We start from the raw sequence: 91,482 nt of genomic DNA on the forward strand, positions 1-91,482 counted from the left end.
GAAAATGTTCGCCATTTGGTAATTTACCCGATTTCGGAACAAATGTCAAAGAAAACATCAAATGAAATTTCAATCAATGGGATTTTACTACACTCCTACTTCACTTAAATTCTAAAACAGGCACCTGATTTCTCGTTGAAGAAGGCATTTCTGTTCGTTTATACGATATAAATAAAAAGATAAAATTGCGAATTACTCGCAATTCTATCTTCAATTTTTTAACGGTATGTGATTGCTGTGCCGGTTGCAACGACCATCATCATACCATCGCGTATTGTTTCGAAGTCTAAATCTACACCAACTACAGCATTTGCACCTAATTGCTTTGCTCGCTCTTTCATTTCCTCAATTGCAAGTTGTCTTCCTTCAGCTAGCTTTTCTTCATAGGCACTGCTACGCCCGCCGATGATATCCGTAACAGAAGCAAAAATGTCACGTACAACATTGGCTCCCATGATCGCTTCACCTGTTACGATTCCATGATATGTTTCGATTGTTTTACCTTCAAGACTATTCGTTGTTGTTACTAACATCTAAAACGCCTCCATTTCATGTATTACTATTAAATACGATTTTGCTACCAAAAGGTTTCCCCTTTAATTGTTAAAAAACACGTTATTTGCTACTATTGAAATGGATTTATCTTGATTCAGTGGATGTACAAGCGCCCGTTCAGTCGAGATAAGCGTCCAGACGAATGTCACCGATAATGAAGAGTTTGCTCTTGCCAGCATGAAAAATCTGGATTCAAGTTAGCTAGGGCATAATAGATTGTTTGGGGGATTGGGATATGACGACAAGTGTTCATCAAGAAACAATTAACATTGGGAAAGAAGAGTTATGGAAGTTTATTCAAGATAAAGAGCGTTGGGCGGTATTAATTCCGGGCTATTTGCATCATGAGCTACCTTCTATACAGCAAATGATTTGGGTGTTTCAAGGGGATTTTGGTATTATACAAAAGGCAGTAAAGCTACAATTGGACGAAATAACAAGTGTGGAAAATGAAAAATTAGCATTTAATTTAGTTGGTTTATCTGACAATATTAATGGTAGCGGTTATTTTGAAATGATGCCATCTAATGATGGTAGTTATTTATTAACGGGTAGTTTAACAATGACAGCTGGTGGTTTTTTAGCGGCGATGATAAATCCTGTGCTGGAAGGCTTTGTGCCAAAAACAGTAGAGGCACTTGTTCAGTCGATGGCACAAGAAGCGAGTAAAGTAAACAATTAATACGAAACTGTAAGTTGGGGATAGTGCAAAAAATTGTTACTGACGCGTGCTTTCGCGAAAGAAAACAATTGCGACTACAGGTTTTAGCAAATATTCAAAACAGAGGGTGTCAGGAAAGGTTTTATTATTTCCGATAGCCCTTGTTTTGTTATGAAAGGAGGTCAATGTTATGAAAGAGCATGATTATGAAAAATTACTACGAATTGATACTGCTGGTTTTCAATATGGATTTCCGAAGTTAGCACATTATCATCGTTATGAACCTACCCCTTATGCTGGACTTGAGCAACTTTTTGCGGAATATACACTGCCAGATAACGCTACATTTGTAGATATTGGCTGTGGTAAGGGACGTGTGCCTCTTTATATACATTATCGCTTTCATATTCCAGTTGTAGGTATCGAGATGGATGAAAAGTTCTTTATTGAAGCACAGCATAATAAAGAAACTTATTTAGAAAAGGCAAAGAAAAAGCATGTGCCTATTACTTTTCTCCATATGCTAGCAGAGCAATATAGAGTAACAAAAGAGGATAATGTTTTTTTCTTTTTTAATCCTTTTTCTATCGAGATTTTCCGCAAAGTTGTAGCAAAAATACTACACTCATTTGAATATAACCCAAGAAATATACATATTATTTTATACTATCCAGCAATTGATTACTTATTTTATCTTGAGCAAGAGACACCTTTTACACTACGTAAAGAAGTGCGTTTAAAAGGAGAATCGAATGCTAACGAACGTATATGTGTGTATACTTTATTATTTTAATAGATGTGCTTCTACGATGGCAGTAGCTATCGTAGGAGTTCTGGACTATGAATCTTGAGCGAACTCAAAACCTAAAATATTAAAAAGATATAGACACGATAGTAAAATTAAAGTAAAATATGGGAGTTTAAAATATCTGAATACTCACTCTAACTAGATATTTCGGAATATTTAAAATTATATTGTGCAGGACGAATGTTTTATGTATAATTATCTGAAAATACTAAAACATTAGAAAATTGATTGAAAGGGTGTTTTATAATTATGAAACATTATAAATTAAAGAAATTTGCTTCTCTATTTTTAGCAACGTCAGTTTTAGCTGGCGCATTGGCAGGCTGTGGTACTGATTCGGGTGGTGGTTCATCGTCAAATGGTGGTTCATCAAGTGGCGGAGGGAATTCTGCTTCAGGCGATACAATAAAAATTGGAGCTAACCTTGAATTATCTGGAGCGGTAGCAACGTATGGTTTATCTATTGCTGATGGCGCAACATTGGCGATGGAAGAAATTAACGCGAGCGGCGGCATTAATGGCAAAAAAATCGAATTAATCAAAGTGGATAATAAATCAGAAAATGCTGAAGCGGTGTCTGCAGCAATTAGATTAGCGGAGCAAGAAAAGGTTGTGGCCATGATTGGACCAGCGACATCAGGGAACTCTGTAGCAACAGTTCAAATAGCGAATCAACATAAAATTCCTATGGTAACAGCATCAGGAACGGCACCGAACGTAACGGAAAACGCAGATGGAACAATCAATGAATATGCATTCCGCACATGCTTTATTGATCCGTTCCAAGGTACTGTAGCAGCAAACTTTGCGACAAATGAGCTTGGAGCAAAAAATGTAGCTATTTATGCTGATAATGCATCTGATTATGCGAAAGGCTTGGCTGCATCGTTTAAAGAAACAGTTGAGAAAAATGGCGGTAAAGTAGTTATTGAACAAGCCTATGTAGCAAAAGACGTAGACTTCAAATCAACATTAACAAATATTAAAGGGGCAAACCCAGATTTCATTTTTATCCCAGGTTACTATGAAGAAGTAGGTTTAATTGTTAAACAAGCACGTGAGTTAGGTATTACAGCGCCATTAATGGGGGCTGATGGATGGGATTCTCCGACTTTAATTGACTTAGCAGGGAAAGACGCATTAAATAACACGTTCATTACAAATCACTATTCATCTGAAGATCCAGATGAGACAATTCAAAAGTTTGTAAAGGCATTCGAAACGAAATACAACCAAGCACCAAATGCCTTCCATGCTTTAGGATATGACACTGTTTACTACTTGAAAGACGCAATTGAACGTGCCGGAGATAATGTTACAGGTGAAACAATTAAAAATATGCTAGCGGAAACAAAAGATTTAAGCTTAGTGACAGGTAAATTTACAGTAGATGAAAAACACAACCCAGTTAAATCAGCAACAGTTCTTGAATTCAAAGACGGCAACCAAGTGTTCAACTCTAAAGTGAATCCTTAATCGTTAAGTGACTCAGTGGGCTGTTTGAAAAGTGAGCTAATGCGCCACTTTCCAGACAGCCATTTTTTAAGAGGTTTAAAGAGCCTCTTCGCTACAATCTAAAACAAATAAGTAAAACTTGATTTCGGACTGTTTGGAAGTGATTTTAGACTTTTCCGACAGTCCCTTTTACTGTCAATTTGGTTGTCGAAGCCAAAATCAAAGGAGTGAGAATAATGGAATGGATACAGCAACTCGTAAATGGAATTTCACTCGGTAGTATTTACGCGCTCATCGCTCTTGGTTATACGATGGTATACGGCATTATTAAATTAATTAACTTTGCGCATGGTGATGTTTTCATGCTTGGTGCTTTTATCGGGTTTTTTGCGATTGCAAGATGGGATATGCACTTTATCCCAGCGCTACTAATGGCGATGATTTTATGTGCGGTGATAGGGGTCATCATTGAAAGGGTCGCTTATAAGCGTCTACGTAATGCAACACGTATTGCAGCATTAATTACTGCAATTGGGGTGTCATTATTAATTGAGTATACGGTTATCTTCTTCCGTGGGGCAGCACCTGAGGCATACCCAACTATTTTTGAAAACCCGTCATTCAATGTTTTCGGAGTACAAATTGACACAAGATCAATTTTTATTTTAACGGTATCCATCGTTTTAATGATGTTATTACAATTTATTGTGCATCGTACGAAAATTGGTAAGGCGATGCGTGCAGTTTCACATGACGCAGATGCAGCACGTTTAATGGGAATTAATGTAGATAATACAATTTCAGCAACGTTTGCGATTGGTTCAGCGTTGGCTGGAGCTGCAGGGGTTATTTTCGGTATTTACTATACGCGAATTGATCCATTAATGGGGGTATTACCTGGCTTGAAGGCGTTCGTTGCAGCAGTTTTAGGTGGTATTGGTATTATTCCAGGTGCGATGGCTGGTGGTCTTGTACTAGGTGTGGTAGAAACGGTAGTTAGTGCGTTAGGCTTTTCATTGTGGCGCGATGCAGCAGCGTTCGTTATTTTAATCTTAATTCTAATTTTACGACCAGCGGGTATTTTTGGTAAAAATGCTCGTGAGAAAGTGTAGGTGAGCAAGGATGAAAAAGTCTAAAGTTTTTTGGGGCTATGCAATCATAGCGCTAGTGCTTTATGCAGTCGTGCAAACTCTCATTTCTTTCGGCATGGTCAATACGCATTATCAAAATATGCTTATTACAATGTGTATTAACGTGATGCTAGCGGTTAGCTTACATCTTGTAATTGGTGTAACAGGGCAGTTTTCTATTGGGCACGCAGGATTTTTGGCAGTGGGTGCTTATATATCAGCTATTTGTACGATGAAGCTGGGTATGCCGTTTTCGATGGCAATTTTAGCTGGGGCAGTTGTCGCGATGCTAGCAGGGCTATTAGTTGGTATTCCTTCTTTACGTTTAAGAGGTGATTATTTAGCAATTGCTACACTGGGCTTTGCTGAGATTATTCGCATTGTCTTCTTAAATATCGATTATGTTGGTGGGGCAGCGGGGATGCAAGTAACGCATCAATCGACTTGGACATATGCCTTTGTTGGTACTGCTATTACAATTTTAATCATTTCAAACTTTACAAATTCCCGTCATGGGCGGGCATGTATTGCTATACGTGAGGATGAAATTGCAGCAGATGCAATGGGGATTAATACTACTTATTATAAAGTAGCTGCATTTGCAGTAGGATCGTTCTTTGCTGGCGTAGCAGGTGCAATCTATGCGCATAATTTCTATATTATTCAACCGACAGCATTCGGATTTTTAAAATCATTTGATATTTTAATTTTAGTTGTGCTTGGTGGATTAGGTAGTCTTTCTGGGGCAGTGCTTGCAGCTATTTTCTTAACATTCGTATCAACATACTTACAGGCGTTTCCAGAGACGCGTATGATTATTTATTCACTTGTTTTAATTTTAGTTATGCTGTATCGCCCAACAGGTTTACTAGGGACAAAAGAAATTACAGACTTATTCAAATTCAGAAAAAAAGGAGGTACTAAAGTATGAGTACACTTCTTAAAGTCGATAGCTTAGGTATTCAATTTGGCGGTTTAAAGGCCGTACAAAATGTCAATATGTATATGGAAAATGGGGAGCTCATTGGTTTAATTGGACCAAATGGTGCAGGTAAAACGACGACATTCAATATGTTGACAGGTGTGTATGCGCCAACGGAAGGAACAATTACGTTTGCTGGTAAGCAAATTCAAGGGTTGGATCCATACAAAGTAACACGAGGTGGTATTAGCCGTACATTCCAAAATATTCGTTTATTTAAAGAGTTATCGGTATTAGATAACGTAAAGGTAGCAAACCACTCTTTAGCAAATCATAACATTCTATCTTCTATTTTCAGACTACCAAAGCATTTTTCTGGTGAAGCAAAAATGGAGGAGGAATCGCTCGCTTTTTTAAAAATTTTTGGTTTAGATGTGTATAAGGATGAGTTATCAAAAAACTTGCCGTACGGGATGCAGCGTCGCTTAGAAATTGCACGTGCGCTTGCAGCAGGACCGAAGCTCTTGTTGCTAGATGAGCCAGCAGCAGGGATGAATCCACAAGAAACGAAAGAATTAATGGATCTTATTGCATTTATCCGTAAAGAATTTGATTTAACAATTTTACTTATTGAGCATGATATGAATTTAGTTATGGGGATTTGTGAGCGCATTTATGTGCTTGACCATGGACAGCTAATAGCTGAGGGAACACCAGCAGAAATTCGTTCAAATCCAAAGGTTATTGAGGCGTATTTAGGAGAGGAGGTAGCGGACTAATGCTGAAGGTAAATGATATCGATGTATACTATGGTAATATTCAAGCATTGAAGGGCCTTTCCTTAGAAGTAAATGAGGGTGAGATTGTAACGTTAATTGGTGCAAATGGTGCAGGGAAAAGTACGTTACTAAAGACATTATCAGGCTTACTTAAGCCGAAAAGAGGTTCTATTGAATATTTAGGTTCAGCTATTGATGGCAAGGCAGCACAGTCAATTGTAAAGGCAGGGATTTCCCATGTGCCAGAGGGGCGCCGTGTATTTGCCAATATGACAGTAGAAGAAAACTTAGAGCTGGGTGCTTATTTGAGGAAAGACCGAGAAGGTATTAAAAAAGATATGGAACACGTTTATGAGCTGTTCCCACGCCTTTTTGAGCGTCACAAACAGCTATCTGGCACACTATCAGGCGGTGAGCAACAAATGCTTGCGATGGGGCGTGCCTTAATGGCGAAACCCAAATTAATTTTAATGGATGAGCCTTCAATGGGACTTGCGCCATTAATGGTAAAAAATATTTTTAACATTATTGAAATGGTGAATAAAGAGGGCGTGACAGTTTTATTAGTAGAGCAAAACGCGAACATGGCACTTTCCGTTGCCCACAGAGCCTATGTGCTAGAAACCGGTAAAATTGTGCTATCAGGCTCAGCGAAGGAATTACAAGAGAGCGATGAGGTAAAAGCAGCTTATCTTGGTGGTTTATAATGATAAAGGGTTGTCTTGCACAGTTTGCAAGACAGCCCTTTTTTCGTTAATGTAGATAACAGAGGAGTGATTATACATGACACAGTCAGCACAGTTTTACATTGAGCAATTACAGCTAGAGGCTCATCCAGAGGGTGGTTACTATAAATCAAGCTTTCGCGCTAATGATAAAATGGCTACGCGCGATGTTTTGCGACCAATATATACGAGTATTTATTTTTTATTGCGTTCACAGGATATTTCCCACCTTCATCGTTTACAGTCAGATGAATTATGGTACTACCATGCAGGTAGTCCGCTCACTGTGCATATGATTCACCCAGATGGTACTTATGAGGCAAAGAAGCTTGGACTAAATATTGCAGCAGGGGAAGCACCACAAATTTTAGTGCCGAAGCATACGATTTTTGGTTCATCTGTTGATGATGCGGATACATTCAGTTTAGTTGGTTGTATGGTTGCACCAGGCTTCGATTTTACAGATTTTGAGTTGTTTACACAGGATGAGTTATTAGCTGATTATCCACAACATGAGGTAGTTATTCGCAAGATGGCATATGCAGAGTTGAAATAGTCATAAAAAGTAAAATAAGCGCAAACAATCAACGTTTTTCAATGGATTGTTTGCGCTTTTTAAGGCTACCAATCTATAGACTCGGGGTACTTCAAAGAGATTTGTAATTCATGTAAGGCATGTTTTGTTTCTTTAGCTGCCTGCATTAACTGATTTAATAAGAAGTGATAATCCTCACCTTCAACGACTAAACGGATAGCAAATGCAGAAAGGTGCGCTGCTCGTTCCTCCTGTGATAAGGACAGATACTCGATATTAAGCACATCAACATATTGCGTTGCATAGCGAAAATAGGCAGGTGTTTTTTCAGCAAGAACATGTAGGAAAACGGCGTAATGTTCATCGCCAATCAGCTCTTGTAAACTTTCTGCAACGAGCGCTTGAAAGCTACGTACTGTTGCAATGTGTTGGTTCCATAATGAATTGTCTACTAGCTCTTGATGAAGATGGATAAAATCATTACATGCAATGGCTGTAAACAATAACTCTGGCCATAAAATATCAGTTGCAAAGTAAATGTTTTTTTCAGGCATCACCATTTTTTGCTTCGTTTGTATACCTCGATTAACACCGTTTGCGATATATTCGATATGTTGCTCGCCTGTAGCTGCTTGACGTAGCTTATAGCACACATTTAAAATGCGATTGCGAGCACCTTGATAGTCGTAGTAGCGCTTTGCATCACCTGTAATATGATAGATTGCATTAATTAGTTGATCAATATCCCAATAGTCGCCACTGATACGGGCGCCTGTTAGTAGTTTTGTTGGTTGAATTGTGAGCATCATCTCGCCCCCTAGATTTGTGCTACGATTGTTTATAGTTTAGATGCTTAAATAACTCCTGTAGTTCTTGCTTTGTTAAATCTCGCCACTGACCGACTTTTAAGTTGCCTAAGTGAATATTCATAATGCGAATGCGTTGAAGTCGCTTTACAGAGTAGCCAAGCGCTGAACACATGCGTCGAATTTGACGATTCAAACCTTGCTCTAAAATAATTTTGAAAACATTGCTCGATATTTTTTCTACGCGACAAGGTAATGTTGTTGTATCTAAAATATCTACACCAGAGGCCATTTTTTGCAAAAATTTATCAGTAACAGGTTTATCAACTTGGACGATATATTCTTTTTCATGATGGTGCTCAGCACGTAAAATTTCATTTACGATATCTCCATCATTCGTTAAAAGTAACAAGCCTTCTGAATCTTTATCTAAACGTCCAATATGGAATATACGCAATGGGTGATTTACGAAGTCCACTACATTGCCTTTAATATGTTTTTCTGTTGTGCTCGTAATGCCAACAGGTTTATTCAGTGCAATGTAAACAAGCTGCTCTTCCTTCGAAACTGGCTGACCATCTACACAGACGATATCGCCCTCTTGTACTTTACTGCCAATTGTAGCAAGCTCCCCGTTAATTGTAATTCGACCTTCCTCAATCCATTTATCTGCACCACGACGTGACACCGCCCCAGTTTCTGCTAGAAATTTATTAATACGCATAGTTTCTCATCCTTTAATTTGAATAATGTTAGTATACAATATTTAGTATGGAATAAGAAATATAGGTTCATCAGCAAAAGCTATAGTTGGCAAAAGGAAATAGCATTTTTCAAAAGAAATATGTGTGCTTATTTAATCAGATTTTCTATAGAAAGTTGAAAACTCAGTTGATTTCCGTTGCGATTGGCTCGCTTTCCAGGGGGCATAGCTCCAACTAATTTTTTTCGGCAGTAGCCGAGCCATCTTCACTTCAATCAACTGGAGAAAGCCTTGTAAATAAAGAATTCAACTAAAAAACACGCACATAAAAATTTATTGCTTACCATGATTTATCTGAGAAAAAATTTTTAATCAATAGTTAACATGACACATAGCTTACTTTTTTAAAGAGTAAGCTCTCTATGTAGATGGTTCCACAATACAAGATTTGATTTATTCTGAATTTTAAAATGAAATAGGTACATCAATATTATTTTCTTGTATCAGCTATTGAAGAATATGTTTTTGACTATTTCATTAGATAAAAGCTATTTCTAGTTGATTGGAGTGGAGGGTGGCGACTCCAGCAGGAACAGCACGAGCTGAAAATCCATTTATTTCGGCAGTAGCCGAAATAAATTAGTTGAAGCCGTGCCTGCGGAAAGCGTCCACCCGCAACGGAAATCAACGGCTTGTTTATCTTTTCTATAAATAAATAGTGAAATAACATGTTATTTTTTAATCAATCCCAAAAAGATAGAGGGATAAAAATTGAAATATTCAACTTTTTCTGACAATATAATATATAAGACTACCTTTCTACTAGCACTAGCTGCAGCATAGCATATAGGGTATGATCTAATATTCATAACGAAGGGGAGAGAATTGAATGGTTTATGCATTTCCAAACACAGAAGGGGCATTGATTCATTTTAAGGAACGTTATGACAACTATATTGGAGGTAAATGGACGCCTCCTACAAAAGGGCAGTATTTTGATAATCCGACACCTGTAACAGGGAAAGTGTTTACACAAGTAGCACGTTCTACAGAAGAGGATATTGAGCTAGCGCTCGATGCGGCACATGAAGCGAAAGATGCATGGGGCAGTACTTCACCAACAGAACGCAGCAATATTTTATTGAAAATTGCAGATCGTATGGAAGCTAATCTTGAAATGCTGGCAGTAGCTGAGACTTGGGAAAATGGGAAGGCAGTACGTGAAACGTTAAACGCGGATATTCCATTAGCAATTGATCATTTCCGTTATTTTGCTGGTGTTATCCGAGCACAGGAAGGCTCGCTCAGCCAAATAGATAATAATACAGTAGCTTATCATTTTCATGAGCCGATAGGGGTAGTGGGACAAATTATTCCATGGAACTTCCCGATTTTAATGGCGACATGGAAGCTTGCCCCTGCACTTGCAGCAGGTAACTGCGTTGTAATAAAGCCTGCAGAGCAAACACCAGTATCAATTTTGGTCGTAATGGAATTAATTGCAGACCTATTACCACCAGGTGTTGTTAATATTGTAAACGGCTTTGGCTTAGAGGCTGGTAAACCGCTAGCGTCAAGCACGCGTATAGGGAAAATTGCCTTTACAGGTGAAACGACAACAGGGCGCTTAATTATGCAGTATGCATCACAAAATATTATCCCTGTAACACTTGAGCTAGGTGGTAAATCGCCAAATATTTTCTTTGAAGATATTATGGCACAGGATGATGAATTTTTAGATAAGGCTGTAGAAGGCTTTGTTATGTTCGCCTTAAACCAAGGGGAAGTATGTACATGCCCTTCACGTGCGCTGATCCAAGAGTCAATTTATGAGCCATTTATGGAGCGTGTGTTGGCTAGGGTGGAGGCGATTAAAACAGGTAATCCACTTGATCCGAACTCGATGATGGGTGCGCAAGCTTCTACAGAGCAAATGGAAAAGATTCTCTCTTACCTAGATATCGGTAAGCAAGAAGGAGCAGAGTGTCTAATCGGTGGTGAACGCAACCAATTAGATGGGGAATTTACAGACGGCTACTATATTAAGCCAACTGTTTTCAAAGGCGATAACAAAATGCGTATTTTCCAGGAGGAAATTTTTGGACCTGTTGTAGCTGTAACGACGTTTAAAACGAAGGAAGAGGCTTTGGAAATAGCGAACGATACTTTATATGGCTTAGGTTCGGGTATTTGGACGCGCGATATGAATACGGCATATCGTTTTGGTCGAGGTATTCAGGCTGGTCGAGTTTGGACGAACTGCTATCACCAATACCCTGCACATGCGGCATTTGGTGGTTACAAAATGTCAGGTACTGGACGAGAAAACCATAAAATGATGCTAAGTCACTATCAGCAAACGAAAAACTTGCTAGTGAGCTATGATCCAAATCGCGCAGGCTTCTTCTAATAATTGGAGGTGCTAAAGGATGGTTGAGCGTGTAATAGCGACAGATGTAGCACTCGATTTAATTAATTTATTAGTCGAACGCCATGGACCTGTTATGTTCCATCAATCAGGGGGATGCTGTGATGGCTCTTCACCGATGTGCTATCCGCAAGGTGATTTAATGCTAGGTGAGCAAGATATATTGCTTGGTGAGATTGGCAGCGCACCATTTTATATACACAAAAGCCAATATGATTATTGGAAGCATACACAGCTCATTATTGATGTTGTTGATGGGCGAGGTGGTATGTTTTCCTTGGAAGGTGTGGAAGGTAAGCGCTTCTTGACAAGGTCGCGTATATTTACGCAAGAGGAACAGCAAGAATTGAATATAGGGTATTAGTTGGGGGACCGATTCGCATATGCGAATCGGTCTTATTTTTGGCAAACAAATGCGTAAAACATTTGAATTTCCACGTGCTGGCATGTAACATAAAAAGAAGATTGCTCTTGAAGGAGAGATTAAATATGGGAAATGCTATGCCAATGAGTTATTCTCGTACAATTCAAACACGTCTTGTGCTCCCACCAGATACGAATCACCATGGTTCTATTTTTGGGGGACGTGTGTTAGCTTATATTGATGAAATTGCTGCAATTGCTTCGATGACACATGCTAAAGGAGAGGTTGTCACAGCCTCTATTGATTCAGTTGATTTTGTTTCTCCTGCCTATGTTGGCGATGTGTTGGAGTTAGAGGGAATTGTGACATCAACAGGACGTACTTCGATGGAAATTTATGTGCGTGTTGTAACTCGCAACTTAAAAACGCGTGAGGAGCGTTTGACAACAGAATCCTTTGTCACAATGGTTGCTATTGATGCAGAAGGAAAGCCAAGAGAAGTGCCAGGTGTTTATCCGGAAACAGAAACGGAAAAACGATTGTTTGAAACTGCACCAAAGCGTAGAGAATACCGCAAAGCAAAACGTGCATTGCAGCATTAAAACATTTGGCGTGGAAGCATCTGTTTTAGCAGGTATAATATAAAATGGGCTATATGGAAAGTTACTACTTTCCATATAGCCCATTTTTAGTCTTCAAGCTCGTTGATTTTCGTTACGATTTGCAATAATTCATCAGAGGATGCAGCAACGATTGTGGATGCTTCTGTTAATTCTGCAATTAAGTTTGAAATAGTACGGATATCATCGGTAGTATTCATATATTGCTGTTTAATGCCAGATACAGCCTCGGTAATTGAAGTAAATGATGCTGCAAGATTTTGTTGTGTTTCAACAGTTTGCTGTACTTGTGAATCTACACTTTGAACAGAGCTAGCCATGCTTAAAATATTGTTTTCCGTTTCTTTAATCAAGTGTGCTACATTTTGAACAGCTGTTTTCGTTTCTTCCGCTAGCTTTCTTACTTCGTCTGCTACAACAGCAAAGCCTTTACCATGCTCACCAGCACGCGCTGCTTCAATTGAAGCATTTAGCGCTAATAAATTGGTTTGATCTGCTATGCCTGTTACAAGACCTACAATTTCTGAAATTTTTTGCGAAGAGAGACGTAAAGCCGCCATGGAAGCCTCTAATGTTTCCACACCAGTTAAAATCGTATTCATTAAACGAGTTTGTGTTTCGAGATGGCTTTTTCCTAAATTTGACTTCTCTTCTGTTTCAGCTACAAAGGCTAGACCCTGCTCAGTAGCTGAGCTAATTCCTTCAGCCTGATGGGAAATTGTTTGTAGAGACGCAGATGTTTCCTCGCTTGTGGAGCTCAGCTCTCGAGACGTATCTTGAAGTGTACTAATTAATACGTGCTTAGATGCTTCAAGCTCTAAGCGGATGCGCTCTTCTTCATTTTCATAAGCCTCAATTACGAGCTGCTGCTCAAAGTTGATTATTTTTGAAAAGGCATTAATTGCTCGAATACATTCATTTTTTGATAAATCTAAGCCATTAACAAATTCGATAAATGTTGACATTAGTGATTGGAATGATGCGATATACCATTTTGACTTCAAACCAACTCGCACATGTACATGTGCAATAATTTTACGTTCTTCTATATAAGCAGCATTAATTTTACTATTAAAAATATCATTTAAGTGTTTAGTTAAAGTACCTTTTAAGCGGTCAATATGTGAGTTTGTTTGAATAATCGCAACTAAATTAGATTGTAAACTAATTGCCTCATAAAACTGCTCGACCATTGTAGGAACTAAATCTTTGGCAAATGGTTGGAGCTGCTTCAAAATAGCTAAGTCCTCTGTTGTCAATTTAAGCAATTGTAGTTGTTTCACTAAATCAGGGTAATTACTAACATCTAGTTGAACTTGTTGTATGTATTTTGATGTTTCAAAAAAAGTTGATTGTTCAGTAGTCTTTTTTGTAAACCAGTTCGCCATTATTTTCTCCATCCTACAATAAAATTTATCTAGTTCCTCTATCTCAAAAGAATAAAAAGTATAACATTCCTATTGTACTATTTTAAATGCTAGTTTTGCAATCTTTTGTCAGAAGTATATATTTGATTCAATTTGTTTTTTAAGTAGCTACAAGGTAGAATTAAGGATATAAAATGATGAAGGAGAAACGAACAATGAAATTTTATAAAGGACGTTTAAAATATGTCGTTCCACTTTCAGCTGTTGTAGGTGTTTCATCCACAATGATGATATTTAATAAATATGAAGATGTGCCATCATTACATAAATTTTTGATTATTGTAGGGGCTGTCTTTTTCTCGGCTGTTATTTCTTATTTTTTATTCCCACAGGCTAGTGATAATCCAGATGATAGAGGTCCGTATTAAAGTTAGATAATTTTTTTACATAAAAATGAATCTTTCAACAACCTTTTACCGTATATAAAGTACAAACATTAAAAGAAGGGTTGATGTCATATGGAAGACAAATGGTCAAAAGTAATTATTCATGCTAGTGCATTTTTTGCGCCAGTTTTAGTACCAATTTTATTTTTCTTAATTAGTACAGATAGTGAAATAAAGCGTTTATCAATACAAGCATTATTATTCCAAGCAGTTATGTGGGTACTTGTGGGTATTTCAGGATTCTTCTCAGTGATACTAATTGGTCTACCGTTTTTAATTGTATTTGCGATTATGGGAATTGTTGTACCGATTATCGGTATTGTCAAGGCAATAAACGAAACTCAGTGGGATTATCCGATTGTTGGACGTTGGGTATAATAAGTTTTAAAAGTATAAAAAATGGCAAAACTTCTAATGCAGAGGTTTTGCTTTTTTTGTTGCTAAAGCCTTGTTATATAAAGCTTTAAAAGCGAAATTATGCATTGTGAGGTTTTTTAATTGCATTTCAATTTCGCTGTTTCTATAATTAAGTCAAAGATAGTCAAAGTCAGTTATGGAATTGAGGTGAGAGACAATCGTGCGGAATATATCTGATATTATTGAAGGTTATTTAAAACAAGTTCTCGAATTAAGTGGGCAAGAGCATATCGAAATAAAACGTAGTGAACTTGCAGATAAATTTCAATGCGTTCCGTCTCAAATCAATTACGTTATTAATACAAGGTTTACAGCGGAACGAGGTTATTTAGTTGAAAGTAAGCGGGGTGGCGGTGGTTATATTCGTATTTTACGTGTTGAGGTCCATTCAAAAGCCGCACTTATTGACGATATGATTCAGCAAGTTGGAGATGCGGTGGCACAGCAATCGATAGAGCATATGATATACCGTTTAATAGATGAGGAAATAATTACAAAACGGGAAGCGAAGCTAATATTAGCTGCGGTCGATCGCTCAACATTAGCACTGCCGTTACCACTACGCGACCAAGTTCGCGCATATATAGTAAAGGCGATGTTTATTACGTTGAAATACGACAATAAATAAGGTAGGTGATTAGCATGATTTGTGAACATTGTAAACAGAGACACGCATCTGTTACAGTGACGAAAGTACAAAATGGGCAAGCGGTCGCAAAGCATTATTGTGAGCATTGCGCATCAAAATTTCATCCATTTCAAACAGACATACAGGAAGAGCCAGTGGCATTGCATCAGCTTATTTCAAACTGGTTTGGTGTACCGATGTGGAAAAGCACACAAACAGAAGAAAAAAAAGCTACGCAAAGCACATGTCCATCATGCGGCTTCACATATCGCCAATTTTTAAAGCAAGGGAAATTTGGCTGCACCGAGTGCTATAACACGTTCCGAGATCAACTCCCACCTGTGCTTAGTCGTTTACAGGCTGGCACATCACATACTGGTAAGTCTGTAGTGATTAGTATGGAGCAGCTCAAGCAAAAAATAGAAGAAATACGCCAGCAAATGCAGCATGCAATCGCAGAAGAGCGCTTTGAGGACGCTGCTAAAATGCGTGATGAAATAAAATCAATTCAGCATAAGCTTGATGCTGGAGGTGTAGATGTATGAATATCGAGCATTTTTTAAAGCATGCACCTAAATGCGTCGTCGAAAGTGGTGAACATTCAGATATCGTCATGACAACTCGCATTAGGCTTGCTAGAAATATTGCCAATATTCGCTTTCCGCTAAGCTTTTCACAGCAAGAGGCGAATGGTGTACAGGAGAAGCTTATGAAAGCATTGCTCACGCCACAGGAGCAATTAAATTTTTCTTATTTTAAAATGGCTGATTTATCACAATTAGAACGCCAATTGTTAGTAGAGAAACATTTAATTAGCCCTTATTTAGCGAAGCATAAAGAGGTGTCGGCTGTCTTCTTATCCTCCGACGAATCCACAAGCGTAATGATTAATGAGGAGGATCATTTGCGGATTCAAGTTTTGAGCCCAGGTATGCAGTTAATGGAGACATATGAATATGCGAGTGAGCTAGATGATCGATTAGGTAAACAAGTGAGCTATGCTTATGACGAGCAATTTGGTTATTTAACGAGCTGTCCAACAAATGTAGGTACAGGATTACGTGCATCGATTATGATGCATTTGCCAGCACTTACAATGTCAAAGCAAATGAATGTCCTAATCCAAATGATGACACGTTTAGGTATGGTTGTGCGTGGTATATATGGAGAGGGTAGCGAAAATTTAGGTAATATTTATCAAATATCTAACCAAGTAACGCTAGGTAAATCAGAGCGTGAAATTTTAGAAGAGCTGCAAAAGGTTGTTGAACAAATTATTGAGAAAGAGCGCAATGCTCGCAAAAAATTGTTAGAGCGAGCACAAGTCACATTGGATGATCGCGTTAATCGTGCATTAGGAACACTGCGTTACGCTCGTGTATTAACAAGTGAGGAGGCGGCATCATGCCTCTCAAGCGTTCGATTAGGTGTTGATTTAAAACTGATCCAAGGAATTTCGCCTAGCTGCTTAAATGAATGCGTCATGTTAATTCAGCCAGGCTTTGTTCAGCAATATGCAGGGACAATGCTCGATGCGGTAGATCGTGATATATATCGGGCAAAGTATGTTCGGGAAAAATTGGATAATGATAGTTTGATTACAGGTGAAAAAGGAGAGGAAACATATGATGTTTAATCGTTTTACGCAACGCGCACAAAAAGTTTTACAATTAGCACAGGAAGAAGCTATTCGCTTAAATCACGATGCGATTGGGACAGAGCATATTTTACTCGGTCTCGTGCGTGAAGGTGGTGGCATCGCAGCAAAAGCGTTAGAGGCAATTGGGGTTAGCCCTCAAACGATAGAATCGGGTATTGAAGAGTTAGTAGGTAAGGGAACTGAGAAAGTTGGTTTAACAGTAAGCTATACGCCAAGAGCTAAAAAAGTAATTGAATTATCTGTTGATGAGTCGCGAAAATTAGGCCATTCATATATCGGAACAGAGCATATTTTATTAGCGTTAATTCGTGAGGGTGAGGGAGTTGCAGCGCGTGTCTTAGCGAATGCAGATGTTAGCTTAAATAAAGCGCGCCAGCAAGTCTTACTATTATTAGGCAATAATGATACGAACCAACCTGGTGGTAGCGCAGCAAGCCCAACAGCGAGCACACCAACTTTAGATGGTTTAGCACGTGATTTAACTGCAATCGCACGCGAAGGCTCGTTAGATCCAGTTATCGGTCGTTCGAAAGAAATTACGCGTGTTGTTGAAGTATTATCGCGCCGTACAAAAAATAATCCTGTGTTAATTGGGGAGCCAGGTGTAGGTAAAACTGCGATTGCTGAAGGTTTAGCACAGCAAATCGTGAACAATGAAGTACCAGAAATCTTACGTGACAAGCGTGTTATGACGCTTGATATGGGAACTGTTGTTGCAGGTACAAAATACCGCGGTGAGTTTGAGGATCGTCTGAAAAAAGTAATGGATGAAATTCGCCAAGCGGGAAATATTATTTTATTTATCGATGAGCTACACACATTAATTGGCGCAGGTGGGGCAGAGGGCGCAATTGATGCTTCAAATATTTTAAAACCATCGTTAGCGCGTGGTGAATTGCAATGTATCGGTGCGACAACATTAGATGAGTATCGTAAATATATTGAAAAAGACGCCGCTTTAGAGCGTCGCTTCCAGCCAATTCAAGTTGATGAGCCATCTGTTGAGGAAACAGTTCAAATTATTTACGGATTACGTGATCGCTATGAAGCACATCACCGCGTAAAAATTACAGACGAAGCAGTTGAAGCGGCAGCAAAATTATCGGATCGCTACATTTCAGACCGCTTCCTACCAGATAAAGCGATTGATTTAATTGATGAAGCGGGTTCAAAAGTACGTTTACGCTCATTTATTGTACCACCAAACTTAAAAGAGTTAGAGGAGCGTTTAGAAAGCGTGCGCTCTGAAAAAAATGCGGCTGTATCAAGCCAAGAGTTTGAAAAGGCAGCTGCTCTACGCGATTCTGAGCAAAAGCTCAAAGAGGAAGTGGAGCAAACGACGAAGCATTGGAAAGAATCTCAAGGTAAAGCGGAATCAGAAGTAACAGTTGATGATATCGCGGCAGTTGTGTCAATGTGGACAGGAATTCCTGTAAATAAAATTGCACAGGAGGAATCTGCGAAGCTGCTAAACTTAGAGGAAGAGCTGCATAAGCGAGTAGTTGGTCAAGGCGAGGCAGTTGAAGCTATTTCACGTGCGATTCGTCGTGCACGCGCAGGCTTAAAAGATCCGAAGCGCCCAATTGGCTCATTTATTTTCCTAGGTCCTACAGGTGTAGGTAAAACAGAACTTGCACGAGCATTAGCAGAAGTAATGTTTGGTGATGAGGACGCAATGATTCGTATCGACATGTCCGAGTATATGGAAAAACACGCAACTTCTCGTTTAGTAGGTGCACCTCCAGGCTATGTAGGTTTTGATGAAGGCGGTCAGCTAACAGAGAAAGTACGTCGCAAGCCATACTCTGTAGTGTTGCTTGATGAAATCGAAAAAGCACATCCAGACGTATTTAATATTTTATTACAAGTATTAGAGGACGGTCGTTTAACAGATTCGAAAGGACGCCTTGTGGACTTCCGTAACACGGTTGTTATTATGACATCAAACGTAGGTGCGGACGCATTGAAATATCAAAAGAACTTAGGCTTTAACGTTGGCAATTCAGCGTCGAAGCATAAAGATATGAAAAACACGATGCTTGAAGAGCTGAAAAAGGCATTCCGCCCTGAGTTCTTAAACCGTATTGATGAAATGATTGTGTTCCACTCATTAGAAAAAGAACACTTAACTGAAATCATTTCACTAATGGCAGCTTCTTTAACGAAGCGACTACAAGAGCAAAACATCGAGCTAGAGCTTACAGATGCAGCTCTTGCGAAAATCGCTGAAGAAGGCTACGATCCACAATATGGTGCTCGTCCATTACGTCGTGCACTACAAAAACATGTGGAAGATCGCCTATCTGAGGAGCTTTTAAAAGGCACTGTATTAACAGGCGGAAAAATTATTTTCGACTATGTTGATAATGAATTTGTTGTTCGTGCTAAGGAAAATGCTGTAGAGGCTAAATAAAAAGATTTACAATAGAGGTTGTTCGAAAAGTAGGCTAGCGCGCTGCTTTTCGGACAACTTTTTTATTGAATTGTTCGATATTTAGAAACATGTAAGTATTCTTTAAAAGCTTGAAAATACTGGTTTCTACGCAATTTTCTAAAATTTAAAATTAAAAAGTAAAGCTGAATTTACTGTTATGTCTGAAAAGGGCTAGATTCACTGGACTCCTCATTTTTGTAAAATACTGGTTTAAATTAGCTGCAAAAGGAAAAATTGATTAATTGTTAGAATATAATTAAAATGAATGGAGAGGTAAATTTTCATTTGGGTTGATAGATCGATGTTCACAATATTTCAATCGAAAAAATTACATAAGGAAATGATTGCAACAATTGAACAACATGATAAAATTAACGAATCATATCAATGAGTTAGAATTGTAACTAAAAAATTATTAAAGGCAGTGGAGCAAGTAAAGCATTTTCATGTGAGCAAATAAAACATTAATAATGAGGGATGAAGATGACGAATCAAGAGAAGATTGCAGATTTCTTAAATAATTTAACACTTGAAGAAATAGCTAATCAAAGCGATTTGCTTATTTGGATAGATTGGCGCGAGGCTGAAGAAGACTTAATAGGTTACTTTAATGATCAATTACCTGTGTCAAATCGAATTGCTTGTGAAGTTATTGAAATAGATAAACCTAGGGGTGTGGATATTATCCTATCCTCTCAAGAAAAAACGATAACCATTCCCTTTGCTGATGATGTGACAGATAGAGATAGTGCAATTCGAGCGATGCAGGGCATGCTCTCGCCTCAATATCAAATCCGTTGGTTTATGGAAACCTTAGGCGATGATACATTAGCTTTTGCATTGCTACCAACTATACAATGGGAGGAACTAGAGCTACAGTTTGGTAAGCGTAAAGTAGATTACTATTTCCAACCGATCACAAATACTAGCACCATGTTTGAAATGGGCATGGATGCGGTAGTTACGTTGCTTAAATCTAGAGAGGAAGAACTGCCTAATATATAAAATATAAACACTTAATGCATTCGTTTGCATTAGGTGTTTTTAGTTTTACCAAAGTATAGCCAGTCTTTCTTAAACTTCATTAAGCAGACTTTGCTATAATAAAACAAAAAACATTGGAGGCATTATGGCGAAGAAAAAGACAAAATTTACGTGTAATGCGTGTGGCTACGAATCGGCGAAGTGGATGGGGCGCTGTCCAGGCTGTGGGCAGTGGAATACGATGGTGGAGGAAGTAGAGGTTATTGTTAAGGGTCCCCGTGGAGCTTTCCAACATTCTACTGCAACTACGCAAAAGGCTGTGCCGATTATGACAGTGGAAACAGTGGACGAGGCACGAATCGTTACGGAGATGACGGAGTTAAACCGTGTGCTTGGAGGCGGTATAGTTGCGGGTTCACTTGTATTAATAGGTGGGGATCCTGGTATTGGGAAGTCTACGTTATTGCTTCAAGTTTCTGCGCTACTTTCTAATCGTGGTCAGCGCGTGCTTTATATTTCTGGTGAGGAGTCGATTCGCCAAACAAAATTGCGAGCAGAGCGTCTAGGTGTGAAATCGCAGGAGCTCTTTATATACTCAGAAACGAATTTAGAATTTTTGCATCAAACGATTGAAGAGGTGCAGCCGAAATTTGTTATTGTCGATTCGATCCAAACGGTGCATCATCCAGAGGTGACGAGTGCACCAGGAAGCGTATCACAAGTTCGTGAATGTACAGCGGAGCTAATGCGCATTGCAAAAACGAAAAACATTGCAATTTTCCTTGTAGGTCATGTGACGAAAGAGGGACAAATTGCTGGCCCTCGACTTTTAGAGCATATGGTAGATACAGTGCTTTATTTTGAAGGAGAGCGACACCATAATCACCGTATTTTACGCAGTCAAAAAAACCGTTTTGGTTCAACAAACGAGATTGCAATATTTGAAATGCTACATGGCGGTCTAAAGGAAGTCTTAAATCCATCTGAGTTGTTTTTACAGGAGCGCTCACAAGGAGTAGCGGGTTCAACAATTGTTGCATCAATGGAAGGAACACGTCCCATTTTAGTAGAAATTCAATCGCTTGTGACACCGACAAGCTTTAATTATCCAAAGCGTATGGCGACCGGAGTAGACCAAAACCGTGTGCAACTATTGATGGCTGTGCTAGAAAAGCGTATGGGCATGATGCTACAGGCACAGGACGCCTATATTAAGGTGGCAGGCGGTGTAAAGCTGGATGAGCCTGCAATTGATTTAGCTGTTTTAACGTCGATTGTTTCTAGTTTTAAGGATCAAGCTGTGCGTGCAACAGACTGCTTTATCGGAGAGGTTGGTTTAACGGGAGAAGTGCGCCGTGTTTCTCGTATTGAGCAACGTGTACAAGAGGCAGCAAAATTAGGCTTCCAACGAGCCTTTATCCCTGCATCCAATATTGGTGGGTGGGATTTCCCGCCTGGTATCCAAGTTGTCGGGGTAGAAACGATAGGTGATTGCTTGCGCCTTTGTTTCAATGAATTTTGATCAAGGAGAGTTGTCTGAAAAGCATACTATTGTGCTGCCTTCAGACAACTTTTTACTTATAGACTTTCTTTTTCATTTGTCAATTTCCCCTTTCGTAAAGAGTAAACCGTTTTGGTATAGCTTGTGTAATTGTTTAACTTCCTGTTCAATGGCGATTTTGCCTGCATCCTTAATGACATATTCCTCGTCTTCCTCAAAAGACATAATCCAATTTTTCTTTACTAATTGTTTGAATTGCACCGTAAATAGTTTCTACACCAAGCTCGACGTGTTTGTCGCTTAGCTCCGAAACGAATTGCATAATGCTATAGCCATGTCTTGGCTCGTATAGGGATAAAAGGATATAATAAATTCCTTCTGTTAATGGGGAATACTTTCCCATTGTGTCACCGCCTATCGTCTATCGATATAAAAAATATGGTTAGTTGTTCTTCGCAATAATAGGAGGAACGATGTATAATTATGCTCAAGGGAAGGATGTGATGTGATGTTAAAAAGAGTTATTCAAATTGCCTTTTTATTAATCGGGGGAACGTTGGGCTTTATTTTTTTACCGCCATTATATGAGTTTATGCATTTATCTTCTAGTCCGTGGCTTAACAATCCTATTGTTTCGATTATTTTAGGCGCTAGTTTACTATTTGTTTTGTCATTTTTATTGTCCGATTATTGCGTTCGCTTAATTGTTTGGATGGAGGAAGTGTTATTCAAATTGCCGGTAGGTGATTTGTTGTTTGGAACATTCGGCTTAATTGTTGGTTTAATCGTGGCCTATTTTATTGGCTTTGCGATTGAGCGCATTTCGTTGCCCGGTGTGTCTGAAGTGCTACCAATACTTTTTTCTATCACGCTGGGATACTTAGGTTTCCGTATTTTCTTCAAACAGCGAGAAGAGCTGTTGCAGCTATTCACATCTAAAGGCAGTACGCAAAAGAAAAAGGCTGCTACACAGGATGATATGGCAATGTCGAAATTATTAGACACAAGCGTTATTATCGATGGGCGCATTGCGGATATTTCTGCGACAGGCTTTGTGGAAGGGGCTCTTGTTGTGCCGCAGTTTGTATTAACTGAATTGCAACATATTGCAGACTCTTCAGATACATTAAAGCGCACTCGCGGCCGAAGAGGTCTAGATATTTTAAAAAGGCTACAGGATGAGCGTGCATCACAAGTGTTGATTGTAGATGATGATTTTGAGGACGTGCAAGAAGTCGATTTGAAACTGGTGCGTTTAGCAAAACAACGCAATGCACAAATATTAACGAATGATTTTAACTTAAACAAAGTGTGTGAGCTACACAATGTACAGGTATTAAATATTAATGATTTAGCAAATGCAGTGAAGCCTGTTGTTATTCCAGGCGAGGATATGCAAGTTGTCGTTATTAAAGATGGTAAGGAACATAATCAAGGTGTTGCTTATTTAGATGATGGTACGATGATCGTTGTAGAGGGTGGTCGCAGTTACATTGGGCAGGCGATTACGGTTACAGTAACGAGCGTGTTACAAACATCAGCGGGGCGAATGATATTTGCTAAACCAAAAGAAAGTTAGGGAGTGAGCAAATGCGATATGAAGTAGTGTTACCTGCTGCGGGTAGTGGAAAGCGGATGGGGGTAGGGCAAAACAAATTATTTTTGCCACTTTTTGAAAAGCCGATTTTAATACACACATTAGAGGTGTTTGAGCAGGATAGCAATTGTACAGGAATTTGGCTAGCTGTGAAGCCTGATGAACGAGCATTTATTGAAGAGTTGTTAGTGCGTTTTGGTATAACGAAAGTGAAGGGGTTACCTGCTGGAGGTGAGGAGCGTCAGCATTCTGTCCATTCATGCTTAAAGGCAATGGAGCAGGTGGAAATTGTTCTTGTGCATGATGCTGCTCGTCCATTTATTACCCAAGAAATTATTGCACAGCTAACAAAGGTAGCGCATGAAAAGGGTGCGGCAATTGCTGGGGTTCGTGCAAAAGATACGATGAAAAAGGTGCGCGGTACGGTTATTGCTGAAACGATAGAGCGTGATAGTTTATGGATGATTCAAACACCTCAAGCATTTCGCTTTGATTTATTAGCAGAGGCAGAAGATGTAGCGGAGAAAGTAGGGTTTTTAGGCACAGATGAAGCAATGCTAGTAGAGCGTCTTGGTCATGAAGTTCATATTGTTGAAAGTAGCTATGAAAATTTAAAAATGACAACGCAAGAGGATTTACTATTTGGAGAAGCTATTTTGCGTAAGCGAGCTTTACAAGGTTAGCTGAATTAAGAGGGGAATGTCTGAAAAAATATTAAAGACATTCCCCTTTTTTAATTACTTGTTTTCAAAAGTTGCTTTTTAATAATAGAGCGGTTTTTCTCTTTAAACAGCTCGTTATGAGAGGAAACCATTCCGTAACGATAAGCGCTTGGCTCTAAATAGGTTTTAATGGAGTTAACAGCATTTGCTGCATCCTGGAAAGTACCAATAAGAAGGTTAACTTTTCCTTCAAATGCTAAAATATCTCCAGCCGCAAAAATACCAGGATGTGGCGTTTCGCCTGTAGCCTTTCCTTCAAAATAATAGTCATCCTTTTTAGGAAGTATTATTGCTTTGTCAAATTCTAATGATGCTTCACGATTATAACCATGACTAATAATGACCTCATCGATATGGCGAATAGAGCTTTCTTGAGTTTTTGAATTTTCGCATGTTACATATTGGATAGCTGTCTTATCAGCGTTGGAAGTTAGCTTCGTAATTGAAGTATTACATTCGATTTTGACACCAGCATTAATGGCTTCTTGTATCGTTGCCTCATGTGCTGATAAATTGTCTTTTCTATACACTACAGTGATGTTTTTGGCGATTTGACTAAGCTCAACTGCCCAATCAATAGCCGCATTGCCCCCTCCTGAAATAATCACTTCTTTACCAACGAAACGCTGATAGGATTGCACAGTATAATGCAAATTGGCCATTTCGTATTTTTCTGCCCCTTCTAATGTGAGCTTTTGCGGATTAATGATGCCCCCACCAATTGCTAAAAGAATAGCTTTAGAGTAGTGACGCTCTCCCTTTGAAGTATGAACGATGAATAAATCCCCATCTCGTTCTATAAAATCAACCTTCGTATCCGTTAAAATTGTTGGATCAAATGTTTTTGCTTGATCAATTAATTGTTTAACAAATTGCGCCCCAAGTACAGGGGGGTGACCACCAATATCCCAAATAAGCTTTTCGGGATAGAGTAGTACCTTTCCCCCAAGCTCTTGTTGACTTTCAATAAGCTTCGTTTTCAAGCCACGGAGCCCACTATAAAAAGTACTATACAAACCCGCAGGTCCACCGCCAATAATTGTTACATCATATATATTTTGCATTTAAACTACCACATCCTTAAAAAAATATTTGACAAAATGTAAAAGGATAATTAGACTTTCTAAGTGATAACGATTATCATTATCGATTGGATTTAATCATAACATGGAATTTCAAAAAAGGAAAGAGAGGTCACGCTTTGCGTTTACAAATTGAATCGCTACGTATTGGCTATGACAATAAAACGATTGTACAAGATTTATCGCTGCAAATCCCTGATGGAAAAATAACGACAATTATCGGCTCGAATGGCTGTGGTAAATCTACGCTTTTAAAAGCAATTACTCGAATTTTGAAGCATGAAAGTGGGCGAGTTATTTTAGATGGTAGAAGTATTTCTGAGATGAATACAAAAGATTTAGCGAAAGAACTCGCTATTTTACCACAAAGTCCAGAAAGTGCACATGGTCTAACAGTAGAAGAGCTTGTGTCATATGGCCGATTTCCATATCAAAAAGGCTTTGGAAATTTATCGCAAAAGGACAAAGCAATGATTGATTGGGCTTTAAAAGTTACCAAAACAGAGGATTATCGCCTTCAATCCGTTGATGCCCTATCAGGTGGACAACGTCAGCGTGTATGGATTGCCATGTCATTAGCACAAGAAACCAATATTATTTTTCTAGATGAGCCAACAACATACTTAGACATGGCACATCAGTTAGAGGTTTTAGAGTTGCTAGATAAGTTGAATAAAGAAGAGGAGCGCACAATTGTTATGGTGTTACATGACTTAAATCAAGCTGCGCGCTTTTCGGATTATATTGTTGCTTTATCGAAGGGGGAGCTTGTGAAGTTTGGAGCTGCTGAGGAAGTAATCGTTCCAGAAGTGTTGGAAAAGGTATTTAATATTGATGCAGTTATTGGCAAAGACCCTAGAACAAATAAGCCAATGTGTATTACTTATAATCTATTACAAACGGTGTAAAAGGAGATAGAACAATGAAAAAGAGGTTATTAACAATGTTAATGATGGTCGCATTAGTACTTGCGGCTTGTGGCAATAAAGAAGAATCGAAAAAGGATGTAAAGGAAGCATCGGCTGCAACGATTACATATCAATCAGAGGCGGGCCCCATTGAAGTACCGGCAGAGCCAAAGCGTGTAGTTGTATTATCATCATTTACAGGTCATTTACTACAGTTAGGTATCAATGTTGTAGGTGTTGATTCATGGGCTGCGGACAATCCAAACTTCCAAAAGGGCGTTAAGGATGCAGTTGTTGTTGAAAATACTGATATTGAAAAAATTATTGAACTAGACCCAGATTTAATCATTGGTTTAAATGGTATTGAAAATGCGGATAAATTAGCAGAAATCGCGCCAACTGTATTATTTACTTATGGCAAGGTTGATTACTTACAACAATTTATTGAGATTGGTAAGGTTGTCAATAAAGAACAAGAAGCAACAGAATGGGTAGAGGATTTCAAGGCACGTGCAGCAGAGGCTGGTGTAAGAATTAAAGCAAAAATTGGTGAAGATGCAACAGTTACAGTAGCAGAAATGTTCAATAAACAACTATATGTTTATGGTAATAACTGGGGGCGTGGGACGGAAATTTTATACCAAGAAATGGGCTTGAAAATGCCTGAAAAAGTAATACAGGATGCTTTACAGCCAGGTTATTTTGCGATTTCGCAGGAAGTATTAAATGAGTATGCGGGTGACTATGTCATTTTTAGTATGTTCCAGGACCAAGAAAATTCTTTTGAAGATGCGACATGGTTTAAAGATTTAGAAGCAGTGAAAAACGGACATTTATTCGAAATCAATGCGAATGCATTTTACTTTAATGATCCTGTTACATTAGAGTACCAGCTAAAATTCTTTGAAGAAAAGTTTTTACAATAATTTTAGATGAGAGTAGCGAAGGTAAATGACAAAGTTTCGATATATCCCGTTTTGGCTTCAGATAGTATTCGCACTCGTATTATTAGCTGTAATAGTGACAATTTCCCTTTGCTGCGGTGCAGCTAATACGAGCGTACAGGACGTTTATCAAGCAATTATTGGTCAAAGCGGTGGTAAGCATTATAGTATACTGCGTGAAATTCGTTTTCCCCGTATTATAGCTGCAATTTTTGTGGGGAGCGCACTGGCAGTTGCTGGAGCTATTATGCAAGGGGTGACGAGAAACCCATTGGCAGATCCAGGGCTTCTTGGTTTAACAGCAGGAGCGAATGCAGCCCTTGCATTAGCGATGGCATTCATCCCTAAAACATCTTTTTACCTGCTTATTTTTGCTTGCTTTATAGGTGCAGGAGTAGGAATGCTACTCGTTTATAGTATTGGGGCTTCTACGAAGAACGGCTTTTCGCCCTTAAAGCTTGTGTTAGCAGGTGCAGCGGTATCTGCCCTTTTACAGGCAATAGCAGATGGTACGGGCATATTATTTAAAATTTCGAAAGATGTATCGATGTGGACAAGCGGTGGTTTAGTTGGCACGACATGGCAGACCTTAATGATAGTCCCTTTTATCGTAGTAGGGTTAATTACTGCATTTATATTTAGTCGCCAGTTAACAATTTTAAGCTTAAATGAAGAGGTAGCTGTAGGATTAGGTCAAAACACGACGATTATTAAAGGTATTATGATGTTGGTAGTTGTTATTCTTGCAGGTTCAGCGGTTGCTCTTGTAGGTAATCTAGCATTTGTCGGCTTAATGGTGCCGCATATTGTTCGTGCTATCGTAGGTACTGATTACCGCTTTGTTTTACCAATGAGCGCCCTTATTGGAGGTGGCTTTATGGTAGCGGCAGACTTTGCGGGGCGAATGATTAATGCCCCTTATGAAACACCAGTAATTGCGATTATTTCAATTTTGGGTCTTCCATTTTTCTTACTGCTGGTAAGGAAGGGAGGGCGCCAGTTTGTTTAATCAAGGAAGAAAAAAGCAACGTAAATGGTTATTCACATGGGTGTTGCTAACCGTATCAATTTTTATTTTGGGTATTTCAGTAGGAGCATCCTCCGTATCGATAGATCGTATACTCCCTACTTTGATGGGAAACGGTAGCTTTAAAGAATCCTTTGTTTTATTTTCTGTCCGTTTACCAAGGATGTTTGTTTTAGCGGCAGCGGGTATGGCATTAGCGCTAGCTGGTGCAGTATTACAGGGGGTAACACGGAATGATTTAGCTGACCCGGGCATCATTGGGATTAATGCAGGTGCAGGCGTTGGTATTACATTGTTTTACTTATTGGTAGATGGTGATTTACCTAATTTTGCATATGTACTCCCGCTTGTTGGATTTATAAGTGCGATTGTAACAGCGCTTGGCATTTACTTTTTCGCTTATAAACGAAGTGAAGGTATACAGCCCGTTCGCTTTATTTTAGTAGGTGTTGGGTTTGCCTATGCTTTGGCTGGCGTGATGCTACTTTTAATTTCCTCAGCTGAGCGTAGTGATGTGCAGTTTATTGCGCAGTGGCTTGCAGGTAGCGTTTGGGGAGCTGATTGGCCATTTTTCTGGGCGCTATTGCCTTGGCTTGCGTTAGGTATTCCTTTTATTTTTTATAAAGCAAACGTATTAAATGTGTTAGGAATGACAGAGCAAACAGCGATTGGTTTAGGGATAAATATTACGAAGGAACGCTTGCGACTATTGTTTGTTGCGGTAGCATTGGCTGCTGCTGCGGTATCAGTAACAGGGGGAATTGGCTTTGTAGGCTTAATGGCCCCACATATCGCTAAGCAATTAGTTGGTCCACGCTATCAATTATTTTTACCGCTGACATTGTTTATTGGTGCAAGCTTACTAATGCTTGCTGATACGATTGGTAGAGTAGCTATTGCAAGTGCAACAGTGCCAGCAGGTATTGTAGTCGCCTTTATTGGCGCACCATATTTTTTATATTTGTTACGTAAAAATGTTAATTGACATCATGGTAAAAATCCACATGAATGCGGTGGGTTTTTACCATTTTTAAATCACAAAAAACATGCTGGATGTAACAGCCAAAGTAGGAGCCTTCATTGAATAAATAATAAAGATGGTGAATATTCCTTAAATGAGTACATAACTTTTTTCGATTTGTTAAAAGTAGTATACTTGCGGCAGTTTGTGTAGGTCATTACGTAAATTTTTCTTAAAATTTAAGGCTATTCGCCTCCTTTTACATTAAAGGTTCATTTTGTAAAAATGAATTCTTGCAAACAACAATAATCTTTTGTAACCTTATAAAAACACAAGTATTGTTATAAGATTAATTAGAAAATTGAAGGGGTGTTTTGTTGTTATGAATTTAAATGAATGGTTGAATGAAAAGGTACCAGCAATTACGAGCTCTTTAAATGATATAAATAAGCAGTATATTGATATTGAAAACTCCATTGGCTTTGTTGGCCGGGACAAAATTTATCAAATTTTAGATAAATTCCATGAAGTATTATTTCCAGGTATTTATACAACTCCACCGATTGATGAGATGCGCATTAATATTGTAAGTAGTAATAAACTGCGTGAGGCAGCGCTGGATTTGCGTGATATTATTGAAAAGGTGCTGATTTATAATATGGATGATAGCGACTCATCGAATACTGGGACGTATTGCCTTGAACAGGCAGATCAAATTGTGATGGATTTAATTGCTAGGTTCCCAGCAATTCGTAAGATGCTACAAACAGATATACAAGCTGCTTATAATGGAGACCCGGCAGCTCTTTCTACAGAAGAAATTTTGCTAAGCTATCCATCGATAGTGGCAGTGTTTATTCACCGTATAGCCCATGAACTATATGAAATGGGTGTGCAAATTGTGCCGCGCATTATGTCAGAGTATGCACATCGTTTAACGGGTATCGATATTCATCCAGGAGCTTCCATAGGGGAATCATTCTTTATTGACCACGGTACGGGTGTAGTTATTGGAGAAACGTGTACAATTGGTAATAACGTGAAAATTTATCAAGGTGTAACGCTAGGAGCGCTAAGCTTTCCACTTGATGCAAATGGTAACCCGATTAAAGGTATTAAACGCCACCCGAATATTGAAAACAATGTTGTAATTTATGCAGGTGCAACGATTTTAGGTGGAGAGACGACAATTGGGCATGATTCCGTGCTGGGGAGTAATATTTGGTTAACGCATTCTGTACCACCATATTCACGTGTTTATAATTCGCAGCCATCTCCAAATATTAGTAACAGTCAAATGAAAAACATTGAGTATCATATTTAAAGGGAAGCTATATTAAACAATTGTTAGAAATTTGTGCTTCTGCATTGATTGCATCAAGATGTCATGGAGGTGTCTCAAAATAATTTTTCAGACACCTCACTTCCCTATTTCACAATAAATTTTGATATGATAGTGAATAAAGTAAAAATGACAAATAATAATTAAAGGAAGATGAATATGTTTCGAGTAGGTCAAGGTTATGATGTACATGCATTTGCGGAAGGACGAAAATTAATTTTGGGCGGTATTGAAATTCCACATGAGCGCGGGCTTTTGGGGCATTCAGATGCAGACGTATTATTACATACAATTACGGACGCTGCACTTGGTGCAATTGGTGAAGGCGATATTGGACGTCATTTCCCAGATACAGATCCCGAGTGGAAGGATGCTGATTCAGCGAAATTACTACAATACATTTGGAAGATTGTTGAAGATAAAGGCTATGTGCTAGGTAATGTAGACGCTACAATTATGGCGCAACGCCCGAAAATGGCACCGTATATTGAACCGATGCGCAATCGAATTGCTGAATTATTAAATGCTGAGCCATCACAAGTGAATGTGAAGGCGACTACAACAGAGAAATTAGGCTTCGTTGGTCGTGAAGAGGGTATAGCGGCGTTAGCGACGATTTTGTTAATTAAAAAATAATATTTAAGAGGCTGACGAGAAGGCGGGCTAGCACCTGCATTTCCCGTCAGCCATCCTATTTTCTAGCCGAAAAGGATTTCCTCGTTTTTTAGCGCACAATGCTTAAAAAGAGGAATTTGTAGAAAAGCTTTATCCGGGATTTTTTAATCCCCTATACTTTTATTTGCCTAGAGACAATGGTAAAATGGACAAAGTTAAAACGGTCGGAAATTTTTCGTGACTTAAAATTTAGGAGGCTTTTATTATGACGAAACAAGTTCGTGTTCGTTATGCGCCATCACCAACAGGTTTTTTACATATTGGAGGAGCGCGTACGGCATTATTTAACTATTTATATGCAAAGCATCATGACGGTAAGTTTATTGTGCGTATAGAGGATACAGATATCGAGCGTAATGTAGAGGGCGGGGAAGCATCTCAGCTTGATAACTTACGTTGGTTAGGTATTATACCTGATGAGTCGATTGATATTGGTGGACCATATGCGCCGTACCGCCAAATGGAGCGTCTTGACATTTATAAAGAGCATGCAGAGCGTCTATTAGCAGAAGGTAAAGCATACAAATGCTTCTGTACATCAGAGGAGCTTGAAGCATCACGTGAGGCACAAAAAGCAAATGGTGTTGCTGCCCCAACTTATGATGGCAAATGTCGTCATTTAACGGCTGATGAAGTAGCAGCAAAAGAGGCTGCAGGTGAAGCATTTACAATTCGTATGCGTGTACCAGCAGAGACGACGTACAAGTTTACAGACTTAGTACGTGGTGAGGTTATTTTTGAATCAAAAGATATCGGTGATTGGGTGCTAGTAAAAGCTAACGGTATCCCAACTTATAACTATGCAGTAGTATTAGATGATCATTTCATGGAAATTTCACACGTGTTCCGTGGCGAAGAGCATTTATCGAATACACCGAAGCAAATGATGATTTTTGATGCGTTTGGCTGGGAGTATCCACAATATGGGCATATGACATTGATCGTCAATGAAGATCGCAAAAAGCTATCGAAACGTGATGAGACAATTATTCAATTCGTAGCACAATATAAAGATTTAGGTTATTTACCAGAGGCAATGTTCAATTTCTTCGCTCTACTTGGCTGGTCTCCGGAAGGGGAAGAAGAGATTTTCTCGAAGGAGCAATTTATTGAGCTATTTGATGAAAAGCGTTTATCTAAATCACCTTCAATGTTTGATAAAACGAAGCTTACTTGGATGAACAATCAATATATTAAAAAGCTATCTCGTGAAGAGGTTGTTACATTAACATTGCCACATTTACAAAAAGCGAACCTTTTACCTATAGAGTTAAATGAAGAACAGGCTGCTTGGGCTTCTGAGCTAATTGGCTTGTACCATGATCAAATGAGCTTTGGTGCAGAGATTGTTGAGCTTTCTGAGCTGTTCTTCAAGGATGATATTGACTATGATGCAGCGGCTACAGAAGTGTTAGCAGGAGAGCAAGTGCCAGAAGTTATGACATCGTTCAAAGCGCAACTAGAGGCATTAGAAATGTTCGATGCAGAATCAATTAAAGCGGCAATTAAAGCTGTACAAAAAGAAACGGGACATAAAGGAAAAAATTTATTCATGCCAATTCGCGTAGTAACAACTGGTCAAACACATGGCCCAGAGCTCCCAAATGCAATTGCATTAATTGGTAAAGAGAAAGTTATTGCTCGTGTAGAAAAATACGCGAATTAATTGATTGCTTTTTTTACTAATTTCTGTACAATGAAGCTACTATAGTATGAAAGCTTTGATAAGGAGAAGTACGTCGCGCATGCTCTAAAAGAGAAGACTACCATCGGCTGAAAGTAGTCTGAGCCTAGGCAACACGGAAATGCACCTTTGAGCGCTTTGCTGAAATCTAGTAGGCGAGCCGAAGTCGTCCCTCGTTAAAAGGACTTTAGAGCGGAAGGAGGACTAATTAGTCCCTTTCAAGCAGAGTGGAACCACGCTAACAATGCGTCTCTGTCACAATTTTTGTGACGGAGGCGCTTTTTTATCTTGTTTTAGCAAATTATTTGTACCAAAAGCGCAGTAAGAAACCAACTTGTTGAGGTTTGGTTTTATTGGTTACGAAGAAAAATAAAAGGAGAGAAAAAGATGAGCATTCAAATTTTTAACTCATTAACACGTCAAAAAGAAACATTTGTGCCACTAGAAGAAGGTAAAGTAAAAATGTATGTATGTGGACCAACTGTTTATAACTATATTCATATCGGTAACTCACGCCCTGTTATCGTTTATGATACAGTACGTCGCTATTTGCAATATGCAGGCTACGAAGTGAGATTCGTGTCTAATTTTACAGATGTAGATGACAAAATTATTAAAGCGGCAAATGAATTAGGTGAGGAAGTATTTGAGCTAACGGAACGTTTTATCGGAGCTTATTTTGACGATATTACAGCGCTAGGATGCCGTAAAGCGGATGCACACCCACGTGTGACAGAGCACATGGATGATATTATCGCATTTATTCAAGTGTTAATTGATAAAGGCTATGCATATGAATCAGCAGGAGATGTTTATTACCGTACACGCAAATTCGATGGATATGGTAAATTATCTCATCAATCTATTGATGATTTAAAGGTCGGTGCGCGTATCGAAGCGGGAGAAAAGAAAGAAGATCCACTTGATTTCGCACTGTGGAAAGCAGCGAAGCCAAATGAGATTTTCTGGGCAAGTCCATGGGGTGATGGTCGACCGGGCTGGCATATTGAGTGTTCCGTTATGGCACGTGAGCATTTAGGTGATACAATTGATATTCATGCAGGTGGTCAAGATTTAACATTCCCTCACCATGAAAATGAAATTGCGCAATCAGAGGCGCATAATGAGAAAACTTTCGCACGTTATTGGATGCATAATGGTTATATTAATATCGATAATGAAAAAATGTCGAAATCATTAGGGAATTTTGTATTAGTGAATGATATTCGCCAACAAATCGATCCGCAAGTGCTGCGCTTCTTTATGCTATCTGTACACTATCGTCAGCCAATTAACTTTGCGCAAGATTTAGTAGAGGCGGCTCGTACAGGTTTAGAGCGAATTCGTACAGCGTATAGCAATGTGGAGCACCGCCTTGTATCTGCTGCTGATTTAGTAAATAACTCGGAAGAATGGCTAACGCAAATTGCGGCAATCCAACAGCAATTTGAAGAGGCTATGAATGATGATTTCAATACTGCAAATGCGATTACAGCTTTATTTGAGTTAGCGCGTTTAGCAAATATATACGCAACTGAAAGTAATACAGAGCAAGAGGTTTTACAAAAGTTCCTAACAACATTCAATGTGCTTGGTGATGTTTTAGGTATTGTGTTGAAAGCTGAAGAAGAGCTACTTGATGAAGAAATAGAAGCGTTAATCGAAGAACGTAATACCGCTCGTAAGAATCGTGATTTTGCACGCTCTGATGAAATTCGCGACCAATTATTAAGCTTAAATATCGTATTGGAAGATACGCGTCAAGGTACACGTTGGAAACGAGGGTAATAGTATGTCGGAGCTTCGAAAAGAAGATGTAAAACAATTGAATGCGTTAGCGCTTGCTTATATGGGAGATGCAGTGCTTGAGCAGAAGGTACGAGAGCACCTTCTGCTTATAGGGCGCGTAAAGCCAAATACGCTGCATCGTGAGGCAACAAAGTATGTATCAGCAAAGGCACAATCTATGGTGATGTATCGTTTGTTAGAGGAAAACTATTTGACGGAAGAAGAGCTCGCTGTATTTAAACGAGGCCGTAATGCTAAATCGGGCTCAATTCCGAAAAACACGGATGTGCAAACATACCGCAATAGTTCAGGCTTTGAAGCGGTGCTCGGTAGCCTATATTTACTAGGGCAGTTAGAGCGTGTATATGAAATAATTGATTATGCGATTACAATCGTGGAACAATCGAAGGGAGTGTCATAGATGGCGGAGCAAACAGGTGAAATGATTGCAGGAAAAAATCCAGTGCTAGAGGCGTTACGCTCAGGTCGCGAAATGAACAAACTATGGATTGCAGAAGGTGTAAAAAAAGCAGGCATTCAAGAGCTGCTAGATTTGGCACGAGAACGCGGTGTTTTGGTGCAGTTTGTACCAAAGAAAAAAGTGGATCAACTATCAGATGCAAACCATCAAGGGATTGTCGCATCCGTTGCTGCCTATAATTACGCGGAGTTGGAAGATTTATTTGCAGCAGCCCAAGCGAAGCAAGAGGACCCCTTCTTCCTAATTTTGGATGAACTGGAAGATCCTCATAACTTGGGCTCTATCATGCGTACGGCGGATGCAAGTGGTGTACATGGTATTATTATTCCGAAGCGTCGTGCGGTTGGTTTAACAGCAGTTGTTGCAAAAGCTTCAACTGGTGCAATTGAGCATGTACCTGTTGTACGGGTAACGAATTTAGCGCAAACTGTAGATGAGCTAAAGGAGCGTGGCGTATGGATTGCTGGTACCGATGCAAAAGGCTCTGCCGATTATCGGAAAATGGATGCTACATTGCCATTAGCGATTATTATCGGTAGTGAAGGTAAGGGTATGAGCCGTCTACTGAAAGAGAAATGTGATTTTTTATACCACTTACCGATGGTTGGTCATGTTACTTCGTTAAATGCATCAGTTGCAGCGGCGTTGTTAATGTACGAAGTATATCGTAACCGCCAAGCTTTATGATATGCAAAATATTTTGCTAGTAGACGGCTATAATATGATTGGGGCTTGGGTGGAGTTACGCCCTTTACGTGATAAAAGTTTAGAAGATGCCCGTGACCGTTTAGTAGAATTGCTGGCTGAATATAAAGCGGCAATGGGATGGCGGGTTATTATTGTGTTTGATGCTTATCTCGTGCCTGGTACTGAAAAATTGTATATGAAACACGATCTGGAAGTAATATTTACGCGAAAAAATGAAACAGCTGATGAGCGTATAGAGAAGTTAACGAATGAGTTAAAGGGTAGGAAGGTGCAAATTCATGTTGCAACTTCTGATATGACTGAGCAAAATGTAGTATTTGGACAAGGGGCATTGCGCAAATCAGCTCGTGAGTTGGAAATTGAAATGCAAATTATTAAAACTAAAATTTCATCAAAAGTGAAAAAGACACAAGTAGAGAAGCCTGCTTCGCGCATTCCTTTATCGAAAGATGTGGAGCTTGTCTTTGAAAAATGGCGACGAGGCTTAAAGTAGAATGATAGATATTTTGCTTTAGCAAGAAATTTCTAGATTTTATTATCTATCTAGTTCAATTATACTATTGCTAACGATTCTTAAGTGACTGAGGTGAAGCGATTGCTTAAAAGTAGTAAGATGCCAACCATACAGCAATTTGAAGAGCTTTCTGATGAGGAACTTGTAGAACAAGTTCGTCTAGGGAATACAGATGCGCTAGATTTTTTAATAACAAAATATCGCTTATTTGTGAAAGCGAAAGCAAGGTCTTATTTTCTTGTTGGTGCTGACAAAGAAGATATCATACAAGAGGGTATGATTGGTCTGTACAAGGCGATACGTGATTTTAAAGGGGACAAGCTTGCTTCGTTTAGAGCGTTCGCTGAGCTATGTGTTACGAGACAAATTATTACAGCAATTAAAACTGCCACACGACAAAAACATATTCCGCTCAATTCCTATGTGTCGCTAGATAAGCCGATTTATGATGAGGAGTCTGAACGGACCTTGATGGATATTATTACTAGTCCGCTATCGGACGATCCGATGCATGCAATGATTAATCGAGAAGAATTCAACTACTTAGAAGAAAAAATGAGTGAAGTATTAAGTGAGCTTGAGCAGCAAGTACTTGCACTTTATTTAGAAGGTCGATCCTATTTTGAGATTTCTGAATTGTTGAATCGCCATGTCAAATCAATTGATAATGCGTTGCAAAGAGTAAAGCGAAAGTTGGAACGCCATTTAGAAGCTGAGGGTATTCGTTAACACGAGAAGCTTGTTGACAGCATCATTGTAAGGTGTTAGTCTTGAAAAGACAAAATGCCGAAAAGGTGATATGGATGGCAAAAAGAGTCATTATAAGCTGTGGGAAATGTGGTTCAAGAAACTATACAATGCCCGCTAAAGAAGGTACAACAAAGCGATTAGAGCTCAAGAAATTTTGTGCGCACTGCAATGAACATACGATGCATAAACAGACAATATAGAAGATAATATTGATTTTGGAGGTTAGGCTAGAATGAGTAAAGTAACAACTTTTCTACAAGAAGTAGGCTCAGAAATGAGAAAAACAAGCTGGCCAAAAAGTAAAGAGCTAACAAAATACACAGTTGTTGTTATTGTAACAGTTATTTTTATGGCTTTATATTTTTCGGTAGTTGATCTTGGAGTCTCAGAGCTATTCCGTTGGTTCTTAAGTTTGTAAAAAAATATTGATATTTATGAAATAGCCCGTCCATAGCAATAACGGGTTTTTTCATTTGCCGAAATAATTATGTAAAAATAAGAAGGAGGGGCGGACGAAAAGTCCTTGCAACTATGGAGAAAAATTGGTATGTAGTTCATACGTATTCAGGTTATGAAAATCGCGTAAAAGCAAATTTAGAAAAACGTGTCGAAACAATGGGAATGCAAGATAAAATTTTCCGTGTTATCGTTCCAGAACAAGAAGAAGTTGATGTAAAAGAAGATGGTAAAAAGCGCACGGTAATGCGAAAAGTTTTCCCTGGTTATGTGTTGGTGGAAATCATTATGACGGATGATTCTTGGTATGTTGTCCGTAATACACCAGGTGTGACAGGCTTTATAGGTTCTTCGGGCGGTGGAGCAAAGCCGACGCCATTATTACCTGAAGAGGCTGAACGTCTACTTGCTCAAATGGGTATGAAAGATACAGCTATCGGTGATGTTGCCTTAGAGGTTGGCGAGGTTGTCGAAGTGTTAGAAGGGCCATTCGCTCACTTCCAAGGAAGAGTAGAAGAAGTGGATGTTGAAAAATCGAAAGTTAAAGTTAGCGTAGATATGTTTGGGCGCGAAACAATAATGGAGCTTAGCTTCGAACAAATTCGTAAAATTTAGTCTTAATTCAGCTTAGGTAAAAACACCTGTTGAGCTACGGTGTGATAAATGAGATTTTTTCGAGCATGCATTGATTAAAAGTAAAAATCATGATGCGTGCAAATATTTGTAATGCTTAAGGTGCAAAATAAACTCGAAAACAATAAATTTGAATTTGATTATTATTTGTGCTTGCGTATATGCTATAAAAGTGATATCATTTCATAGGTCAGACTGTAAATTGTTTTCAGTCGACAATTGATAGATTTTTAATGTTATCGGCAAATTAGCTGACAGACAGATATTTGAGTGGGAGGGGCAACCCAATTACCACATCACGGACTTAAGGAGGTGTGTCTCGTGGCTAAAAAAGTTATTAAAGTTGTAAAACTTCAAATCCCTGCTGGTAAAGCTAACCCAGCTCCACCGGTTGGTCCTGCACTAGGTCAAGCAGGTGTTAACATCATGGGATTCTGTAAGGAGTTCAATGCTCGCACTGCTGATCAAGCAGGTTTAATCATCCCTGTTGAGATTTCAGTATTCGAAGATCGTTCATTCACTTTCATTACGAAAACTCCACCAGCAGCAGTTCTACTTAAAGTAGCAGCTGGTATCCAATCTGGATCTGGTGAACCAAACCGTAAAAAAGTAGCGACGGTTAAACGTGATAAAGTTCGCGAAATCGCTGAACAAAAAATGCCAGACCTTAACGCTGCATCAGTTGAAGCAGCTATGTTAATGGTTGAAGGTACTGCACGTAGCATGGGTATTGTAATCGAAGACTAATTCCCATTTACTTGATGATGCATTTGTTTTTGGAAGGTTGCGGCACTTAAGTAGTGCGCAACCTTTATTCGTGGGAGGTAAAATTCCGCTATAACCACAATCAAGGAGGAAATTATAATGGCTAAAAAAGGTAAAAAACTGCAAGATGCAGCTAAATTAATCGACCGTACACAATTATATTCTGTAGAAGAAGCAATCGCGCTAGCTCAAAAAACTAGCACTGTAAACTTCGATGCAACTGTGGAGGTAGCGTTCCGTCTAGGAATCGACACTCGTAAAAACGACCAACAAATCCGTGGTGCAGTAGTACTTCCACACGGTACTGGTAAAACTCAACGCGTATTAGTTTTCGCTAAAGGTGAAAAACTTAAAGAAGCTGAAGCTGCTGGTGCAGACTATGTAGGTGATGCTGAATATATCCAAAAAATCCAACAAGGCTGGTTCGACTTCGATGTAATCGTAGCTACTCCAGATATGATGGGTGAAGTTGGTAAACTTGGTCGTGTATTAGGTCCAAAAGGCTTAATGCCAAACCCAAAAACAGGTACAGTTACTTTCGACGTAACAAAAGCTATCGAAGAAATTAAAGCTGGTAAAGTAGAATACCGTGCAGCGAAAGATGGTATTATCCACGCTCCTATCGGTAAAGCTTCTTTCGAAACAGGCAAATTAGTAGAAAACTTCTTAGCTGTATTTGATGTAGTTCAAAAAGCAAAACCTGCTGCAGCTAAAGGTACTTACATGAAATCTGTAAACGTAACAACTACAATGGGTCCTGCTGTTAAAATTGATGCAGCTAACGTAGTAGTTAAATAATAAAAAACAGTTGACAACAAACCAACCATTTGCTAATATGGTTTCTGTTGTGAATTATCCATTTGTACCGTAGACAGTAGGGGGGCTTTATGCGCTTAATATTCCTACCGAGGACAACGGAATTCGGAATCTTTTTAAGATGATGACTTTCTGCCTCTATGTCTATTTAGATATAGAGGCTTTCTTTTGTCGGTATAAATGACTCATTCTAATAGGAGGTGTCATCAAATGAGCAAAGCTGTTGAAGCTAAAAAAGTTCAAGTACAAGAAATCGCTGACAAGTTCCAAGCTGCTGCATCTGTAGTAGTAGTTGACTATCGCGGTCTTACTGTTGGTCAAGTAACAGAACTTCGTAAACAACTTCGTGAAGCTGGCGTAGAGTTCAAAGTATACAAAAACACTTTAACTCGTCGTGCTGCTGAGGTTGCAAACGTTGCAGGAATTAATGAACACTTAACAGGTCCAAACGCTATCGCATTCTCAAATGAAGATGTTGTAGCACCAGCTAAAATTATTAACGAATTCGCTAAAAAGAACGAAGCGTTAGAAATTAAAGCAGGTATTATCGAGGGTACTGTTGCATCACTTGAAGATGTTAAAGCTCTTGCAGAACTTCCATCGCGCGAAGGTCTACTTTCTATGCTTTTATCTGTACTTCAAGCACCAATGCGCAACTTCGCACTTGCAACGAAAGCAGTTGCAGACCAAAAAGAAGAGCAAGGAGCTTAATTGCTGCCGTTCTTCACACAAAATCGGCTTAATTGCCTAAAACTTAAAACATAACCTAATGTAGGAGGAAATTAAAATGAACAATGAGCAAATCTTAGAAGCTATCAAAGCTATGACAGTTCTTGAATTAAACGATTTAGTAAAAGCAATCGAAGAAGAATTCGGTGTAACAGCGGCTGCTCCTGTAGCTGTAGTTGCTGGTGGTGCTGCAGGCGCTGCTGAAGAAAAATCTGAATTTGATGTAGTATTAGCTAGCGCTGGTGCTGAAAAAATCAAAGTAATCAAAGTGGTTCGTGAAATCACTGGTTTAGGCTTAAAAGAAGCTAAAGAAGTTGTAGACAACGCTCCTAAAGCTCTTAAAGAAGGCGTTTCTAAAGAAGAAGCTGAAGAAATCAAAGGCAAACTTGAAGAAGTTGGCGCTTCTGTAGAAGTTAAGTAATTTCTTGCTAGCATCTATTAAATAGACAAGCTCGTCATATGACGGGCTTGTTTTTTTACCTAATTCTTTTTAGTAAGGAGGCGCTACTAGGTGTCAGAGCACTATTATTCTAATAAGCCGCAAGTTGAAAGTAAGCCGCGTAGATGGAAGTTCACATTGCTTGGTTCGGAGTTTACATTTGAAACGGATGCGGGTGTTTTTAGTAAAAGTGAAGTAGATTTTGGCTCCCGTGTATTAATTGACACATTTGAAATGCCTGCGGTTAAAGGGGCGGTCATGGACATTGGGTGTGGATATGGACCGATTGGCTTGGCGTTAGCGAAGGTGCATCAAGATCGCTTTATTTACATGGTGGATATTAATTCACGTGCGGTAGCATTAGCGCAAAAAAATGCAGAAGTGAACGGGATTCAAAATGTACAAATTATCGAAAGTGATGGACTAGCAAACGTAGCGCCCCAAACGGAAGTTGCGGCTATTTTAACCAATCCTCCCATTCGTGCCGGTAAGGAAACGATTTTTAAGTTTTATGACGAGGCATATAATATGCTGGTAGCTGGTGGTGAGCTGTGGGTTGTTATTCAAAAGAAGCAGGGCGCTCCATCGACAGTTAGTCATTTAGAAGAGAAGTTTGTTGAAGTAGAAGTTGTTGAGAAGAAAAAAGGATACTGGATTGTGCGCGCGAAAAAATAGTTCACAGTAAAATGTAAACCTATTTGGTGGGTGAATTATATTTCTGTCAAATAAAAAGAAGTCAATCTACTCTAAAATATTGACTTGACAAATTGACTGTGATAATATAATAAAATGCAAAATTATTATTTTGAGGAAGTATGCCCTTTTGTGTAATTTTAATTTTAAGTAGGGTGTGTTTTACAAGAATTTTTTGTATCAAAGTGTTAGCACATGCGCTTTCTGTTGCAAAAGCAGAGCGTCAGCAACAACGCAGCAACTGTTTTTTGTACCGAAAGCAACGCGTCAGGTACAGATACAGAAGACTCCTACCTCTAAGGTGGCGAGATAAGTGCTTAGTTTGCTTTTTTTCAGCGAGAGTTCCAACTTTCGTTGAATTAAGATAAAGCCTCTGGCAAATGTCACAGGTTTTTTAGGAGAGTTTTATAAGCTCACTCGAAAAAATCTGTATACAATTACGCCGGGGCGTAATTGATTTTAACCGAAAATGAGCTTTTAATAAAGACTCGTTTTCTTTTTGTCTTTCGAAATCATACACCATTTGTATGGTTTTGCAAAGACCTATTATCGCTTTATTGAGGGGTGAATGAGTTGACAGGTCAACTAGTTCAGTACGGACGACACCGCCAGCGCAGAAGTTTTGCGCGTATTAAAGAGGTGCTTGAGCTTCCGAATTTAATCGAGATTCAAACAGCATCTTATGAGTGGTTCTTTGCAGAAGGATTGCGTGAAATGTTCCACGACATTTCTCCAATCGAAGATTTTACAGGTAATCTTTCACTTGAATTCGTCGATTATGCTTTAGGGGAACCAAAGTATGATGTGGATGAGTGTAAAGAACGTGACGTAACGTACGCCGCACCATTGCGTGTAAAAGTACGTTTGCACAACAAGGAAACAGACGAAGTAAAAGAGCAAGATGTCTTTATGGGGGATTTCCCTTTAATGACGGAAACAGGCACGTTTATTATTAATGGTGCCGAGCGCGTTATCGTTTCACAGTTAGTCCGTTCACCAAGTGTTTACTTCCATGATAAAACGGACAAAAACGGTAAAAAAGGCTTTGGTGCAACAGTTATTCCAAACCGTGGTGCGTGGCTTGAATATGAAACGGACGCAAAAGACGTTATTTACGTTCGTATCGACCGTACACGTAAACTTCCGGTTACAGTTTTACTGCGTGCATTAGGTTTTGGTTCAGATCAAGAAATTATCGATATTATCGGTGATAATGAATATTTACGTAATACGTTAGAAAAAGATAACACAGAAAGCACAGAAAAAGCGCTTCTTGAAATTTATGAGCGTCTACGTCCAGGTGAGCCACCTACAGTAGAAAGTGCAAAAAGCTTATTATATTCACGCTTCTTCGATGCAAAACGCTATGATTTAGCGAATGTTGGTCGCTATAAAATGAATAAAAAGCTGCATATTAAAAATCGTTTATTTAACCAAACGATTGCAGAAACATTAGCTGACCCAGAAACAGGCGAAATTTTAGTTGAAAAAGGTACTGTCCTTGACCGACGCACACTAGATAAGATAATTCCTTATTTAGAAAACGGCATCGGCTTCCGCAAGTTATCACAAGTTGGTGGTGTGTTAGAGGACGATATTACAATTCAAACTATCAAAATTTATGCGCCAAACGATGAAGCACAAAAAGAAATCAACGTTATTTCAAATGCTTATATTGATGAAGAAGTGAAAAACATCGTTCCGGCTGATATTTTAGCTTCAGTTTCTTATTTCTTCAATTTACTTTATGGCGTTGGTAATACAGACGATATCGACCATTTAGGAAACCGTCGTATCCGTTCAGTTGGTGAGTTATTACAAAACCAATTCCGTATCGGTTTATCTCGTATGGAGCGTGTTGTACGTGAACGTATGTCAATTAACGACACAGCGTCAATCGTACCACAGCAATTAATCAATATTCGTCCGGTAATTGCATCTATTAAAGAGTTCTTTGGTAGCTCTCAATTATCGCAATTCATGGATCAAACAAATCCGCTTGCAGAATTAACGAACAAGCGCCGTTTATCAGCATTAGGACCAGGTGGTTTAACACGTGAGCGTGCTGGTATGGAAGTGCGTGACGTTCACTATTCTCACTACGGTCGTATGTGTCCAATTGAAACGCCAGAGGGTCCAAACATTGGTTTAATTAACTCGCTTTCATCATTTGCGAAAATTAATAAATTCGGCTTTATCGAAACACCATATCGCCGTGTAGATCCTGATACTGGTCAAGTAACAGAGCAAATCGATTACTTAACAGCTGATGAAGAAGATAACTACGTAGTAGCACAAGCTAACTCAATCTTAAATGAAGATGGTACATTTGCAAAAGATGAAATCGTAGGACGCTTCCGAGGCGATAACACGGTATTCAAAAAAGACAAAATTGACTATATGGACGTATCACCAAGACAGGTAGTGTCTGTTGCGACAGCATGTATTCCTTTCTTAGAGAACGATGACTCGAACCGTGCATTAATGGGCGCAAACATGCAACGTCAAGCTGTTCCATTATTAAATCCAGAGGCGCCTTTCGTAGGTACTGGTATGGAGCATGTTGATGCGCGTGACTCAGGTGCTGCTGTTGTAGCTAAGTACGATGGTATTGTTGAGCACGTCGAAGCACGTTCAATTCACGTACGTCGTATTGAAACAATTGACGGTAAAGAAGTTAAAGGCGATTTAACGAAGTATAAAGTTCAAAAATTTGTTCGTTCTAACCAAGGTACATCATATAACCAGCGTCCAATCGTAAAAGTTGGCGACCGTGTGAAGCCAAAAGATATTTTGGCAGATGGTCCTTCTATGGAAAGAGGCGAGTTAGCGCTTGGGCGCAACGTATTAGTAGCCTTCATGACATGGGATGGTTTCAACTATGAAGATGCTGTTATTATGAGTGAACGTCTAGTAAAAGACGATGTATACACTTCCGTGCATATTGAAGAATATGAATCAGAGTCTCGTGATACAAAGCTTGGACCTGAAGAAATTACACGTGATATTCCAAACGTTGGGGAAGACGCGTTACGTAATTTAGATGAGCGTGGTATTATTCGTATCGGTGCAGAAGTGCGCGATGGCGATATTCTTGTAGGTAAAGTAACGCCTAAAGGGGTTACTGAATTAACTGCAGAAGAACGCTTATTACATGCAATCTTTGGTGAAAAAGCACGTGAGGTTCGTGACACGTCTCTACGTGTACCACACGGAGCTGGTGGTATTGTACTTGACGTTAAAGTCTTCAACCGTGAAGATGGTGATGAATTACCACCAGGTGTAAACCAATTAGTTCGTGCGTATATTGTTCAAAAACGTAAAATCCGCGTTGGGGACAAAATGGCCGGACGTCACGGTAACAAAGGTGTAATTTCACGTATCTTACCAGAGGAAGATATGCCGTTTATGCCAGACGGTACACCTGTTGACATCATGTTAAACCCACTTGGCGTACCTTCACGTATGAATATCGGACAAGTGCTAGAGCTACATTTAGGTATGGCTTCACGTTACTTAGGTATTCATATGGCAACACCAGTATTTGACGGTGCTAATGAAGAAGACGTTTGGGAAACGATGGAAGAAGCGGGTATGGACCGTGATGGTAAAACGATTTTATATGATGGACGTTCAGGTGAGCCATTTGATAACCGTGTATCAGTAGGTATCATGTATATGATTAAACTTGCACACATGGTTGATGATAAGCTACATGCACGTTCAACAGGACCATACTCACTTGTAACGCAACAACCGCTTGGTGGTAAAGCACAATTCGGTGGTCAGCGCTTTGGTGAGATGGAAGTTTGGGCACTTGAAGCATATGGTGCTGCGTACACATTACAAGAAATTTTAACTGTTAAATCAGATGACGTTGTAGGTCGTGTGAAAACATACGAAGCTATCGTTAAAGGTGAAAGTGTACCGGAGCCAGGTGTTCCTGAGTCATTTAAAGTATTAATTAAAGAGCTTCAATCTTTAGGTATGGATGTAAAAATGCTAACAATCAACGATGAAGAAGTAGAGCTTCGCGATCTTGATGAAGAAGACGATCTTCAGCCAGCTGATGCATTAAACATTGTACCAACGGATGAAGAAGACGATGCAGTAGAAACAGTGGAATAATCTGTAACGGGCAGGTATTTGCCCTGCCCGTTTTTTGCAATAAATGAAAACGATGATAAATGTCGAGCTACGGAAAGGTCTTTATAAAGACTTAGACTAAAGGGAGGTAGGCTCCTTGATAGACGTTAATGAATTTGAATATATGAAAATCGGCTTAGCTTCTCCAGATAAGATTCGATCTTGGTCATATGGTGAAGTGAAGAAGCCAGAAACAATCAACTACCGTACATTAAAGCCAGAAAAGGATGGTCTTTTCTGTGAGCGCATTTTCGGACCTACAAAGGACTGGGAATGTCATTGTGGTAAATATAAACGCGTTCGCTATAAAGGTGTTGTTTGTGATCGCTGTGGTGTAGAAGTTACACGTGCAAAAGTACGTCGTGAACGTATGGGACATATTGAGCTAGCAGCTCCTGTTTCTCATATTTGGTACTTTAAAGGAATTCCTAGCCGTATGGGTCTTATTTTAGATATGTCTCCACGCGCGCTTGAGGAAGTTATTTATTTTGCGTCATACGTAGTAATTGACCCTGCTGATACAAATTTAGAAAGCAAGCAACTGCTTTCTGAAAAAGAATACCGTGCTTACCGTGAAAAATTCGGTGCAACATTTGAAGCAGCGATGGGTGCAGAAGCAATCAAAAAGTTACTTGAAAAAATCGACCTTGAAGGCGAAACAGTAACATTAAAAGAGGAATTAAAAACAGCTCAAGGACAACGCCGTACACGCGCGATTAAACGCCTTGAAGTAGTGGAATCATTCCGTAACTCTGGCAATAAACCAGAATGGATGATTTTGGATGTACTACCTGTTATTCCGCCAGAGCTTCGTCCGATGGTTCAATTAGATGGTGGACGTTTTGCAACTTCAGACTTAAACGATCTTTACCGTCGTGTAATTAACCGTAATAACCGTTTAAAACGTTTATTAGACCTTGGTGCCCCAAGCATCATCGTACAAAACGAAAAACGTATGTTACAAGAAGCGGTAGATGCTTTAATTGACAACGGTCGCCGTGGTCGTCCAGTAACGGGTCCTGGTAACCGTCCTTTAAAATCACTTTCACATATGCTGAAAGGGAAACAAGGTCGCTTCCGTCAAAACTTACTAGGTAAACGTGTAGACTATTCTGGTCGTTCGGTTATCGTAGTAGGACCAAACTTAAAAATGTACCAATGTGGTCTTCCAAAAGAGATGGCAATCGAACTATTTAAGCCTTTCGTAATGAAGGAATTAGTAGAGCGTGGCCTAGCTCATAACATTAAGAGTGCGAAACGCAAAATCGAGCGTTTACACAACGAGGTTTGGGATGTATTAGAGGATGTTATTCGTGAGCATCCAGTACTGCTAAACCGTGCACCGACGCTTCACCGACTTGGTATCCAAGCGTTCGAGCCTACATTAGTAGAGGGTCGTGCAATTCGTCTACATCCACTAGTATGTACAGCTTATAATGCTGACTTCGATGGTGACCAAATGGCAGTTCACGTTCCACTATCAGCAGAAGCGCAAGCAGAAGCACGTTTATTAATGTTAGCAGCACAAAATATTTTAAACCCTAAAGATGGTAAACCAGTAGTTACACCATCTCAAGATATGGTATTAGGTAACTATTACTTAACACTTGAGCGTGAAAATGCTCGTGGTGAAGGATCTGTTTTCTATGGTCCAGACGAAGTGTTAATTGCATATCAAAACGGTCATGTTCATTTACACACGCGTATTGCTATCCATGCAAGCTCTGTTCATAATGAAACATTTACTGAAGAACAAAATAAAATGTTCTTATTAACAACTGTTGGTAAAGTAATTTTCAATGAGATTTTACCAGAATCATTCCCGTATATTAACGAGCCAACAGATGTAAACCTAGAGCAAAAAACGCCTGAAAAATACTTTGTAAAATTAGCAATTGATGCTGAACAAATGGCTGAATTGGAAGCGACTGAAGGCTATGCTGATTTATCAGAAGCTGAAAAAGTTGATGCACAACGCAAAGCAGTTTTACAAAAATACTTTGCATCTGTGCCAGTAGTGCCTCCATTCCGCAAAAAGTTCCTTGGTAATGTCATTGCCGAAGTATTTAAACGATTCCACATTACGGAAACATCAAAAATGTTAGACCGTATGAAGGATTTAGGCTTTAAACATTCTACTCGTGCGGGTATTACGGTAGGGGTATCTGATATCGTCGTATTACCAGATAAAGGTGTTATCTTAGAAGAGGCACAGGCAAAAGTAGATAAAGTAATGGTTCAATTCCGTCGTGGTTTAATTACGGAAGAGGAACGTTATGATCGTGTTATCTCTAGCTGGTCAGCAGCGAAAGATGAAATTCAATCTAAACTGATGAAATCGTTAGAGAAAACGAACCCAATCTTTATGATGTCTGACTCAGGAGCTCGTGGTAACGCATCGAACTTTACGCAGTTAGCAGGTATGCGTGGTCTGATGGCCAACCCGGCTGGTCGAATCATCGAGTTACCTATTAAATCTTCATTCCGTGAAGGTTTAACAGTATTAGAGTACTTCATTTCTACACACGGTGCGCGTAAAGGTCTTGCCGATACAGCACTAAAAACAGCCGACTCAGGTTACTTAACTCGACGTTTAGTAGACGTTGCACAAGATGTAATCGTACGTGAGGATGACTGTGGTACTGACCGCGGTTTATTAATCGGTGCGTTAATGGAAGGCAACGAGCTAATCGAAGCGTTGGAAGAGCGTGTAGTAGGTCGTTATGCAAAGAAAACAATTCACCACCCTGAAACAGGCGCAGTAATTTTAGAACGTGACGGTTTAATTACGCAAGATATAGCACGTGCAATTGATGATGCAGGTATCGAGCAAATAACAATCCGTTCTGCATTTACATGTAATACAAAGCATGGTGTGTGTAAAAAATGCTATGGTATGAACTTAGCTACAGGTGAAGAGGTTGAAGTAGGTGAGGCGGTAGGTATTATCGCAGCTCAATCAATCGGTGAGCCTGGTACACAGTTAACGATGCGTACATTCCATACAGGTGGGGTAGCCGGAAACGATATTACAATGGGTCTTCCTCGTATCCAAGAAATTTTCGAATCGCGTAACCCTAAAGGGCAAGCGGTTATTTCTGAAATTGCTGGGGTAGTATCAGATATCGATGAAATTCGTGAAGGCTTGAAAGAAATTACTGTACAAGGTGAAGTTGAAACACGTAAGTATCAAGCGCCTTACAATGCACGCTTAAAAGTACAGTTAAATGATACAGTTGAGCCAGGACAGTTACTAACTGAAGGTTCGATTGATCCTAAGCAATTATTAAAAGTAAAAGACGTATCTACAGTACAAGAATATTTACTAAAAGAAGTGCAAAAAGTATACCGTATGCAAGGGGTAGAAATTGGAGATAAACACATCGAAGTAATGGTTCGCCAAATGCTACGCAAAGTACGTGTAATTGAAGCTGGTGACACAGACTTATTACCGGGTTCATTATTAGACGTACATCAATTTGCCGAAGCTAATGCAGATATTATTTTGAGTGGCAAAAATCCAGCAACATGCCGCCCTGTTATTCTTGGTATTACAAAGGCTTCTCTGGAAACAGAATCATTCTTATCAGCAGCATCGTTCCAAGAAACAACTCGTGTGTTAACAGATGCAGCAATTAAAGGTAAGCGTGATGAGCTTCTTGGTCTGAAGGAAAATGTAATTATCGGTAAGCTTGTGCCAGCTGGTACTGGTATGCAACGCTACCGTCAAATCCGTATTGAGCAGGACGCTGAAACGGAAGAAGAACTAACTTCAGCTGAGTAATTCCAATTCCGGTAGAGAGCTATTCTCTGCCGGAGTTTTTTTAGATAATAGTTGACAGGTGCAAGTAGAGGATGATAATATATTTAAGGTTGATAGTTAACTGTCTATGCTTTGGGGGATATGCAAATGTCTTATAATAAAGTAAAGGCTAGTCAAACAATCATAGGTACAAAGCAAGCAGTGAAAGCAATGCGTGCTGGTCAAGTTACAGAGCTTTTTGTCGCACTCGATGCAGACAGTTGGGTAACCGATCCGGCCATTCTTCTCGCGAAAGAAATCGGCATACCAATTACTTTGGTCGAGTCAAAAAAAGAACTTGGGAAAGCTTGCGGCATTCATGTTGGAGCTGCGGTTATTGCGATTACTGCGATGTAGTTTTTGTGTAGTATACACAAAGACTTTGTTTTTACCCTAAAAATGAACCACCTGGATGTGTGGTATTAACAAGGAATGAACGAAGGGAGGAAAAATCGATGCCTACAATTAACCAATTGGTCCGTAAGCCTCGTAAATCAAAAAGCACGAAATCAAATTCACCAGCGTTAAACAAAGGATATAACTCATTTAAAAAATCTTTAACTGATGTTAAATCTCCACAAAAACGTGGTGTTTGTACTCGTGTAGGTACTATGACGCCTAAAAAACCTAACTCAGCGTTACGTAAATACGCTCGTGTACGTTTAAGCAACCTAATCGAGGTTACAGCGTACATCCCAGGTGAAGGCCACAACTTACAAGAGCACAGTGTTGTTCTTATCCGTGGCGGTCGTGTAAAAGACTTACCGGGTGTTCGTTATCATATCGTACGTGGTGCTCTTGATACTGCTGGTGTAAACGGTCGTATGCAATCACGTTCTTTATATGGTGCAAAACGCCCTAAAGAAAAGAAATAATTAAAAATTTATTTATCACTTGAAAGGAGGAAAACACATGCCTCGTAAAGGTCCTGTTTCCAAACGTGACGTGTTACCAGATCCACTTTATAATTCAAAGCTAGTAACTCGTTTAATCAATAAAATGATGATTGATGGTAAAAGAGGTACTTCTCAAAAGATTTTATACGGTGCGTTTGAATTAGTAAAAGAACGTTCTGGTAACGATCCAATTGAAGTATTTGAAGCTGCATTAAACAACGTAATGCCAGTTTTAGAAGTACGCGCTCGCCGTGTAGGTGGATCTAACTACCAAGTACCAGTTGAAGTACGTCCAGAGCGTCGTACTACATTAGGTCTTCGTTATTTAGTAAACTACTCTCGTCTTCGTGGTGAAAAAACTATGGAAGAGCGTTTAGCAAACGAAATCTTAGATGCATCAAACAACACTGGTGCTTCAGTTAAGAAACGTGAAGATATGCACAAAATGGCAGAAGCGAACAAAGCATTTGCTCACTACCGTTGGTAATATTCTTTACGCTAGCTAACAATTCTTAGACAGTCTTAACCGAAAACGGAAGGAGAAATTTCCTATGAAACGCGAATTCTCATTAGAGAATACTCGTAATATTGGAATCATGGCTCATATTGACGCTGGTAAAACAACGACAACTGAGCGTATCCTTTATTACACTGGTAAGATCCACAAAATTGGTGAAACTCACGATGGTGGAGCTCAAATGGACTGGATGGAGCAAGAGCAAGAGCGTGGTATTACAATCACTTCTGCCGCTACAACAGCTCAATGGGCAGGTCATCGTATTAACATCATCGATACACCAGGACACGTAGACTTCACTGTAGAAGTAGAACGTTCTTTACGTGTACTTGATGGTGCGGTAACAGTACTAGATGCTCAATCTGGTGTTGAACCACAAACTGAAACTGTATGGCGTCAAGCGACTACTTACGGTGTACCACGTATTGTATTCATTAACAAAATGGACAAAATGGGTGCAAACTTCTTATATTCTGTAGGAACTTTACACGATCGTTTACAAGCGAACGCACACCCAATCCAATTACCAATCGGTGCTGAAGATGAATTCAAAGGTATCATCGATTTAGTAGAAATGAACGCTACTTTCTATGGTAACGACTTAGGTACTGAAGTTACTGTTGGCGAAATCCCAGCAGACATGATGGACCAAGCTGAAGAGTACCGTGAGAAATTAATCGATGCTGTTGCAAGTGTTGATGAAGATCTTATGGAAAAATACTTAGAAGGCGAAGAAATTACTGTTGCTGAATTAAAAGCAGCTATCCGTAAAGCAACAATCGCGGTAGAATTCTACCCTGTTCTTTGTGGTACAGCATTCAAACACAAAGGTGTTCGTAAAATGCTTGATGCAGCGGTTGATTTCCTTCCAGCTCCAACAGATGTACCAGCTATTAAAGGTACTTCAGTTGATGGCGACGATGAAATCATTCGTCATTCTTCAGACGAAGAGCCATTCTCAGCTCTTGCGTTCAAAGTTATGACGGATCCATTCGTTGGTAAATTAACATTCTTCCGTGTGTACTCAGGTACTTTAGAGTCTGGTTCATACGTACAAAACTCTACAAAAGGTAAACGTGAGCGTGTAGGTCGTATCCTTCAAATGCATGCGAACAGCCGTGAAGAAATTTCAAAAGTATTCGCTGGTGATATCGCTGCAGCTGTTGGTCTTAAAGACACAACTACTGGTGACACTTTATGTGACGAGAAAAATCTTGTTATTTTAGAGTCTATGGAATTCCCAGAGCCAGTAATCTCTTTATCTGTAGAGCCTAAATCAAAAGCTGACCAAGATAAAATGGGTCAAGCTCTTGTAAAATTACAAGAAGAAGATCCAACTTTCCGTGCTCACACTGACCAAGAAACTGGTCAAACAATTATCTCTGGTATGGGTGAGTTACACTTAGACATCCTAGTTGACCGTATGAAACGTGAATTTAAAGTTGAATGTAACGTAGGTGCTCCAATGGTATCTTACCGTGAGACATTCCGTGGTTCAGCACAAGTTCAAGGTAAATTTACTCGTCAATCAGGTGGTCGTGGTCAATACGGTGACGTTTGGATTGAATTCTCTCCAAACGAAGAAGGTAAAGGCTTCGAGTTCGAAAACGCTATCGTTGGTGGTGTAGTACCACGTGAATATATTCCAGCAGTAGAAGCAGGTCTTCGTGACTCGCTTGACCGCGGTGTTGTCGCTGGTTACCCATTAATCGATATTAAAGCGAAATTATTTGATGGTTCTTACCATGATGTTGACTCGAATGAGATGGCATTCAAAATTGCTGCTTCTATGGCATTAAAAGCTGCTGCATCTAAATGTAGTCCAGTAATTTTAGAGCCAATGATGAAAGTTGAAGTTGTAATTCCAGAAGAGTACCTTGGTGATATCATGGGTAACGTTACTGCTCGTCGTGGACGTGTAGAAGGTATGGACGCTCGTGGTAACTCTCAAGTAGTACGCGCAATGGTTCCACTATCTGAAATGTTCGGATATGCAACAACTTTACGTTCTGCAACACAAGGTCGCGGTGTATTCTCAATGGTGTTTGATCACTATGAAGAAGTACCAAAATCAATTGCAGAAGAAATCATCAAAAAAAATAAAGGTGAATAATTGAAATTTCATCTTGCATAAAGTATAACTAATTTGTAAGCTATGATTGACTGGCTTAAGCTGGGCCCGGTTTAAGCCAGCGTTCATAACATAAAAAACTAAAACATAGATTATAGGAGGCTTTCTCTAATGGCTAAAGAAAAATTTGACCGTTCGAAAACGCATGCTAATATTGGTACAATCGGACACGTTGACCATGGTAAAACAACTTTAACTGCTGCAATTGCAACAGTATTATCAAAACGTTTAGGTGGAGAAGCAAAATCTTACGCTGACGTTGATAACGCTCCAGAAGAAAAAGAGCGTGGTATTACAATCAATACTTCACATATCGAGTATGAAACTGAATCACGTCACTATGCACACGTTGACTGCCCAGGACACGCTGACTATGTTAAAAACATGATCACTGGTGCTGCTCAAATGGATGGCGGTATCTTAGTAGTATCTGCTGCTGATGGTCCAATGCCACAAACTCGTGAGCACATCCTTTTATCTCGTCAAGTAGGTGTACCTTACTTAGTAGTATTCATGAACAAATGTGATATGGTTGATGACGAAGAATTATTAGAATTAGTAGAAATGGAAATCCGTGACCTACTTTCTGAATATGACTTCCCAGGCGATGACCTACCAGTAATCAAAGGTTCTGCTCTTAAAGCTCTTGAAGGTGAGCCAGAGTGGGAAGAAAAAATCGTTGAATTAATGGACGCTGTAGATAACTATATCCCAACTCCAGAACGTCAAACTGACAAACCATTCATGATGCCAGTAGAGGACGTATTCTCTATCACTGGTCGTGGTACAGTAGCAACTGGCCGTGTTGAACGTGGTCAAGTTAAAGTTGGTGACGTAGTAGAAATCATCGGTATCGCTGAAGAAGCTAAATCTACAACTGTAACTGGTGTAGAAATGTTCCGTAAATTATTAGACTACGCTGAAGCTGGTGACAACATCGGTGCATTACTTCGTGGTGTAGCTCGTGAAGATATCCAACGTGGTCAAGTATTAGCTAAACCAGGCTCAATCACTCCACACACAAACTTCAAAGCAGAAGTTTACGTTTTATCAAAAGAAGAGGGTGGCCGTCATACTCCATTCTTCTCTAACTACCGTCCACAGTTCTACTTCCGTACAACTGACGTGACTGGTATTTGTAACTTACCAGAAGGCGTAGAAATGGTTATGCCTGGCGATAACATCGAAATGACAGTAGAACTTATCGCTCCAATCGCACTTGAAGAAGGTACTAAGTTCTCTATCCGTGAGGGTGGCCGTACTGTAGGTGCTGGTGTAGTTGCTTCTATCCAAAAATAATTGATTTAATTAAAACCTCAAGGGGACGCTCTTGAGGTTTTTCTTTTGCATTCAAACGCTTTTGAATTTATCTTGATTTAGAGGGTGTTCAAACATCCTCTAAATCAAGATAAAGCCTCCAGTCGGTATCGCAGATTTTGAAGAAGATTTTTTGGTTTTCTGGAGAAATCAGGACACAATTACACCGAGGTAAAATCAATTATAAAGTTAAAGCGAGGGGATTCATTATGAAAATTTTTTTAGTGGAAGACGACACTTCAATATTCCATTTAATAGAGGAACGGTTACAACAATGGTCTTTAAATGTAATAGGACCAAAGGATTTTCAGAAAGTGATGAATGATTTTAAGAAAGAAAACCCACAGCTTGTCATTATTGATATTCAGTTACCAGCTTACGATGGGTTTCATTGGTGTCGAGAAATTCGTGCTGTATCTAATGTACCTATTTTGTTTTTATCATCAAGGGATCATCCAATGGATATGGTAATGGCGATGCAGCTAGGTGCTGACGATTTTATACAAAAGCCATTCCATATGGATGTACTTATAGCAAAAATACAGGCTTTGTTACGACGTACATACGATTATCAACAACAGGTGCAGCAAGTAATTAGTTGGCAGGCAGCACTAATTGATTACGAACGAGGGATTCTTACGTACAATGATAATCAAATTGAATTCACAAAAAATGAACTGTTTATTTTAAAGTTGCTAGTAGAGCGAGTAGATAAAATTGTCTCGCGTGAAGAATTAATGCGCAAATTATGGGATGATGAGCGCTTTGTAAATGATAACACGTTAACAGTAAATATAAATCGCCTTCGACAAAAGCTTGAAGAAATAGGGCTGGTAGATGTTATCGTGACTAAAAAAGGCCTTGGCTATATGGCGGTGTCTAAATGATTTGGTTATATGTTAGGCAACATATTATGTGGATTGGTTTTTTTATTGGGTTACTCCTTATATGGAATATTATTTGTATGCTTGATGTTGGATTTGCTACGGTTTCTGTGGGCTATTTAAATAGCGTAGCACTTTTATTGTTTTTATTATTTTTAATTGCTCGCTATTTTTGGGAAAGACCAAGCTTGAAAAATATCCTTTATCAAAATTCACTACAGGATGTTGAAAGCTACCGATGGGACACCTATACGCACAAAATAATTGAATTGTATGAAGGGCAGAGACAGCAACAAATGCAAATTGTACAAAAAATTAAATTCGAGAAAAGTGAAGAGCAGGATGGACTTCTAGCATGGGTGCATGAAATTAAAGCACCATTAACGGCGATGAAGCTGATGCTTGAGCAATTAGATGACCCAAAAGTACGCAATCGACTGGAGCAAGAATGGCTACGCCTCCATTTATTGGTTGACCAACAATTACATCAAACTCGACTGCAAACAATTGCGGAAGATAATCGACTTGAGCCAGTAAAGCTACGCACAATTGTCTTTAAAGAAATTCGTGAATTTCAAACATGGTGCTTGGAAAAGGGGATTGGCTTCCAAATAGATGAGCTTGAGGAAATCGTTTTGACGGATGCCAAATGGCTGGGCTTTATTGTTCGACAAGTGCTGTCTAATGCCATTAAATATAGCCCAAATAATAGTGAGATTGTTGTAAATGTTACGCGTGATACGCAAGGTCACATTTTGCTAAAAATAAAGGATATGGGTCCAGGTATTCGTCCCGAAGATTTGCCGCGTATTTTTAAAAAGTCCTATACTGGCACAATAGGTAGGGAAACGAATATTGCAACTGGGATGGGGCTTTATTTGGCTAAACGGGCAGCTACATCTTTGGGGGTACTGCTTTATGTTGATTCGATTTATGGGCAAGGTACGACCGTTGTATTTAAATTTCCTTTACAGAATGAATATGTGCAAACATTCGGTATGTGACGACATTGTCACATACCGTTTATTATTGTAACGTAAAACGAACGATTTCTACTTGCGGCAACTGTACAATGTAGATACATAAGAAAAGCAGGGGGAATAAATGATGAATATTTTAACGGCTCGTAAAGTCCGTAAAACATATGGTAAACGATTAACAGCAGTCGAAGTATTAAAAGGTATAGATTTAGAGGTAAGTAAAGGTGAGTTTGTTGGAATTATGGGACCTTCAGGCTCAGGGAAAACAACGTTATTAAACGTACTTTGCTCTATTGATCATGTAACAGAAGGTATTGTAGAAATTAATGGACAAATATTACAAGAAATGAAGGAGCGTCAGCTAGCAGCTTTTAGACGTGATGCGCTAGGATTCATTTTCCAAGATTATAATTTGCTCGATACATTGACTGTGAAGGAGAATATTTTGCTTCCCTTAGCGATTAAAAAAGTTCCACACAAAGCAGCAGAACAACGTTTTCAAGAGCTGGTAGAAGTTTTACGCATTGAAGATATCGTTGCAAAATATCCAAACGAGATTTCAGGAGGGCAAAAGCAGCGGACTTCGGCAGCGCGTGCCTTGATTACAAACCCATCGATTGTCTTTGCGGACGAGCCAACAGGAGCGCTTGATTCGAAATCAGCAACGGCACTTCTGAAAAATTTAGAGCAAATAAATCAGCAGCGCAATGTTACGATTATGATGGTTACACATGATGCGGTCGCTGCAAGCTTTTGTTCGCGCGTGTTATTTTTGAAGGATGGGGCGCTTTACACAGAGCTTTATAAGGGAGACAAAACTCGTCAGGAGTTTTTCCAGCAAATTTTAAGTACGCAAAGCGTTTTAGGCGGTGATGGCTATGACGATTAGTCGCTTAATTTCACGCTCGATGCTGAAAAACATGCGTCATTACTTTTTATATTTCTTTTCGCTAATTTTTAGTGTCACACTTTACTTTTCCTTTGTCACATTGCAATTTAATGATGAGGTATTGAAACAAGTATCAAATAGCCCAACTGCCGCTACAGGTTTTAAGGTAGCATCGTATTTGCTATATTTTATCGTATTATTTTTCGTGCTTTATGCCAATCATTTGTTTACAAAGAGACGCAGTAAAGAAATAGGAATGTATCAGCTTATTGGGATGACTAAGGGGCTAATATTTCGCTTAATTGCAGCTGAGAATATTGTGCTATTTAGCGGAGCTGTGTTAATTGGTATTATCACGGGTCTTTTAAGCTCGCGATTTTTCACGATGGTTTTAATGAAGGTTTTGGAGCAGGAAGCATTAGTTCAGTTAACATTTGATTCGAAGGCAATAATACAAACGATAATGCTTTTTAGTGTAATGTTAATTGTTATTTTGGTGCAGTTAAGCTGGATGATTCGACGCGTTTCGTTGCTATCCCTTTTTACAGCATCAAAGCAAACAGAGGAACGTGTAAAGCGCTTTAGCGTATGGCAAATGTTAATTGGGGCACTTGGCTTAGTGTTAATTGGTTGGGGTTACTATGAATCGACACAATTGTTTGCAAGTAATCAAGCGGATCGCATACTTATTAACATGCTGCTTATTTTAGCACTAACTATTGGCGGAGCATTTCTAGTATTCCGTTACTCTGTATCCTTTATTTTTAATTTACGCAGACTGTCTAAAAATGGTCATTTAACAGCGACAGATGTATTAGCAGTTACACCAATTATGCACCGCATGAAAGGGAATGCTAAGTCTTTAACGCTTATAACGGTATTAACAGCAGTATCACTAGCAATTTCAACTCTTTCTTATATTGCATATTATTCAGGTGAGAAATCAGTGAAGACAGCTGTACCTGCGGATTATGTGTTAACAACGGATAAAGGTCCAGCGTTTTTAGAATTACTAAATCAACAGGGTATTGATTATCGAGCGGTTACTTATGAAGATATTTATGTAGATTTTAATGTATCAAGCTTGCTAAAAAACGCTGCTGATATGCAAGAGTTGTTTTATGCAGAGGAGTCTACAAAAAGACTGCTATCTCAATCTACTTATGAACAATTGAAAGGAAAGATTGAATTACAGGAAGATGAAGCATTCATAACAAATATGAGTGGCTATGTTTCGAAGCTGTATGAATTTAATAAGCAAGGACAAATTGAAGTAACTATAGATTCACTAGATACGCGTTTAAATGACACGTTGAAGATTGTCGATGTGAAAGAAGAAAGCACTCTTGCTCATAATGGCAGTATGGGCGTAATTTATGCCGTACTTGTCGTGTCAGACCAGAAATATGCACAGTACAAGGAGTTTTATGGTAATCGCCATCGCGTACCACAAACGCTTGTGTTTTTAGAAAATAAAAATGATGTAGCGAAGGCGGAAGAATTATACGAACAATCAGGTGCTGATATCCGAGAAATTATTGGTGAAGGAGAAAAGCAAATTATTCGTAAACAAAATTCATATAAGCAAGAATGGCAAGACTATATGAATATTTTCGGTATGACGATTTTTATTGCAGCTTTCCTAGGGTTAGCATTTTTATTAACGACAGGAAGCATTTTGTACTTTAAGCAGATTGCTGAAGCCGATGAAGAGCAAGCAAGCTACACGACATTAAGAAAAATTGGTTTTTCTGAGCAGGATATTTTGAAGGGCATTGTTTGGAAACAAGTGTTTAACTTTGGTGTACCATTGTTAATTGGCTTATTGCATAGCTACTTTGCAGTAAAATCGGGATGGTTCCTATTTGGTACGGAGCTAGTTGTTCCGATGCTTATAATGATGGGCTTATATATACTTATGTATATGGTATTTATGCTGCTAGCAATTCAATATTATAAAAAAGTCATTAAGAGCAGTTTGTCTTAACCACACTACTTAGCTTAAAAATTTAAATTAGAAAGAACTCTTGCAGGGACTATTAAATAGGTAGAGATTAAAAATTACAGGTGTCCTAGAAATTCTAGGATGCCTGTTATTTTTATGCTGATATTTGGTTTCAGTGAGTTTTGCTGTGGTGAAATCTTTTTGAAAACGCGCTTTTTTGAATGAATATGCACAATGAGAATTTATAAGATGTTTAATAGCGAGGATTTATTACCCAAAAAGCGATTGAATATAAAGTGCTTTACATAAAAGGAGGAATTGCGGTACAGAGGACTGTATTTATTGCTTGCAATGATGGGAAATATTTTATATACTAGACAACGGCTTATAAATATAGTGAAATGTAATTAACAAAATAGAGCATGATAAAGGCATTCAATTTTTTTTATAAAACTACTTGCTAATTGCAATAGTATTGTATATAATATTGAATGTTGGTCTTTGACTGCGATGAAGCGAGAGGTTGCCGACACACCCGGCCGCTTTGCCATGGCGGTGTGTGGGAGAATTTTCGTGGAGAATGTCTAGAAAATAGGCGAGAAGGAGGGAAAGTAATGGCAAAACAAAAAATTCGTATTCGTTTAAAAGCGTATGATCACCGTATTCTTGATCAGTCTGCTGAGAAAATTGTTGAAACTGCTAAGCGTTCAGGTGCAAGCGTATCGGGTCCGATTCCGCTACCAACGGAAAGATCTGTGTATACAATTCTTCGTGCGGTTCACAAGTACAAAGATTCTCGTGAGCAATTCGAAATGCGTACGCATAAACGTCTAATCGATATCGTTAACCCAACACCACAAACTGTTGATGCGTTAATGAAGCTTGATTTACCATCTGGCGTTGATATTGAAATCAAACTTTAATGGTAAAACAAAATAGAACTTTTAAAATTTACAGGAGGTGTGACAAATGGCTAAAGGAATCTTAGGTAGAAAAATCGGTATGACTCAAGTTTTCGCTGAGAACGGAGATTTAATCCCAGTAACAGTAATTGAAGCTGCTCCAAACGTAGTTCTTCAAAAGAAAACAGTTGAAACTGATGGTTACGAAGCAGTTCAAATTGGTTTCGAAGATAAGCGCGTTAAGCTTTCAAACAAACCAGAACAAGGTCACGTAGCAAAAGCAAATACGGCTCCTAAGCGCTTCATTCGTGAATTCCGCAACTTAAACGTAGCAGAATACGAAGTTGGTCAAGAAGTCAAAGTTGAAATTTTCGCAGAAGGCGATGTAATTGATGTAACAGGTGTTTCGAAAGGTAAAGGTTTCCAAGGTGCAATTAAACGCCACGGACAATCACGTGGTCCAATGAGCCACGGTTCTCGTTATCACCGTCGCGTTGGTTCTATGGGTCCTGTTGCTCCGAACCGCGTATTCAAACAAAAGAAATTACCTGGTCAAATGGGTGGCAACGTTGTAACAATCCAAAACCTTGAAATTGTTAAGGTGGATGCTGAACGTAACCTATTATTAGTTAAAGGTAATGTTCCTGGTTCTAAAAAAGCATTAGTAACAGTGAAAACTGCTATTAAATCTAAATAATTTCTCGAAGAAAGGAGGAAACAGGAATGGCAAAGGTATCTGTACTTAGTCAAACAGGCGCTTCAGTTGGTGAAATCGAATTAAACGATGCGATTTTCGGAATCGAGCCAAACGAAGCTGTATTATTCGACGCAGTAATCGCACAACGTGCTTCTCTACGTCAAGGTAATCACAAAGTAAAAAACCGTTCTGAAGTTGCTGGTGGTGGTCGTAAGCCATGGCGTCAAAAAGGAACTGGTCGTGCTCGTCAAGGTTCGATCCGCTCTCCACAATGGCGCGGTGGTGGTATCGTATTCGGTCCAACTCCACGAAGCTATTCATATAAATTACCGAAGAAAGTTCGTCGCTTAGCTCTTAAATCAGCTTTATCAGCTAAAGTTGTAGAACAAAACTTCTTAGTGCTTGATGCATTAACTTTAAATGCACCAAAAACTAAAGATTTCGCTGCTATTTTAAAAGCATTAGAAATCAATTCAAAAGCATTATTCGTTACTGCTGAGTTAGATGAAAACGTAGCATTATCTGCTCGTAACATCCCAGGTGTAACTGTTTTAACAGCTAACGGAATCAACGTTCTTGATCTTTTAGGTCATGACAAAGTTGTATTCACAAAAGCTGCAGTAGAAAAGGTTGAGGAGGTGCTTGGATAATGGAAGCACGTGATATCATTAAACGTCCGGTCATTACTGAGCGTTCTTCTGAATTAATGGCAGAGAAAAAGTATACTTTTGAAGTAGACACTCGCGCTAACAAAACACAAGTTAAAGACGCTGTAGAAGAAATCTTTGGTGTTGAAGTTGATAAAGTAAACATCATGAACTACAAAGGTAAATTCAAACGCGTTGGTAAATATAGCGGCTACACTAACAAACGTCGTAAGGCAATCGTTAAATTAACTGCTGATTCAAAAGAAATCGAATTATTCTAATAGACAGGGCAACCTGAGCAATAAATAGAAGGAGGGAACACAAATGGCGATTAAAAAGTACAAACCAACCTCAAATGGTCGTCGTAACATGACGTCATCTGACTTTGCGGAAATCACTACTAATAAGCCTGAAAAGTCTTTATTAGCTCCGAAAAAACGCAAAGCTGGTCGTAATAACCAAGGTAAAATTACTGTTCGTCATCACGGTGGTGGTCATAAGAAGCAATACCGCGTAATCGATTTTAAACGTGTTAAAGATGGCATTCCAGGCCGCGTTGCTACAATCGAGTATGATCCAAACCGCTCTGCGAATATCGCATTAATTAACTATGCTGACGGTGAAAAACGTTATATCTTAGCTCCGAAAGGTCTTGAAGTAGGTCAAACGATCGTTTCAGGTCCAGAGGCAGACATTAAAGTAGGTAACGCATTACCATTAGCAAACATTCCAATGGGTACAACAATCCATAACATCGAGTTAAAACCTGGTAAAGGTGGACAATTAGTACGTTCAGCTGGTACATCAGCACAAGTATTAGGACGTGAAGATAAATATGTAATTATCCGTCTTCAATCTGGTGAAGTTCGTTTAGTATTAGCAACTTGCCGCGCTACAGTTGGTCAAGTTGGTAATGAGCAACATGAACTTATCCACATTGGTAAAGCAGGTCGTTCTCGTTGGTTAGGTAAACGCCCAACTGTTCGTGGTTCTGTAATGAACCCTAACGATCACCCACACGGTGGTGGTGAAGGACGTTCTCCAATCGGACGTAAATCTCCAATGACACCATGGGGTAAACCAGCTCTTGGTTATAAAACACGTAAGAAGAAAAACAAATCTTCTAAATTCATTATTCGTGGACGTAAAAAATAAAGTGGTTGTACTGCGGTTCGCTAGAAGAGCCGTGGTGGGATCACGGAGGGAGGTTCCTAAATGGGTCGCAGCTTGAAAAAAGGACCTTTTGTTGACGCTCACCTTATGAAAAAGGTGGAAGTACAAGAGGCTTCTGAGAAAAAACAAGTAATTAAAACTTGGTCTCGCCGTTCTACTATCTTCCCGAACTTTATCGGTTTAACAATCGCTGTATATGATGGACGTAAACACGTTCCTGTATATGTGACAGAAGATATGGTAGGTCACAAGTTAGGCGAGTTCGCACCAACACGTACTTACAAAGGTCACGGTGCAGACGATAAGAAAACAAGACGCTAATTTTGAGAGGAGGTAAATCCTAATGACACAAGCTAAAGCTATCGCTCGTACAGTTCGTATCGCTCCTCGTAAAGTACGTCTAGTAGTAGACTTAATCCGAGGCAAGCAAATCGGTGAAGCAGTTGCAATTTTACGTCATACTCCAAAAGCGGCGTCTCCAGTCGTTGAGAAAGTATTAAAATCTGCAGTTGCTAACGCTGAACATAACTATGAGTTAGATGTAAATAACTTAGTTGTATCTGAAATCTTTGTTGATGAAGGTCCAACATTAAAACGTTTCCGTCCACGTGCTCAAGGACGTGCAAGCGCAATTAACAAACGCACAAGCCACATTACAGTTGTGGTATCAGAGAAGAAGGAGGGTTAATCCGTGGGTCAAAAAGTACATCCAATAGGACTACGAGTTGGTATTATTCGTGATTGGGAATCAAAATGGTTCGCTGAGAAAGACTACGCTGCTCTTTTACACGAAGATATCAAAGTTCGTAAACATATCGAATCTACATTAAAAGATGCATCTGTATCTAAAGTAGAAATCGAGCGCGCTGCAAATCGCGTAAACATTACAATTCACACTGCGAAACCAGGTATGGTAATCGGTAAAGGCGGTACGGAAGTTGAAAACTTACGTAAATACTTAAGCGAAACAACTGGCAAGCGTGTTCACATTAATATCGTAGAAATCAAACGTGCTGATCTTGATGCTCGCTTAGTAGCAGAAAACATCGCTCGTCAACTTGAGAACCGCGTATCATTCCGTCGTGCTCAAAAACAAGCAATCCAACGCACAATCCGCGCTGGTGCAAAAGGTATTAAAACACAAGTATCTGGTCGTTTAGGTGGCGCTGACATCGCGCGTGCTGAACACTATAGTGAAGGAACTGTTCCACTTCATACACTACGTGCTGACATCGATTATGCACATGCTGAAGCTGATACAACTTACGGTAAATTAGGCGTTAAAGTTTGGATCTACCGTGGTGAAGTCCTTCCTACTAAAAAGAACTCTGTGGAAGGAGGCAAATAATAATGTTATTACCAAAACGCGTTAAATATCGTCGTGAACACCGTGGTAACATGCGTGGTGAAGCGAAAGGCGGTAAAGAAGTAACATTTGGTGAGTGGGGCTTACAAGCTACTACAGCATCATGGATTACAAACCGTCAAATCGAATCTGCCCGTATCGCAATGACTCGTTACATGAAACGTGGCGGTAAAGTTTGGATTAAAATCTTCCCACATAAACCTTACACGAAAAAGCCTCTAGAAGTCCGCATGGGTTCTGGTAAAGGTTCTCCTGAAGGTTGGGTAGCAGTAGTAAAACCAGGAAAAATTATGTTCGAAATCGCTGGTGTATCTGAAGAGATCGCACGTGAAGCACTTCGTTTAGCATCACATAAGCTTCCTGTTAAATGTAAGATCGTAAAACGTCAAGAAACTGGTGGTGAATCTAATGAAAGCTAATGAAATCCGTGACCTTGCCACTTCTGAAATCGAATTAAAAGTGAAATCACTGAAAGAAGAGCTTTTCAACCTTCGCTTCCAATTGGCGACTGGTCAATTAGAAAACACAGCTCGCATCCGCGAAGTTCGTAAAGCGATTGCGCGCATGAAAACTGTGATTCGTGAAAGAGAAATCAGTGCACAATAATACGAATAAAGGAGGTTTTCTGGCATGACTGAGCGTAATCAACGCAAAGTTTACACAGGCCGTGTTGTTTCTGACAAAATGGACAAAACTGTTACTGTTTTAGTTGAAACACACAAAAAGCACAAGCTTTACGGTAAACGTGTAAAATATTCTAAAAAGTTTAAAGCTCATGATGAGCAAAACACTGCGAAAATCGGTGATATCGTACGTATCATGGAAACTCGCCCGCTATCAGCTACTAAACATTTCCGTCTAGTGGAAGTTGTAGAAAAAGCGGTTATTATCTAATAACTATTTCGGAAAATATAAAGTTCCGAAGGGAGGTAACCTAAGTGATCCAACAAGAAAGTCGTATGAAAGTTGCTGACAACTCAGGTGCACGTGAAGTATTAACAATTAAAGTGCTTGGTGGTTCTGGACGTAAAACTGCAAACATCGGCGATATCGTCGTATGTACAGTTAAGAAAGCAACACCAGGTGGCGTTGTCAAGAAGGGTGACGTTGTTAAGGCTGTTATCGTTCGCACAAAATCTGGCGTTCGTCGTAAAGATGGTACTTACATTAAATTTGATGAAAATGCTTGCGTTATTATCAAAGATGATAAGTCACCACGCGGAACTCGTATTTTCGGACCTGTTGCACGTGAATTGCGTGACAGCAACTTCATGAAAATCGTTTCTCTAGCTCCAGAAGTTCTTTAATTTTCATGACAGTACCAATCAAGGAGGTGCGACACACAATGCATGTTAAAAAGGGCGACAAGGTAAAAGTTATTACTGGTAAAGATAAAGGCAAAGAAGGCGTTATCTTAGCTGCTTTCCCAAAACAAGACCGTGTTCTTGTTGAAGGCGTTAATATCGTTAAAAAGCATATCAAACCTAACCAGTTAAACCCACAAGGTGGTATTGTATCTCAAGAAGCTGCAATCCACGTATCGAACGTAATGCTGATCGATCCAAAATCTGGCGAGCCGACTCGTGTAGGTTACAAAATCGAAAACGGTAAAAAAGTTCGTGTTGCAAAAAAATCAGGTGTAGTAATCGACTAATAAGTAAAACGAGAAAGGAGGTACGAACATGAGCCGCCTAAAAGAAAAATTTGTAAATGAAGTATCACCTGCTCTAGTGAGCAAGTTTGAATATAAATCAGTAATGCAAGTGCCGAAAGTGGAAAAAATCGTTATTAACATGGGTGTTGGTGACGCTGTACAAAACTCTAAAGCACTAGATGCTGCTGTTGAAGAATTAGCAACTATCACTGGTCAAAAACCAGTTGTAACTAAAGCGAAAAAATCGATTGCTGGTTTCCGTTTACGTGAAGGTATGCCTATCGGTGCTAAAGTTACATTACGCGGTGAGCGTATGTATGAATTCTTGGATAAATTAATTTCTATCGCACTACCACGTGTACGTGACTTCCGCGGTGTTTCTAAAAAAGCATTCGACGGTCGCGGTAACTACACTTTAGGTGTTAAAGAACAATTAATTTTCCCAGAAATCGATTACGATAAAGTTTCGAAAGTACGCGGTATGGACATCGTGATCGTAACGACTGCGAATTCTGATGAAGAAGCTCGCGAGTTATTGACACAATTCGGTATGCCGTTCCAAAAGTAATCAAATAAGGAGGGCGAAAACGTGGCTAAAAAATCAATGATCGTTAAACAACAACGTAAGCAAAAGTTTAAAGTACAAGAATATACACGTTGTGAACGCTGTGGTCGTCCACACTCTGTATATCGTAAATTTAAGCTTTGCCGTATTTGTTTCCGTGAACTTGCATATAAGGGACAAATTCCTGGCGTTAAAAAAGCCAGCTGGTAATCCCCTAATTTTGGGAAGGAGGTAAATTTTCATGACAATGACTGATCCGATTGCAGATATGCTTACTCGTATTCGTAATGCGAACATGGTTCGTCACGAGAAATTAGAAGTTCCTGCTTCTAACTTAAAGAAAGAAATCGCTGAAATTTTAAAGCGTGAAGGTTTCGTACGTGACGTTGAGTATGTTGAAGACAACAAGCAAGGAATCATCCGTATCTTCTTAAAATACGGTAAAGATAACGAACGTGTAATCACTGGTTTAAAACGTATTTCTAAACCTGGTCTACGCGTATACGCTAAAACAAACGAAGTACCTAAAGTATTAAACGGTCTTGGTATCGCTTTAGTATCAACTTCACAAGGTTTATTAACTGATAAAGAAGCTCGCGCTAAACAAGTTGGCGGAGAAATCTTAGCATACGTTTGGTAATTAGTAACAAAAGAATGGAGGTGCAACTTACATGTCTCGCGTAGGTAAAAAACTTATCGAGGTACCTGCTAACGTAACTGTGACTGTCGCTGACGACAACACAGTAACTGTTAAAGGTCCAAAAGGCGAATTAGTTCGTCAATTTAATCAAGATATGAAAATCGAGCAAGAAGGCAACATCATCACTGTTGTTCGTCCATCTGAATCGAAAGAACACCGTACAGTCCACGGTACAACTCGTGCGTTATTAGCTAACATGGTAACGGGTGTTTCTGAAGGTTTCTCTCGTACTCTAGAACTTGTTGGGGTAGGTTACCGTGCTCAATTGCAAGGTAATAAACTTGTACTTAACGTAGGTTACTCTCATCCAGTAGAGTTTACACCTGAACAAGGTTTAGAAGTTGAAGTTCCTTCAAACACGAAAATTATCGTAAAAGGTATTTCAAAAGAACGCGTTGGTGCATTAGCATCTAACATCCGTGACGTTCGTCCTCCAGAGCCATATAAAGGCAAAGGAATTCGTTATGAAGGCGAATACGTTCGTCGTAAAGAAGGTAAAACAGGTAAATAATGCTAAAACCAAGCATTAGAAAGGAGTGACCTCTGTGATTACGAAACAAGATAAAAATCAGGTTCGTAAAAAACGTCATGCACGTGTACGTTCAAAAATTACGGGTACTGCTGAGCGTCCACGCTTAAACGTATTCCGTTCTAACAAGAACATTTATGCACAACTAATCGATGACGTAGCTGGTGTAACTTTAGTATCTGCTAATACACAAGAAAAAGCTTTCGAAGGTATGGGATCTAACGTAGAAGCTGCATCTAAAATCGGTGAAACAATCGCAAAACGCGCTACGGAAAAAAATATTACTGCTGTTGTATTTGACCGTGGTGGTTACTTATATCATGGACGTGTAAAAGCTTTAGCAGAAGCTGCACGTGAAAACGGCTTAGAATTTTAATAAGAAGGAGGGACATACTTCATGAGTCGCATTGACGCAAACAAATTAGAGCAACTTGAAGAACGCGTAGTTACAATTAACCGTGTAGCTAAAGTTGTTAAAGGTGGACGTCGCTTCCGCTTCACAGCATTAGTAGTTGTTGGAGACAAGAACGGCCATGTAGGTTTCGGTACTGGTAAAGCACAAGAGGTGCCAGACGCGATCCGTAAAGCTGTTGAAGACGCGAAGAAAAACTTAGTCGAAGTACCGCGCGTAGGTGGAACTACTCCACACTTAGTGCAAGGTCGCTTCGGTGCAGGTAAAGTGTTAATTAAACCTGCTGCTCCAGGTACAGGGGTTATCGCTGGTGGTCCAGTACGTGCTGTATTAGAGTTAGCTGGTATTACTGATATTCTTTCAAAATCTCTAGGTTCAAACACACCAATTAACATGGTGCGTGCAACTATTGCAGGTTTAACTGAATTAAAGCAAGCTGAGGAAGTTGCAAAGCTTCGCGGTAAATCAGTGGAAGAATTATTAGGATAAGGGGGGAATTATAATGGCTAAATTACAAATTACCCTTTCTAAATCTGTGATTGGTACTAAACCAGCACAACGTAAAACAATCGAGGCTCTTGGATTACGCAAAACAAATCAAACTGTTGAACATGCTGATAATGTTGCTGTTCGCGGTATGCTTACAAAAGTAGCTCACTTAGTTACTGTAAAAGAAATTTAATTTCATATCATTGAACAAGGAGGTGCCACTCATAATGAAACTTCATGAGTTGAAACCAGCAGAAGGATCACGTAAAGTACGTAACCGAGTTGGTCGTGGTATCGGTTCTGGTAACGGTAAAACTGCAGGTAAAGGTCACAAAGGTCAAAACGCTCGTTCTGGCGGCGGCGTTCGCCCAGGATTTGAGGGTGGTCAAAACCCACTATTCCGTCGTTTACCTAAACGAGGCTTTACAAATATTAACCGTAAAGAATACGCTATCGTTAACCTTGATGCATTAAACCGTTTTGAAGATGGTGCAGAAGTAACTGCTGCATTATTAGTAGAAACTGGTATTGTGAGTAATGAAAAAGCTGGTATTAAAGTTTTAGGTAATGGAACTTTAACTAAAAAGCTTACAGTAAAAGCTCATAAATTCTCAGCTTCTGCAAAAGAAGCTATTGAGAATGCTGGCGGAACAACTGAGGTGATCTAATGTTTCAAACGATCTCTAACTTTATGCGCGTTCGAGATATACGAAATAAAATCATCTTTACTTTATTATTGTTAATCGTTTTCCGTATCGGGACATTTATTCCTGTACCAAACGTTGACGCAAAAGTATTGCAAGCTGCTGATGAGTTTAATATTATCGGCTTCTTAAATACTTTCGGTGGTGGTGCCTTGGCAAACTTCTCTATCTTTGCGATGGGGATTATGCCATACATTACTGCTTCAATTATTGTGCAGTTATTGCAAATGGACGTTGTACCTAAATTTGCAGAATGGGCTAAACAAGGTGAGGTTGGTCGCCGTAAGTTAGCACAATTTACACGATATTTTACAATCGTTCTAGCGCTTATCCAATCATTTGCAATGTCATTTGGCTTTAACAAGCTTTATGGCGGATCATTGATTACTGATACTAGTATTGGTTCGTATTTAACTATCGCGATTGTACTGACAGCAGGTACTGCCTTCCTGTTATGGTTGTCTGAGCAAATTACAGCAAATGGTGTTGGTAATGGTATTTCCATTCTAATCTTTGCTGGTATCGTAGCTGCGATTCCAAATTCAATTAACCAAATTTATGCACAACAAATTCAAGGTGCAGGCGATCAACTATTCATTCGAATTGTTATTCTTGCATTGTTATTATTAGTTATTCTTGCAGTTATTGTTGGTGTAATTTATGTTAACCAAGCGTTACGTAAAATTCCAATTCAATATGCGAAACGAGTAACAGGCCGTGCGTCTCAAACTGGTGGTCAACAAACGCACTTACCGTTAAAAGTAAATGCTGCAGGGGTTATTCCGGTAATCTTTGCGATGGCGTTTATTGTGACACCGCAAACTTTGTCGACGTTCTTCGGTGAAAATAGTGTAACAACGTTTATTAAAAATATGTTTGATTATAAGCAGACAACTGGTTTAATCGGACTATCTGTTTATATTGCTTTAATTATTGCCTTCACATACTTCTACGCGTTCGTTCAAGTGAACCCAGAAAATGTGGCAGACAATTTAAAGAAGCAAGGTGCATACATTCCGGGCATCCGTCCAGGTAATGATACACAGGCTTATTTAACAAAAGTCCTTTATCGTTTAACTTTCGTCGGTGCTATCTTCCTATGTGTTATCTCTGTTATGCCTATTTTATTCACTACATTTATGAATTTACCTGCTTCTGCTCAAATTGGTGGAACAAGTATGATTATCGTAGTTGGTGTAGCACTTGAAACAATGAAGCAATTAGAATCACAATTAGTGAAACGTCATTATAAAGGCTTTATGAAATAATGTTGGTTTTAGGGAACGATTTCGTTTCCTTAACCAGCTAGACACAGTAGCTTTTAGGGGGAACCTTCGTATGAATATCGTTTTAATGGGCTTGCCAGGTGCTGGTAAAGGTACACAGGCAGATAAAATTGTTGAGAAGTACGCAATCCCTCATATTTCTACAGGCGATATGTTCCGTGCAGCTATTAAGGACGGTACTGAACTTGGCCTACAAGCTAAATCGTTTATGGATCAAGGTGCATTAGTACCTGACGAAGTAACAATCGGTATCGTGCGTGAGCGATTATCACAAGCTGACTGTGAAAAAGGATTCTTATTAGATGGATTCCCTCGTACAGTTCCTCAAGCAGAGGCGTTAGATGGCATTCTTGAAAGCCTAGGCCGTGCAATCGAACATACGATTAATATCCAAGTTGATAAAGATGAATTAGTAGCACGTTTAAGTGGACGTCGCATTTGTAAAAGCTGTGGCGCTTCTTATCACTTGATTTTCAACCCTCCAGCGGTAGAAGGAAAATGTGATAAAGATGGTGGCGAGCTTTATACTCGTGCAGATGATAATCCTGAAACGGTAACAAATCGTTTGGAAGTAAATATGAATCAAGCGCAACCTTTACTTGATTTTTACCAAGCTAAAGGTGTTTTAACAAATATTAACGGACAGCAGGATATTAATAAAGTATTTGCTGATCTTGATGCTCTATTACAGAGCGGCCGCAGCTGATACCCGACCCAGGCGCAAGTTATCTGCTTTCGCGGGAGGCATGCGGAGGCAACAACGAAACATAATTTTTGAGAGTTGCAAAAGCATATTGTACCCAATTAATACGTGAGAGGGGAGCACAGTACGTGTGATGATCCACTTATTGTATAGAGGGTTTCGTGGAAGCATCTGTGTAACGGGTATGAATCTCTCATCCAAGACATTCCGGCTATCGTGTTAACATAAGGAATACAGCTTCCTAAACCGGGTTCTGTTCATTCCATGGATTGTGTGAAGCGAAACCAGACGAGCGTCTTTCGAACATCTCTCATACAATCCAAGCATATGTTGAGACGAGTTGCTTCTAAATAACGGAAGAAAACAGTTATAATGATTACCGGATTAGGTAGTCAGAAATTGCATATAGAAGGGAGACGAGAGTTAATGGCGAAAGATGATGTAATTGAAGTCGAAGGGACAGTTGTTGAGACTTTGCCAAACGCGATGTTTAAGGTAGAATTAGAAAATGGGCATGTAGTGCTTGCACATGTATCTGGAAAGATTCGTATGCACTTTATCCGCATTCTACCGGGAGATAAGGTTACTATTGAGTTATCTCCATATGATTTAACTCGCGGTCGTATCACATACCGTTTTAAATAATCTTTTGCACTCCGGACTATTAAGGAGGTTAGGTTAGATGAAAGTGAGACCATCTGTGAAACCGATCTGCGAAAAGTGTAAAGTAATTCGCCGACGCGGTAAAGTAATGGTAATCTGTGAAAATCCTAAACACAAACAAAAACAAGGATAATTAATAAGGAGGTGCACACGTAAATGGCACGTATTGCTGGTGTTGATATTCCTCGCGACAAACGCGTTGTAATTTCATTAACTTATATTTACGGTATTGGTAAAACAACTTCACAAAAAGTATTAGCAGCTGCAGGTATTGACGAAAATATCCGCGTTCGCGACTTAACTGAAGATCAATTAAACTTAATCCGTGAACAATTAGATACATTAAAAGTGGAAGGTGACTTACGTCGCGAAGTTTCACTTAACATTAAACGTCTGATGGAAATCGGTTGTAACCGTGGTATCCGTCACCGTCGTGGTTTACCTGTTCGTGGTCAAAATACGAAGAACAACGCACGTACGCGTAAAGGTCCTCGTAAAACTGTAGCGAATAAGAAAAAATAATTAAGTAAAGGGGGTTCCTTCTTAACATGGCTCGTAAACAACAAACTCGTAAACGTCGTGTGAAAAAGAATATCGAATCTGGTATCGCACACATTCGTTCTACATTCAACAATACAATCGTAACGATTACAGATATGCAAGGTAACGCTGTATCATGGTCAAGCGCTGGTGCTCTTGGTTTCCGTGGTTCACGTAAATCTACACCATTTGCTGCTCAAATGGCTGCAGAAACTGCTGCTAAAGCATCCCTTGAACATGGTCTGAAAACGTTGGAAGTAACTGTTAAAGGTCCTGGTGCAGGTCGTGAAGCTGCAATTCGTGCACTTCAATCTGCTGGTTTAGATGTAACTGCTATTAAAGACGTTACTCCAGTTCCGCATAACGGTTGCCGTCCGCCAAAACGTCGTCGCGTGTAGTGGGTGCAGCTTAAAGAGCATATATCTTTAAGTACATCATTTCTTTGTGCAAATGTCTTGTGCAACTTATTATTAAAGTCAATCAAGAATGACAACTATGATGGTATGAACCTATACATTGATGTTTTGAAGGAGGGTAAATTGAATGATCGAAATTGAAAAACCAAAGATTGAAACAGTGGAGATCAGCGAAGATGCCAAATATGGCAAGTTTGTTGTAGAACCGCTAGAACGCGGATATGGAAACACTTTGGGAAATTCTTTACGTCGTATCCTTCTGTCTTCTTTACCAGGAGCTGCTGTAACGTCAATTCAAATTGACGGCGTATTACACGAATTCTCTACTGTAGAAGGCGTTGTAGAAGATGTTGCTTCAATTATCTTAAACGTGAAAAAGTTAGCTTTAAAAATCTACTCTGACGAAGAAAAAGTCATTGAGATTGATGTAAAAGGTGATGGAACAGTTACAGCTGCTGACATCACACATGACAGTGACGTTGAAATTTTAAATCCAGATCTATATATTGCAACAATCGCTAAAAACGGTCATTTACGTATGCGTATGTATGCGCAACGCGGTCGTGGCTATACTCCTGCTGATCAAAACAAACGTGAGGATCTTCCTATCGGCGTGATCCCGATCGACTCTATTTACACTCCAGTTTCACGCGTCAATTTCCAAGTGGAAAACACTCGTGTTGGACAAAACTCTGATTACGATAAGTTATCACTTGATGTATGGACAGATGGAAGCATCGGTCCGAAAGAGGCGATTTCGCTTGGAGCGAAAATTTTAACAGAGCATTTAAACATTTTCGTAGGCATGACGAATGAAGCGCAAACGGCTGAAATCATGGTCGAAAAAGAAGAAGATCAAAAAGAAAAAGTTTTAGAGATGACTATCGAAGAGCTTGATCTTTCTGTTCGTTCTTACAACTGCTTAAAGCGCGCAGGTATCAATACGGTACTTGAATTAGCGAATAAATCAGAAGACGACATGATGAAAGTACGTAACCTTGGTCGCAAGTCTTTAGAAGAGGTTAAAGCGAAGTTAGAAGAGCTTGGTTTAGGATTACGTAAAGAAGACTAAGCGAATTTTAAATATACAGCAAGATCAGATATTTTTTAAAGGAGGGAAACATCCATGGGTTACAGAAAACTTGGTCGTACAAGTTCTCAACGTAAAGCGATGTTACGTGACTTAGCTACTGACTTAATCATCAACGAGCGCATCGAAACAACTGAAGCTCGCGCGAAAGAAGTTCGTAAAGCTGTTGAAAAAATGATTACATTAGGTAAACGCGGTGATTTACATGCTCGTCGTCAAGCGGCTGCATTCATCCGTCGTGAGCTAGTAACGAAAACTGACGAAGAAGGTAACGAAACAACTTCATTCGCATTACAAAAATTGTTCGATGATGTTGCACCACGCTATGCAGAGCGTCAAGGTGGTTACACTCGTATTCTTAAAGTAGGTCCTCGTCGTGGAGACGGCGCACCTGTAGTTGTGATTGAACTAGTTTAATTCATTAACGACAAGTGTTTTAGAGGGGGTGTCTAGTTCACCTATGAACGTCGGCACTCCCTTTCTGTAAATAATTGCGCCTCTTGTGCGTAATTAAAACGATTTATACGACAAATAATTAAGCTGAGCGTTACGATGAGCGGGACATAAGCATTATGTTGGCGTCTCGTCTAGCTCTCCGCACCTCATTCATTCAGAGTACGGAAATGAGCAGCCGTATTCTCCTTAATGTAGTGATAAGCGCATTTCTCTGAATGAGGTGCGCGCTTTTTTATTCTATAAAGATTGGTGAATATCACCAATACATACATAAACATAAAGTACGTTTAGGCAAATTTTGCTTTGTAACGTGCTTTATTTTTATATATGTGGAAAAGGTGGCACAGGGTTAGGAAACAGTGTAACTTTATCTTTATACAGCGAATGTCGCAGATTTTGAATAGGAGCGCACGAGAACGCTTGAAAAATCTAGCCAAGACACAGTTGGTTAATTGAGTGGAGAAAGAGAGGAGCAGAGCAATGACAGAAATTTTATCTTTTCACAACGTGACATTCTCCTATACACCGGAGGATGAAACAGCCCGCAAAGCTGTGCAAAACGTTTCTTTTACTGTACAGCAAGGGGAATGGATTGCCATTGTTGGTCATAATGGTTCAGGAAAATCGACAATTGCTAAGCTAATGAACGGTTTATTATATCCTGCTGAAGGTGAAGTACGCGTATTACGTAGCGCATTAACAGAGGAAAACCTTTGGGATGTACGCTCAAAAGTAGGGATGGTATTTCAAAATCCTGATAATCAATTTGTTGGTGCAACAGTACAAGATGATGTTGCATTTTCATTAGAAAATAACGGTGTACCGTATGAAGAAATGGTATTACGTGTGAAAGAAGCTTTAAAGCAAGTAAAGATGGATCAATTTTTAAACCATGAACCACATCATTTATCTGGGGGACAAAAGCAGCGTGTTGCCATTGCCGGCGCATTAGCGATACATCCACAGCTATTAATATTAGACGAGGCAACATCAATGTTAGATCCGCAAGGGCGTGATGAGGTGCTAAGCACTGTTCAAGCTTTACGTGAAAAAATCGGACTGACAGTTATCTCGATTACACATGATTTAGAAGAAGCGATGCTAGCGGATCGTATTATTTTTATGAATGATGGCAAAAAATATGCAGAAGGCACACCGAGTGAAATTTTCGCATTAGGCGAGCAATTAATTGAATTTGGTCTAGATTTACCTTTTGCGATGAAAATGACAAAGCTTTTACAACAGCAAGGTGTAAAGCTAATAGGACAACATATGACAGAAGAAGAGCTGGTGAATGATTTATGGACATCAAACTTCAACAAGTAAGCTATGCTTATGGAAAAGATACACCATTTGAAAAATATGCGCTATTTGATGTGGATTTAACGATTTCTCACGGCTCCTATCAAGCGATTATTGGCCATACAGGCTCAGGGAAATCAACAATCTTACAGCATTTTAATGGGCTATTAAAGCCTTCTACAGGCGAGGTGCATATAGGTGACCGTGTGATTGAAGCGGGAAAAAAGGCAAAGGAATTAAAGCCTGTACGCCAAAAAGTAGGTATCGTCTTTCAGTTTCCAGAGCATCAGCTATTTGAAGAAACCGTATTAAAGGATATTAAGTTTGGCCCAATGAATTTTGGCGTTTCTGAGGAAGAGGCTGAGCGTCGAGCACGTGAACTCATTACACTCGTCGGCTTACCAGAGGAAGTGTTAGAAAAATCGCCTTTTGACTTATCAGGAGGGCAAATGCGACGCGTAGCGATAGCGGGGGTACTAGCAATGCAGCCAGAAGTTATCGTGCTAGATGAGCCAACAGCGGGTTTAGACCCACGTGGTCAAAAGGAAATTATGGACATGTTTTATAATTTACACAAGCAGCAAGGATTAACGACGATTCTTGTAACGCACAGTATGGAGGATGCGGCCCGCTATGCTGACCATATTGCAATCATGCATGAGGGACGCTGTGTATTAATAGGAGAACCAAGGGAAATTTTCGCAGATGTAGAAACGCTAGCAAAATATCGTCTAGATCCACCTCGCATTGTCCGCTTCCAACAACGTGTGGAAAAACTTATAGGTGAGGCATTACCGAAAGTGTGTTTAACAGAAGAGGAGCTAGCGATTGAACTGGCACAAGTTGTGAAAAAGGAGCGTGACCAAGAATGATGGAAAAAATGATTTTTGGGCGCTACATTCCAGGTGATTCTTTCGTACATAAGCTTGATCCACGTGCGAAGCTAATTTTCGTATTCGCCTTTATCTTTATCGTCTTTTTCGCGAACAATGCAGTAACTTATGGGCTACTGCTCGCATTTACATTGTTGATTATATTTATATCTCGTATTCGCTTATACTTTTTAATTAATGGTTTGAAGCCAATTGTATTTTTAATGATTTTTACGTTCCTACTACATACGCTGTTTACGCGTGAAGGGGCGGTCATTTTAGATTTCGGTTTTCTGAAAATCTATGAGCAAGGCTTAAAGCAGGGTATTTTTATTTCAACACGTTTTTTAGTGCTTGTTTTTATGACATCAATTTTAACATTAACGACATCTCCCATTTCAATTACGGACGGTCTCGAAGTGTTACTGAATCCATTAAAAAAATTAAAAGCTCCTGTGCATGAGCTAGCATTAATGATGTCGATATCGCTACGCTTTATCCCGACATTAATGGATGAAACAGATAAAATTATGAAGGCACAAATGGCACGTGGTTCAGATTTAAGTGCGGGACCTTTAAAGGATCGCTTAAAAGCAGTTGTTCCGTTGCTAGTCCCACTTTTCGTCAGCGCCTTTAAACGTGCTGAGGATTTAGCAACTGCGATGGAAGTACGTGGCTATCGAGGCGGCGAGGGAAGAACGCGCTATCGTCAACTAAAATGGGATTACCGCGATACAATTTGTTTAATTTCGCTTGTCGTACTGACAGCCTTACTTGTATTTTATCGAAACTAGAGGTGATACCCGATGAGATTAAAAGCAACAATTAGCTATGATGGTACGCAATTTGCTGGCTATCAAGTACAGCCGGGTGAACGTACAGTGCAACTAGAGCTAGAAAAAGTTCTAATGACAATGCATAAAGGAGAACGCGTGCATGTGACAGCAAGTGGACGTACAGATGCGCGCGTTCATGCGAGTGGACAAGTAATTCATTTTGATACACCGCTTGCTATTCCGACCGAGAGCTATCAAAAGGCATTAAATGTCCAATTGCCTAACGATATTCGCGTTTTAGCTGTGGAGCAGGTGGCAGAGGATTTTCATGCGCGCTATAGCGTGACAGGCAAGCGTTATCGCTATATTTGGGATTGTAGTAAAATCCAAAGCCCGTTTCGTCGTTTTTATACGGTTGAAACGAGGGGAATTAAGCCGGATATAGAACTAATGCGCGAAGCTGCACAGTCAATTATTGGCACACATGATTTTACTTGCTTTTGTGCAGCGAATACAAGTGTTGTTGATAAAGTGCGCACAGTCCATTCATTAGATTTGGAATGGGTCGGCAATGAGCTACATATGACCATCGCAGGTAACGGCTTTTTATATAATATGGTGCGTATTATCGCAGGCACGCTCTGGGAAGTTGGCATAGGTCGCCGTGCTGTTCAGGTGGTAGCTGAAGCAATCGAAGCGCAGGATCGTAGCAAGGCAGGTAAAACAGCCCCTGCACATGGACTTTATTTGGAAGAGGTTTTTTATCCATTGGAAAATGAAATGGAATGAGATAATCCCATCTGTTTAGAAATATAATGAGCGTGCTAGAAGTGAAGAAGGATTACCTAAAATCAAATTATTTGAGGGAAGTAATGTTGCTTTCTCCACTTTATTATATTGTTATAAACTTTAACGAGTTTGTAATAAAGGGGGCTTTGAATTGTCACTATTTAAGCGCTTTGCTTTTTGGCTACCATCGCTAACTATTAATTCATTATATACGAGCTATTTGTAAATCCGATTAAAGACATTGTACTCGTTATGGATCCTATACTTATTTATCTTATTAATAAATTAGGTAGCAGCTTATACAACTATGAGGAGTTTAAATTGTTATTACCTGGTTTTCTACTACACTTTTTTCTCTGGCTATTGTATGGAATAGCTATTGATAATGTAATAAAAAACGTATTAATAGTTCCAAACAAATGAAATAACGGTGCACTTGATTTTCAAAAATGTCACACAAAGCCATGATACTGAGGCCTTAAAGGAGAATATTATTTGTAGAGCTTTATAAGAAATATTAAGATTTATATAAGAATATAGGATGAAAAAGTGCAGCTTATTTAGCGATTTCAGGCTTTAACAACCTCTCCAGGTGTTCAATAAAAATTCTTGACTTATAATGCAATACGTTATATGATGATGTATGGTATTTTCATTACCACCACAAATAAGCCCCGAAACTTATAGTGTATAATAATGAAAAATAACGGTAATCGAATTAATTAGGAGGATATATACATGCGTACAACATTCATGGCTAAAGGTCACGAAGTAGAGCGTAAATGGTTAGTAGTTGACGCAGAAGGCCAAACTCTTGGACGTTTAGCTTCTGAAGTAGCTGCCATTTTACGTGGTAAACATAAACCAACTTTCACACCACACGTTGACACAGGTGATCACGTAATCATCATCAACGCTGACAAAATCGAATTAACAGGTAATAAATTAGAAGGTAAAATTTACTACCGTCACACTCAATTCGCTGGTGGTTTAAAACAACGTACAGCTGGCGAAATGAAAGAAAAATACCCAACTCAAATGATCGAGTTAGCGGTTAAAGGGATGCTTCCTAAAAACTCTTTAGGTCGCCAAATGTTCAGCAAACTTAATGTTTATGCTGGCGCAGAACACCCACACGCAGCACAAAAACCAGAAGCTTATGAGCTTCGTGGATAATAGACTACATTAATAGGAGGATATAACCTTGGCACAAGTTCAATACATCGGCACAGGTCGCCGTAAAAGCTCAGTAGCTCGCGTACGTTTAGTACCAGGCGAAGGCAAAATCGTAATCAACAACCGTGATGTTGCGGATTACCTACCATATGAAACTTTACTTTTAATCATCAACCAACCACTTGAAGCAACTGAAACAAAAGGTAGCTACGATGTTCACGTAAACGTAAACGGTGGTGGTTTCACTGGTCAAGCTGGTGCAATCCGTCACGGTATCGCACGTGCTTTATTACAAGTTGACCCAGATTTCCGTCCAGCACTTAAATCTGCAGGTTTATTAACTCGTGATGCACGTATGAAAGAGCGTAAAAAACCAGGTTTACGCGGCGCTCGTCGTTCACCACAGTTCTCAAAACGTTAATATCGTTGTTATATCAGCGTTTACAAAGGTTTTGGGGTTCAAGTTGGTGCAAATCAGCTTGAATTTCATAACAGATTTAAAGCATCAGCATCTTGCTGGTGCTTTTTTTATGCATTAATTCTAGATAATAATTTTGTGTTGTTTGAATATTAATTTGATCTGATCGCCTTGATACATATGCAATATTTATTATAAAGAAGAATTAGGTGCATCACTTGCAATAACCCCGCTAAATGGTAAATTAGTAGAAAGGGTAATTCTTAATAACTAGAAAGTGTTAAATGTTTTTTATGAATCTGCTCCTAGTAAACACTTACACGAAATCAATGGAATGCCAATGTTTTAACAGAATTAGGTAGGTAAATAGGTAGATTACATCGTGATTTTTGGTTAGAGAATATATTGGTAGATAACTGTCAAAGGTTGTTTTTCAAGATGGTGAGAAGAATTTTATAACTTTGATTTAGCTTTTCCAATACATAGTATGATAGAGAATTCAGTTATCCGGGGAGGATAAATTTAATAAATGATTAGGGGGCGTTAAAATGATAGAACAAAAAAAATTTCCGAATTTAGAAACAGATAGATTGTTATTGCGAAATGTAAATAATGAGGATGTCGATTTTATTTATAAGCTTTTTAGTGATGAAAGAGTGTGCGAATTTTTATATGATGAAGAATTATTTAGTAGAAATGATGCAATAGAGTTTGTTGAATGGAATAAAGATCCAGAAGAAAAGAGACACAATCGTTGGGTATTAGTCAAAAAAGGTGCTGCCCAAGAACCAATTGGAACATGTGGATATGATAATTGGGACAGAATGAACAATATTGCTGAAATAGGCTACGATTTATGGCATGAATATTGGGGACAAGGCTATATGAAAGAGGCTTTAACTAGTGCAATTAATAGTGGCTTTAATCATATGAAATTGAATAGAATTAATGCTTATGTTGCTTTAGATAACGTGAACTCTACGAAGTTATTAGAAAAACTCGGATTTGTAAATGAGGGAATATATAGGGATAAGCATTTATTTAGGGGAAAATATTATGACCATTATTCCTTTTCTTTGTTAAAAAGAGATTGGAACCAAAACTAAGGTATAATCTGTGACTTTTTGATTTGAAGGGAAATATATTAACATTACGAGTAAAGATAGTAAACGTTGTGAATTGATTAAATATCAACGCTAAAAAGCCTTTGAAAAAATGTTTTCCAAAGGCTTTTCTGAGTGGGGATGTGGTAACCTACTTAGATAAAAACTCAGATCTTTGTTGCTCGTGCTTGTCTACTATAATCTGTTCCGGCACGATGCCTTGCTCACGTAGTAGTTCAATGTTCTGTATAAGGAATTCATCGCTACCGACAACATAGAAGAGCCCATCCTTATCTGTAGCAAGGTTTTTCACTTCTTCATAGTAGTCTTTACGATTATCGACGAACTGTGATACGAACTTCTTGTCAGGGGCAGATGTAAAAATGTTTGGGAATAAGAAATCCTTTGATGAATCAATATTTAAAGAATGAATTTGCTTAACATTGTCAGCACGTTCGAAATAATCCAGCACGAGTGGCCTAAATGTTGCTAGACCGACACCTGATGACAATAGGTAAATATTTTTATCTTCTCGCTTAAGTGGTACATTTGAATGTGTTTTAAAGATTGCTACTTCACTGCCAATCCCAAGGTTTTTTAAAATCGATTTGAATTCTGAGCAATTTTCTTTGATGCGCGTTGTGATACCGATCGAGTTTTCGTTCGGTAAAGTGGAAATGGACATATGGCGAATCAAGCTACGATTTGGTTTCTCTCCCGCATTAAAGCCTTTTAATGCAAAATGAGTGTGTGAGCCTTCTTGCCATGTGAAACCTTCAGGACAATCAAGCATGTACGTTTTAACTTCAGATGTTTCATCAATAATTTTGTTTATTTTAGTCCAGTATATTTGCATTATATTTCTCCTTAGTTAATTATATATTACGTATCTATCATAGTATAAATGATAATATTTCTCAATTAAATGAATAGATTATTTCAAAAACATTTGACAATTTATTTTTATACGTTATGATGTACTAGAAATTAAATAATAATTCTTTTTCTACTAGGGGTGCCAAATTGATGGCTGAGACTTACTCTTAGAACCTGATCTTGTTAGTACGAGCGGAGGGAAGTAGATGGGAAATGAACTTGTTACTTTTTTATTTATAACATTTCATTTTAAAACAACCCCCTCCTATGTGTTCCTTTTAGAAAAAGAACAAATTAGGAGGGTTTTTTTATGAAATTTACTGATGAATTACGTTTAGCAACAAAGGAGAGTTGGGAGAAAAGCTTGAATCACCCATTCGTTCAGGGAATCGTTAAGGGGGATTTGCCTTTTGAAATATTTAAAAATTATATTTTACAAGATATCTATTATTTAAATCATTATGCAAAGGTGCATGCGTTAGCAGCAGCTCAAGCGGATGATTTTGCGATTACTTCACTGCTTGCAGAAACAGCAAGCAGAACTGCTCAAGCTGAATTAGGCGTACATGAGCAGCATGCGAAGATTTTGAACATTACAGAAGAGGATATGGAAAACTTTAAACCAGCACCGACAGCCTATGGCTACACATCACATCTGTATCGTTCGACAATGTTTGGAAATTTAGCATATGTTATTTCAGCTATGTTGCCATGCTATTGGCTATACGCGGATATTGGAAAGAAATACGAGCATGCTAATCCAGAGACTGAAATTTATCGCAACTGGCTTGCTACGTATGCGAGTGACTGGTTCCAAGAAGCGACACAAACGCAAATTGATTTATTGAATTCACTTGTAGAGGGTATGAGTGAAAAAGAAAAAGAGAAAATTAAAGAGCAATTTATTATCGCAAAGGAATATGAATTAGCATTTTGGGAAATGTCATATACATTTGAAACATGGTTATCAGAACGTGATGAGAAAGTGAAGCTATAACAGGGGGATATTTTAATGAAAGCAATTATAAGATGTTTGCCATTTCTAGCGCTGCTCCTTCTTTTAGTAGGATGCCAGTCGAAAGAAAGTGAAGGTAACGAAAAAGTTCAACTGTTCTTAGATTGGACGCCGAATACAAATCATACAGGAATTTATGTAGCAAAGGAAAAAGGCTATTTTGAAGAAGAAGGTTTAGATGTTGAAATTATGCTGCCAGGCGAGGTAAGCACGGAGCAAATTATCGGCTCAGGAAAAGGGCAGTTCGGGATTAGCTTCCAAAGTCAAGTAACACAAGCGCGTTCAGAAAACATCCCGATTGTTTCAGTCGCTGCGATTATCCAAAACGATACGAGTGGTTATTACACACCGAAATCAAAAGGCATTAAAACGCCTAAAGATTTTGAGGGGCGTGTATATGGTGCCTATGGTTCGGAATTAGAAAAAGCCTCTCTACAAGCGATTATGGACAAAGAAGGTGGAGATGCTTCGAAAATAAATATGGTTCAGGTCGGCAATACAGATTATTTTATCGCTATGGAACGAGATATTGATTTTGTTAGTATTTTTTATGCATGGACTGGTATTGAAGGAGAAATTCGAGGCGCGGATATGAACTTTATTCAATCAGCTGATTATGCGCCAGAGCTAGATACGTATTCGCCACTTATTATTACAAGTGATGAAATGATTGAAAAAAATCCTGAAACGGTGCAAGCATTTATTAACGCTGTATTTAAAGGTTATGAGTTTGCGATTAACAATCCTGAAGAAGCGGCAGATATTTTAATTGCGGCGGAACCAGACCTTAATCCAGAGCTTGTGAAGCGCAGTCAGGAATGGTTATCTCCTCGTTATAAAGAAGGAGCAGAGGCTTGGGGTATTCAAGAAGCGAGCCGTTGGGAGAACTACGCGAACTTTATGATTAAGAATCAGATTATTGAAGGAGTAGACATTCAAAAAGCATTTAACAATGAATTTATTACAAATGCTATGAAGTGAGGAAGCAGTTATGAAAATCAAAAGTCTATGGAAACCAGCTCTTGCACTTTTGATTGCAATTGCTCTTTGGGAATTGGCAACGAAGTTATTTCAAATTGAGGTGTGGTTATTACCCGCACCTTCTACGATTGCACAGGAAATGGTTATTGTTTTTCCGGCCTTTTTACCACATATGCTGGCGACGATTAAGCTAGTCTTAGTTGGCTTCTCGTCAGCCATTGTGCTAGGCATTATCGTTGCGACATTGCTACATATTTTTCCAACGGCACGAGAGATCGTGATGCCATTTCTCATTATTTCTCAAAACATCCCAACCATCGTATTAGCACCGCTTTTTATGATTTGGTTTGGACTAGGGGATTTCCCGAAATATTTAATTATTGCCATGACCGCTTTCTTTCCAATCACGATTGCAACGCTTGATGGATTTGGACAAACAAACCGTGATTTGATGCATTATATGCAAATGATGGGGGCAACAAAAAAGCAAACGTTTTTTAAATTGCAATTGCCTGATGCGGTGCCAAGTATTTTTTCAGGTATAAAAATTGCTGCAACCTACAGTGTGATGACGGCGGTTGTAGCGGAATGGTTAGGTGCGCAAAAGGGGATTGGGGTATTTATGACATTATCCGCTTCTTCTTACCGGACATCGCGCGTTTTCGTTGCTATTGTCGTCACAATTATTTTGAGCCTAGCCTTTTTCGGTCTATTTTTAGCACTTGAAAAATGGTTTACGCGCTGGAAACGAAATGAGGGAGCACAATGACTTTACAAATTCAGCAACTTCATCACTCTTTTGGGGAGAAAAAGATTTTGTCTGATGTTTCCTTCACTGTTGAGAACGGGGAATTTGTTTCGATACTAGGACCATCTGGTAGCGGGAAAAGTACTTTATTTCATTTAATTGGTGGCATTTTAAAACCTGAGCAAGGAAATATACTATTAAATAATCGCGATATTACAAATCAAAGTGGACACATGAGCTATATGCCCCAAAGTCCCTCGCTTTTTCCTTGGCGAACGGTATTGCAAAATGCAATGCTTGGAAGTGAGTTGGCAGGAATAGCAGATGAGGCAAAGGCGATTGACTTATTGCAAAAAGCCAATTTAGGCGAGATGATTCAGGCCTATCCGAGTCAATTATCGGGCGGAATGAAGCAACGGGTAGCATTTGTTCGTGCTTTACTTAGTCCGCAACCACTAATCTGTTTAGACGAGCCATTTTCTGCACTCGACTCTTTCACGAAAAAAGAGATGCAGCAGTGGCTATTGAAAACATGGGAAGCGTACGATAAATCCATTTTATTTATTACACATGATATTGAAGAAGCACTTTTTTTATCGGATCATGTAATTATATTATCTACAAATCCAGCAACTGTAAAAGCGTCGATTAAAGTTCCTTTTAAGCGTCCACGCGATGAACAATTATTCTTGAGTGAAGAGTTCCTACATTGGAAACGCAAAGTAGTCGAGGCACTGAAGGAATAAACGAAAATGGCTATTGGGGAAACCTGATAGCCGTTTTCATTTATTGTGTATAAGAAGTGGACATATTTCCTTTTGTTTTCTTACCTTGAGTGTTAGCTATCCAAAATGATATTTTTAGTTTATTCTGAATATAAAATCTGAGAGGGAGTGATGATGTTGGAATTTGGAAAAGTCTATTTGACGATTATTCATGCGCGATTTAAAAGCTTAAAGGATTTAGGAGATAAAGCTATTGCTCAATTATCTGAGGAAGGTCTTCATTGGACGCTTCATGAATCATCAAACAGTATATCTATATTAATTCGCCATTTGAGTGGAAATATGATTTCAAGATGGACTGATTTTTTGACAAGTGATGGCGAAAAGCCTTATCGAAATCGAGATGAGGAATTTATGGATACAATGGCTACGAATGAAGAATTATTCGCACTGTGGGAAAAAGGCTGGAACATTTTATTTCATGCTCTTGAACAAATTCCTGCAGAGCAGCTTCTAACAACGATATATATTCGCGGAGAAGCACACACCGTAATCGATGCAATCGAAAGACAGCTTGCTCACTATGCAATGCATGTGGGACAAATTATTTTTATTGCGAAACAGATACAAAAGGATGAATGGCAAAGCTTGAGCATTTCGAAAGGGCAATCGAGTGAATACAATGAAATGATGTTTAATAAAGGTGGCACCAAATGAAATCAAAGCGTAAATTGCTAAGTGTTCAAATAAATCGCAGTGCAATAAAGACTGCTGAGTAATTGTAAATAGTTTTCATTCGCTTATTACACAACATATCCAGTAAAATAAATAGCAGATGAACTTACTAAGTAGAAGGTGAAACAATGAATACTAATATCCAAATAAACAAACTAAAAGCTATGGCAGATGAACTAAAAAGATTTATGCTTGTTTATAAATTTGCATTAGATGAAGTAAATACGAAAATTAGCATTTTAAAAGAGGAATTTCAATTTATTCATGATTATAATCCTATCGAGCATACTTCTTCGCGCTTAAAATCACCTGAAAGTATTTTAGGGAAAATCGTTAGAAAAAATATGGAGCCAACCTTACCAGCAATAAAAGAGAGTATGCGAGATATTGCGGGTATTCGTATTACTTGTTCGTTCAGATCGGATATTTATCGCATTAAGGAAATGCTGTGTAATCAAAAGGATATTGAGTTAGTAGAGTGCAAGGATTATATTGAAAATCCGAAAAAGAACGGCTATCAAAGCCTACATTTAATCGTGAAAGTACCCGTATTTATGTCAGATAGAGAGGAAAAGGTTTACGTAGAAATTCAAATTCGAACGATTGCAATGGATTTTTGGGCGAGCTTGGAGCATAAAATTTATTATAAATACGACAATGTTGTTCCAGAAAGGCTGACAGCAGAATTAAAAGAGGCTGCTTTAGCTGCTACTGAACTAGATAGAAAAATGGAAGCCCTTCATCAAGAAGTAAAAGAATTGAAATCTGACGATGAGAATAAACTAATGGAATTTCATCTTGAAGAAAAGCATTTTAATATCCCAATGAAACTAATTGAAATGGTGGGCGAAGGGATAAATGACAAGGATAAGCTTAAAAAATAAAGCTTTTTCAATTATAGGGACGTGTCTAGAAAGGACTTTTCAGACACGTCCTTTTTGAACGCATACGCACGTCCACTTTTGCGTATAGTAAGTCAAAGGTGGTGTGTATATGAAGCGTTGGTTAGCGCTAATTGTTATTATGTTTAGCTGTATGATGATTGTCGTTTATGAAACAAGTGCCTCCGATAAGCGCTTTTTTTTGCCTGAGCCATTAGGTGGGGTGAAGATAGTGCTTGATGCAGGACATGGTGGAATTGATGGCGGCGCTTCTAAAGGTGATGTTGTTGAAAAAAATATTACGCTGGCAATTACTGAAAAGGTTGCTCGTCAGCTAAAGAGATTAGGTGCAGAGGTGATTATGACTCGTACAACAGACGAGGATGTACTAGCTGAGCATGCACCAAATGAGCAATTCCCAACATTACGCGAGCGTAAAAAGCAAGATATCTTTTTACGTGAAACAATTGTTCAAAAGCAGCAACCGGATTTATTTATTACGATTCATGCTAATGCAATCCCAAACAGTAAATGGCGCGGTGCACAAGTGTTTTATCATAAGGAAGGCGATGCTCGTGGTGAGCTTTTAGCAAAAACAATTCAAGATTCTATCCGGGAGCATTTACAAAATACAGACCGCGAAGCATTATCGATTAAGGAAGTTTATTTATTAAAAAAGGCGCAAGTGCCGGCGGTGTTAGTGGAAACGGGTTTTTTAAGCAATGATGAAGAGCGGGCATTATTGTCGGATGCAGGCTATCAAGAAAAAATGGCTATGGCCATTGTGCGCGGTATTGAGAACTACTATCTCATGGAACTCCAATAGCTATATTGCAACGATGGGTGTGTTATACTACTAGGTGGATATAAAAATAGGGGAGTGTTTTACGAAATGAACGAACAACAAGTCAGAGAATTGTTGGGACAACTACAAGATCCTTTTTTACATAAAACATTAGCGGAAACGAACGGTATTGTAAACGTTAATATTAAAGAAGAAAAAGGACACGTTAGCGTAAAAATCGCAATTGCGAAAACAAATACACCTGAGCAAATGACACTTCAAATGAAAATTGTTGAGGTGCTGAAAGAAAATGGTGCACAATCTGTAGGTATTCGCTTTGAGGAGCTATCAGCCGAAGCTTTAGAAGCATTCCGTGGGCAAGCAAATGAAGCACAGGCGCAAGATATTTTATCACCATTATCAACCGTACAATTTATTTCTATCGCCTCTGGTAAAGGTGGGGTAGGGAAATCAACAGTATCAGTAAATATGGCTGTTGCGTTAACACGCCTTGGTAAAAAGGTAGGGCTAATCGATGCTGATATTTATGGTTTTAGCGTGCCAGATATGATGGGTATAGGAGAAATGCCTGTTGTGAAGGACAACCGCATTTATCCAGTTGAACGCATGGGTGTAAAAGTTATTTCAATGGGCTTCTTTGTTGAAAACAATGCACCAATCGTATGGCGTGGTCCAATGCTAGGTAAAGTGTTAGATCAGTTTTTCCGAGATGTAGAGTGGGGAGAGCTTGATTACTTATTATTAGATTTACCGCCAGGTACAGGGGATGTGGCATTAGATATTCATCAAATGTTACCGTCTTCAAAAGAAATCGTTGTAACGACACCACACCCAACAGCAGCATTTGTAGCAGCACGAGCAGGCGCGATGGCACTTCAAACGAACCATGATATTTTAGGGGTTATTGAAAATATGGCATGGTATGAATCAAAATCAGGTGAGAAAGAATTCGTCTTCGGTCGCGGTGGGGGGCCGAAATTAGCGGATGAATTACGTACAGAGTTACTAGGTCAAATTCCACTAGGACAGCCTGACTGGACAGAGGAGGACTTTGCTCCATCTATTTATGCAGAAGATCATCCAACAGGGCAAATTTATTTGGAAATCGCTCGTCAAATTGTAGATAAGTTAAAAAAATAACGATAAAAGGGGTGGTATCAGGAAAGAGTAAAACTTTCTTGATACTTCCCCTTTATTTGTTTTTGCTCCCCATGAGCAGATTTTTAAAATGAACCTCGTCTAAGTTTAAGAATTTCCGCTAAGGGAGATTAAAAAATCAGAGCAATAACATGCTAAGGTGTAATTTATTTTGAGTATCATAAAAGAGCTATTGTTTTTGCTCTTCATTACTTTTGTCTTTACTGTCATCCTTTGATTTTTTCGATTCAGAATCACCAGAGCTACTAATTTCCCCATTTTGAATAATTAATTGCTGCCACTTTGATTGCAATAAAGGATTGTCAATCGTATCCATCACTATCTGTTCCATTTGTTTACGAAGTGGTGCGCTTTTTAAAATAGTCTCAAGTTGCTTTTGCATTTCTGTTTGTCCAAAAAACGACTGTAAATCCTCCTGATAGGATGCGTCCTTCATTAGTCCTTTTAAAATTGTCTCTTGTTGCTCCTGCATGCTTTTAGCGATAGCCTCTTTAAACTTTGGGTCCTGAAATGTTTTTTTCCAAAATTCCTCTGCTTCTTTGGATAATAACGTTTTCTCTGTAGCTTGCTTTACTTCGTCGCTATCGAGTACGAGTAACTCGCGAAACTTTGGATCCTCCAGTATTTGGCGAATAGCCTTTTTCCCATCCTCAGTTTGTATGGAGTCAACCATGATTTTTTTCACTTCATCGTATGATAATGTGGCTGATTTTGACTCGGTGCATCCAGCAAGTAGGATTACAGAAAAAATAATAAGTCCAATTCGATACATTATTTATCCGTCCTTTCATCTTTATTCAGTAGAAGGTTCCCATCATTCATAAGGAGATGGAACAGCATACTTTGCTATTTAGTTCAGCGAGTGTCTTAATACCCGCCGAATCAAAATAAATTTGCGGCGGATGTTAAAAGCTTTTATACGTAAGCTCGAAAAAATTAGGCAAAGGTTAATCGAAGTATAATTAATCGTAAAGCTCTTTCATTTATTGTTCACATTTTTACGAATAATATGTATTGCACTCATTGAGTATTAGCTTTTTTATGTCGTCATTGCTAAAATGGGAATGGAAAATATAAAATGGGGGACATTATGTCGTGACAATACGAAATTGGATTAAGTTTTTCCTTATGTCGCTATTAATTGGTGGCGGCGTAACAGCCATCGCAAGTCTTTTTATACGCTGGGATTTCTTTCAACCATACTTAAAAGCTGGAGAATTCGGCGAGTTCATCGCTGCTTTCGCATGGATGATTTTATTAGGTTTCACAATGAGTGTTATTGCACAAGCAGGATATTTTGGTTATTTAACGTTGCACCAAGTAGGTGTTAATATTTTCCGTACGTTAACGTTATGGAATTGGGTACAAATGTTATTAATTGTAGTTGTGATAGTAGATTTAGTGATTTTCCGTTTTGCACCAGGAGCAGAAACGACGAAGGATTGGCTATTTTACATTGGTTTACTATTGGTTTTAGTATTCGGTGCAATCGCAACAGCTGTTCAAAAAGTAAAAATGACAGGTAAAAAACATGTATTAATTCCTTCTATATTTTTCATGATTGTTATTACATCATTAGAATGGATTATTGCTTTAATGGGACGTCAAGATAATATAAACACATATGTTGCCTTATTATTATTCCCATTACTCGCAGTTAATGCATACCAATTGTTAATGTTACCTAAATACAACGCTAAGTCTGAGGAAGACCGCAAAAAATTAGAGGAGCGCCGTAAAGCACGTAAGCAGGCTGCCCAAAATTAAAAAACGATGGTGAGGCATAGTATTCACCATCGTTTTTTTTATTGAGGAAACTTTTTTGTCTTTAACTGATAGCCAAATAAATTTTCTTCTATAGAAACAACAGGATTTTGTTGCATAAATAAAGTGAGCTGTTCAAAATCAATGGAGGAATCTACATGTACAGGAACCGAAACAATCATGCCTTCTTCGATAGAAAGGTCTTTATGCCAAAGGACTGTTGGTGCAAGCATGTTGATTCGGTGACTAAATATATGTTGCTTTAAATCCTCTGAAAACATATAATCCTTCGTCATAAACCAAAGTGGCTCCCTATCAAAATGTTTCTTATAAAGAGCGATTTCATCTTCTAAAAGTTTATTATCGATATAATCTGTACTATTATGACCGAGGAGTGCGGTTGGGATACGTTTGTCTTTGATTATTTTAATCATTGAAGGTGAACGTTCAATCCAAGCACTGTCGAGTAGCAGTAAAGGATAAGGAGCTTTCAGATCTTCAAGCCAAGTTTCAAAACCTTCATGTGAAAAAGTGACTTCGAGAATTAAAGTTTGTCCATAATGTCCTTTTGAAATAATTGCAGGTTCATTCGTCGCGTTAAATGTCGGTAAAATAGTGGAGATTTCTTTTTGATAAAATAATAGAACTGAAAATGCCAAAGCTAGTAATAGCAATGTTTTACGCATTTTTTAACCTCCTTTATTTAATGGGGTTTCGCATAGAAAATAGTTTTCTATAAAAAATTTATGAAAAAGTGTTGACTTTAATGAATGAATGATGCTATTATGATAAAGTCGCCATGAGATAACGCGACAATGAAACGAAATGAACCTTGAAAACTGAACAAGCAATACGTGAATGAATAAAGTTTCATTGAATAGATGAAACACAATTTTGGACATCAAAAAGATGCCAGCAAAAATTTGAGCTTACTCAAATTCTTTTTATGGAGAGTTTGATCCTGGCTCAGGACGAACGCTGGCGGCGTGCCTAATACATGCAAGTCGAGCGGGCGTATCTTTGGTGCTTGCACCAGATTTACGCTAGCGGCGGACGGGTGAGTAACACGTGGGCAACCTGCCCTGTAGATGGGGATAACTCCGGGAAACCGGGGCTAATACCGAATAATACTTCGAAATACATGTTTTGAAGTTGAAAGATGGTTCTGCTATCGCTACAGGATGGGCCCGCGGCGCATTAGCTAGTTGGTGAGGTAA

The 91,482-nt window shown here is 39.0% G+C and carries 106 protein-coding genes, 1 rRNA gene, 2 pseudogenes, 1 riboswitch and 2 other annotated features; of the genes and pseudogenes, 98 read left to right on the top strand and 11 right to left on the bottom strand.

The window, feature by feature from the left end; all coding sequences use genetic code 11:
- Window positions 1-218: 218 nt before the first annotated feature.
- Window positions 219-533: a YbjQ family protein gene (locus tag TY13_RS16995; RefSeq protein WP_042478528.1), complete on the bottom strand. Its 315-nt coding sequence runs from the start codon at window positions 531-533 to the stop codon at window positions 219-221.
- 257 nt (window positions 534-790) lie between these two features.
- Between TY13_RS16995 and TY13_RS17000 the strand changes: the two genes are divergently transcribed.
- From TY13_RS17000 to TY13_RS17035, 8 genes are all read left to right on the top strand, one after another.
- Complete coding sequence (locus tag TY13_RS17000; protein ID WP_042478531.1) at window positions 791-1,237, top strand: CoxG family protein; 447 nt, start codon at window positions 791-793, stop codon at window positions 1,235-1,237.
- A 169-nt stretch (window positions 1,238-1,406) separates the two neighbouring features.
- The gene (locus TY13_RS17005) at window positions 1,407-2,009 is read left to right on the top strand and encodes a class I SAM-dependent methyltransferase (protein ID WP_042478533.1); all 603 of its coding nucleotides are present in this window, start codon (window positions 1,407-1,409) and stop codon (window positions 2,007-2,009) included.
- A 264-nt stretch (window positions 2,010-2,273) separates the two neighbouring features.
- Window positions 2,274-3,500: an ABC transporter substrate-binding protein gene (locus TY13_RS17010; protein ID WP_407637743.1), complete on the top strand. Its 1,227-nt coding sequence runs from the start codon at window positions 2,274-2,276 to the stop codon at window positions 3,498-3,500.
- A 215-nt stretch (window positions 3,501-3,715) separates the two neighbouring features.
- Complete coding sequence (locus TY13_RS17015; RefSeq protein ID WP_042478534.1) at window positions 3,716-4,591, top strand: branched-chain amino acid ABC transporter permease; 876 nt, start codon at window positions 3,716-3,718, stop codon at window positions 4,589-4,591.
- A 10-nt stretch (window positions 4,592-4,601) separates the two neighbouring features.
- Complete coding sequence (locus TY13_RS17020) at window positions 4,602-5,540, top strand: branched-chain amino acid ABC transporter permease (protein ID WP_042478536.1); 939 nt, start codon at window positions 4,602-4,604, stop codon at window positions 5,538-5,540.
- Window positions 5,537-6,310 (top strand): ABC transporter ATP-binding protein, encoded by a 774-nt coding sequence (locus TY13_RS17025; protein WP_042478538.1) that lies wholly within the window; start codon window positions 5,537-5,539, stop codon window positions 6,308-6,310. Before TY13_RS17020 ends, TY13_RS17025 begins: the two co-directional genes overlap by 4 nt.
- Window positions 6,310-7,017 (top strand): ABC transporter ATP-binding protein, encoded by a 708-nt coding sequence (locus tag TY13_RS17030; RefSeq protein WP_042478540.1) that lies wholly within the window; start codon window positions 6,310-6,312, stop codon window positions 7,015-7,017. Before TY13_RS17025 ends, TY13_RS17030 begins: the two co-directional genes overlap by 1 nt.
- Window positions 7,018-7,093: 76 nt before the next feature.
- The gene (locus TY13_RS17035) at window positions 7,094-7,591 is read left to right on the top strand and encodes a cupin domain-containing protein (RefSeq protein WP_042478542.1); all 498 of its coding nucleotides are present in this window, start codon (window positions 7,094-7,096) and stop codon (window positions 7,589-7,591) included.
- Window positions 7,592-7,656: 65 nt separating this feature from the next.
- Here TY13_RS17035 and TY13_RS17040 read toward each other — a convergent pair whose 3' ends face one another.
- Window positions 7,657-8,379 (bottom strand): DUF6904 family protein, encoded by a 723-nt coding sequence (locus tag TY13_RS17040; protein WP_230199471.1) that lies wholly within the window; start codon window positions 8,377-8,379, stop codon window positions 7,657-7,659.
- Between the two features lie 19 nt (window positions 8,380-8,398).
- Entirely contained in the window at window positions 8,399-9,100 is a 702-nt protein-coding gene (rluF, locus tag TY13_RS17045) for a 23S rRNA pseudouridine(2604) synthase RluF (protein WP_042478545.1), read from the bottom strand.
- 868 nt (window positions 9,101-9,968) lie between these two features.
- Between rluF and adh the strand changes: the two genes are divergently transcribed.
- From adh to TY13_RS17060, 3 genes are all read left to right on the top strand, one after another.
- Entirely contained in the window at window positions 9,969-11,489 is a 1,521-nt protein-coding gene (gene adh, locus TY13_RS17050) for an aldehyde dehydrogenase (RefSeq protein ID WP_042478547.1), read from the top strand.
- Window positions 11,490-11,508: 19 nt separating this feature from the next.
- Window positions 11,509-11,871 (top strand): DUF779 domain-containing protein, encoded by a 363-nt coding sequence (locus TY13_RS17055; RefSeq protein ID WP_042478549.1) that lies wholly within the window; start codon window positions 11,509-11,511, stop codon window positions 11,869-11,871.
- A gap of 125 nt (window positions 11,872-11,996) precedes the next feature.
- Window positions 11,997-12,473, top strand: a complete 477-nt coding sequence (locus TY13_RS17060) for an acyl-CoA thioesterase (RefSeq protein WP_042478550.1) — start codon at window positions 11,997-11,999, stop codon at window positions 12,471-12,473.
- 86 nt (window positions 12,474-12,559) lie between these two features.
- Here TY13_RS17060 and TY13_RS21375 read toward each other — a convergent pair.
- Window positions 12,560-13,027, bottom strand: a pseudogene (locus TY13_RS21375) (methyl-accepting chemotaxis protein); the annotation flags it as partial.
- 306 nt (window positions 13,028-13,333) lie between these two features.
- Window positions 13,334-13,891: pseudogene (locus TY13_RS21380) on the bottom strand (protoglobin family protein); the annotation flags it as partial.
- Window positions 13,892-14,073: 182 nt separating this feature from the next.
- Between TY13_RS21380 and TY13_RS17070 the strand changes: the two are divergent.
- The 8 genes from TY13_RS17070 (at window position 14,074) to radA (ending at window position 21,949) form a co-directional block, all read left to right on the top strand.
- On the top strand, window positions 14,074-14,286 hold the full coding sequence (locus tag TY13_RS17070; RefSeq protein WP_042478553.1) for a hypothetical protein: 213 nt from the start codon (window positions 14,074-14,076) through the stop codon (window positions 14,284-14,286).
- Window positions 14,287-14,376: 90 nt separating this feature from the next.
- Window positions 14,377-14,682, top strand: a complete 306-nt coding sequence (locus tag TY13_RS17075) for a DUF4870 domain-containing protein (protein ID WP_042478555.1) — start codon at window positions 14,377-14,379, stop codon at window positions 14,680-14,682.
- A 199-nt stretch (window positions 14,683-14,881) separates the two neighbouring features.
- The gene (locus tag TY13_RS17080; protein WP_042478557.1) at window positions 14,882-15,349 is read left to right on the top strand and encodes a CtsR family transcriptional regulator; all 468 of its coding nucleotides are present in this window, start codon (window positions 14,882-14,884) and stop codon (window positions 15,347-15,349) included.
- 14 nt (window positions 15,350-15,363) lie between these two features.
- The gene (locus TY13_RS17085) at window positions 15,364-15,894 is read left to right on the top strand and encodes a UvrB/UvrC motif-containing protein (RefSeq protein WP_042478559.1); all 531 of its coding nucleotides are present in this window, start codon (window positions 15,364-15,366) and stop codon (window positions 15,892-15,894) included.
- Complete coding sequence (locus TY13_RS17090) at window positions 15,891-16,985, top strand: protein arginine kinase (RefSeq protein ID WP_042478560.1); 1,095 nt, start codon at window positions 15,891-15,893, stop codon at window positions 16,983-16,985. The genes TY13_RS17085 and TY13_RS17090 overlap by 4 nt, the downstream gene beginning before the upstream one ends.
- Window positions 16,975-19,422 (top strand): ATP-dependent Clp protease ATP-binding subunit, encoded by a 2,448-nt coding sequence (locus TY13_RS17095; protein WP_042478561.1) that lies wholly within the window; start codon window positions 16,975-16,977, stop codon window positions 19,420-19,422. Before TY13_RS17090 ends, TY13_RS17095 begins: the two co-directional genes overlap by 11 nt.
- Window positions 19,423-19,926: 504 nt before the next feature.
- Window positions 19,927-20,448: a hypothetical protein gene (locus tag TY13_RS17100; RefSeq protein WP_052344376.1), complete on the top strand. Its 522-nt coding sequence runs from the start codon at window positions 19,927-19,929 to the stop codon at window positions 20,446-20,448.
- A gap of 124 nt (window positions 20,449-20,572) precedes the next feature.
- A complete protein-coding gene (gene radA / locus TY13_RS17105) occupies window positions 20,573-21,949 on the top strand; it encodes a DNA repair protein RadA (RefSeq protein ID WP_042478565.1) in 1,377 nt (458 codons plus the stop codon).
- A gap of 72 nt (window positions 21,950-22,021) precedes the next feature.
- Here radA and TY13_RS21160 read toward each other — a convergent pair whose 3' ends face one another.
- A complete protein-coding gene (locus TY13_RS21160) occupies window positions 22,022-22,153 on the bottom strand; it encodes a hypothetical protein (protein WP_268258015.1) in 132 nt (43 codons plus the stop codon).
- Window positions 22,143-22,331 carry a helix-turn-helix transcriptional regulator gene (locus tag TY13_RS21075; RefSeq protein WP_230199472.1) on the bottom strand — a complete coding sequence of 63 codons (189 nt, stop codon included), beginning with the start codon at window positions 22,329-22,331 and terminating at the stop codon, window positions 22,143-22,145. Before TY13_RS21075 ends, TY13_RS21160 begins: the two co-directional genes overlap by 11 nt.
- Before the next feature lie 105 nt (window positions 22,332-22,436).
- Here TY13_RS21075 and TY13_RS17115 point away from each other — a divergent pair, with 105 nt between their 5' ends.
- Window positions 22,437-23,507: a PIN/TRAM domain-containing protein gene (locus tag TY13_RS17115; RefSeq protein WP_042478567.1), complete on the top strand. Its 1,071-nt coding sequence runs from the start codon at window positions 22,437-22,439 to the stop codon at window positions 23,505-23,507.
- Between the two features lie 11 nt (window positions 23,508-23,518).
- The gene (gene ispD / locus TY13_RS17120; RefSeq protein WP_042478568.1) at window positions 23,519-24,208 is read left to right on the top strand and encodes a 2-C-methyl-D-erythritol 4-phosphate cytidylyltransferase; all 690 of its coding nucleotides are present in this window, start codon (window positions 23,519-23,521) and stop codon (window positions 24,206-24,208) included.
- 50 nt (window positions 24,209-24,258) lie between these two features.
- Here the strand turns inward: ispD and TY13_RS17125 are convergent, their stop codons facing one another.
- Window positions 24,259-25,311 carry an NAD(P)/FAD-dependent oxidoreductase gene (locus tag TY13_RS17125; protein WP_042478569.1) on the bottom strand — a complete coding sequence of 351 codons (1,053 nt, stop codon included), beginning with the start codon at window positions 25,309-25,311 and terminating at the stop codon, window positions 24,259-24,261.
- A 137-nt stretch (window positions 25,312-25,448) separates the two neighbouring features.
- Between TY13_RS17125 and TY13_RS17130 the strand changes: the two genes are divergently transcribed.
- The 67 genes from TY13_RS17130 to TY13_RS17455 all read left to right on the top strand — a co-directional run bounded on the left by TY13_RS17130 (window position 25,449) and on the right by TY13_RS17455 (window position 80,580).
- A complete protein-coding gene (locus TY13_RS17130) occupies window positions 25,449-26,237 on the top strand; it encodes an ABC transporter ATP-binding protein (protein ID WP_042478570.1) in 789 nt (262 codons plus the stop codon).
- 14 nt (window positions 26,238-26,251) lie between these two features.
- A complete protein-coding gene (locus tag TY13_RS17135; RefSeq protein ID WP_042478572.1) occupies window positions 26,252-27,163 on the top strand; it encodes an iron-hydroxamate ABC transporter substrate-binding protein in 912 nt (303 codons plus the stop codon).
- A 25-nt stretch (window positions 27,164-27,188) separates the two neighbouring features.
- Entirely contained in the window at window positions 27,189-28,190 is a 1,002-nt protein-coding gene (locus TY13_RS17140; protein ID WP_042478574.1) for a FecCD family ABC transporter permease, read from the top strand.
- On the top strand, window positions 28,183-29,193 hold the full coding sequence (locus tag TY13_RS17145) for a FecCD family ABC transporter permease (RefSeq protein WP_042478576.1): 1,011 nt from the start codon (window positions 28,183-28,185) through the stop codon (window positions 29,191-29,193). The genes TY13_RS17140 and TY13_RS17145 overlap by 8 nt, the downstream gene beginning before the upstream one ends.
- Before the next feature lie 358 nt (window positions 29,194-29,551).
- A complete protein-coding gene (gene epsC / locus TY13_RS17150; protein WP_042478578.1) occupies window positions 29,552-30,493 on the top strand; it encodes a serine O-acetyltransferase EpsC in 942 nt (313 codons plus the stop codon).
- 177 nt (window positions 30,494-30,670) lie between these two features.
- Window positions 30,671-31,147 (top strand): 2-C-methyl-D-erythritol 2,4-cyclodiphosphate synthase, encoded by a 477-nt coding sequence (gene ispF / locus TY13_RS17155; RefSeq protein ID WP_042478580.1) that lies wholly within the window; start codon window positions 30,671-30,673, stop codon window positions 31,145-31,147.
- Window positions 31,148-31,391: 244 nt separating this feature from the next.
- Window positions 31,392-32,852, top strand: coding sequence for a glutamate--tRNA ligase (gene gltX / locus TY13_RS17160; protein ID WP_042478582.1), 1,461 nt, complete (start codon window positions 31,392-31,394; stop codon window positions 32,850-32,852).
- A gap of 46 nt (window positions 32,853-32,898) precedes the next feature.
- Window positions 32,899-33,127 (top strand) — a binding site (T-box leader).
- Window positions 33,128-33,257: 130 nt separating this feature from the next.
- On the top strand, window positions 33,258-34,658 hold the full coding sequence (gene cysS, locus TY13_RS17165) for a cysteine--tRNA ligase (RefSeq protein ID WP_042478584.1): 1,401 nt from the start codon (window positions 33,258-33,260) through the stop codon (window positions 34,656-34,658).
- 4 nt (window positions 34,659-34,662) lie between these two features.
- Complete coding sequence (locus tag TY13_RS17170; protein WP_042478585.1) at window positions 34,663-35,079, top strand: Mini-ribonuclease 3; 417 nt, start codon at window positions 34,663-34,665, stop codon at window positions 35,077-35,079.
- Window positions 35,080-35,826: a 23S rRNA (guanosine(2251)-2'-O)-methyltransferase RlmB gene (gene rlmB, locus TY13_RS17175; protein ID WP_042478587.1), complete on the top strand. Its 747-nt coding sequence runs from the start codon at window positions 35,080-35,082 to the stop codon at window positions 35,824-35,826.
- Between the two features lies 1 nt (window position 35,827).
- Complete coding sequence (locus TY13_RS17180; RefSeq protein ID WP_042478588.1) at window positions 35,828-36,340, top strand: NYN domain-containing protein; 513 nt, start codon at window positions 35,828-35,830, stop codon at window positions 36,338-36,340.
- Between the two features lie 120 nt (window positions 36,341-36,460).
- Complete coding sequence (gene sigH, locus TY13_RS17185) at window positions 36,461-37,090, top strand: RNA polymerase sporulation sigma factor SigH (RefSeq protein ID WP_154661634.1); 630 nt, start codon at window positions 36,461-36,463, stop codon at window positions 37,088-37,090.
- 74 nt (window positions 37,091-37,164) lie between these two features.
- Window positions 37,165-37,311, top strand: a complete 147-nt coding sequence (rpmG, locus tag TY13_RS20330; protein WP_074432980.1) for a 50S ribosomal protein L33 — start codon at window positions 37,165-37,167, stop codon at window positions 37,309-37,311.
- Between the two features lie 32 nt (window positions 37,312-37,343).
- On the top strand, window positions 37,344-37,529 hold the full coding sequence (secE, locus tag TY13_RS17190; RefSeq protein WP_042478592.1) for a preprotein translocase subunit SecE: 186 nt from the start codon (window positions 37,344-37,346) through the stop codon (window positions 37,527-37,529).
- A 113-nt stretch (window positions 37,530-37,642) separates the two neighbouring features.
- Window positions 37,643-38,182, top strand: a complete 540-nt coding sequence (nusG, locus tag TY13_RS17195) for a transcription termination/antitermination protein NusG (RefSeq protein WP_042478594.1) — start codon at window positions 37,643-37,645, stop codon at window positions 38,180-38,182.
- A gap of 339 nt (window positions 38,183-38,521) precedes the next feature.
- Window positions 38,522-38,947, top strand: coding sequence for a 50S ribosomal protein L11 (rplK, locus tag TY13_RS17200; protein ID WP_042478596.1), 426 nt, complete (start codon window positions 38,522-38,524; stop codon window positions 38,945-38,947).
- A 117-nt stretch (window positions 38,948-39,064) separates the two neighbouring features.
- Window positions 39,065-39,763, top strand: coding sequence for a 50S ribosomal protein L1 (rplA, locus tag TY13_RS17205; RefSeq protein ID WP_042478599.1), 699 nt, complete (start codon window positions 39,065-39,067; stop codon window positions 39,761-39,763).
- Between the two features lie 49 nt (window positions 39,764-39,812).
- Window positions 39,813-39,957 (top strand) — a sequence feature (ribosomal protein L10 leader region).
- A 34-nt stretch (window positions 39,958-39,991) separates the two neighbouring features.
- Window positions 39,992-40,492 (top strand): 50S ribosomal protein L10, encoded by a 501-nt coding sequence (rplJ, locus tag TY13_RS17210; RefSeq protein WP_042478601.1) that lies wholly within the window; start codon window positions 39,992-39,994, stop codon window positions 40,490-40,492.
- Between the two features lie 76 nt (window positions 40,493-40,568).
- The gene (gene rplL, locus TY13_RS17215; protein WP_042478603.1) at window positions 40,569-40,931 is read left to right on the top strand and encodes a 50S ribosomal protein L7/L12; all 363 of its coding nucleotides are present in this window, start codon (window positions 40,569-40,571) and stop codon (window positions 40,929-40,931) included.
- Window positions 40,932-41,021: 90 nt separating this feature from the next.
- Window positions 41,022-41,624, top strand: a complete 603-nt coding sequence (locus TY13_RS17220) for a class I SAM-dependent methyltransferase (protein ID WP_042478605.1) — start codon at window positions 41,022-41,024, stop codon at window positions 41,622-41,624.
- Window positions 41,625-42,215: 591 nt separating this feature from the next.
- Complete coding sequence (gene rpoB / locus TY13_RS17225) at window positions 42,216-45,770, top strand: DNA-directed RNA polymerase subunit beta (protein WP_042478608.1); 3,555 nt, start codon at window positions 42,216-42,218, stop codon at window positions 45,768-45,770.
- A 115-nt stretch (window positions 45,771-45,885) separates the two neighbouring features.
- The gene (rpoC, locus tag TY13_RS17230) at window positions 45,886-49,572 is read left to right on the top strand and encodes a DNA-directed RNA polymerase subunit beta' (RefSeq protein ID WP_042478610.1); all 3,687 of its coding nucleotides are present in this window, start codon (window positions 45,886-45,888) and stop codon (window positions 49,570-49,572) included.
- 126 nt (window positions 49,573-49,698) lie between these two features.
- The gene (locus TY13_RS17235) at window positions 49,699-49,947 is read left to right on the top strand and encodes a ribosomal L7Ae/L30e/S12e/Gadd45 family protein (RefSeq protein WP_042478612.1); all 249 of its coding nucleotides are present in this window, start codon (window positions 49,699-49,701) and stop codon (window positions 49,945-49,947) included.
- 98 nt (window positions 49,948-50,045) lie between these two features.
- Window positions 50,046-50,465: a 30S ribosomal protein S12 gene (gene rpsL, locus TY13_RS17240; protein ID WP_042478613.1), complete on the top strand. Its 420-nt coding sequence runs from the start codon at window positions 50,046-50,048 to the stop codon at window positions 50,463-50,465.
- A 37-nt stretch (window positions 50,466-50,502) separates the two neighbouring features.
- Complete coding sequence (gene rpsG / locus TY13_RS17245; RefSeq protein WP_042478615.1) at window positions 50,503-50,973, top strand: 30S ribosomal protein S7; 471 nt, start codon at window positions 50,503-50,505, stop codon at window positions 50,971-50,973.
- A 64-nt stretch (window positions 50,974-51,037) separates the two neighbouring features.
- Complete coding sequence (gene fusA / locus TY13_RS17250; RefSeq protein ID WP_042478617.1) at window positions 51,038-53,116, top strand: elongation factor G; 2,079 nt, start codon at window positions 51,038-51,040, stop codon at window positions 53,114-53,116.
- Between the two features lie 129 nt (window positions 53,117-53,245).
- Entirely contained in the window at window positions 53,246-54,433 is a 1,188-nt protein-coding gene (gene tuf / locus TY13_RS17255) for an elongation factor Tu (protein WP_042478619.1), read from the top strand.
- 227 nt (window positions 54,434-54,660) lie between these two features.
- A complete protein-coding gene (locus TY13_RS17260) occupies window positions 54,661-55,338 on the top strand; it encodes a response regulator transcription factor (RefSeq protein WP_042478621.1) in 678 nt (225 codons plus the stop codon).
- On the top strand, window positions 55,335-56,339 hold the full coding sequence (locus TY13_RS17265) for a sensor histidine kinase (protein ID WP_042478623.1): 1,005 nt from the start codon (window positions 55,335-55,337) through the stop codon (window positions 56,337-56,339). The genes TY13_RS17260 and TY13_RS17265 overlap by 4 nt, the downstream gene beginning before the upstream one ends.
- Window positions 56,340-56,442: 103 nt before the next feature.
- The gene (locus TY13_RS17270) at window positions 56,443-57,204 is read left to right on the top strand and encodes an ABC transporter ATP-binding protein (RefSeq protein ID WP_042478625.1); all 762 of its coding nucleotides are present in this window, start codon (window positions 56,443-56,445) and stop codon (window positions 57,202-57,204) included.
- Window positions 57,194-59,191, top strand: a complete 1,998-nt coding sequence (locus tag TY13_RS17275) for an FtsX-like permease family protein (RefSeq protein ID WP_042478626.1) — start codon at window positions 57,194-57,196, stop codon at window positions 59,189-59,191. Before TY13_RS17270 ends, TY13_RS17275 begins: the two co-directional genes overlap by 11 nt.
- A gap of 572 nt (window positions 59,192-59,763) precedes the next feature.
- Complete coding sequence (gene rpsJ, locus TY13_RS17280; protein WP_042478628.1) at window positions 59,764-60,072, top strand: 30S ribosomal protein S10; 309 nt, start codon at window positions 59,764-59,766, stop codon at window positions 60,070-60,072.
- A gap of 46 nt (window positions 60,073-60,118) precedes the next feature.
- Complete coding sequence (rplC, locus tag TY13_RS17285) at window positions 60,119-60,748, top strand: 50S ribosomal protein L3 (RefSeq protein WP_042478630.1); 630 nt, start codon at window positions 60,119-60,121, stop codon at window positions 60,746-60,748.
- A 26-nt stretch (window positions 60,749-60,774) separates the two neighbouring features.
- Window positions 60,775-61,398 (top strand): 50S ribosomal protein L4, encoded by a 624-nt coding sequence (gene rplD, locus TY13_RS17290; RefSeq protein ID WP_042478632.1) that lies wholly within the window; start codon window positions 60,775-60,777, stop codon window positions 61,396-61,398.
- Window positions 61,398-61,676: a 50S ribosomal protein L23 gene (rplW, locus tag TY13_RS17295; RefSeq protein ID WP_042478634.1), complete on the top strand. Its 279-nt coding sequence runs from the start codon at window positions 61,398-61,400 to the stop codon at window positions 61,674-61,676. The genes rplD and rplW overlap by 1 nt, the downstream gene beginning before the upstream one ends.
- 43 nt (window positions 61,677-61,719) lie before the next feature.
- Window positions 61,720-62,550, top strand: coding sequence for a 50S ribosomal protein L2 (gene rplB, locus TY13_RS17300; protein WP_042478635.1), 831 nt, complete (start codon window positions 61,720-61,722; stop codon window positions 62,548-62,550).
- A gap of 60 nt (window positions 62,551-62,610) precedes the next feature.
- A complete protein-coding gene (rpsS, locus tag TY13_RS17305) occupies window positions 62,611-62,889 on the top strand; it encodes a 30S ribosomal protein S19 (RefSeq protein WP_042478637.1) in 279 nt (92 codons plus the stop codon).
- A gap of 22 nt (window positions 62,890-62,911) precedes the next feature.
- Window positions 62,912-63,256, top strand: coding sequence for a 50S ribosomal protein L22 (gene rplV, locus TY13_RS17310; RefSeq protein WP_042478638.1), 345 nt, complete (start codon window positions 62,912-62,914; stop codon window positions 63,254-63,256).
- Between the two features lie 3 nt (window positions 63,257-63,259).
- Window positions 63,260-63,916, top strand: a complete 657-nt coding sequence (rpsC, locus tag TY13_RS17315) for a 30S ribosomal protein S3 (RefSeq protein WP_042478639.1) — start codon at window positions 63,260-63,262, stop codon at window positions 63,914-63,916.
- Between the two features lie 2 nt (window positions 63,917-63,918).
- On the top strand, window positions 63,919-64,353 hold the full coding sequence (gene rplP / locus TY13_RS17320) for a 50S ribosomal protein L16 (RefSeq protein WP_042478640.1): 435 nt from the start codon (window positions 63,919-63,921) through the stop codon (window positions 64,351-64,353).
- Window positions 64,343-64,540 carry a 50S ribosomal protein L29 gene (gene rpmC / locus TY13_RS17325; RefSeq protein ID WP_042478642.1) on the top strand — a complete coding sequence of 66 codons (198 nt, stop codon included), beginning with the start codon at window positions 64,343-64,345 and terminating at the stop codon, window positions 64,538-64,540. The genes rplP and rpmC overlap by 11 nt, the downstream gene beginning before the upstream one ends.
- Before the next feature lie 24 nt (window positions 64,541-64,564).
- Window positions 64,565-64,828, top strand: coding sequence for a 30S ribosomal protein S17 (rpsQ, locus tag TY13_RS17330; RefSeq protein ID WP_042478644.1), 264 nt, complete (start codon window positions 64,565-64,567; stop codon window positions 64,826-64,828).
- Window positions 64,829-64,872: 44 nt separating this feature from the next.
- A complete protein-coding gene (gene rplN, locus TY13_RS17335; RefSeq protein WP_042478646.1) occupies window positions 64,873-65,241 on the top strand; it encodes a 50S ribosomal protein L14 in 369 nt (122 codons plus the stop codon).
- Window positions 65,242-65,279: 38 nt separating this feature from the next.
- Complete coding sequence (gene rplX / locus TY13_RS17340; RefSeq protein WP_042478647.1) at window positions 65,280-65,588, top strand: 50S ribosomal protein L24; 309 nt, start codon at window positions 65,280-65,282, stop codon at window positions 65,586-65,588.
- A 28-nt stretch (window positions 65,589-65,616) separates the two neighbouring features.
- The gene (gene rplE, locus TY13_RS17345; protein WP_042478649.1) at window positions 65,617-66,156 is read left to right on the top strand and encodes a 50S ribosomal protein L5; all 540 of its coding nucleotides are present in this window, start codon (window positions 65,617-65,619) and stop codon (window positions 66,154-66,156) included.
- 21 nt (window positions 66,157-66,177) lie between these two features.
- Window positions 66,178-66,363 carry a type Z 30S ribosomal protein S14 gene (locus TY13_RS17350; RefSeq protein ID WP_004233656.1) on the top strand — a complete coding sequence of 62 codons (186 nt, stop codon included), beginning with the start codon at window positions 66,178-66,180 and terminating at the stop codon, window positions 66,361-66,363.
- Between the two features lie 31 nt (window positions 66,364-66,394).
- Window positions 66,395-66,793 carry a 30S ribosomal protein S8 gene (gene rpsH / locus TY13_RS17355; protein ID WP_042478650.1) on the top strand — a complete coding sequence of 133 codons (399 nt, stop codon included), beginning with the start codon at window positions 66,395-66,397 and terminating at the stop codon, window positions 66,791-66,793.
- 31 nt (window positions 66,794-66,824) lie between these two features.
- Entirely contained in the window at window positions 66,825-67,364 is a 540-nt protein-coding gene (rplF, locus tag TY13_RS17360; protein ID WP_042478651.1) for a 50S ribosomal protein L6, read from the top strand.
- 34 nt (window positions 67,365-67,398) lie between these two features.
- Window positions 67,399-67,758, top strand: a complete 360-nt coding sequence (rplR, locus tag TY13_RS17365) for a 50S ribosomal protein L18 (protein WP_042478652.1) — start codon at window positions 67,399-67,401, stop codon at window positions 67,756-67,758.
- 21 nt (window positions 67,759-67,779) lie between these two features.
- Window positions 67,780-68,283 (top strand): 30S ribosomal protein S5, encoded by a 504-nt coding sequence (gene rpsE / locus TY13_RS17370; RefSeq protein ID WP_042478653.1) that lies wholly within the window; start codon window positions 67,780-67,782, stop codon window positions 68,281-68,283.
- A 10-nt stretch (window positions 68,284-68,293) separates the two neighbouring features.
- Window positions 68,294-68,476: a 50S ribosomal protein L30 gene (gene rpmD / locus TY13_RS17375; RefSeq protein WP_195891717.1), complete on the top strand. Its 183-nt coding sequence runs from the start codon at window positions 68,294-68,296 to the stop codon at window positions 68,474-68,476.
- A 34-nt stretch (window positions 68,477-68,510) separates the two neighbouring features.
- Window positions 68,511-68,951 (top strand): 50S ribosomal protein L15, encoded by a 441-nt coding sequence (rplO, locus tag TY13_RS17380; protein ID WP_042478656.1) that lies wholly within the window; start codon window positions 68,511-68,513, stop codon window positions 68,949-68,951.
- On the top strand, window positions 68,951-70,255 hold the full coding sequence (gene secY, locus TY13_RS17385; protein WP_042478658.1) for a preprotein translocase subunit SecY: 1,305 nt from the start codon (window positions 68,951-68,953) through the stop codon (window positions 70,253-70,255). The genes rplO and secY overlap by 1 nt, the downstream gene beginning before the upstream one ends.
- A 70-nt stretch (window positions 70,256-70,325) precedes the next feature.
- A complete protein-coding gene (locus tag TY13_RS17390; protein ID WP_042478659.1) occupies window positions 70,326-70,979 on the top strand; it encodes an adenylate kinase in 654 nt (217 codons plus the stop codon).
- 423 nt (window positions 70,980-71,402) lie between these two features.
- Window positions 71,403-71,621: a translation initiation factor IF-1 gene (infA, locus tag TY13_RS17395; RefSeq protein WP_042478660.1), complete on the top strand. Its 219-nt coding sequence runs from the start codon at window positions 71,403-71,405 to the stop codon at window positions 71,619-71,621.
- 37 nt (window positions 71,622-71,658) lie between these two features.
- The gene (gene rpmJ, locus TY13_RS17400) at window positions 71,659-71,772 is read left to right on the top strand and encodes a 50S ribosomal protein L36 (RefSeq protein ID WP_000868344.1); all 114 of its coding nucleotides are present in this window, start codon (window positions 71,659-71,661) and stop codon (window positions 71,770-71,772) included.
- Window positions 71,773-71,795: 23 nt separating this feature from the next.
- A complete protein-coding gene (gene rpsM / locus TY13_RS17405) occupies window positions 71,796-72,161 on the top strand; it encodes a 30S ribosomal protein S13 (protein WP_042478662.1) in 366 nt (121 codons plus the stop codon).
- Window positions 72,162-72,187: 26 nt separating this feature from the next.
- Window positions 72,188-72,577, top strand: coding sequence for a 30S ribosomal protein S11 (gene rpsK / locus TY13_RS17410; RefSeq protein ID WP_042478665.1), 390 nt, complete (start codon window positions 72,188-72,190; stop codon window positions 72,575-72,577).
- A gap of 145 nt (window positions 72,578-72,722) precedes the next feature.
- Window positions 72,723-73,667, top strand: a complete 945-nt coding sequence (locus TY13_RS17415; protein WP_042478667.1) for a DNA-directed RNA polymerase subunit alpha — start codon at window positions 72,723-72,725, stop codon at window positions 73,665-73,667.
- 54 nt (window positions 73,668-73,721) lie between these two features.
- Window positions 73,722-74,102: a 50S ribosomal protein L17 gene (rplQ, locus tag TY13_RS17420; RefSeq protein WP_042478668.1), complete on the top strand. Its 381-nt coding sequence runs from the start codon at window positions 73,722-73,724 to the stop codon at window positions 74,100-74,102.
- 519 nt (window positions 74,103-74,621) lie between these two features.
- Window positions 74,622-75,467, top strand: coding sequence for an energy-coupling factor ABC transporter ATP-binding protein (locus TY13_RS17425; RefSeq protein WP_042478669.1), 846 nt, complete (start codon window positions 74,622-74,624; stop codon window positions 75,465-75,467).
- Complete coding sequence (locus TY13_RS17430) at window positions 75,443-76,315, top strand: energy-coupling factor ABC transporter ATP-binding protein (protein WP_042478671.1); 873 nt, start codon at window positions 75,443-75,445, stop codon at window positions 76,313-76,315. The genes TY13_RS17425 and TY13_RS17430 overlap by 25 nt, the downstream gene beginning before the upstream one ends.
- Window positions 76,312-77,109 (top strand): energy-coupling factor transporter transmembrane component T family protein, encoded by a 798-nt coding sequence (locus TY13_RS17435; protein WP_042478673.1) that lies wholly within the window; start codon window positions 76,312-76,314, stop codon window positions 77,107-77,109. Before TY13_RS17430 ends, TY13_RS17435 begins: the two co-directional genes overlap by 4 nt.
- 12 nt (window positions 77,110-77,121) lie before the next feature.
- The gene (truA, locus tag TY13_RS17440; protein ID WP_042478675.1) at window positions 77,122-77,880 is read left to right on the top strand and encodes a tRNA pseudouridine(38-40) synthase TruA; all 759 of its coding nucleotides are present in this window, start codon (window positions 77,122-77,124) and stop codon (window positions 77,878-77,880) included.
- A gap of 738 nt (window positions 77,881-78,618) precedes the next feature.
- Window positions 78,619-79,056, top strand: coding sequence for a 50S ribosomal protein L13 (rplM, locus tag TY13_RS17445; protein ID WP_042478677.1), 438 nt, complete (start codon window positions 78,619-78,621; stop codon window positions 79,054-79,056).
- 28 nt (window positions 79,057-79,084) lie between these two features.
- Window positions 79,085-79,477 (top strand): 30S ribosomal protein S9, encoded by a 393-nt coding sequence (rpsI, locus tag TY13_RS17450; protein WP_042478678.1) that lies wholly within the window; start codon window positions 79,085-79,087, stop codon window positions 79,475-79,477.
- Between the two features lie 545 nt (window positions 79,478-80,022).
- The gene (locus TY13_RS17455) at window positions 80,023-80,580 is read left to right on the top strand and encodes a GNAT family N-acetyltransferase (RefSeq protein ID WP_042478680.1); all 558 of its coding nucleotides are present in this window, start codon (window positions 80,023-80,025) and stop codon (window positions 80,578-80,580) included.
- Between the two features lie 148 nt (window positions 80,581-80,728).
- Here TY13_RS17455 and TY13_RS17460 read toward each other — a convergent pair whose 3' ends face one another.
- Complete coding sequence (locus TY13_RS17460) at window positions 80,729-81,433, bottom strand: bifunctional nitric oxide dioxygenase/dihydropteridine reductase 2 (RefSeq protein ID WP_042478681.1); 705 nt, start codon at window positions 81,431-81,433, stop codon at window positions 80,729-80,731.
- 145 nt (window positions 81,434-81,578) lie between these two features.
- Window positions 81,579-81,671, top strand: a riboswitch (TPP riboswitch).
- 92 nt (window positions 81,672-81,763) lie between these two features.
- On the opposite strand from TY13_RS17460, the gene tenA reads away from it, so the two are divergent.
- From tenA to TY13_RS17500, 8 genes are all read left to right on the top strand, one after another.
- Complete coding sequence (gene tenA / locus TY13_RS17465) at window positions 81,764-82,450, top strand: thiaminase II (RefSeq protein ID WP_042478683.1); 687 nt, start codon at window positions 81,764-81,766, stop codon at window positions 82,448-82,450.
- Between the two features lie 15 nt (window positions 82,451-82,465).
- Entirely contained in the window at window positions 82,466-83,449 is a 984-nt protein-coding gene (locus TY13_RS17470) for an ABC transporter substrate-binding protein (protein ID WP_042478684.1), read from the top strand.
- A 10-nt stretch (window positions 83,450-83,459) separates the two neighbouring features.
- The gene (locus TY13_RS17475; protein ID WP_042478685.1) at window positions 83,460-84,218 is read left to right on the top strand and encodes an ABC transporter permease; all 759 of its coding nucleotides are present in this window, start codon (window positions 83,460-83,462) and stop codon (window positions 84,216-84,218) included.
- Window positions 84,215-84,943, top strand: coding sequence for an ABC transporter ATP-binding protein (locus TY13_RS17480; protein WP_042478687.1), 729 nt, complete (start codon window positions 84,215-84,217; stop codon window positions 84,941-84,943). Before TY13_RS17475 ends, TY13_RS17480 begins: the two co-directional genes overlap by 4 nt.
- 150 nt (window positions 84,944-85,093) lie before the next feature.
- A complete protein-coding gene (locus tag TY13_RS17485) occupies window positions 85,094-85,639 on the top strand; it encodes a DUF1572 family protein (RefSeq protein ID WP_326586448.1) in 546 nt (181 codons plus the stop codon).
- A gap of 146 nt (window positions 85,640-85,785) precedes the next feature.
- Window positions 85,786-86,541, top strand: coding sequence for a GTP pyrophosphokinase (locus TY13_RS17490; RefSeq protein WP_042478690.1), 756 nt, complete (start codon window positions 85,786-85,788; stop codon window positions 86,539-86,541).
- 109 nt (window positions 86,542-86,650) lie between these two features.
- Window positions 86,651-87,364: an N-acetylmuramoyl-L-alanine amidase gene (locus TY13_RS17495; RefSeq protein ID WP_042478692.1), complete on the top strand. Its 714-nt coding sequence runs from the start codon at window positions 86,651-86,653 to the stop codon at window positions 87,362-87,364.
- A gap of 66 nt (window positions 87,365-87,430) precedes the next feature.
- A complete protein-coding gene (locus tag TY13_RS17500) occupies window positions 87,431-88,483 on the top strand; it encodes a P-loop NTPase (RefSeq protein WP_042478693.1) in 1,053 nt (350 codons plus the stop codon).
- Window positions 88,484-88,670: 187 nt separating this feature from the next.
- On the opposite strand, the gene gerD is transcribed toward TY13_RS17500, so the two are convergent.
- Window positions 88,671-89,273 (bottom strand): spore germination lipoprotein GerD, encoded by a 603-nt coding sequence (gene gerD / locus TY13_RS17505; RefSeq protein ID WP_042478694.1) that lies wholly within the window; start codon window positions 89,271-89,273, stop codon window positions 88,671-88,673.
- A gap of 323 nt (window positions 89,274-89,596) precedes the next feature.
- Here gerD and TY13_RS17510 point away from each other — a divergent pair, with 323 nt between their 5' ends.
- Window positions 89,597-90,268 carry a KinB-signaling pathway activation protein gene (locus TY13_RS17510; protein ID WP_042478695.1) on the top strand — a complete coding sequence of 224 codons (672 nt, stop codon included), beginning with the start codon at window positions 89,597-89,599 and terminating at the stop codon, window positions 90,266-90,268.
- 38 nt (window positions 90,269-90,306) lie between these two features.
- On the opposite strand, the gene TY13_RS17515 is transcribed toward TY13_RS17510, so the two are convergent.
- Window positions 90,307-90,951, bottom strand: coding sequence for a hypothetical protein (locus TY13_RS17515; protein WP_042478698.1), 645 nt, complete (start codon window positions 90,949-90,951; stop codon window positions 90,307-90,309).
- Between the two features lie 257 nt (window positions 90,952-91,208).
- On the opposite strand from TY13_RS17515, the gene TY13_RS17520 reads away from it, so the two are divergent.
- Window positions 91,209-91,482, top strand: a 16S ribosomal RNA gene (locus TY13_RS17520); the annotation flags it as partial.

The sequence above is a fragment of the Bacillus ndiopicus genome (genome assembly GCF_000612805.1).
In the GTDB taxonomy this organism is placed as follows: Bacteria; Bacillota; Bacilli; order Bacillales_A; family Planococcaceae; genus Metasolibacillus; species Metasolibacillus ndiopicus.

Excerpts from the sequence above, each read along its gene's own strand:
- TY13_RS17135 (WP_042478572.1), top strand. The coding sequence starts at position 26,252 with ATGAAAAAGAGGTTATTAACAATGTTAATGATGGTCGCATTAGTACTT.
- rpsL (WP_042478613.1), top strand. The coding sequence starts at position 50,046 with ATGCCTACAATTAACCAATTGGTCCGTAAGCCTCGTAAATCAAAAAGC.
- cysS (WP_042478584.1), top strand. The coding sequence starts at position 33,258 with ATGAGCATTCAAATTTTTAACTCATTAACACGTCAAAAAGAAACATTT.
- rplP (WP_042478640.1), top strand. The coding sequence starts at position 63,919 with ATGTTATTACCAAAACGCGTTAAATATCGTCGTGAACACCGTGGTAAC.
- rpsE (WP_042478653.1), top strand. The coding sequence starts at position 67,780 with ATGAGTCGCATTGACGCAAACAAATTAGAGCAACTTGAAGAACGCGTA.
- TY13_RS17425 (WP_042478669.1), top strand. The coding sequence starts at position 74,622 with ATGACAGAAATTTTATCTTTTCACAACGTGACATTCTCCTATACACCG.
- rpmJ (WP_000868344.1), top strand. The coding sequence starts at position 71,659 with ATGAAAGTGAGACCATCTGTGAAACCGATCTGCGAAAAGTGTAAAGTA.
- TY13_RS17040 (WP_230199471.1), bottom strand. The coding sequence starts at position 8,379 with ATGATGCTCACAATTCAACCAACAAAACTACTAACAGGCGCCCGTATC.
- TY13_RS17455 (WP_042478680.1), top strand. The coding sequence starts at position 80,023 with ATGATAGAACAAAAAAAATTTCCGAATTTAGAAACAGATAGATTGTTA.
- ispD (WP_042478568.1), top strand. The coding sequence starts at position 23,519 with ATGCGATATGAAGTAGTGTTACCTGCTGCGGGTAGTGGAAAGCGGATG.
- rpmG (WP_074432980.1), top strand. The coding sequence starts at position 37,165 with ATGGCAAAAAGAGTCATTATAAGCTGTGGGAAATGTGGTTCAAGAAAC.
- rpsM (WP_042478662.1), top strand. The coding sequence starts at position 71,796 with ATGGCACGTATTGCTGGTGTTGATATTCCTCGCGACAAACGCGTTGTA.
- adh (WP_042478547.1), top strand. The coding sequence starts at position 9,969 with ATGGTTTATGCATTTCCAAACACAGAAGGGGCATTGATTCATTTTAAG.
- tenA (WP_042478683.1), top strand. The coding sequence starts at position 81,764 with ATGAAATTTACTGATGAATTACGTTTAGCAACAAAGGAGAGTTGGGAG.
- TY13_RS17490 (WP_042478690.1), top strand. The coding sequence starts at position 85,786 with ATGAATACTAATATCCAAATAAACAAACTAAAAGCTATGGCAGATGAA.
- TY13_RS17170 (WP_042478585.1), top strand. The coding sequence starts at position 34,663 with ATGTCGGAGCTTCGAAAAGAAGATGTAAAACAATTGAATGCGTTAGCG.
- rplM (WP_042478677.1), top strand. The coding sequence starts at position 78,619 with ATGCGTACAACATTCATGGCTAAAGGTCACGAAGTAGAGCGTAAATGG.
- TY13_RS21075 (WP_230199472.1), bottom strand. The coding sequence starts at position 22,331 with ATGGGAAAGTATTCCCCATTAACAGAAGGAATTTATTATATCCTTTTA.
- rplW (WP_042478634.1), top strand. The coding sequence starts at position 61,398 with ATGGAAGCACGTGATATCATTAAACGTCCGGTCATTACTGAGCGTTCT.
- truA (WP_042478675.1), top strand. The coding sequence starts at position 77,122 with ATGAGATTAAAAGCAACAATTAGCTATGATGGTACGCAATTTGCTGGC.
- rplV (WP_042478638.1), top strand. The coding sequence starts at position 62,912 with ATGACACAAGCTAAAGCTATCGCTCGTACAGTTCGTATCGCTCCTCGT.
- TY13_RS17140 (WP_042478574.1), top strand. The coding sequence starts at position 27,189 with ATGACAAAGTTTCGATATATCCCGTTTTGGCTTCAGATAGTATTCGCA.
- rplL (WP_042478603.1), top strand. The coding sequence starts at position 40,569 with ATGAACAATGAGCAAATCTTAGAAGCTATCAAAGCTATGACAGTTCTT.
- rpsJ (WP_042478628.1), top strand. The coding sequence starts at position 59,764 with ATGGCAAAACAAAAAATTCGTATTCGTTTAAAAGCGTATGATCACCGT.
- rplJ (WP_042478601.1), top strand. The coding sequence starts at position 39,992 with ATGAGCAAAGCTGTTGAAGCTAAAAAAGTTCAAGTACAAGAAATCGCT.
- secY (WP_042478658.1), top strand. The coding sequence starts at position 68,951 with ATGTTTCAAACGATCTCTAACTTTATGCGCGTTCGAGATATACGAAAT.
- TY13_RS17485 (WP_326586448.1), top strand. The coding sequence starts at position 85,094 with ATGATGTTGGAATTTGGAAAAGTCTATTTGACGATTATTCATGCGCGA.
- rplC (WP_042478630.1), top strand. The coding sequence starts at position 60,119 with ATGGCTAAAGGAATCTTAGGTAGAAAAATCGGTATGACTCAAGTTTTC.
- secE (WP_042478592.1), top strand. The coding sequence starts at position 37,344 with ATGAGTAAAGTAACAACTTTTCTACAAGAAGTAGGCTCAGAAATGAGA.
- TY13_RS16995 (WP_042478528.1), bottom strand. The coding sequence starts at position 533 with ATGTTAGTAACAACAACGAATAGTCTTGAAGGTAAAACAATCGAAACA.
- TY13_RS17000 (WP_042478531.1), top strand. The coding sequence starts at position 791 with ATGACGACAAGTGTTCATCAAGAAACAATTAACATTGGGAAAGAAGAG.
- TY13_RS17070 (WP_042478553.1), top strand. The coding sequence starts at position 14,074 with ATGAAATTTTATAAAGGACGTTTAAAATATGTCGTTCCACTTTCAGCT.
- TY13_RS17085 (WP_042478559.1), top strand. The coding sequence starts at position 15,364 with ATGATTTGTGAACATTGTAAACAGAGACACGCATCTGTTACAGTGACG.
- rplE (WP_042478649.1), top strand. The coding sequence starts at position 65,617 with ATGAGCCGCCTAAAAGAAAAATTTGTAAATGAAGTATCACCTGCTCTA.
- TY13_RS17265 (WP_042478623.1), top strand. The coding sequence starts at position 55,335 with ATGATTTGGTTATATGTTAGGCAACATATTATGTGGATTGGTTTTTTT.
- TY13_RS17235 (WP_042478612.1), top strand. The coding sequence starts at position 49,699 with ATGTCTTATAATAAAGTAAAGGCTAGTCAAACAATCATAGGTACAAAG.
- TY13_RS17515 (WP_042478698.1), bottom strand. The coding sequence starts at position 90,951 with ATGCGTAAAACATTGCTATTACTAGCTTTGGCATTTTCAGTTCTATTA.
- TY13_RS17075 (WP_042478555.1), top strand. The coding sequence starts at position 14,377 with ATGGAAGACAAATGGTCAAAAGTAATTATTCATGCTAGTGCATTTTTT.
- TY13_RS17055 (WP_042478549.1), top strand. The coding sequence starts at position 11,509 with ATGGTTGAGCGTGTAATAGCGACAGATGTAGCACTCGATTTAATTAAT.
- rpmC (WP_042478642.1), top strand. The coding sequence starts at position 64,343 with ATGAAAGCTAATGAAATCCGTGACCTTGCCACTTCTGAAATCGAATTA.
- TY13_RS17100 (WP_052344376.1), top strand. The coding sequence starts at position 19,927 with ATGACGAATCAAGAGAAGATTGCAGATTTCTTAAATAATTTAACACTT.
- rlmB (WP_042478587.1), top strand. The coding sequence starts at position 35,080 with ATGGCGGAGCAAACAGGTGAAATGATTGCAGGAAAAAATCCAGTGCTA.
- rluF (WP_042478545.1), bottom strand. The coding sequence starts at position 9,100 with ATGCGTATTAATAAATTTCTAGCAGAAACTGGGGCGGTGTCACGTCGT.
- rpsK (WP_042478665.1), top strand. The coding sequence starts at position 72,188 with ATGGCTCGTAAACAACAAACTCGTAAACGTCGTGTGAAAAAGAATATC.
- TY13_RS17060 (WP_042478550.1), top strand. The coding sequence starts at position 11,997 with ATGGGAAATGCTATGCCAATGAGTTATTCTCGTACAATTCAAACACGT.
- rpsS (WP_042478637.1), top strand. The coding sequence starts at position 62,611 with ATGGGTCGCAGCTTGAAAAAAGGACCTTTTGTTGACGCTCACCTTATG.
- rpsH (WP_042478650.1), top strand. The coding sequence starts at position 66,395 with ATGACAATGACTGATCCGATTGCAGATATGCTTACTCGTATTCGTAAT.
- nusG (WP_042478594.1), top strand. The coding sequence starts at position 37,643 with ATGGAGAAAAATTGGTATGTAGTTCATACGTATTCAGGTTATGAAAAT.
- rplD (WP_042478632.1), top strand. The coding sequence starts at position 60,775 with ATGGCAAAGGTATCTGTACTTAGTCAAACAGGCGCTTCAGTTGGTGAA.
- radA (WP_042478565.1), top strand. The coding sequence starts at position 20,573 with ATGGCGAAGAAAAAGACAAAATTTACGTGTAATGCGTGTGGCTACGAA.
- TY13_RS17495 (WP_042478692.1), top strand. The coding sequence starts at position 86,651 with ATGAAGCGTTGGTTAGCGCTAATTGTTATTATGTTTAGCTGTATGATG.
- rplQ (WP_042478668.1), top strand. The coding sequence starts at position 73,722 with ATGGGTTACAGAAAACTTGGTCGTACAAGTTCTCAACGTAAAGCGATG.
- TY13_RS17115 (WP_042478567.1), top strand. The coding sequence starts at position 22,437 with ATGTTAAAAAGAGTTATTCAAATTGCCTTTTTATTAATCGGGGGAACG.
- TY13_RS17260 (WP_042478621.1), top strand. The coding sequence starts at position 54,661 with ATGAAAATTTTTTTAGTGGAAGACGACACTTCAATATTCCATTTAATA.
- TY13_RS17275 (WP_042478626.1), top strand. The coding sequence starts at position 57,194 with ATGACGATTAGTCGCTTAATTTCACGCTCGATGCTGAAAAACATGCGT.
- TY13_RS17015 (WP_042478534.1), top strand. The coding sequence starts at position 3,716 with ATGGAATGGATACAGCAACTCGTAAATGGAATTTCACTCGGTAGTATT.
- TY13_RS17460 (WP_042478681.1), bottom strand. The coding sequence starts at position 81,433 with ATGCAAATATACTGGACTAAAATAAACAAAATTATTGATGAAACATCT.
- rpsG (WP_042478615.1), top strand. The coding sequence starts at position 50,503 with ATGCCTCGTAAAGGTCCTGTTTCCAAACGTGACGTGTTACCAGATCCA.
- tuf (WP_042478619.1), top strand. The coding sequence starts at position 53,246 with ATGGCTAAAGAAAAATTTGACCGTTCGAAAACGCATGCTAATATTGGT.
- TY13_RS17095 (WP_042478561.1), top strand. The coding sequence starts at position 16,975 with ATGATGTTTAATCGTTTTACGCAACGCGCACAAAAAGTTTTACAATTA.
- epsC (WP_042478578.1), top strand. The coding sequence starts at position 29,552 with ATGAATTTAAATGAATGGTTGAATGAAAAGGTACCAGCAATTACGAGC.
- rplO (WP_042478656.1), top strand. The coding sequence starts at position 68,511 with ATGAAACTTCATGAGTTGAAACCAGCAGAAGGATCACGTAAAGTACGT.
- TY13_RS17480 (WP_042478687.1), top strand. The coding sequence starts at position 84,215 with ATGACTTTACAAATTCAGCAACTTCATCACTCTTTTGGGGAGAAAAAG.
- TY13_RS17415 (WP_042478667.1), top strand. The coding sequence starts at position 72,723 with ATGATCGAAATTGAAAAACCAAAGATTGAAACAGTGGAGATCAGCGAA.
- infA (WP_042478660.1), top strand. The coding sequence starts at position 71,403 with ATGGCGAAAGATGATGTAATTGAAGTCGAAGGGACAGTTGTTGAGACT.
- gltX (WP_042478582.1), top strand. The coding sequence starts at position 31,392 with ATGACGAAACAAGTTCGTGTTCGTTATGCGCCATCACCAACAGGTTTT.
- TY13_RS17025 (WP_042478538.1), top strand. The coding sequence starts at position 5,537 with ATGAGTACACTTCTTAAAGTCGATAGCTTAGGTATTCAATTTGGCGGT.
- TY13_RS17390 (WP_042478659.1), top strand. The coding sequence starts at position 70,326 with ATGAATATCGTTTTAATGGGCTTGCCAGGTGCTGGTAAAGGTACACAG.
- TY13_RS17090 (WP_042478560.1), top strand. The coding sequence starts at position 15,891 with ATGAATATCGAGCATTTTTTAAAGCATGCACCTAAATGCGTCGTCGAA.
- TY13_RS17010 (WP_407637743.1), top strand. The coding sequence starts at position 2,274 with ATGAAACATTATAAATTAAAGAAATTTGCTTCTCTATTTTTAGCAACG.
- rplA (WP_042478599.1), top strand. The coding sequence starts at position 39,065 with ATGGCTAAAAAAGGTAAAAAACTGCAAGATGCAGCTAAATTAATCGAC.
- TY13_RS17430 (WP_042478671.1), top strand. The coding sequence starts at position 75,443 with ATGGACATCAAACTTCAACAAGTAAGCTATGCTTATGGAAAAGATACA.
- rplF (WP_042478651.1), top strand. The coding sequence starts at position 66,825 with ATGTCTCGCGTAGGTAAAAAACTTATCGAGGTACCTGCTAACGTAACT.
- TY13_RS17435 (WP_042478673.1), top strand. The coding sequence starts at position 76,312 with ATGATGGAAAAAATGATTTTTGGGCGCTACATTCCAGGTGATTCTTTC.
- TY13_RS17030 (WP_042478540.1), top strand. The coding sequence starts at position 6,310 with ATGCTGAAGGTAAATGATATCGATGTATACTATGGTAATATTCAAGCA.
- TY13_RS17005 (WP_042478533.1), top strand. The coding sequence starts at position 1,407 with ATGAAAGAGCATGATTATGAAAAATTACTACGAATTGATACTGCTGGT.
- ispF (WP_042478580.1), top strand. The coding sequence starts at position 30,671 with ATGTTTCGAGTAGGTCAAGGTTATGATGTACATGCATTTGCGGAAGGA.
- rpsQ (WP_042478644.1), top strand. The coding sequence starts at position 64,565 with ATGACTGAGCGTAATCAACGCAAAGTTTACACAGGCCGTGTTGTTTCT.
- TY13_RS17035 (WP_042478542.1), top strand. The coding sequence starts at position 7,094 with ATGACACAGTCAGCACAGTTTTACATTGAGCAATTACAGCTAGAGGCT.
- TY13_RS17475 (WP_042478685.1), top strand. The coding sequence starts at position 83,460 with ATGAAAATCAAAAGTCTATGGAAACCAGCTCTTGCACTTTTGATTGCA.
- sigH (WP_154661634.1), top strand. The coding sequence starts at position 36,461 with ATGCCAACCATACAGCAATTTGAAGAGCTTTCTGATGAGGAACTTGTA.
- TY13_RS17125 (WP_042478569.1), bottom strand. The coding sequence starts at position 25,311 with ATGCAAAATATATATGATGTAACAATTATTGGCGGTGGACCTGCGGGT.
- TY13_RS17180 (WP_042478588.1), top strand. The coding sequence starts at position 35,828 with ATGCAAAATATTTTGCTAGTAGACGGCTATAATATGATTGGGGCTTGG.
- TY13_RS17470 (WP_042478684.1), top strand. The coding sequence starts at position 82,466 with ATGAAAGCAATTATAAGATGTTTGCCATTTCTAGCGCTGCTCCTTCTT.
- rplB (WP_042478635.1), top strand. The coding sequence starts at position 61,720 with ATGGCGATTAAAAAGTACAAACCAACCTCAAATGGTCGTCGTAACATG.
- rplX (WP_042478647.1), top strand. The coding sequence starts at position 65,280 with ATGCATGTTAAAAAGGGCGACAAGGTAAAAGTTATTACTGGTAAAGAT.
- fusA (WP_042478617.1), top strand. The coding sequence starts at position 51,038 with ATGAAACGCGAATTCTCATTAGAGAATACTCGTAATATTGGAATCATG.
- TY13_RS17270 (WP_042478625.1), top strand. The coding sequence starts at position 56,443 with ATGAATATTTTAACGGCTCGTAAAGTCCGTAAAACATATGGTAAACGA.
- gerD (WP_042478694.1), bottom strand. The coding sequence starts at position 89,273 with ATGTATCGAATTGGACTTATTATTTTTTCTGTAATCCTACTTGCTGGA.
- TY13_RS17020 (WP_042478536.1), top strand. The coding sequence starts at position 4,602 with ATGAAAAAGTCTAAAGTTTTTTGGGGCTATGCAATCATAGCGCTAGTG.
- TY13_RS17500 (WP_042478693.1), top strand. The coding sequence starts at position 87,431 with ATGAACGAACAACAAGTCAGAGAATTGTTGGGACAACTACAAGATCCT.
- TY13_RS21160 (WP_268258015.1), bottom strand. The coding sequence starts at position 22,153 with ATGTCTTTTGAGGAAGACGAGGAATATGTCATTAAGGATGCAGGCAAA.